Below are 115,343 nucleotides of genomic sequence, written 5' to 3'. Positions count from 1 at the left end.
GCTTTAATTAAAGGTTCACGTTGCTTCGGTGTTACTAAGATATAGTCTGGTGCTATACAGGTTTGTCCTGCGTTAATAAATTTGCCCCAAACGATTCTATCTGCGGTTACTTTGATATTTGTATTATCATCTACAATGCATGGGCTTTTCCCACCAAGCTCTAAAGTCACAGGGGTTAAATATTCACTAGCCGCACGCATGACTATTTTCCCAACAGCTTCACTGCCAGTGTACATTATGTGATCAAAACGTTGTTTCAATAATTCAGTGGTAGCCGCAACATCACCTTCATAAACTACAATCGCATTTGGGTCTAAATATTTAGGGACTAAGTCAGCCAATAAATTTGAGGTCGCCTGCGAAAGCTCAGAAGGTTTAAGTACAATACAATTACCTGCTGCAAGTGCCGCCACCATAGGGCTTAACACAAGTTGCAGAGGATAATTCCAAGCCCCCATAATTAACACAGTACCTAAAGGCTCAGGTGTTATTTTGCTTTTACCAGGTTGTAACAATAAAGGGGTTTTTACATTTCTTGGTTTGGCCCATTGTTTTGTTTTCTTAAGAAACAAAGCGATGTCTTTTAATACAAAGCCATATTCGGAAACATGGGATTCAAATTGGCATTTTCCTAAATCATCAAACAGCGCTTTGTAAATGGTCTTTTCATTTTCTTCCAACATTTGCTTTAACGCTAACAACTGGCCTTGGCGCCATTCTAAAGATTTAGTTTTACCACTAGCAAATGTGTGTCTTAATTGAGAAATGAATTCCATTTTAATTAACCTTAACTACGAATTTTCTGCATCGAAGATAACTTGATTTATTAATGTTGGCAACTTGGGCAATAAAATGAATTTCTTTGACCAATTTTAATTGACTTTAATATGCTGTCACACGATAAACACGCTTTTCCTGCTCGGCCATAAACCAATAATTCTTGAGCAAAATATCCGGGGTTACCATCTGACTGAGTAAAGTCTTTTAAAGTGGTGCCTCCTTGTTTGATTGCCTCTGCTAACGTCTGTTTGATATGCGCAGTTAAAGCGACATATTTTTGTTTTGATATTTTCCCAGCTGGCTTTCTTGGGTCGATTCCCGCTTTAAACAAACTTTCATTAGCGTATATATTGCCAACGCCCACCACCACATGGTTATCCATAATAAAGTTTTTAACTACTGTGGATTTACCTCTGGATTTTTCGAATAACCAAGTAGAGTCAAATTCGTCCGTTAAAGGCTCTGGGCCTAATTTTGTTAACAACGCGTGGGTAGTGTTAGGTTGTTGCCATAAAAATGCCCCAAAGCGACGAGGATCGTTATATCTAAGTACTTTTCCGTTACTAAACTCGATATCAATATGATCGTGTTTTACAAGCGCTACGTCTTTATCAACAACACGTAATTTACCAGACATGCCCAAATGCAAAATAGCACTGCCGGCTTGGGTATCGATAAACAAATATTTTGCTCTGCGTGACACCCCCATTACCGTTTGACCAACTAATAATTGAACCTCTTCAGGAACCGGCCAGCGCAACTGACCATTTCTAACGACAACTTGAGTGATTATTTGATTTTCAATATGTGGAGTAATACCTAAACGGCTTACTTCTACTTCTGGTAATTCAGGCATTATGGTTAACTTAATTATTTAGATTGAGTAAAACGGCAGGGATAAACAAGGCTAACTGTGATTGATCGATTATCAACCACTGCGCAATGTTATGATCAAAAATGTAAACTACACCTGCATTATTATCGATAATAAATTCAAACACTTGGGTTTGCTGTTGGCCGATCATATCCAGGGATATTGGAAATCGACTGTTTGAGCTATTAATTGCAGGTTCATTTTCCAATATTTCTAACGGCTGTTCAGCCCAGTGTTGAATAATAGTTTCAGGACTCATTTTAGTCTGAATGTCTACTTGTGTTAACGTGCGCCACCCTGACCCAATACGTTCAAACCGTAAACCGTTAAAGTCTATATTCTGCAATAAACTTGATGATTCAATTAACGTACGTTTGATCTTGTCATTGTCGTTGGAGACAAATCGTTGATGTGTACTGTTAAACAATACAATCATAAATAGCGATGCAAAAATTAATACGTTATTCCAACCTCGTTGGGTTAACCCTGTTTTCATACTAGTCCTATCAAACTACTGGTATAACTGTGACTTTACAATTTATAGTGATTAATTGTGCTAATCAATGTTATTGAATTTTGGACATAAAAAAACCTGACTAATAAGCCAGGTTTTTTAAACTTTTGCAAAAGTTTCAATAGAATTCAAAAAGCTTACTTAATTTTAGCTTCTTTGAAGATCACGTGTTTACGGATCTTTGGATCAAATTTTTTGATTTCCATCTTTTCAGGCATTAGCTTCTTATTTTTATCAGTAGTATAAAAATAACCAGTTCCAGCCGTTGAAACTAAACGAATTTTATCACGCATGATTTAGTTCCTTAGATTTTTTGACCAGCTGCACGCATATCTGCTAGCACTGTATCAATACCTTTTTTATCAATTATACGCATACCTTTAGTAGATAAACGTAATTTCACAAATCGCTTCTCACTTTCAACCCAAAAACGGTGTGTTTGTAGGTTAGGTAAGAAACGACGTCTAGTAGCGTTACGCGCGTGTGAACGATTGTTACCAACCGTTGGGCGCTTACCTGTTACTTGGCAAACTTTAGCCATGTCATTTACTCCAAAACAAAAATTCTGACGTCAATCTAATTAGCCCTATTGGCCAATTAATTTGTCCGGGCATTCGAAAGGGCGCAATTTATACAGAATTTGAGGGTCAAGATCAAGTTTTTGTTGTAAATAAGACGTTTTTTTACCAGTTATTTTTATTTGAGTTTGTTTTTTGTACAAACTAAGGATTTAGGGTGAATTCATTACTGCGAATAAACAAAACATCACCCCTTTGATATTTCCCTTTTATCACGTCCAAAACATGAATTGTTAAGTCCGCACAACTCATCACATTATTATTGGCAATATCGAATTTATCTCTGAATTTTGTATCTATGGCTCCAGGGCATAAACAATAAGAATCAAAGCCATCATTAGCCAAACTTAAGGCTAATGTTTTCACTCCAGCTTTAGACGCACAATACGAAGACCAATCCGCATAAGCGTTGTACGCTGCCGTTGACGATATATGTATTAACTTTGTTTTGCGATTTGATTGTAATGCAGCTTTGCTCACATAAAAACTACCAATCAAATTGACATTAATGTCATTAACCCATGCACTGCTATCCGACTCTAAAATGCGCTTAGGGTGGATACATCCCGCATTATTGATGACCACATCAAATGGCGTTGTTTGACGTTCAAAATATGCAATGACGGATGGCTCAGATGTCACATCTAACTCGCCTCTACTCGGCGTGTGAATATCATAAGTATCTTGGTGACTTTGTTTAAAGCTTTGTGCCCAATCACCACCACCACCTGTGATTAATATTTTTAACATCTACACAACCTCTGGATTGATATGATCATCGGCCGTTTTCTTCAATTCAGTGTATTGTTTGGTAATTTGTTGTTTTAATTTAGAGCTACTAACACCAGCACCGTAAGGAAAATAGAAAACTTGTACACCTAAGTCTCTTAAATAATCATACTTTCCACGCCAGTCATCACCTACGACAAAGATATCAATATTCAAATCTTGCACTCTTTGGGTATGCTCCAAAGAACGCTGCGGTATAACAATATGTGGATACTTTAAAGCCGAAATTATGGCCTGACGCTCTTCAAATGGCACACTAGGCGGATTTTTATAGGTACTCACCAATTCATCAGTACTTACGCCCACAATGAGCGTACCGCCAAGCCCAGCCCCATATTCAATCATTTTTAAGTGATTGCTGTGAAATAAATCAAATGTTCCAGAAACATATACTACAGGTTTCATTTCCATCACCTCATTAATTGTTTGTTAAATAATCCACGACACGATTAGCTGATTGACCATCAACTCGACCAGCGAGTTGGCTAATGACCTTAGCCCTTTGCTGTACTTTAGCGTCAGTCTCTTTTAATGAACCCACTATGGTATCAACTAATTCAGTTGGTGACTGGATCCGCCAACCAACTTGTTCAAAATATTGTATATCTGAGTCCACGCGTTGCTTGAATCGATAACTAAATATCCCACGATAACTCCAACGTAATTTATAAAAATCACACCAAATTACAGGTTTATTTAACGCAGCAAATTCGAAAATGGCCGAAGAGGCATCGGATAACATAACATCGGCCACTCCCATAAAAGGGACAAGATTATAATCTTCAACGTCACATAAATAGACGTTATCAGCTTGTTGCCAACGTTTAAGTATTTTACTGTGTTTTTTGTATTTTGTTTTAATTAAGCTAAAAAAATGAGGCTTTAAAATTAGATTATATTCAGACAGCATTTGCGGTAAATTTTTAGGCATGCACTCTAATGAACTAGGGTAAAACGTCGGCGCATACAAAATTGTTTTTTTGTTTGGGTCTAAACCTAAATCACTTAAATTGACGCCGTTATTATCAGACTGAATGGCAGGGTCTAATTTGGCATAACCGGTATCGATAAACTTATCATTTGGGTGCATACCTTTAAGTCTATTTAGACGATACTCTCCCTCGACAAACCTTACTGTCATTGGCTTTTTAGGCATTTCATAGTATACCGCTTTCGGCCCAATACCATGCAACATCATTGCAGTTTTACTGACACTGTGGATGACATCAATTTGCTCAACCGCATTGCCAAATATAATCCAACTCGCTTTTTGTTCTAAGTAAAAAGATAACGCCTGCGACCAATCATCGGCGAGAAAACAGTCTAAATTTTCTTTATTAATTACGGATTGACAAATTTCATTTAATGATGGATCAGACGTTTTATAAAAAACAAAATAAACTTGGTGCCCTGCTTTAATCAGTTCATCCCTAACTGGTAAATATTGTGGCAAGTAGTATAAATGTAAAACATCAAAAATTATTTTCATAACCAACCAGTTAAAGGAACATATTAAAGGATAAGTACTAAATTAATTTTTGATTATAAGGATATGTAGTAAAAATTACATCAAATTGTAAAACTAATGTAATAATGCGCTAGATGGTTAATTTTACTATGGTAATGACAAATGCGAATTTTGCTTTTCATCTCACAAAACTATTCATTTGAGATCTTGCGCCCCATTCAAGAATACGCGTTAAAAAATAACGACCAAGTCATGTGGATGTTATATGGCAATAACGTTGACCAATCATACTTTTTAGCAAACGAATCCTTTACCGACAGTATTCAAGAAGTGCAAAACTTTAAGCCTGATGCCGTATTTGTTCCGGGTAATGTGGTGCCTAGTTTTATTCAAGGCTTAAAAGTGCAAGTGTTTCATGGATTTGAATGGAAGAAAAAAGGACACTTTAAAGTTAGAGGTTGTTTTGACTTATATTGTACACAAGGCCCATTTTTTACTGAAAAATTTGCAAAGCTAAGTGAAAAACATCAATTTTTTGATGTGGTTGAAACCGGTTAGACAAAATTAGATAAATTATTTAACGCCGAACCTATGCCGGTTAATAACCTAGGTTTGCCTATCGTATTATACGCCCCAACCTTTTCCCCTTCGTTATCAAGCGCGGTTGAATTAAAAGATGAGATTGTGGCATTAAGCAAACAAAATAAATTTCACTGGATAGTCAAGTTCCACCCTAAGATGGACAAAAAGATCATTGAGCAATATATGCAGTTACAGCATGAACACTTAGTGGTGTTGGAAACTTCAAACTTAAGCGGACTATTACAAACATCGAATGTCATTGTCTCTGACACATCTTCTGTCATTACCGAATTTATGCTGTTAAATAAACCAGCGATTACCTATAACAATGCCTCTCCAGAGTCAGCATTAATAAACATAACGGAGCCAGAGCAGCTTAACGATGCATTAAATACAGCATTTAACCCCACGGCAGAACGCATGGCGTTGATAACTGCTTATCGAGAACAATACCACCCCAGTCATGATGCAAAGGCAACCCAGCGTGTATACGAGGCTGTAAAATCAAGAGTGATAAACGGGAAATTAGCGCCTAAAGCACTTCCTTTTAACCTGATCAGACAAATCAAAATGCGCAAGAAATTCAATTATTGGAAGTTATAAAACTAAAAACAAAGCTAAAACGTCTCCAATCGACGCTTAACTTCAGTTAAATGAGCAAAAGAGGATGCGTTAACATCTTGCCAAGCATCCGGAATTAAATACTCAGAGTTCAAATAAGTTAAGAATTGACGAACAAAGGTTTCATCTACAATAACATCATCAATATTGGCTAATAACTTGGTGAATTCTTGTTGATTGTCAGCGTGCCACACCAAGCCTTCTACATTAAAAAATGTATTGCCTAATGTGATCACTTTTTTGTTTAACAAAAGCGCTTCTATCCCTACGGTGGAATTAATCGTAACGACAGCTGTCGATCGTTCTACCAAGTCTTGGGTATTCATGTTATTCGCGAAGATAATTCGAGGATTTTTATCATGTAAATGTTTAAAGCTTCTTGGCCATGAAGGGTGCTCTTTAATAACGAAACATAAATCAGGTTTAGAATCTAATTCGATCAATGCTTGTTCCAATACTTGGTGAAATGCTTCCATTGAATCGATCCAAGGGGAGTGACAAACTATTTGAGTATCGTTGGGCACTTGAAATGGCACGAAAATGAACAATTCAGGCAAAACCACATTTTGTTCATCTAACTTCCGATTTTTATGTGGTTGTCTAACAACCAATTTTTTAGTTATCTCACTGTCATCAATATTTATATCGCGATAAAAATGCGGTTCTCGTGGCACTGAATTTAATGCATTTACCCCTTTAGCATCTAAAACGGTCGTATTTGGCAACAATCCATTCTCAAATAACATGGTTTTTTTTCCGCAAACTTTAGCTACTTGGTATGGGGTTTTATTTGGCTGCTTCATGCCATTCCATAAAATAACCGTGTCATACTCGCCGTTTAGAAATAACTTAAAGTAATAACTCGCTCTTAACTTTTCCAATAAGATATAACTAGATTTAACAACACTGAGTAATGGTTTGAACGTAACTAACCATGGATGGCGAACTATTTTGCGGCGCACATGGACATCAACTAACTCATCAAAATTCAATTTTTCTAGGTGCTTCCAATATGCGATATGGGGTAAAGATATCAATTTTAATTGATGTAGTTCAGCCGATCCTCCAATAAACGCCACTAACTTTTGGTAGTAACGATAATGTGAAGACTTCCTAGATATAAATAAAAATTTCTTTTGAATATTATTTGACTTCAAATGAGCTAATCCTGTTGCCTAAATTTTATGAAGCACCTTATCTTCAGAATGTTACAGTGATATTATCGAAAAGTTAATGAAATAGTGAATTTCAAATTTAAAGCCTTTACACTACGCCTACTTTTAGACAGCCTTAAACATCTATTGTGATAATAAAAAATTACCTAGTACTGTTATTCTTCATATCCTCATCTGCACTGGCTGGAACATCTGGTTATTTACCTTTAAAACAATCCGCAAAGCTTGAACGGAACATTGACCAATTATTATTAATGGCGAATATGACGTCATTAAAAAAACCGCTTTCTGTTAGTCAAGTTAAACAAGCACTCAATAAAGTCTGTTTTACTCGTGTTACTCCTCTTTGTACTGAAATAACAACACATCTAAAAAAATACCAATCACCTGCAAGTATAGTGGACGGGCGTATCGCGGTTCAATTGTCTGACCGCACAGACTCTACCTTAGCTAACCAAAGAGGGATTGAATACCAGTCTAATGTCTATGGCCATATCACTGGATATAGCCAACTAACGGAATATTTATCTTTTACTGCTGGTGCTCAACTGAATGGCAGCGATACATCATTAGAAAATACCTATATTTCCGTTGGTACTGACTGGATGCAATTAGATATTGGCACCAAACCACATTGGTTATCACCAATGGAAAACTCCGCCATGTTACTTAGTACACATGCTCCGACACTCCCAACGCTCTCCATTAGCAATTCAATACCATTAACTGACTTTGGGGTAAATTATGAACTCTTTGTCGGTGAGCTATCAAATTCTGACAATATTTATTATCAAGGTGAATACATTAGCGGGAAGCCGATTATCACTGGCTTTCATCTATCCGTCTCTCCTTGGCAAGGGTTTAGTTTAGGCGTTAATAGAATATTACAGTCTGGCGGAGGTCAACGAGGTTCTAATTCATTCAGTGATTTAATTGGTGCTTTTTTTGACCCTAGCGGTAGCGATAATACCAGCGCAGATTTATCCGTAGACGAACAATTTGGCAATCAAGCAGCTTCATTAGTCAGCCAATTTACCTTCTCAGGTGATACTCCATTTTCTTTATATTTTGAATATGCAGGAGAAGATACAAGTCGAGGTTTTAACTACAAACTAGGTAACTCAGCTTTATCTGCAGGCCTTTATATTCCGTATTTAACAGACAATATTGGTCTTCGCGTAGAGTTATCTGAATGGCAAAATGCTTGGTATGTGCATCATGTTTACGGCGATGGTTTAACTCATGAAGGAAGTATAATAGGTCACTGGGCGGCAGAGTCTAGAAATCGTGACAATTCTTTCTCTGGTGATGGTGTTGGAGCGTATAACGCTATGGCAAAGTTATATTGGTTACAGAGCAATGGAGATGACATCACCCTTTCAGCCAATGTTACTCAAAATGAATCCTATACATCTTACGATTATCATACTAGTTATCAGGTTAAAGCTGAATGGTTTACCATCATGAATGAATATCAATGGGTCTCTTCTATTGAGTATGGTAAAGATATTTTTAACGAGTCTTATTATTCAATTTCGACCTCTCTGGCTTGGTAATAACAATGAAAAAAACAATCTTTCTTCTCCAGTTTATTTTAATATACTTTTCGACCAAGGCTGTCGGTGCTGAACCTTATCAATTAAGATTAGATCTAGGCATAGATCAATATATCAGCCGAGCAAATGAATCTGTAACCGAAGAGTTACCGGATTATAGCTCTGTCAAAACTGGCCAATACTTAGCGATTGCGGTACAGAAGCCTATTTCATTCTCCAGTTCTATTGGTTCTCGTATCGATATACAAGGTTATGATGACCATACTTTAATCAGTGTCAGAGCAATTGATTATCACTTAACGTTATCCGAGTCGTTTTCCACAAATATTTTTTTAGGGGCCGCTCGTTATCAATTTAGAACCCCTGCTTACGGATACGCTGGAGGCTTAGGGTTATTATACCACCCAAGTAAATGGGGAAACTGGGGGCTTCAGTTAGAGGCGCGTTATTTTGATGCCTTAGCAAGAGATAAACTAAGCATAAACGATCCTCCAAGCATAGATTCAACACCAGACTCATTTTATTCTATACAAGCCCTTTCCATTGGCATCAATTACTATTTTTAAGGACAAATGATGATAGAGAAAAATATCGCCATATTTATTGATAGCCTTGGCGGCGGCGGAGCAGAGAAAGTAATGCTGACTCTTGCTTCTGGTTTAGTAGATAAAGGGCATCAAGTACACTTTTTTTGTTAGAACCTCGGATTGAATATATCGCTTCTAACGATTTTTTTGTTCATGTGTTATATGACAATATTAAACACCGTAAAAGTACCAATTGGTTAAATATCAAGAAAACCGCGGCTGACATGGTACAACTAGTCAATCAAGTTACAGCTTCACACGGCCCATTTGATTTGCACTTAGTTAATTTAGATCCAAGCAGTAAAGTGATATCTCGCTGTGATTTCAACAATACATTTTACATACTACATAATGCGATGGCGCAAGAATTAAAACGAGAAGCGAAGTTAGGTCCATTAAAATACTGGCGTAAATTGAGAGAGAAAAAAAGCTACAACAATAAAAATTTGATAGCAGTGTCGGAAGGTGTCAAAAATGAAGCACTCTCAAAACAATACATAACCCCCAAATCTGTGGTTAGAATCTATAATCCAACTGATATCACAACAGTTCAAGAGTTAGCAACTGTATTAAATCCCGATATTCCTGAAGAGCCATACTTAATTCATGCAGGAAGAGTTGTTAAACAAAAACGACATGACATATTGTTTCAAGCGCTCGCCTTAGTGCCCGACATTAAACTTGTATTACTTTGTAAATATGACAAAAAAGCCCGAAAACTTGCTGCAAAATATGGCGTAGAACACCGAATTATCACCCCTGGTTTTCAAGAAAATCCTTATAATTGGTTTGCTAAGGCCCAGCTATTAATTTCAAGTTCTGAATTTGAGGGATTGGGCATGAATATTATTGATAGTCTGATTTGCCAAACTCCCGTTGTCAGCACAAATTGTGATTATGGTCCAAGTGAGATCTTAATTGGGGAACAAGCCGACTTCCTAACTCCAGTAAATGACCCAGAAACTCTTGCTATTAAAATTATACAAGCGCTAGAAAAACCACCTAAAATCGACCTATTACATATTAAACAAAACTTCTCAGTGGAAGCCGCAGTGGAGCATTACCTAAAATTAGCCCAGCAAAAACCTTAGTTATATATCCTTTAACTTAGATATAAGACCAGTATGTTAGTAGCTGCTAAAATACGTTTTTATAATTTATGCTAGGTACTAACACATGGTTGAATTGACCTTCACTGACTTTACGTTAGCCATAATTGGCGGCTGTTTTATTGGTGTGTCTGCTGTATTAATGCTGTTATTTGTTGGGCGAATCGCTGGCATCTGTGGCATTACTTTTTCATTATTAGATCCTAATCAGGTCAAAAAACCTTGGCGTTGGATATTCTTACTTGGCTTAATACTTGGCCCAATGCTCGTGCATCATGTATACAATTTACCAATTCCTGAAGCGCCAACTGACAATTTGCCCTTATTGATCATTGCCGGTCTTATTACTGGTTTTGGTACCAAGTTGGGTAATGGCTGTACAAGTGGTCATGGCGTCTGTGGCATTGCTCGGTTTTCTACCCGCTCAATAGTCGCGACTATCACTTTTATGATATTTGGCTTTATTTCCGTATTTTTACTTAAACAAGTAGGGGGATTCTAATGACTAAATTAGCAGAATATTTAATCGTATTGTTAGCAGGATTATTGTTTGGTATTGGACTGGCCTTGTCAGGCATGAACGACACCAAAATAGTACAAGGCTTTTTAGATATATTTGGTTTATGGGACAGTCGTCTTATTTTTGTGATGTTAGGAGCTTTGATTGTCACTATTGTGGTTTTTCCTTTGATATTAAAACGCAAACAGCCATTATTCGATTCGTCATTTCATTTACCAACGTTTATAAAAATTGATCGGAAACTAGTTATTGGCTCGGCCATGTTTGGTATTGGTTGGGGATTAGTTGGTTATTGTCCAGGCCCAGCTATTGCCTCAATAAGCTATGGTTATTGGCAAACCATGGTCTTTATTGTCAGTATGTTAGCAGGGGCGTTTATTTGTAGTAAAACAACCGATTAACACACTTACTGTTATAACAAGCCACGCTCGGCAAAACTAACAACATGATCATAACCCACCACAAAATGATCCAATGTTCTCACATCGATTAGGGTTAATGCTTGTTTTAACTTGTTGGTCAGGTTGATGTCCGCATGGCTAGGCTCCGATATACCCGACGGATGATTATGGGCGAATATTACAGCCGCTGTTTTGTGCTTTATAACCGAATCTATTACGACTCTAGGGTACACGGCGGCAGAATCAATGGTTCCGGTAAACAAAACTTCATCGTTAATGACTCTGTGTTGATTATCCAAGTGAATAAGTAAAAATTTCTCGTATGTTTCATCTCTTAATAACTGGTGTAAATAGGTTTTAACCGCTCCCGGCGAATCTAATACATTTTCCCTAAACATAGATTCTTGAAAATACCGTTTGGACATTTCTAATACAGCTTGTAATTGAGCATATTTGGCCTCTCCCATACCTTTCGTTTGGCAAAAAGAAATGACATCCGCGTTAAACAATCTATTTAGCGAACCAAAGTGATCCAGCAGATGAGTTGCCAACTTAACCACGTCCATCCCAGCGGTGCCGGTACGCAAAAATATCGCTAACAATTCCGCATCAGTTAACGATGTTGCGCCTTTTGTTAATAGTTTTTCTCGAGGTTTTAAATGTTCCGGCCAATCGTTTAGTGACATACTGCCTCCGTGCAATAATAAATTGATTGCTTTTAAGCAAGATTATTTAGTTTAAGAATGGTTTCCGTTGCTGAAAACCGTTAAGGTATAGGCCTAAAAATTATAGTGTTCGTTTTCATTTTTACCAATTTTGGCTACAAGATATGACCATGCTGTTACAAGAACATTCCAATAAAAACATTTTGCTCATTATTAGCGGGGGAATTGCCGCTTATAAAATGCCTGAATTTGTTCGCCGTATTAAAGAACAAGGTGCTAACGTCAAAGTAGTCATGACATCCGGTGCTAAGGCGTTTATTACTCCATTAACATTACAAGCGGTAAGTGGTGAGTCGGTAGCAGAAGATTTATTAGATCCTCAAGCGGAAGCTTCTATGGGCCACATCGAGTTTGCAAAATGGGCCGACCTAGTAGTGGTTGCCCCAGCGACGGCAGACATTATTGCGAAAATGGCAGCTGGATTAGCCAATGACTTAGCCACAACTTTATTATTAGCGACCCCTGCTCCGGTAATTGTATGCCCAGCGATGAATCAACAAATGTTTGCTCACCCAGCAACACAGGATAACTTAAAATTATTAACACAACGTGGTGTTACATTATGTGGGCCGGCAAGTGGTGAACAAGCTTGTGGTGATGTAGGTTTAGGACGTATGGTTGAACCTGCAGAAATAGTTGCAACTTGTGTGCAACACTTCGACAATCTATTGGACACTGCATTGCCAATTTGGCAAGGTAAGACAATTACCATTACGGCAGGCCCTACTCGTGAAGGTATAGATCCTGTTAGATATATATCCAATCACTCTAGCGGTAAAATGGGCTTTGCTATTGCTCAAGCTGCGGCTCAGTTAGGCGCTAAAGTTAATTTGATTTCTGGTCCTGTAAATCTAACTACACCAAATAATGTTTCAAGAACAGATGTAGTAAGTGCGTGCGACATGCACCTAGCCAGTCTTAATCTAGCAACTCAATCTGATGTGTTTATTGCTTGTGCCGCTGTAGCTGATTATCGCCCAGATAACCTCGCGACACAGAAGATAAAAAAAGATAATGATGTCATGCAGATCACCATGACCAAAAATCCAGATATTGTAAAAGATGTCGCCGCTTTAACAGAAAATAGACCGTTTGTTGTTGGTTTTGCGGCTGAAACCCAAGATGTTGAACAATATGCAAAATCAAAAATGTTACGAAAAAATTTGGATATGATTTGTGCAAATGACGTATCAGTTTCAGGTCAAGGCTTTAATTCTGATCAAAATGCGCTTAAAGTATACTGGGATGATGGAAGTAAGGACTTACCTCTTGAGAACAAAAGTGTTTTAGCTAAACATTTGTTGTCATTAATTCATCAAACATATAACCGCTAAAACTTTAAATTTCGAGGAAAGTTATGCCAGCAGGTAAAAAAGGAAACCGTAAAGAGCAAATATTACAATGCCTTGCGGAAATGTTGGAAAGTCATTCAGGTCAAAGGATCACAACAGCTAAATTAGCTGAAAAAGTAGGTGTGTCTGAAGCAGCTTTATATCGTCATTTTCCGAGTAAAGCGAGAATGTATGAAGGTTTAATCGAGTTCATCGAAGGCACATTGTTATCCCGCATAAATATAATATTAGAAAAAGATAAATCTACCGAAGGTCGCATTTCTAATATTATGAAGCTGATTTTAGGTTTTGCCGAAATGAACCGAGGTATTACCGCTATACTCACCGGTGATGCATTAATGGGTGAACACGATCGTTTAAGAGAGCGTGTTGCCGCACTGTTTGAAAAACTTGAGACTCAATTTAAACAGGTATTACGTGAACGTAAATTACGTGAAGGAAAAAACTTCCCTATCGATGAAGCTGCCCTTGCTAATATGTTATTAGCTTATACCGAAGGTAAGATGAATCAGTTTGTCCGTTCAGGCTTTACTCGAAGCCCAATGGAAGGATTTGATGCACAGTGGAAAGGCTGGCAACTGTTCTGGTAAAAAAGACAACAGCAACATAAGCTCTTATGTAACAGAGCTTATGTTGTCATATTTAAATTCGTAAAGCTTAACTCTTTAAATTATTAAAAGTTACATTCAACTCAGTGCTTTTTTGACCACTCGCCCAATATTTTCGTTCAAATGGCGTCATCGCCGTATCACGTTTATAATCAGATATTTCAGCTTTCACATTCATATGTGTCAACGCTTGAGTAAATTCTTCAATATATATAGCCCAGTTACTTCTCACCGTTAACTTTTCACTTAATTGAGGTATGTATTTAAATACGGGGGCTCCGTGCCAACGCCTTTGTAGGTGTTTGCTTTTAGGCCACGGATTTGGATATAAAATATAGTGGTGTGAAATTGGCCAATCTGCCTCTGCAATTAAACGCCATAAATCATTTAAATCACCACGGATCAAAATAAAATTATCTATTGTTTGTTGGTGATGGTGTTCGTACTTTTCTATCCTGTGTTCAGATTTATCTATACCAATAACCAAAGCATCAGGATTATTAACCGCTAAATGATAAGTACTTTCACCCACTCCACAGCATGAATCTAAAATAATTGTGCCATTTGGGTTAAATAACAAGAACGTAGAAACTCGCATCTTTATTTGCTCAAAACCTGACAGTGAATGGGGTGCATATGGTTTTTTAAAATCTGAACTTAAGTGTTTTTTTACAACTTTATCAAGATCATCGTGAACGCCTAATTGATTTGACGTAATACTTCTAGAGTTACCTTCAATCATAAAGATCTCTGTGGGGTTAACTGGATATTCAAAGAGGAGCCTCTGAGCAGATAAACTTTCCGCTCAGAGTTATATGGACTTAAACTTTTTTAACGAACTTTGTTAAAATAACTATTTTTTGACCGTTCACGCGCCCTTCAACATGTTCAGGGTTTGAAGTTAAAGAAATTCCACGAACCGTTGTGCCTTGTTTTGCGGTAAAACCAGCACCTTTAACTTGAAGGTCTTTGATCAGGTATACATTATCACCCGCTGACAATTTTACACCGTTTGAATCAAATGCTTCAGCATCATCTTCTGATAATAAATGCGCAACGCCTGACTCAGCCCATGCTTTAGCATCGTCTTCCATGTACATCATATCTAACAAGTCTTGAGCCCAGGTTTCACCGGCTTTAGTCAACACAGTTAGCTGCTGCCATGATAATACTTGAACCGCAGGTGTCGTGCTCCACATGCTGTCATTTAAACAACGCCAATGTGTTATATTTAAAGGCTCATCGCCATTCAATTGAGAAACACATGTACTACAGACTAAAACACAATGATCAGAATTTGAGGCATCTTTTGGTGCAACTGATTGAACCGTTAACCCATCATTAGAGCCACATAATTCGCACACATCATTACTTCTTTGTTTTAATGTAGTTTCAATCGTCATTGATATTCCTTAGAGTGAATATAACTGGATAAATTACCCACTTATTTTGTGCGGGATTATGCCTATTTTTAGTTTAAATTTAAAGTACCACGTTACTTTTAAGCTAATTTAATTAAGCTATATTTAATCTGTTGTTGGGGTTTTTACTACATCTATTATAGCTGAGACCCACTCTCCAATATAAGGAATAAACTCAAACTGGGCCAACACGTAAACCAAAGCTGATAATACAACAGTTGCGCCTAATACACTGCCCAATCCAAATGCAACCCCTTTTAATAAATGAAACCATAATAATTGAGGTATTGAGTTATAAGCTTTAATTAATTTGTGTTCATTTAATTGCTGTAATTGCAGCGAAATGCTTTTACTTTCAGCTAGCAATTCATCTATCTTTTTAGGGTGATTATTATCTTCCTTCACTATTAACGTCCAAACACTAATTCAGTAATATCTTCTTTTAAATCGTTATAAATATCATCAGTAAACCCTAATGTATCCAATACGGCGTCTTTTAACATAGGCCAATCTGGAGCTGCTATATGTCTTCTTTCGACATGCACAATATTTTCTGCCATTTTCAATACAGAGTAATTTATTTGCTCTATATCACCTTCAATTTTGTCTAAAAAATTTAAGTCATGATGCCTTAATATCAACTGACAAATATCTTTTGGTAAGTGCCAGCTTGAACCGAGATAATATCCAATAATTGCATGATTAGTATTATAGGTAGCCTCTTCTATGTTGACCAAAGTACGCTCATAGTTTTTATTTGATTCAGTCAGAACCTTTATATAGTCATCATATTTAGCGGCCATAACAGGTATTCCACAGTCATGAAATAACCCTATTGTATAAAGATTTTCGACCGGCACTTTACTCTTAACTTCACCACCTATGACCAGCGCTACTTGAGCTATTTCTTCTGCCGTATCCCAGAATCTATCTAAATTAATAGAACGCTTCCCTACAGCAAATGCTTCTTTTAATTTTATACCTTGAACTAATGTATATATCCCATCAAATCCTAAAAACATAACCGCTTGTTTAATATCTGAAACGGTTCGAGCTAAGCCATATGCAGGAGAGTTAATTAACTTAAGTATTGCTGCAGATAAACCAACATCTTTGGCTATCACATTGCCCATATCCATTAATGATGGGTCTTTTTCCGACATAATATCTTTGAGTTCGGTTAATAAATCGGGTCTAGGAGGTATAACAAACGTTTTATTAATATTTGATAATATTTCGTCATTTACTACTATCATTTCATGCCCTAATAAATGTAATGACTCTAAATTGTTTTATCGATGACTAAGACTAATACAATTTAAACTCTAAATGTGCCCATTCCTGTTTTGTCAAAACTTTCCTACCTTACATTATGTAGTAGTAAATATGTTTATAACTATGTGCTCGCAGTCAATTTGATAACTAAGAAGTTAATTTACAATATAGTATATTTTTGAATGTAACACTGTATGGATGTTATTTTTAGTTAACAGGGGGATCAAGGTCAAACTGAAGGCTAGAGAAAAAGAGCCAACGATAAGTTGACTCTTTATAATTTAAACGGTTGGACGCACACCTAACATATGGCAAATGGCATAACTTAATTCACTACGATTGAGTGTATAAAAATGGAAATCCGTTACCCCTTCTTTTGATAAGACTTTAACCATGTCCATTGCGATAGAAGCACCGACCATATTTCGTGTTGTAGGATCGTTGTCTAAACCTTGGAATGAGTCATGAATCCAATTTGGCACATGAACATTGGTTAATCCAGCAAAGCGTTTTAACGTATTAAAATTAGTTACCGGTAATATCCCAGGAATAATATCCGCTTCAATACCAGCTGCAGCACAACGGTCTCTAAATCGTAAATAAGAGTCCACATCAAAAAAGAATTGGGTGATAGCACGGTTAGCGCCAGCATCAATTTTACGTTTTAAATTAATAAGGTCAGCCTGCGCGTTGCGGGCATCTGGATGCACTTCTGGATACGCAGCAACTGAGATATCAAAATCAGCAACTGATTTTAATAACGTGACCAAATCAGAAGCATACATGTGCGGTTTTGCTGAATTATCTGGTAAATCACCGCGTAAGGCGACAATGTGACGCACATCATGTTCCCAATAATCTTTAGCAACTTGTATAAGTTCTTCTTTACTGGCATCGATACAAGTTAAATGAGCAGCCGTTGATAGATTGGTATCTTTTTGAATGCGTTTTATCACATCATGCGTTCTATCGCGTGTTCCAGAACCTGCACCATAAGTAACCGAAACAAACTTAGGGTTTAAAGGAGTTAAGCGCTCAATTGAATTCCAAAGTGTCGTTTCCATCTCTTCTGAGTTTGGTGGAAAAAACTCGAATGAAACATCAATTTTACCTTTAATATCTAGTAGGTTGTTGTTTATAGACTCTAAGTGCTGTGCTCGCTGAAAACTCATGTTGTGCTCTCTATTTATTTTTTATTGTTGGCTATCTCATTGGCTACGGCCAATTGAGTTACAAATTTGTTTAAATCAATATTCACTGCTGTTGCGGTTATGATTGCACCCGCTCCCGGACCTCTAATGATCAATGGGTTGTCGTTATAAAAATCAGTTTTCAGAGTAAATACATTATCAGTAGGTGATAACTGAGTTACGGCATTCGCTGCTGGTAATGCCGTTAATTCTACTGATGGAAATGCAACTTTATCGACAAAAGATACTTTTGCTTCGTATACTAATTTACTGCTTTTTTGCTCTGCGTCTGCAAATTTTTGCGACATATATAAATCAATTTTATCTTTCTTATCCCAAAAATCAGCCACACTTCCCTGTAATAGTTCTTGCGGTAATAAAGGCTGAACAGAAATATCATCTAAATTAATAATATAACCCGCTAATCTGGATAAAATTAATAATTTCTTTTGTACATCTGCACCTGATAAATCTTCTCTTGGGTCTGGTTCGGTAAACCCAGCATCTTTAGCTTGTTTAACTAACTCAGTGAAACTTTGCTTTCCGTCATAATTGACTAATAAATAGGATAAACTTCCTGAAAAAACGCCATTTATTGATAACACTCTATCGCCAGATTGAATTAATTCAACCAAGCTAGATTGCACAGGCAATGCAGCACCTACCGTAGCATTTATTCCCCAATAACAACCATTACTTTTTAACAAGCTCACTAATCGTTTATAACGCTCAGATGACACCGACATTGGAATTTTATTGGCCGATATAATATTCCAGCCTAATGACGCAAACTCAGGATAACTATGAGTAACTTGTTGACTAGCGGTAACATCAATCACAAGAACATTATCTAATTTCGCTTGTTCAACTTGCTCAATTAACCCAGCTAAATCATTTACAGTTGAATCTTCAGCAAAGTTATTAAATTGATTTGATGTTAACCCTTCAAGGTTAACTATCGCTCTAGTTGAATTGGCAACGACAATCAGTTTAACCTCTACAGTTTGCGCAAAACGTGCTTTTTGTTCATTAAACAAAGATAACCACGCATTGCCCACGTTCCCCTTACCAAGCAATATAATATTCACTTCTGCCATGCTTGATTTACTCACGCCGCTATCTTTTATTTTCAGAGTCATTTATACCGTTCCGTTCCCTATTAATAAAACCTACAGTTACCACAATGCTGCTAAAGCAGGACTTAATCGGCAAGTGGCGATGGTTTCAAGTTCTATTGACGTTTCATTTTCAGAACAAAATGCGGAAGCAACTTTTAAACTATTCAACGAGTCTAATGCTTGCACTAAATCGTTGATTAAGTCTTGTTTAGCTTCTATCCCCACCGACAACCTAATTAATTGTGGGGTAATACCCGCTTCTTTTTGTGCTTCTGCGTCCATAGCTGCATGTGTCATGTTAGCTGGATGACAAATTAAACTTTCTGTGCCACCTAATGATTCAGCAAGAGTAAATAAATTTAATTTTTTCACAAATGCATCAATTTGGCTGTCATCTGCATTTATTTCAAAACTCACCATGCCACCATGCTGCTTATGTTGGCGAAGTGCTAATTGATGATCAGGGTGCTGAGGTAGCCCAGGGTAATTAACGCTCGTTACATTTTTGTGCGCTAATAAGGTCTCCGCAATGGCAAGTGCATTTTCACTATGCTGCTTTATTCGAATTGGTAAGGTTCTGATACCACGTAAAATCAAATAACTATCAAATGGCGCTCCGGTTACGCCAGTATTATTGGCCCACCAACTAATTTGTTCGTGTGTTTCTTCATCCGCTGAAATAACTGCCCCAGAAATAACATCACTGTGACCATTGAGATATTTAGTACAAGAATGAACAACTATATCAGCCCCTAACGCAATTGGTGATTGCCCTAGTGGAGATAAAAAGGTGTTATCTACAACAACTTTTGCATTAACTTGTTTTGCCACTTGGCAAAACTGTTTTATATCAGTTAAACGTAATAATGGATTACTTGGGGTTTCTAACCAGATCATTTGAGGTTTTGTTTGAAGTAACTGTTTCTCAATGTCTTCTGCGTAAAAGTCCAGCCAAACTAAATTAAATCCACCGCGTTTAGCTAAACTGGTAAATAATCGATGAGTTCCACCATAACAATCTTTAGGAGCCACTAGAGTGTCGTTAGGCGTGAGTAACTGTAAAACCAAATTAATAGCAGCCATGCCTGAAGATGTAACGACTGCACCTTTACCACGCTCTAATTCTGCAAGTGCTTGGGCTAATAGATCTCTAGTTGGATTGCCACCACGACTATAATCAAAATTTGGTTTGTTAGTAATCGTGTCAAATTCGAAGTTGGTTGCCAAATAAATAGGGGCAACAACTGAATTGTGACTTTGGTCAGAATTTAAACCGGATTGCACTGCAATTGTTTCAGCATCAAGGTTATTTATTGACTGGTTTGACATATCACCCTCGGACATTTACACGTTTAGATGGCTAAACTATAAACTGATTATTAGTATTGTCAACCATCTAGACGTCTAAACTTTTAGAATGCGATAATTTGACTAAATAAATAAATTCAATACAATTTCACAGTCTCAAAAATTTAGTACCTGGTTGTTAATAATATTAATAGCTGGATTCACAACAAATAGGTTTGTTATGGCAAAGTGGAACGGTGAGTATATTCACCCATATGCAGAACATGGGAAAAAATCTGAGCAAGTAAAAAAGATCACAGTATCTATACCGCTCAATGTTTTAAAGGTGTTGACCGACGAACGAACTCGTCGTCAAGTGCAAAATCTGCGACACGCTACAAATAGTGAATTACTGTGTGAAGCATTTTTACATGCATTTACAGGTCAACCATTACCAGCAGATAATGACTTAGCGAAAGAAAATCCTGAGCAGATCCCAGAAGAAGTAAGAAACATTCTTATTAAAATGGGTAAAGAAATACCAACTATTGAAGAATAAAATAAATTAATTTTAATTTTTATTTAATTTTTCAAATAAATAACGCAGCCTCATTAAGCTGCGTTTTTTTATTGCTCTAATAAATTAGGTTAAATCAAATCCTTGAAACCCCAGATTTAATTGCTGCATCAGCAACGGCTTTTGAAACCTTTTCTAGTAAACGAGGATCCATTGGTTTTGGGATTATGTAATCTGCACCAAAATGTAATTCGCTAACATTGGCCGCTTTTAATACACTCTCAGGCACCGGCTCTTTCGCTAATTGTCTAATCGCTTCGACTGCCGCAATTTTCATCTCGTCATTTATCACCGTTGCCCTAACATCGAGCGCTCCACGAAATATAAACGGAAAACATAAAACATTATTAACTTGATTTGGATAATCTGAACGGCCTGTTGCCATAATTAAATCGTCGCGAACAGACATAGCTAATTCAGGCTGAATTTCTGGATCAGGATTAGAACACGCAAAAACAACAGGATTTGGGGCCATCAACTTTAACGCTTCCGCGGTTAATAGATTGGCACCTGACACACCAACAAATATATCAGCACCTGTGATTGCTTCTTCTAATGTGCGTTTGTCCGTATTATTAGCAAAACGCATTTTATATTCATTCAAATCATCGCGACGAGTGTGAATGACACCTTGACGGTCTAACATGTATATTCGCTCACGTTGCGCACCACATTTAATCAACAACTCCATACACGCGATAGCGGCTGCACCTGCACCAAGACATACAATAGTACAATCGTGCAAAGCCTTGCCTTGAATTTCCAACGCATTTAACATACCAGCGGATGTAACGATTGCAGTTCCATGTTGGTCATCATGAAACACAGGAATGTTGCAACGGCTGATTAATTCTTTTTCAATTTCAAAACATTCTGGGGCTTTGATATCCTCTAAATTAATTCCGCCAAACGAATCGGCAATACTGGCAACTGTATTAATAAACTCATCGGTCGTATTGTGGGTAACTTCAATATCAAACGAATCAATATTAGCGAAACGTTTAAACAATAATGCTTTACCTTCCATTACCGGTTTTGAAGCTAACGGTCCAAGATTACCTAAGCCCAGGATGGCAGTGCCATTACTGATCACGGCAACTGTATTTCCTTTGGCTGTATATTTATAAGCATTATCTGGATCTAGCGCTATTTCTCTTACTGGTTCAGCAACCCCTGGACTATAAGCGAGTGATAAATCATCAACGGTCTCTGCCGACGTGGTTAAAGCTACTTCTATTTTCCCCGGCTTTGGATATTGGTGATATTCCAAAGCTCGTTTTTTAAATCAGACATTTAGTTACTTCCTGATATTTAGCTATTAACAGCAATAAAGTGGGCTCTTGAGTGCAATTGATAGCTAAAACTCAGCTACTTATTTAAACAATCAAGAGACTGTATATTAGAGTTAATGTACTACTAAAGTCTTAGATAAAAAACCACATGCGTGTAATAAGTTATAAGGTTTGATGCTGTTCATACCAGTAAGATGTAATTTAACAACATTTAGACTCAAAGAACAAAAAGTTGAAAATATCACCCAAATGATAGATGAAAACATTTAAGGTGTATTTCTTAAGCAATTGACTAAGATCAAAGCAGATTCGACCTGTTGAATACACTTTATAAAGAGACGAGTAAATTGATGCGTTGATTACTTACAACAAAATTAAAAATAAATTGTTTTTATTACAGGCATAAAAAAAGCACCCTAAGGTGCTTTTTTTGCGTATTAAGCAATTATTACTTTTTGCCCAACATGCCAAAACGATTTTTGAACTTGTCAACACGGCCACCAGTAGTAGCTTGTTTTTGTTGACCAGTATAGAAAGGGTGACAAGCAGAACATACGTCTAAGTGTAAGTCTTTACATACTGTTGAACGAGTTACGAATTTGTTACCACATGAACAAGATACGTTAATTTCTTCATACTGTGGGTGGATGTCTTTTTGCATGGGATTACCTCATTAGGCCGTATCGCCATCCGGTCATTGCCGAATACCATACGAAGTTTAAATAAATTTAGGGCGCGAATTATAATCGGTATCGACTAAAGATCAAGCAATAACAGTATTAATTCAAAAGATAATTTAATTATCGACGAACTTGCCTATGTTTTTCTCTCGCTTGGATAATTTTTTCAACTTGATTGGGGTTTAAATAAATACTACTGCCAGGGTAAGGCTGACCATATTGGTAATTCCAACTGGCTGGTTGAAACTCAGCTACTAAGCGATTTACTCGGTTGCACAATTTAACTTTTGGGCGAAAACCAAGTCGACTTTCGTATTGTTTTAAGTAATCATTGTCTACTTGCTCAAACGCCAGAATACAATATCCTTCGGTAGAATAGGTTCTTGCTTCTTTTGCAAATATGTTAATATTAACGCTTAACATTAAGCTGAAAAATATAATCTTATACATTTTGGGTAAACACAATTTCATCTGTTTTTACTAGTTTTAATATTAATAGTTACTTAAGCCTTAACAAAAGTAAGTGATTGCTTTCATTTTGTCAACTTATCCATATGGGTCACAGAGTTTAATGTCATTATTTAATCATCAAGTTCTGCAAGTAGCCTTACCGCTACCATTAAGAAAACTCTTCGATTATCTATATATAGCACCAACTGACATTATAGATATCAGCAATAAACCTCAGCAAGGTCAAAGAGTTATCGTTCCATTTGGGCGTCAAACTCTGGTTGGGACAGTGATAAACATTACCGATAAATCGGAATATCCAATAGAAAAACTGAAACCAATTATTGCGTTAATAGAAAATGAGACAAGTTTCACTTCAGAGCAATTAAATCTATTACTTTGGGCGGCAGAATATTACAAACATCCAATTGGTGAAGTCTTTTCAGCGGCGTTACCCGGTGTTTTGCGTGAAAATAAAACCATTGGTCAACTTGCACCGCAAAGATTGACACTCAGTCAAAAACACAATGTAGATAAAAAAATACCTAAAAATGCCAAGCAATTACATAAGTTATTATCACTATTATCGGAGCAGTCTTATACCCGCTCTGAATTAACCAACAAAGACATGAAATCTACCTCAATAAAACGTTTTGTTGATGAAGGCTGGGCAAATTGGAAAACCTCGTCCATTTATATTAAACCTGTAACGGCGGACGATATTACCGGGCAACTTTCACTTAATACCGAACAAGCAATTGCGGTTTCCGCGATTAACAGTTCAAGCAATAATAACAACCTACCCAGATGCTTTTTACTCGATGGTGTCACCGGCAGTGGAAAAACTGAAGTTTATTTACAAGCCATCGAACACATCCTATTAAAGCAGCAACAGGTACTTGTTTGTGTGCCAGAAATTGGGTTAACACCACAGACCATTAGTCGCTTTAAACAAAGATTTAACCTAGATGTCGAACTTTGGCATTCTGGTATGACGGATAAACAAAGATTTAATACTTGGTATAAGGCACGCAGTGGCCAAGCAAAAATAGTCATCGCCACTCGTTCTGGGGTATTTTTACCGTTTGCCAGTTTGGGCATGATAGTTATAGATGAAGAACATGATGCATCATTTAAGCAACAGGAAGGCTTTAAATACCATTGCCGTTCATTAGCCCTTTATCGTGCTAAAGTGGCAAATATCCCGGTTATATTAGGCTCTGCAACCCCCAGTTTGGAAACGTTACAGAATGCATTAGTGGGTAAGTTTCATCACTTAGAGTTAAAAAGTCGAGCAGCTGGTAGCCAACTGCCAGCAATGAAATTATTAGACCTAAATCAATGCCGTGTTGACTCTGGTATAGGTGAACCTTTACTTGAAAAAGTAAAGTCCTGCTTAGCTGCGGGTCAACAAGTTATGTTGTTTATTAATCGCAGAGGGTTTGCTCCCGTTCTTATGTGTGAAGAGTGCCGTTGGTTAACAGAATGCAGCCGATGTAGTAGCTATACTACATTTCATAAAAGTAAAAATCAGCTCATCTGTCACCATTGTGGTGATCAACAACCAACGATTCATCAGTGTAAAGGTTGTGGCTCGACTCGTTTATCCACTGTCGGTGTTGGTACCGAACAGCTTCATTTAGCTTTGCAAGACGCAATACCTGATTATCCAGTGATTAGATTAGACAGAGATAGCACAAGCAAAAAGGGCGAGTTTGAAGCAATACTCGAACAAATCAATCAAGGTAATCCTTCCATTGTTGTAGGTACTCAAATGGTTGCTAAAGGGCATCATTTTCCAAATGTTAGCTTAGTAGGTGTTGTTGATGTTGATGGCTCCTTGTTTAGTAGCGACTTTAGAGCTCCAGAAAAACTTGCCCAATTAATTGTTCAGGTCAGTGGACGAGCCGGTAGAGGAAGTATAAAAGGTGAAGTATGGTTACAAACTAAATTTCCAGAACATCCGGTGATCCAAGATCTCATCAATAATAAATATTCAGACTTTGCTAGCTTTGCATTAACTGAGCGTGAAATGTTAAATCTTCCTCCATACTCACATCAAGCTTTGATAAGAGCTGAGGCGACTAATGAAAACTACGCGAGCCAATGGCTACAGTCTATCAGTCCTCACCTTAGTCAGTTTGCTGATTTATTAGTATTAGGACCGAGCCCAGCCCCTATGATGAAAAAAGCTGGGAAATACCGTCATATGCTGACTATTCAATGCAAATCTAGACCTTATCTACATAAAGTCGTCGATTGGTTAATTGAAAACTTGGATAGTGTGCAAAAGGATAATAGAATCCGCTGGTCAATTGACATCGATCCCTTGGATTTGAGTTAACGTATAAAACAATTAAGGTTCTCTACCCCAATATGAAAAATAAAGATTATGTAAGTCAAAATAAAAATAAGAAACAACCAAGACGAACAACCAAAACCAAAGAGAAAAAACCGTTCCCTGTGCTAAAGCTTGCAATTATCGTGTTAGCGGTTTCTGGTTTTGGTTATTTTTTATCCCAATTAAGTGACCAACCCACTATTGATACAGTTGACCAAAAACAACCTATTGAAAAGAAAAGCAAACAATCGGTGCCACCCCCACCTGATGACGAAGAGTGGCAATTTATTGAAGAGTTAGAAAATAAACAAGTAAAAGTCAGCACAGAAGAATTAGAAGCAAAAGGTCCCTTTATTGTACGTTGTACTACAGTACGTTCAAGAGATAGAGCGGAAGCCCTTAAAGCTAAAATTGCTTTTGCTGGTTTCGAGTCTGAAGTTAAAGAGTATCAAGGCACATCAGGGATTTGGTACCGAGTAGATCTTGGGCCATACGAGAAAAAAAGAACAGCTGAAAAGACACGCCACGAATTAAAACGTAATAATATTCACGGTTGTGTATTTAGATAGATCAAATTAGGTTAAAACAGTTTAAAACTAACTATTCTTGTCACGTTTTAAACTGTTTTAACAATTGATTTAGTCCTGTTACCAATTGCCCCAGTGAGTTTGACGCTTGTCTGGTTTCGTCACTGGTTTGTCTAACTTGTTCAACAGAGCCACTAATATCATCTATATCAGCACGGATCTGAGAGACATCACTTTGACTGGCTTTGCCAAAGTCGGCTAATTGATTATTTTCATCACTTAACCTAATCACGGTAGATTTAATTTCATTTAGCGATTGAACCGTAACTTCTGCCGCATTTACCGCTTCGTTCGCTTTACTCTTATTCGTTTCCATTGACTCTACCGTTAACGAAATTGCACTAACAATTTCAGCTAAAATAGAATTAATTTCATAAGTAGACGCATGAGTGCGGGAAGCCAACGTTCGAACTTCACCGGCAACAACAGCAAAGCCTCTGCCCGTTTCACCAGCTCTCGCAGCTTCTATCGCCGCATTAAGTGCTAATAAATTCGTTTGTTCAGCGATCTCTGCAATCGTTTTAACCACAGAACTAACTTTATCGCCTGAGTGTTTCAAACTTAATAACATGTCTGAGGAAATATCGATATCGGTAGAAAGCTCGGCAATAATGTCAGCGGTTTGTTGAATGTCTGATGACCCTTGCTCCACTTGCTCTGCCCCTAAACGTGCTTGTTCAGACGCAGACAGCGAACGATTAGCACCATCACCAATGCTATGTTCCAATTGAGACAGGCTATTAAGCATAGTTACCATAGTGGCTGATAACTTTCTTATTTGCTCGTCTGACAAACCCGCACTGTGATTTAACAGCTCAATTGATTGGTATAACACGTCGGCAGAATTGCTAATCTCACCATTTACTTTACGAAATGCTCTTAATAATTGGTTAACACTATTCGCTGTGATATTGATCTCATCACCACTATTTATGCTGACGTCTTTACTTAAATCATGATCATCAACAATATAATCAAGTTGAGATGACAAGGATTTCACAGGTTTGACAATTGTATTTTTAGCTAATAACAGTGCCAGTAATGTAATCACAAAGATAATTATGATGCTCAAAATTAACCAAGTCAGCATATTGTCGATATTAACAGTGACATGATTCACTTTTTCATTTGCCTGATTAGACACTGACGATTCTGCTTGATTTAGTATTGATTCAACTTTTAAAGATTGAGTTTGTAACTTTGTTAACAAATCTCTGGCCACATCCCAATCAACAGAATCAGCCGTCATTTGATTTTTAAGCTCTGTGAGAAGTGCAGATAATTCCGTTAATTTGATATTAGGCTTATTTAGATGTTGGCTTACTTTTGGTAAAGCCGCAGCCAAGCGTTTCAATTCGCTATCGACCTCTGAACTAAACTCATCCGCCGTTAACGTGTAACCATATAAACCATATGCCGCGATTGATAATTTACTTAAACTCGAAATGGCCTGATTAGCAGACTGTAAGGTAGGTAATGTGTCAGTAACAAATTGATCGCTAATGGATTTAATCGTGATTAACTTCGAAAACAAGGTGCTCGTGGTTAAACCTAAAACAATTAAAATTGATAAATAACCGATAACCACTTTTTTACTAATTGAATTTAACAAAGGCAACCCTTTTGTAATAACGTGTTTAACTTACGCTTATGAAGAACGGATATAAGGAAAAGAACTTTCATAACACCTATATTTAATATCGGCATACTGTCACTTTTATTGAATTAAAACCGACCATATTTATTAATAATAGATAACTATTAAAAACTCGGGCTTGAATTCATAGAAAAAAACATTACATAGACGTTAATCTAGGTTTTTAGGAGTGGACAATGACCACTATAGTCTCAGTTCGTCGCGGTAACAATGTTGTATTAGGTGGAGATGGTCAAGTATCACTTGGCAACACAGTAATGAAAGGCAATGCCGTAAAAGTTAGACGTTTATATCGCAATAAAGTGATTGCTGGTTTTGCCGGTGGAACCGCCGACGCTTTTACTTTATTTGAAAAATTTGAAGCTAAATTAGAGATGCACCAGGGTCATTTAACCAAAGCTGCGGTAGAATTAGCAAAAGATTGGCGTACCGACAAAATGTTAAGAAAGCTAGAAGCATTATTAGCCGTAGCAGATGAAACCGCTTCGCTCATTATTTCTGGTAATGGTGATGTAATACAGCCAGAAAATGATTTAATCGCCATTGGTTCTGGTGGACCTTACGCCCAAGCTTCCGCTACCGCTTTGTTAGAAAACACAGAATTATCAGCCCGAGACATTGTAGAAAAAAGTTTAAACATTGCAGGCAATATTTGTGTTTACACTAATACCAATTTAACCATCGAAGAATTATAGAATTTTTAAAAGGTAATCAAATGTCAGCAATGACCCCAAGAGAAATTGTTCACGAATTAGATCAGCATATCATTGGTCAAAATGATGCCAAACGAGCTGTCGCAATCGCCCTTAGAAATAGATGGCGTCGTATGCAACTTGAAGCTGAATTACGTGCTGAAGTCACACCAAAAAACATCTTAATGATTGGCCCAACAGGTGTGGGTAAAACGGAAATAGCACGCAGATTGGCTAAATTGGCCAATGCTCCTTTTATCAAAGTAGAAGCGACCAAATTTACCGAAGTAGGTTATGTTGGTAAAGAAGTTGAGTCCATCATCAGGGATTTAACTGAGATATCCATTAAGATAACCCGCGAAGCGGCAATGGAAAAGAACAAACACCGAGCTGAAGAAGCTGCAGAAGAGCGTATATTAGATGCTTTATTACCTAAACCTAGAGATACCTATGGCCAAGTAATTGAGTCTGATGAACCTGAAAGCAATACCCGTCAAGTATTACGTAAACGTTTACGTCAAGGGGAATTAGACGACAAAGAAGTTGAAATTGACGTTGCACAAAAAGAAATTGGTGTTGAAATCATGGCACCTCCAGGCATGGAAGAAATGACATCACAATTACAAGGTATGTTCCAAAACTTATCTGGTGATAAAACTAAACCTCGTAAATTAAAAGTCAAAGTTGCACTTAAAATGCTAATCGACGAAGAATCGGCAAAATTAGTCAACAATGATGATTTAAAAGAAAAAGCGTTAGAAGCCGTTGAACAAAACGGTATCGTTTTTATCGATGAAATCGATAAAATTTGTAAACGTGAAGGCGCCAATAGCGCAGATGTTTCTCGTGAAGGTGTACAACGTGATTTATTGCCGTTAGTTGAAGGCAGTACGGTATCAACTAAATACGGTATGGTAAAAACGGATCATATGTTATTCATCGCATCCGGTGCATTCCAAATGAGCAAACCATCAGACTTAATTCCTGAGTTACAAGGCCGTCTACCTATTCGTGTTGAATTGAGTGCATTAACGCCAGAAGACTTTGAACGAATTTTAACTGAACCCAATGCATCGTTAACGGAGCAATACATTGCTTTATTAGCAACAGAAGGTTTGGCCATTGAGTTCACAGAAGATGGAATTAAAGAGATTGCTCAGGTAGCATTTAAAGTAAATGAGCGTAATGAAAACATTGGAGCCAGACGTTTACATACTGTTCTAGAACGACTAATGGAAGAGATTTCATTCACAGCTTCAGAAAGCAGTGGTAACTCAGTCATCATTGATCAGAGCTTTGTAAAAGCAAACCTAGATGAAATTGCCGAAGATGAAGATTTGAGTAAATTTATTCTTTAACGATAGGTTTGTATAAACGTATTGATTAATAAATAAAAAAGCCCGTTTATGACTTAGCATCAACGGGCTTTTTGATGTAATAACTTTACGCTTAACTAGCTGTTTTATAACGTTCTATCTCTTGATGTAAAATAGCAGCTTGTTTCGCTATGTCTCGGCTAGCATCTGCATTGATAGCAGCACGTTCTTGTGAGTCACTCGCAATATCACGAATTTTAATAACATGTTTACTCATTTCTGTCGCTACCATATCTTGCTCTTGTAGTGATGCTGAAATTTGGCTATTCATGCCAACCACTTCATCTACATGGCTTGCAATCCGGCCTAACGACTCACCCGCACTTTGTGCTTGTTCAGAACATTCAATACCATTTTTATAACATTGATTAACCACATCAACGATGGTTTGAGTACTTGATTGCAATGAGGAAATAATCGTTTCAATCTCACTAGTAGATTCTTGAGTTCGCATAGCTAAACTTCGTACTTCATCTGCAACCACCGCAAAACCTCGACCTTGCTCTCCAGCACGAGCTGCCTCAATCGCAGCATTTAGCGCTAACAAATTAGTTTGTTCAGCAATTCCGCGAATCGCATCAGATACGGTTCCAATTAATTGGCTGTCTTTTTCTAATTTCTCTATTTGAGTTAAAGCATTTTTTAACTGATTAGCTAACTCACTAATATTGGCAACGGTTTGTCCAACCTCTTTAGCACCAGCCTGAGCCATCTCACCCGTTTTATTCGCAGTCGCTGTGGCAAGTTGTGTATTCTGACTAATATCCGCAACCGTTGCTTGCATCTCTGCACCAGAGGTAGCAACCATATCACTCTCACTAAACTGCAACTCCATACCCTCTAGCGTATTTTGTGTGTTGGAGGCTAATTCATCAGTAGAATTATCTAAGGTGTTAAGTGCCGTATTAACGTTCATTATTAAGTTTCTGAAATCGGCAACTAATGAGTTCACATCGGTGGATAACTCAACAAGCTCATCTTTACCTTTTGACTTAACCAACCAAGTTAAATCATTGTTTCTACGTATATGTGAAATTGCATTTCTGACCGCTAAAATTGGCATTAATATGCTACGACTCGTTGTGTAGACAATGAATAAAGTGAAAATCATGGCAACAATGAAAACGATTGTGGCATTACGAATGGTTGAATCCACTCTTTCTGCTAACTCAACTTCCAAACTATTGATTATTGAGTCTAATGAAGATTCCGTTTGATGAATGGTTGCCCTTAACTTACCTAATGCGCCTGACTTAGCGTCCAGTCCAATATCGGTTTCAGCTTTAGCAAGCTGCTTAAACTTGGACTCGTAAATTGCTAAGTAACTCTGAATATTACTCAATTCACTCGCTGGCATAGACTCCAGGATTAGTTGTTGCCTAAATGTTTGCATTCCAGCATCAAACTTATCTAGGTATTTTACATCTCTACGCAACATAAAATCTTTTTCTGCGCGTCTCAATTGCAACATGTAAGTTAATAATTTGTAAGAATTACTATTTTTTAACTCTTCTTCTGCTTCATGCACCGAACTTCTTAACTCACCATAAAGTCCCGTGGTCGGAGTTAAACCAATTTGTACTTGCAGTGCACTAACCGTATCAAATTGAATGGCATAATCTTTGACTGACTTAGCGAAGTTGCTTAACTCTGGAACTTCAAAATTCAACTCATCCGCTATCAGTTGTAAATCCACCGTATTTTTTTGCAGTTTTTTTACCGTACTTTGAAATTCTTTTACGTACTTCATGTCTTTTCGGGCTAAAAAGTCCTTTTCATGTTTTCGTAACGTCAGCACCTGCGCTTCCAACTTTTCAACTTTAGCTAAGGATAAACCGAGTGTATTTAGGACATTTGAGTTCACTAACATCATGCCAAATAAAATTGATAGAGCAATTGCTACAACAATAGCATTAGCAAACAAACGATTTTTGATCGTCAAATTTGTTAAAATTTTCATTTTTTATCCTACTTATTTAAAAGGAAAACTCACTTTCCACTGCAATATACACGACGGTAAAGATGTATATAGTTATCGGCCGCCAAGTTAGATTTGTGACTCTTTTTTTATCTTGTTAATTTACATAAAGTTATAGTTACCTATCACTAAGCGTAATAGAAAATTTAGTATTTACAAAAAATGATCCTAGCAAAACCAGATAAATTGGACCTTGCATGTTTTGTTCTTGCTTATTTTTACTGATAAATTGTAAATTTTGCTTATTTAACGTATAAAACTGGATGATAAATAATCAACGTTGTTCATCATGAAAGTAACCTTTTACGGAGTCAGAGGCTCCATCCCCACACCCGGACCTGATACTGCAAGATACGGGGGTAATACGCCCTGTGTTGTATTACAAAGCGATAGTGGACAAAAGCTAATTTTAGATGCTGGCACAGGTTTGCGACTTGCCAGTAAAGAATTTGAAAACTATAACGACACCATCCACATCTTATTAAGCCATCACCATTGGGACCATTTACAGGGATTTCCTTTTTTCACGCCTATTTTTAAAAAAGGAGTAAACATAACGATTTACCCTGGAAGTACGACTCTAAATCATGATACTGCGATTTTAGATCAGATGAGTAAAAGTTATTTCCCAGTAAAATTTCATCAGCTTCCGTCGACCATTACATTAAAGAAAACCAACTTTTCTGTCGATGAAGGTATTGAGGTAGGTGACTTTATAATTCAAGCCATGGATATGAATCACCCTGATGGTGGCTCAGCTTATCGGATAAAGTGTGATAATCAAATCTTAGTTTATGCGACAGATCATGAACTTGTAGCCCCAGAGAGTCATCATTTTCGCACTGTACAACAATGGGCCGGGTTTTGCGCTAATGCCGACTTATTAATACATGATGCCCAATATTTAGATCATGAAATGACACAAAAATTCGGTTGGGGACATTCCTCTATATCAGAGACATTAAATTTAGCCCATAATGCAAATGTTAAAATGTTATCTTTGTTTAGTCATGACCCTTTAAGAACAGACGAAGAAATTGATGATTTAACTGCTAAAATATTAAAAACTGACCCTGACTTCAGTTTCTTTTTTGCTAAAGAAGGTCAAAGTTTAATTTTAAGAGAATAATGCCCTTTTTATATACCAAGCGTACACCAAAGGAACGAAAACAAAAATGAGCCGGATTTTCACATTTTTAATAAGTTTGTTGTTGATACTAAGTTTTACAACTTATGCCAAGGTTATGCCCTATCCAGACGTTATAAAACAGCTTAATGCCTTATTAACCAACAAACAGTATGCACAAGCATTCCAATTGTCGGATGAATATACCTTTGAATATGGTGGTTTGCCTGAGTTCGACTTATTAAGTGGTTTTTCAGCTTACGGACATAAACAATACCAAGAGGCTGTATTTGCATTTGAACGAGTAGTAATCGAAGTGCCTAACTCTTATTTAGCACGATTTTATCTGGCTCAAACCTACCAAAAATTAGATAACCTGCAAGCGGCTGTGGCTGAATTAAACCGTTTACTCAAAAGACCCCTATTAGATAATCAGCGCGACAGTGCAACTAAATTATTAAATCGAATTAATAAAATTATTATTAATAAAAATAAAACGTGGGGCCATTTTATATCTGGCATGATGGCATTTGACGACAACATTAATAGCGGCACCGCAGAAGAGCAAATATTCATTCCCAATTTAGGCGAAATTCAATTATTTGATAACTCTCGACAAACGCGCGACCTAACATATTCATTTAATTACAAAGCAAACTATCAACACCCTATTAGCCAAAATCAATGGTTAAAAGTCAACATTGGTGCAAATTACGTAGATTATTTAGAGTTTAATGAATACCAAAGACACATGGTTAATTTTGACTTAGCTTATGCACAAAAATCTAAAGTGGGTACATTATCAGTATCCGGCTTCGCTCGTCCTTTATGGTTAAATGGTACGCATTACCGAACCGAAGCTGGTGCAAGCTCTAATTGGCAAAGTGAATTATCTAAAAGTAGTGGCATCATGTCTAGCCTCAGCTATTCAGTAATCAGCAACGAATTAAATTCTGCACTAGACTTATCTCGTACTAAGTTATCCGTTTCATACCTTTTAAAATCAAGCCAAGTTCACACGATAATGGCTCATTGGCAACAGGATGTTAGTGATGATTCGCGTTATGTGTTTAATGATAAAGATGTAATTGGCGCAATGTACCAATTAACTTGGCCAATTACAGATTCCGTCATTAGTAATAATTCGTTTATGGTTGAACAGCATACCTATAAAGGTGTTCATCCGTTATTTTTGCAAGAGCGTGATGAGACAATGTCGATGTTTTCATCACAGTTAATGTTTAATTCCACAGATAGATTGAACTTAAAACTGCATTTAAATGTGCAGAATAAAAGCAGTAACATAAAATTGTATAGTTATGACCGAGTTGAGCTTGGTGCTAGCTGGCAATATGAGCTGTAGGGAAGTTTATGAATATTTATAAGATAGTACTAGTCATCAGCCTTGTCACTGCAAACAGTGTTAATGCACAAACAACCGCAGGAAAAACACTTATTTCTAAAGGTAAAGTAAGTGCCATCGCCAATGATAAAACCAGGGCGCTTAAACGACGTTCCATCATTTATGACAACGATGTGGTTACCACAGGTAAAAAAAGTAAAGCACAACTTCGTATGGCTGATGGAGGCATGATTGCCCTCAAAGAAAGTACCGAGCTACTCATTTCCGATTACCGCTTTTCTGATGACAACGGAAGAGGTTCTGTTGTTATGGAACTGGTCAAAGGTGGTTTGCGCTCAGTAACAGGTGCAATAAAAGCTGAAAACGGTGATTACAACCTAAAAACACCTACGGGCAGTATCGGCATTCGAGGCACCCATTATGAAATTGAATTAATTAATGGTGATATGTTTCTTGCTGTTTGGGACGGTGCTATAGATGTCACTGTTGATACTGGTGGTAGTGAAAGCACAGTTTCTTTTGGTGATGGAGAAGATTATTCATTTGGCGTTGTGAGTGAAGAAGGTGAAGTGACTCAATTATTAGAAGCTCCTGAAAACTTTAATGAAGGGCATAGTACAGACGATAGTGAAGAGGAGGATGAAGAGTCTGAATCAAATAATTCAGAATCAACCGACGATGAAGGTGATTCGGAAGACGGTGAAAGCTCGGATGAAAATAACGATGAAGGCAATGAAGAAAATTCAGAAGAGAGTAACGATGAAGCGACTGATGAAAATCTAGAAGACTCCTCTGAATCTGATGAAAATAGCCAAATTGCGACAGATGCTGATTCGTCTGACACCTCAAATTCAGAAGACAATGATGATTCAGAAGGGTCTTTGATTGCCGTAGATACAAACGACACTAGTACTCTTGAAGAACCTGAAAATGTAGCAGAAGATGTAGCAATATCTGAACAAACGGAGCTCGTTACCAGCACCATATCTGAAGAATTCCAACAAATTGAAGATAACGCACCAACAACGGTAGAAGATGACTTTAATTCAATTGATACCTCAACAACTGAGGAATTATTATCACAACGCAGTGGCAGCTTTGATTACAACAATGTAGAAAGTTTCTCAGTGACGTCTAGCGCCGGTGCAATTTCAAATTTCAATATGAATATGAACATTAACTTTGATAATGGCACGATCCCTACTGGTCAAATATCTTTTGATGATGAAGGTGGAGAATGGTTTGCGGCCTTCAGTGGGATTATTTCAGTTGATCAATTAAATTTAGATATAAGTTTCGCTTCACATGGTAATAACCTCGCTGATGGGGATATTAACGCATCGTTTTTTGACGGTTTAAACTCTGTTGTTGGAGAGTTTGATTTCCATGAAATACACAACCCCAATAATAAAGTGAATGGCAGCTTCTTGCTTAAGTAGTAAATATTATGAAATTAGCCAAATATCAAATTAGTAAGATAAACAAAACGTTAATTTTGTTTATGAGCATATTACTTACCACGGCCTGTGGTAAGTTCAACTCAGAGGCTGAACAATCAACGCCTGACACAGATCAAATCTCTGACAACGTCATAGATGCATCCAAAGCGACATTAGTACAGCAAAAGGTTGCTCACAAAGTGGCTGGGGTTGTATACCAAACTAATTCCGTTGCAACAGCGAGTGTTTTTAATGCTACGGGCGGATTTAACTACCCTTCAGCAGCGACGGAATTCTCAGGCAACATATCGGTTTCTCTAGATGTAGCCGATGAACAAGGTATCAAACAAGTATTGATTGGCTTTGTTGGCTCTGATATGACATTAACAGTTTGTGAGATCGATTGTGGAACGGAATTTTCTGCATTTGTAAACGGCATTAATCCTAAGTTGTTTGCCTTGTCTAGTGGTGAACAAACAATAACATTATGGGTTGAAGATAATGACGGCAACTTATCCCAAGTAAATAACCTAAATATCAATTGGCGTGAATTAGTTATAACAGGTGTTTCAGCAACGTTAAATCCAGATAGTGAGGAGTTATCAATTAGTTGGAGTCCGTTAACAACGGCTTTACGTTATAATGTTTACGTTAGTAATGATGTCGCTCTAACCGGTCAAAATTATATTGACCTCTCCGGTGGTGAAGCGAAATTAGCATTGACGGAAACCTCTACCGTTTTTACACAAAAAACAGTCACTGCTGACTATTACATATTAGTTACTGGAATCGATGGTAGTGGAGAAAGTGCATTTAGCGACAAATTAATTTTAATTAATGGCAACAAATCGGTTGTGCCTATTGCCGCCGCAGATACGTTTTCGACTGATGAAGACCAAATTTTAAGCAATAACTTATTACTTAATGACAGCGCTGAAGGTGATATTATTGTTGCGATTACCACCCCCGTCACTTTGCCAACAGATGGTACGGTTACCATTACTGAAAATGGCGATTTTACTTACACTCCAAATGAAAACTTTAATGGAACTGATCAATTTAGTTACAGCATCATAAACTCTCATGGCTTAACCAGTAGCAACAACGTCACTATTACAATAAACGCAGTAAATGACTTACCTTCAGCAATCAATGACACTTTTGTGATTGAAGCCGACACATTAACAATCACTTCGCCAGGTGTGTTAACCAACGATACGGATATAGATAATGATCCGCTAACCGTTATAACCGAGTTACTACAACAACCTAAATTTGGTGAAGTGACCATCAACGCTGATGGCAGCTTTGAGTATAAAAAAGGAGTTAACTTTACCAGTTATGATAACTTTACATACTCTATTTCCGATGGTTCTGATTCCTCACAATCTGCAACGGTAACCATAACAAGCCCAGAATTTAATGGGTATCCACCGGTAACAATAAACGATTCGTATGAAACTAATGAAGATGCACAACTAATTGTATCTGAAGATAAAGGCATTTTAATCAACGACTTTGATGAAGATAATGCAACGGACGAATTAACGTTAAGTGTAACAACAGAACCCAATAATGGCGCTTTAGTCATTGCCGACGACGGCAGTTTCACTTACCAACCCAATCCAAATTATTTTGGTAACGACCAGTTTAGCTATAGCCTGACCGATGATAACAACAATTCCGCAACTGCGATTGTTACTATAAATGTAATCGCTCAAAACGATGCTCCTACGCCATTAAACGATAGTTATATAGTCCAAGCGAATAGCCCAAATGATTTGCCGCCCTTTTTTGGAATTTTAGCCAATGATAAGGATGTAGATAATGATGAGATTTCTGTTGTACTTGACTCAGTTTCTGAGCCAACGTCAGGCTCTTTAGTCGTATTAGAAGACGGTAGTTTTAGTTATACCCCCAATTCAGAGTTTATCGGAACGGATAGTTTTACTTATAAAATTACAGACGGTAAGTTAAATAGTGTTGATGCCACTGTACAACTATTTGTCAGTGAAGTTATCGCAACGACCGATGATCTAAGTCCAATTACGATCAGTATTTCTGAACTCACGAATGGATTTGATACTCTTTATGAAATCAATGACATTAACGCAGAACACGGCGAAATAACGATTGATGGTGATACCATCACCTATACTCCTGCAAAAGGTTTCGGTGGCTTTGACACAATAACTATTGTGTATTTAATCGATGATGAAGAATATACGGTTTCATTTTATCTTCAGGTTAATTTAACTAATGTTGCACCGACTATCACGTCTTTAGCGCCTATAACAGCGAAGCATAATACACTCTATTCATACCCCCCAACCGCATCCGATCCTAACAACACTCAATCAGAGTTAACATGGACGCTAACCAATGCGCCTGTTGGAATGAGTATATCTGAGGTTGGTAAAATAACTTGGATACCGACAACCGATATTTCTACCTCCGGATTAATTACGTTAAGCGTTTCTGATCTTGACTCGACAACCGATCAACAATTTGAAATAACGGTTAGCGCACAAGACACAGATAACGACGGTCAACCAAATGAAGTTGACACTGACGACGATAACGACGGTATCTTAGATAACATTGACAGCCATCCGTTAGTTGCTGAATTTACAGACGGCGACACACATTTAGGCTTTTCCAATAAAGGCATGATATCTAATGGAATGTTAGATAATGTTCAATCGTTAGCTATTCATCCTAATGGTCGTTATGCATATATAGGCTCAAATAACGGTCTTATGATTGCCGACTTAAATGACGATGGTTCAGTAACGGGTACTTATAACCAACTCACAACAACCCAACTAGGTAACCGTAATTCGACTCAAGGGAATTATATAAAATTTGCTGATGACGGTAATTTATACTGGGCATCAATCATTGAATTAAATGGTGAAGCAACCTTTGGCATAAGAGTCTTTAATGTTGACCCTATTACGGGGGAGGCAAAATTATCTCAAACTATGCCGCTTATGTTAAAAGCGGATGCGGCTGCTGAATCGAATCAGCCTGAAATATTTGAGTTTTCACCTAACGGTCAATTCTTATATACAACGGTTCATTATAGTTCTGCTGGAAACTACTTATTAATTTACAAAATTGATCAAACCAATGGTCACCTTAGTTATGCCGGAGAATTTGATTTAAACCCATTTGGGTATCCAGATTACGAGCATAACTTTGCTATTTCTTCAGACAGCAAATTTATTTATTACGCCCATGATGACTCTAAAATTGCAATATTAAAAACGGATACCGACACCGGTTTAGTCGTTTCTACAACAGTACAATCTTTAGCGGATAGTATTCCTTACAGCATCGCAATCAAAGCATCGTCATCCAACCAAATGTACGTCGCCCATCTCGGTGTGCTCAAAGTCATGTCTATTAATGGGAGTGATGGCAGGTTATCTGAGGATCACTCAATAAATTATGGCACTGATATAACCAATGCTTATGTCATGTCCATCAACGATGATGAGTCTAAGTTAATAGTTATTGATGAAGATGAAAGTCGTAAGTATCAATTAAGCCAATTTTCTTTGGGTAACAATATAGAGCTGATTGGACAAACCACGATAGACAGCATTACCTTGGATGTTCGTTTTAACCCACAAAACAATTACATTTATTGGAGCAACTGGTCAAAAGAATCAATACTTTACAGTACATCGTTGCCTTTAATTACAAATGAATTAAACCAAAATGAATTCGGCAATCAAGGAGCTAGGATTTCATCAAACAGCCTTTCATCTCAATTTAGCTTGCTTGGTTTAAACGATAGTTCAAATTACAAAAGAATCAGAGATAACGGACACGGTTACTTAGAGCACACTGAATTGTGGCCAGAAGATACTGAACAATTAACATCTTATTTCCGTGGCTCAATATTAGTTGATGAACATACGGCGATGTTGTTCGGTGACAAAATGTACAATACCGAAGGGGGTTATACCGGAACCCCTTATGCGGGTACAGAAGTGTTGGTCAATAAATTATTAGATGACGACACTGTAGAGTCAACACGTTATACACTAGGTACTGGCTCAACCACCTATCGAGTAATTTATGTTAAAAGCCTTGATAATAATAAAATATTATCTTTTGAGATTAGCGATAACCATTCAAATGACTCAAGTTTAGGTGGGTCTCCTTACGGCTTAACTATATACAATATCGAAGATGATTATAGCTTAACTGTCTATGCCGCTATTCCAGCTTACGGGTTTCTAGATATTCGTAATATGGATGCACGATTAGACGATGATACACTGGCATTAGGTACAAGTGTGTACCAAATTACTAATGGTATTGGCGATTATATTCGCAGTACGGACAGCAGTTTTTACAATTCTGATAATTTTTGGTCAGAGACAATTGATGTCACCTTATTTACTGATTCAAAAACCGTTAAATCATTTATCTCCCCTTCAATAACGCCAGAATTCTCGATTAACGCTGGTGAACATGAGTCACTTTTAAAGATTGATGATAAACGGTTTGCTCTACTTTCAAACGCTGAAGCTGGTTTTGTTTCAATTGAAGTTTATCAAGTGACTAACGAAGGTGACTTTATTCCTTTAGCTCACTCTAAGTTACCATTACAAACACAAAGCACAGAGAAAGTTAAATTCAATTACGATCTCAGTTCTTACACGTTATGGTTAACTATTGCTTCTGGTTACGATGAAACCTTCAAATTAACCTTTGGACCTGTCATTGACTCTGACAATGATGGTTATTTTGATAACAATGATGTTTTCCCTGCCGATCCATCAGAATGGAGTGATTACGATCGTGATGGCGTTGGTGACAATAGCGACGATGACTTAGACAATGATGGTATACACAACGATTCAGATGCGTTTCCATATGATTATACTGAATCCGCCGATACGGACTCTGATGGTGTTGGTGATAACAAAGATGCTTTCCCTAATGACAATACAGAACAACAAGATAGTGATTTAGATGGTATAGGCGATAACTCAGATGCGTTCCCTTATGATGCAACTGAAAGTGAAGACTCAGACTCGGATGGTGTTGGTGATAATGCCGATGTGTTCCCTAACGATAATTCTGAGCACTCAGATAGTGATTTAGATGGTGTTGGTGACAATAGTGATGCGTATCCGTTTGATAATACACAAAGCACCTTCGTAGAGTTAAACTCTTACGTAGAAGTGAGTGATTTCAGTATTAGTTCGGCCTATACGCAAAGCACATCCAGTTGGTTCGCTCAGTCTGAATATTATACCGCCGGAGGGTCTGCATTAAGATCTGGTGCAATATCTAAAGACCAGTTTTCAATATTAAAAACAACTATTGATGCTGGTTCTGAAGGAGCGTCCTTGTCTTTTGACTGGAAAGTTTCCACCCAAGAATACAACGCCCAACTGGCTTTATATGTAGATGCACAACATTGGAATGCCATTACCGGTGAGCATGATTGGCATAATCAAACCATTGAGTTGTCGCCAGGTACCCATGAAATTGAATGGCATTACATTAAATATGACAGCGTAGACTCCAACTACGATGACGCTGGATTTATAGATAATGTTGTTTTGTCTGAAAATCAAAAGCTGGCCAATATTAATTGGGATGATCCTAATTTAGGCCAATGTATTATGGACAACCATAGCTTTACAAATGCTAATGTTAACGATGTGCATTATATTTCGTGCGCTGGTACATTTGAAACCTTAACTGACCTTGTTAGGTTCCCTAATCTTAATCAAGTCAATTTTACTGAAACAACGGTTAACGATTGGACCGCCCTAGTTGCGTTAGATTTGTTTAATTTTAGCTTGCATGGTAATACTAATTTTGACGACTTTAGCTTATTACAAAATCACAGTAATCTATCAACACTCACCTTATACGGAGTCAATCTTGCCTCTTGGGACTTCTTATATGACTTTGATTTAAGTTACCTAAATTTAGATGACAGTAACTTTACTGATTTAAATTTAGTCACGCATATGTCCAAGTTGGACACTCTCCTGTTAACCAACAATAACATTAGTGACTGGTTAGTTTTAAGCCAACTTGATTTACAATATTTATCTGTTTCTAACACTGATTTTAGTGATGTAAGTTTAGTTACACAAATGACTAACTTAACAGGGTTAAATGTTAATTATGTAAACTTAGACCCGACTAATTGGGCGTTAATCACCAACCTTGAAACTTTATGGTCATTACAAGCGAGTGGAAGCAATATTTCATCGTTAGAAGGGTTAACTAATCTAAGCTCTTTAGCATTAGATCACACTTACGTTTATGACTTTACTCCACTTAAAAATTTACAATTAGGCTACTTTACGGCCAATAACACCACTTTTGATGACTTTGATAACTTAGCTGGAAGTCAAAATACCTTACATCAATTGAACATCAGCTATACCAATATAACTGAGCTTACACCGATATATTCATTTACAAATTTAAGTTATTTACACGCCAACGTTCCTAGTTTTGGAACTATTGAAAATGGAATATTGTTTGATTTGTACAACAATGGCATGACCATCTATGAAGCGCCGGATAACAACGCAAACGGTATTTTTGACTTTTTGGAAGATATAGACGGCGATGGTGAATTCAACGATATTGATTCTGATGATGATGGCGATGGCGTATTAGATATAAATGATGCCTATCCAAATGAAGTTGATGTTCATGAATTAATTGATTTAGCAGACGCAGTTGAATACTCTGAAAGCATAGTTACATCAGGATTTACCGATGGCTTTGCCCGTTGGTTTGAACAAAATGATAATTTCACTACTGGTAATTCAGCACTTCAATCCGGTTCAGTCAGAAATAATAACCGCTCTATTTTAACAACTGATATTGTTGCTGGGGATGATGGTGCTACGCTTTCATTTGACTGGAAAATAAACTCTGACAATAGCAATGGCTCACTACAACTATATGTGGATGGAAGCCAGGTGGCGCAAATAAACGGAAATAAACTTTGGCAACAAATGTCATATTTATTGTCAGCGGGTTCACATGTTATTGAATGGCATTTTCAAAATTGGCAAGGCGAAAATAATTCAGGTTTTATTGATAATATTAGTGTTGATCAACTTATAATTAATGATAGTCCTCAAATCACTAGTTCTGCGCCAACTAATGCCACTGAGGATATTTTATATACCTACAGCCCCACCGTTGTTGATTTAGACGATGTTAATAATGGCTCAGATTTAATCTGGACTTTAACCGATGAACCCGCGGGCATGGTTATATCTTCTACTGGCGAAGTTACTTGGACGCCACTCGAAGGAGTTTATACCTCAGGCTTAGTCACCCTGACAGTTTCGGATGGAGGTGAAGATAATTCTATACCTTATTCAGAAACTTTTACTGTAACAGTGACTAGCGTGAACGATGCTCCTGAATTCACGAGCTCAAATAACATTACGTTAGATGAAAATAGTAAATCAGGCTCATTAGTTTATTCACCTGTCATAATCGATCCAGATACAGGCCAGAGCCATACATTCAGTTTATTTGATTCAAGTGGTGCGTTCACAATAGACACACAAAATGGATTAGTTTTTGTCGCAAATGAAAGCCTGTTAAATTTTGAAACAACACCAAACTTTACCTTTGAAATCGTAGTAACCGATGAGGATGGACTTTGGGATACTCACTCAATATCTCTTACTTTAAATGACATAAATGACAGCCCATCTATCTCAAGTTCCGCACCAGCCAGTGCAACCGAAGACCTGATTTATACTTATACCCCCTCTGTAATTGATGAAGACGATGCCAACAATGGCTCTGATTTATATTGGAGTTTAGATAATGCCCCTATTGGTATGACAATATCAGCTACTGGTGTAGTTTCTTGGACACCCGTTGAAGGTGAATATACCTCAGGTATTGTGACTATCACTGTAGAAGATGGTGGTGAGGATGGATCTGGGCCTTTCTCAGAACAATTCACGATAACTGTAACTGCAGTTAACGATCCACCTACCTTTACTAGCAGTAACAACATTGCATTTGATGAAAATAGCAAACCTGGCGCAATTGTATTTACGGCAGTAATCGAAGACCCAGATATTGGTCAAAGTCATACTTTTAGTTTAAACGATCCTAGCGGTACTTTTGCGATTAATTCAGCTAGCGGGGAAGTGTTTCTTGTTGATAACAGCCTGTTAAACTTCGAAACTAACTCTACCATTAATTTTGACATCACAGTCACTGATGAGAACGGGCTAACAACTACACAATCGGTTACTCTTACAGTAAACGATATTATTGAAAATACACAATTTGTCTTAGACAGTTCCTTTGCTGATGGTGGTATTACTAACATTAATACTTATGGCGACAACTCCAGTAGTGATTATTTAGCCGATGCTGCGATCGACGACAACGGCAGTAACTTCATGTTGTTGAACTCGTTTGCACTAAGCAGTGGAAAAAGTTTTATTGTCATAGCAAAAACTAATAGCAACGGTGCATACGACACTGATTTTGGTCACAATGGCATTAAGTTTATCGATTTTGAAAACCTTCACGACAATAATATTATAGATCAAAATGGTGAGTCTTTATTTGAAGACCAAAGCTTGATAGCCGCTATGACGGGTACCAAAGTCATTCCTGTTACTACCATTGGTGCCAATGATTATGGAAAGATTTATGTCACTGGAAGTCAAGACAATGGTTCCGAATTGTTACCATTTGTCATACGTTTAAACTCTGATGGCAGTTTAGACAACACCTTTAGCACTGACGGAAAATATGAACGCACAATAACGGGTGATGACACCATCGCTCTGGATCTTCTTTTGCATTCTGATGGCTACCTATACCTAGCGAGTAACAGCGCCAATACAACTGCCGCTGGTTCGAAAACCCTAAAAATAGATAAGTTAGATGTAAATGGCGATCCCGTTGTAGACAGCAATAGCAACCCTATTAGTGGCGGAATCGACCTTGCTGCACAAGGATACGATGAACAACTTATTGGTTTAGTTGAAAATTCTAGTGGCACGCTTGTAGTTCTAGGTTATTTAGAAGGTGGAAATGGTGTTTCCACGTTAGTTGCCGAGATAGATAAAGAAAGCTTAACTGGTGCTGGCAAACTGCCAGTTATCAATGACATTGCTTTCGATATTGGCCCGAATGATTATTTATATAGCTACCATCAAATAAATAGCTCTACCTTAATAGTTGCAGGCGCTACAGATGTTAACTCAGAGCTTGATAGCTTATTAGTTAAAATTAATATCGATAATATCGACCCTAACTCTCCTTCGAGTATTTTTGATACATCATTTAACACAACAGGATATTTAGTAACGAACTTTGTCAGCGGCTCTGAAGAGCAAGTAATAGATGTAACTACTGATATTGATGGTAACATTAGCTATTTAGTTCGCACCATTCGCACCATCAATAGCACGCCTTATTATGATTTATTAGTTTCTCAAGTAGAGGTAACAGGTAGCAATAACAACATCACTACATCACTTGAAGATATAGACTTTGCCACGATGACTGAGTTGAGTAATGTTGGAGATTTTGAAGCTGATCGGGTTAATGGTCGCCTAATAACCGACAATAATAATCAACTGCGGGTATTTAATTCAGTTGAGTCAACCGCAGACAACCTACAAGGTGAACTCATTAACCGTTATAGCCTATTATCGGGTGCAACTATTAACGAAACAAAAGACTATGAATTTGGTATATCTCACGATATCAACTTTGAAACAATATACCTATTAGCCCATAGTAACGGTTTATTATATAGCCAAAAAACTCGCCACGACTTCAATGCTGCCGATGGTTATGCCTTTTACGCTCATGATATTAATAGCGGCCAGCTTGCTACAAATTTAGGCGTCAATGCTAATAAAAGTTATTTACAAAATGACGGCAATTATAACGAGTGCTTAAATACTCTACCTATTGGTCTGTTTGAACTGGCTGACAACTCGATTTTAGAGTTGTCTCTTCAAGATTATGACGGTTGCACCAATAGCAATTTAGTCATAAATAAACTATCTACTGACGGCACCTCTAAGACCGGATATCCGATCATCGTAACCTTGTCGTCGGACGCCATATCGTTTAATAGCTACAGCTACAATGAAAACCAAAATAAAATAGCCTTTATTGCCAAAGTGGGAACAGAAATAAATACACCTACATTATTTATTTACGATATCGACAGCGAAACCATTTCAAATACACTAGCTCTAGACTCCAGCAATATAGGCACCGATAGCTATAGTGACATTTATTCTACCTATTTAAATGACATTAAATTATTAGACAACGGAACCGTATTCATACTTGGTTCAAAATACGATCCAGAAACCACTTCGGAAACAGGAATGTTAGTTAAGCTCGACTTTACTCCTGATAATATTAATGTACCTGCAGGTTCAGGTACATATGCAGTGGATACTAACTTTGATAACGACCAAACTGATGCAGACGATTTAGTTGAGTTTGCAATTACCGATTTCGAAGTACTGGTACCCAGTAACCTAGAGGTTTTAAGCGATGGCAGTTTAGTTGTTGCAACTATGGCATATGATTATAATTACCAGTTATATCCATTGCCAGCATCAAGTTATTTACTTAAATTTATAGATAAAGGCGGCTATTTCGAACTAGATACTGCGTTTACCGACGCGACTGACGAAAGTACCACGACTAATAACTTAGATGGCGCAATTAACATTGGCTTTAGTAGCGACACTGAGACAACAATTAGAGATATGATAGTTGATAAGTCAGACAATATTTATTTAGTTGGCAGTACGACCCCTTATGATCCAATTAGTCAATACGAATATAACAACTTTGGATTTATAGCAAAACTAAACGGCATAACGGGCGAAATGGCAGCTGAATTTAATAACCAAATTACGCCTGGATACTTCATTCCTGCAGGTGCTGAAAACTGCAACAATTTCTATTCAATTATTGATAAAAATACCATTTGTAACATCGAATCGTTTGATAACATTATAATTACTCCTGACAACACCTTTATCTTAGAGGCATTAGCAGAAGGTAACCAAGGGGTAGTGAATGTATTCTATATAAAATTTATTGAGCAACAAAATGATCTCTTGCCATTAACCAGCTATGGTGACGACTTTAGCTTTACCTTGCTAGGTCAGGGTCTAGATTAATAGTGGCGGTACGTAATAACCAAATGTATTACTGTTGTTATAGTAGATTTTGATCCAGCGCATAACTATACTGGTTTTAAATATATAACGAATTCAGTGTATTAACTAAAGCAGTTAACTTTATGAAAATCACCTTTTACGGTACTCGCGGATCTTGTCCCACACCTGGTCCTTCAACATTAAAATACGGTGGTAATACCGCTTGTGTATTAGTTGAATCTGAAGGTGGGCAAAAACTGATTTTAGACGCTGGCACTGGCATTAGAGTGGTTGGTGATGAATTTGTTAAACATAACGAAGATGTTTTTATTGTGTTATCTCATAATCATTATGATCATATTCAGGGCTTTCCTTTCTTTAAACCTATTTATCAAAAAGGTCGTAACGTCTATATATACCCAAGTGAAACCACACCTAACCAACCAAGAGCTGTTGTTGAGCAGATGAATGGGAGCTTTTTTCCTTTGGATGAACATGAATTATTGGCCAACTTAAACTTTAAACAACCTAACTGGGATATACAGCCCCTTACAATTAATGGCTTTCGAGTATATAGACGAACGATTAACCATCCAAATGGAGGCTCAGCTTACATAATTGAAAGTGGTGGTAAAAAAGTTGCTTATGTCACTGATAATGAATTAGCACCACCTGATGTTCCTTCAACAACGTCATATGAGTGGAAAGAGTTTTTATTAGGAGTGGATTTGGTTATTCATGATGGTCAATACACAGACCTAGACATGCCACTTAAACACGGCTGGGGCCATTCATTAATTGATGAAGCTGTCGATTTAGCAAAGAGTAGCCATATTAAACAATTAGCTATATATAGCCATGACCCCGATCGGACTGACGATGACATAGATGCATGGCAAGAAAAGATTGATAAAATGCAGTTAGATTGCAATATATTTTTTGCGAAAGAACAACAGATTATTCAACTTTAGGCACAAATAATCATCACTCGCATTGAGTAATAAAACACCATATACTAAATAGTAATTACGACAATGTTAGCTATTTACTCATGTACGCTAACAAGTAATAGAGAATAATAATGGCAACGGATTTCAGCGACTCAGCACTTAAACATTTAATTAATGTGGGTGTGGAATTATCAACTGAAGAAGACACTACAAAACTATTAGAGAATATTCTTCTAAGCGCAAAACAACTTTCGCAAGCTGACGGCGGAACGATATATTCTATTACCGAAAAAAATTGTCTTAAATTCGAAACACTATTAAATGACACTCTTAATATGTATATGGGTGGCACTTCTGGCAAACCTATCCCTTTCCCTGAAATCCCAATGTTTGTCGACGGCGAACCAAATTACAACGCTTTAGTCGCATACGCAGCCGCAACAGATCAAGTCATTAATATTTCAGACGCTTACGAATCTGGCAACTATGACATGAGTGCCGCTCGTAAAATGGATGAGAAAACGGGGTATCGTACTAAGTCCGTATTAACAATCCCCATGAAGAACCATGAAAAAGAGCTGATTGGTGTATTACAACTGATTAACGCTCAACAAGATGAGCAAGTCGTTGATTTCCCTCCGGCATTAGAAGAGATCATTCGCTCATTAACGTCTATGGCCGCTGTTGCCCTTACCAATAGACAACTGATTGATGGCATGGAAGTGTTATTTAAATCTCTTACGCGCCTAATCGCTCGCGCAATCGATGAAAAATCACCCTATACAGGTGGTCACTGTAATCGTGTTCCAGAATTAACCATGTTAATCGCCGACGCTGTTTGTCATACCAAGTCAGGTCCATTATCGGATTTTTACCTAGACGAAAATCAAAAATATGAACTTTCTGTTGCAGGCTGGTTACATGACTGCGGAAAAATTGCGACGCCAGAATATGTGATGGATAAAGCATCGAAACTAGAAACGATTTTCGATCGCATTGCTTTAGTTGAATGCCGAATTGAATTAGCCATTAATGAAATTAAAAATGCCCATCAGCAAAAAATAATTGACCAATTAAAACAAGGTAAAGATATTACCAAACTTGAAAGTGAGTTACCTAGTTTGATCGAAGAGCTTGAACAAGACAGATTGTTTTTATGTAAAGCGAATGTTGGTGGAGAGTTCATGAAACCTGATGATCAACAACGTGTACATGATATTGCAGCAAAACATCAAGTGACCATTGCGGGTGTGAAACAACCATTATTATCTAGCAACGAAGTATGTAATCTGGAAATTGCTAAAGGCACACTATTACCAGAAGAACGAGAGATTATTAACAACCATATGGTGGTAACCATTGACATGTTAGAGTCACTCCCGTTTCCTAAACACTTACGCAATGTACCTGAATACGCCGGTGGTCATCACGAAAAAATGGATGGTACTGGCTACCCCAACGGTTTAACACGTGAACAAATGTCTGTTCCTGCTAGAATGATGGCAATTGCTGATATATTTGAAGCATTAACTGCAGCTGATAGACCATATAAACCAGCGAAAATGTTGAGTGAATGTTTAAGAATAATGGGATTCATGAAACTCGATAAACACATAGATCCAGATTTATTTGACGTATTTATAGATGAAGAAGTTTATATGCAATATGCTCAGCAATACTTATCAAGAGACCAAATTGATGAAATCGACAAAAGTAAAATTCCAGGGTACGTATTACCCGACAAAAGGGAAACGATAACTAAAAAAGTTATCATTCATAGGATATGAATAACAAGAATGAAATTTAAAGTATCGAATAGCAAAAAATCACATATTATTTTATTAATAAGTTTCTTTTTAGTTACCACTTTTTCTGCATTAGCCAGTAACCCAGCCTCTTCGCTTTCATCCAAATTACAGGATATTGAGTCAGTATATAAATCGGATAGCCAGCAAGCATTAAACTTAGCGAAAGAATTATCGGTCGAATACCCAGAGAATGCCAAAGTCATTTATTGGTTAGCCCGTTTATATCCTATATATTCTGAGTTTGAACTTGGTTATAAATATGCCACCAATGCACTTGAGTTAAATATATCTGCCCACGATAAAACCTACATGTACTTAACCTTGGCTTACTACTCCCAATTCAAACAGAACATACCGCAGCAGTATGAGTATTTAGAACAAGCCATTGATTACGCTAAAAAGACGGAAGATCCAGAGCTTATCGTTGAAATGTTATCAGTTTATAGTGGTACGTTAGCGAGTAATAATCGGGTTGATCAAGCGATGGATTATATGACTCAGTCATATGAACTAGTCGATAATGTATCCAGCCCAGATGCTTTATCTACTATGTACAATGCCTTGTGTACCATTTATTTACAAACGGGTCATCCGGATGGCGCAATCGAAGCCATGTTAAAGTCAATCGAATATGTGATGTTAACTGAAAACACACAACAACTCTCTGTGGCTTACTACAACTTAGCGGATATCTATATCCAAACCGAGGACTATGAACAAGCTATAAATGCTTATAAAAACTCAGAACGTTATAGCCGTACTAGTGGCGATATAATAGGTATTGCTTATGCCTATATGGGGCTAGGGCGCAGTTATTTACATGCCAAGCAATACGATCAAGCCTTAGCGGTTTTATTAGACGCAAAACAACGTTTTTTACCTGAGAATCATATCGGAAATTTAATTCAAATATACGGCGATCTCGCTAGCGTACAATTAAACTTAAATATGTATGAAGACGCACAAGACTCTTTAACCAAATTAGAAGCGCTTAAACCATATAAAACAGAAAGGTCGTTTGAAACTTATGTCCAGTCAGCTGAAACTCAAGCTAATGTCTTTTTTGCATTAGGCAAAATAAAAGAAGCCTATCAAGTGCAACAAAACTATATAGATCAACTTAGGGCTTACCATAAACAACAATTAGAAATTTCTAGAGAATCCGTTTTTGAGAAACTAAAAAACTCAATTTACGCTAAAGATAACCAATTATTAATATTAGAAAATCAGCTTAAGAAAGTGGAGCTAGATAAACATAAGAAACAAACAGATTTATTAATATTGACATCTCTATTTTCAATCTGCATTGCTATTTTTGTGACCTTTATTCTGTCACGCAATATTCGATTACAGAAACAGCTGGATAAACTCGCCACCACAGATGATTTAACCGGTTTATATAATCGCAGAAAAATAATGGCTATTTTATCTCAAAGATTCAACGACTTTAAAAAATCAAAACAATCCTTGTATGTGTGTATGTTTGATTTAGATTTGTTCAAAAACATTAATGACCAATTTGGTCATGTGATGGGAGATGCCGTTTTAAAACATATTGCGGACTGCGCAATCAATATATTTGGTGAAGCGCAACCCGTTGGCCGATATGGCGGCGAAGAGTTCTTAATCATATTGAATTCCAAAAGTTATCAAGCAGCGCATGCTCAATTAGAAGAATTTAGGTTAGCGATTGAAGACTTGGATATTCCAGGGCTAGTTCAGCCAGTCACGATCAGTTTAGGTCTATCAGAAGCCTCTATAAATGACGCTTATCAAACAGATATAATCCAACGAGCAGATACGGCTCTTTATGATGCGAAAAAATCTGGCCGAAATAGGTTATGCGGAAAGTAAACCCAATTATTTCGTAAACGTGTAACCAATTGATATTTTATATAGCCATTTAAGCTTTTTACTTTTGCAAAAACCCGTATTATTTTAATTAATATCAATACTATAAGGACTTACCTAAATGTCACAATTTGACAATGTGTCTATAAAACAAAGTGCCAACATATACTTTGATGGCAAAGTAACAAGTCGTAGCTTGACCTTTTCAGATGGCACCACTAAATCGCTAGGAGTCATGTTACCGGGTGCCTATGAGTTTGGCGCCAATGAAGAAGAGTTAATGGAAATAGTTTCAGGAAAGTTAGAGTTATTATTACCAGGTTCAGAGTGGCAAACCATCATTGGCGGTGAAAGTTTTGGCGTACCAGCTAACTCATCTTTTAAAGTAAAAGTAATCGAAATAACTGACTATACTTGTCACTACATAAAATAAAGTCCGTTATTTTTAACCATAAAAAAACCAGTTAAGTTAACTGGTTTTTTCTTATTGAAAGCAAGCTCAACTACTCTGATTTTGGATCTCTAGCTAATAAAGCCAAAGCGGCATCATGGGCTGACTTTCCTTTATAAAGAACTTCAAAGATTTGTTCGGTTATCGGCATTTCAACATGATTTTCATTAGCTAACATGTGAACTTCTTTGGTATTACGATACCCTTCAACAACCTGGCCGATCTCTTCCATTGCCGTTTCTACTGATTTACCTTGACCTAATGCTAAACCAAAACGACGATTACGAGATTGATTATCGGTACAGGTTAATACTAAGTCACCAAGTCCAGCCATTCCCATTAACGATTGAGGTTCGGCACCTAATGCCATCCCTAATCGCATCATTTCTGCTAATCCACGAGTGATCAACGCCGTTCTTGCATTGGCACCATATCCAATACCATCAGCCATACCCGCACCGATAGCGATTACATTTTTAACTGCGCCCCCCAGTTGTACCGCAACAAAGTCTGAGTTGGTATAAACTCGGAACTTCCTTTCACAATGCAATAATTTACTTATGGTATCAACAAACGCTTGGTCATCAGATGACAACGAGATTGCCGTCGGTAAACCTTGCACCATTTCTTTAGCAAATGTAGGACCAGACAACACAGCTAAAGAAGCCTCATCGCCAAGTATATCTCTTGCTACCGTATGTAATAAACGTCCAGTATTAGGATCTAATCCCTTAGTTGCCCAACAAATTTTAGGCTTATTAGGCAGTAATGGTTTTATTTGAGTTAATACATTGGAAAATACATGACTAGGTACAACCACTAAATGTAACTCGGATTGTGTGACGGCTTGATTGAGATCGTCGGTGACATGAAGCGTATCTGGGAAATCAGCCCCAGGTAAGTACTTACGGTTTTGACGATGTAATTGCATATCCGCCATTTGTTCTTTATCTCGCCCCCACATGATCACATCATGTCCATTGCGAGCAAAACAAAAAGCGAGGGCGGTGCCATAAGAGCCAGCCCCTAAAATTGCAATTCTGAATTTTTTATCAGAACTCATATTGTCTCCACTTTAAGCGACAAAAAGTTTATAACAAGTTATAAACTTACGCGTCTAACTTTTGACCTTCACTTTTTGCTTGAGCTTGCGCCTGTTGCATATACTGGGCAAACAACGCATCAAAGTTAACAGGAGAAAGGTTTAACGCTGGGAAAGTACCACGGTTAACTAAGTTAGAGATTGTTTCACGTGCGTATGGGAATAATGTATTTGGGCAGAAAGCACCTAACATATGTGCAATTTGACCTTCAGGCATGTTGCCGATTACAAAAACACCAGCTTGCTGAACTTCACATAAAAATGCAGTCTGACCTTCAACTGTAGCTGTTACCGTCACTGACAAAGTAACGTCATAAACACCATCTTCTAATTTTACACTTTTATTATCTAAGTCTAATTTTACTTCAGGTTGCCATTCTTTAGTGAAAATAGCCGGAGAGTTAGGCGTTTCAAACGAAATGTCTTTTACATAAATTCTTTGGATTGAAAATTGAGCCGTTGCTTCGTTTGTTGGAGTTGCTGCTTGTTCTGTCATTTTAATTATTCCTGAATATTATTTATTTTGATAACAGCGTGTCTAGTTTATTTGCACGCTCTAGAGCCATTAAGTCGTCACATCCGCCAATATGCTGGTCGCCAATGAAAATCTGAGGAACGGTATACGCGCCTTTAGTTCGAGCTATCATTGGCGCTCGTAATTCTGGATGTTCGTCTATTTTTATTTCAGTAAATTCAACTTGTTTCATTTTTAATAAACCAAGTGCTCTAACACAAAAAGGACAATAAGCCTTTGTGTAAATATCGATTTTAGCCATATATAAGAGTCTTATTTACTTTTTAACAACGGGTAAGCTTGCACTTATCCAACTTTGAATACCACCTTGCAATACTGATACTTGCTCGAAACCCGCTTTATGCATTAATTTAGCTGCACTTTTAGCCGTCATTCCAGCGTTGCAAACAACTACTATGGGGTCAGCCTTTTTATTTTCAAGCGCTCCAAATTGGCCACTTGTTATTTTATCCATTGGTAAGTTAACCGAATCCGTAATGCGACCTTTATTAAAGTCCGCAACCGAACGGATATCAACCACATGACCATTTGAACGATTTACTAACATAGTTAGATCATGACTTGAAATAGACTTAACGCTAGATGTTGCACCAGATAACCAACTCATGACTAACATTAAAAATAATAGAGCCCACGCAGCTCCTAACATATAGTGGTTGCCAATAAACTCAACAAACTGTTCCATAGATAAATTACCTAAATATTATTCTCTGAAATGTATTCAGAATTTGTTTTGAAGTGGCGGGATTATACCTGCTTAATCTAAAGATACCAAAAGCTTATAAGATGATCTTAAAAATTGTTAAACACTGGGTTTAAAACAGGTTAGAATCTTGGCATACATCATCGCATTAACTCAAAAATACGGAAACCTTCATGTCGGATAAAAAACCATTTGTTTTAGTTATTATGGATGGTTGGGGTCATCGTGTCTCAACAGAAAACAATGCTATTGCCGCGGCTAATACGCCTAACTTAGATAACCTTTGGAAGACCAAACCACGTACGCTAATTTCTGGCAGTGGTTTTGATGTTGGATTACCAGACGGTCAAATGGGCAACTCTGAAGTGGGTCATGTAAACTTAGGCGCCGGTCGGATTGTTTATCAAGATTTCACTCGTATTACGAAAGCCATTGAAGATGGTTCATTTAATCAAAATCCAGCGTTAGTTAATGCGGTGGATTCTGCTGTACAAAACGATAAAGCGGTTCATATTATGGGGCTTATGTCTCCCGGTGGCGTACATAGTCACGACGAACATATTTTAGCTATGGTAAAAATGGCTGAACAACAAGGTTGTAATAAAGTTTATGTACATGCTTTTCTTGATGGACGTGATACGCCACCACGCAGTGCAAAAAACGTTTTAGAAACGTTTGAACAACACTTTGCGACTTCTGGCAAAGGTAAAGTAGCTTCGCTAATTGGTCGTTATTATGCCATGGACCGAGATAATCGATGGGATCGTGTAGAAAAAGCATATGAATTGTTAACCTCCGCTCAAAGCGAATTTACTGCTGATTCAGCAATAAAAGGGTTAGAAGATGCCTATGCACGTGATGAAAATGACGAGTTTGTTAAACCGACTATCATAGGTAATGCCGTACCTATGGTTGATGGTGACGCTGTTATTTTTATGAACTTTAGAGCAGACAGAGCACGCGAATTAACACGTAGTTTTGTAGATAACGACTTCTCAGGTTTTGAGCGTAAACATGCACCTAAACTAACTGACTTTGTCATGTTGACCCAATACGCTGCGGATATAAATACCACTGCGGCTTTCCCTCCAACACCATTGAATAATGTACTGGGTGAATGGCTAGAAAAACATGGGAAAACACAGTTACGTATATCTGAAACAGAAAAATACGCTCATGTAACTTTCTTCTTTTCTGGTGGCCGTGAAGACTTATTTATGGGTGAAAAACGTGAATTAATACCATCTCCACAAGTGGCTACTTACGACCTTCAACCAGAAATGAACTCTGAGTTATTAACCGATAAATTAGTTGCGGCTATTGAGTCTAAAGAGTTTGACTTCATCGTTGTTAATTACCCAAATGGTGATATGGTCGGCCACACTGGTGTATTTGATGCTGCAGTGAAAGCATGTGAAGCTGTCGATCATTGTATTGGACGTATTGTTGCGTCTCTGGAAAAAGTGGGCGGAGAATGTTTAATCACCGCTGACCATGGTAATGCAGAGAAAATGGCTAATGTTGAAACAGGCCAAGCTCACACAGCACATACTAGTGAACCTGTACCATTCATCTACGTAGGTCGAGACGCCAAAGTGGTTGAAGGGGGTAAGCTAAGTGATGTCGCACCAACCATACTTAATTTGATTGGTATGGAGTTACCAGCAGAAATGTCTGGTAAACCTTTGATGTTAGTCGATTAATCTGATTAGATAGACAGGGATGTTTAAATTATCAGAATAACTGTGAATCTACCTTTTAAAATTATCAAAAATCTAATTATAAAGTCGGCTGTTATTTCAATCTCAGCCGCTTTATGTTTCTGCGCCTCGGTTTTAGCTTCCCCAAGTAATAATTCAAATAACAACATTACAAAAAATAATGAAAAGCTCAAACAAGTACAACTTAGTATCAAGCAGCAACGAGAAGCGTTAGATAAACAAATTAGCAAAAAATCAAATCTTGAAGACTCGTTTAAGTCAGCAGAGCTAAAAGTCGCTGAAATTGCAATCCAACTGACACAAACCAATAACCAGTTAGATGACGTAAACGACAAGATATCTAAGCTAAAACAAGAACAACATAAGTTGAATAAAGAAAAAAAGATTCAACAAACTCTGTTAGCTTCTATGGTCAAAATTGCTTATTTAAATGGCAAACATGACTACACCAAATTATTACTCAATCAAAACGAACCTGCACAGCTAGAGCGATTAATTACTTACTACAAGTCTATTAATGACGCTAGGGTTAAACAACTTGAAGATATACAAAGAGTATTAACAAGATTAAGTGAAATTGATCAAGAATTGGTGCAGCAACAAATTGATTTGCTCGCATTACAGAAACATCAAAAAGATGAACGTCAACAATTAGCTCTCTCTCAAAAAGAGCGAAAATCAGCATTACGTCAGCTCAACAAAAACATTAAATCCGATCAAGACAAATTAAAACAGTTACAAGCTAATCAACAGAGACTGACAAATGCAATTGCCGCAGCACAAAGTAAAATGGCCGTTGATCCAGCAAAATTAGCTGGGTTATATACATTGAAAAAATTAGTTTGGCCAACTAAAGGCAGGTTAAAAAGTAAGTTTGGTCAAAGACGTAATGGCGCGTTACGCTGGAAAGGAGTGATGATTGACTCCGCGTTAGGTAATAGGGTTAATAGTATAGCCGAAGGTATTATTTTATACGCAGATTGGTTAAAAGGCTTTGGTTGGGTGACCGTCATAGACCACGGTAAAGGCTATATGAGTTTATATGGACATAACCAAGCATTATTAAAACGTGCTGGTGATTATGTAGAACCAAATGAACCTATCGCCTTAGTTGGTCAAAGTGGTGGGCAAGCGGAAGCTGGGTTGTATTTTGAAATCCGTTATAAAGGCAAAACGGTTAATCCAGCTCGCTGGTGTAGATAAAATACGCAATTGACTTATATTTCAGTTAATTGACAGTACAAACACGGATCATGTCGATATACTGCTTAATATCACTGAACATGAATTTGTTAACTCAATAACAATTAAGACGATTTTGCGAATTTTAAGACTAATAACTTTTTTTTAATAATCTATGTTTTGATGGCAAGTAATGCTCATGCTGGAAAAATTGCTATTGTCATTGATGACATTGGTAATCAAGCAAGCGATAAAAAATTACTTACATTAAATCAGGCTTTAACCTTCGCTATTTTACCTCACACGCCTTATAGCACCGCATTCTCAAAACAAGCGACCGAACAAAAAAGAGATGTGATCATACATTTACCCATGCAGGCCAATAAAAGAAACCAGTATTTAGGGCCTGGTGCATTAACTATGGATATGACCAAGCAACAATTTCAACAAACCTTAATTGCAGCTATTGAGGATGTCCCCTATGCCGTAGGTATAAACAACCATATGGGAAGCTTGTTAACTCGATTAGATCAGCCTATGCGATGGACTATGGAATTGTTAAGACAACATAATATGTTCTTTTTAGACAGTAAAACAACTGTCCTTAGCAAGGTCGAGCCTATCGCAGATCAATATGGTGTGAATGCATTACACCGTAATATTTTCTTAGACCACGTTAGAAAGCCAGAGATTATGGCGTTTCAATTTCAACGTCTTATTAACATTGCTAGAGAGTATGGTTCAGCCATCGCAATAGGCCACCCTTACCCTGAAACTTACCAACTATTGCAACAGAATTTGCCTTTGTTAACTAGTATGGGCGTTGAGTTAGTGCCATTATCTAAGCTGTTACCTAGTAATATTTCTATACTGGATAACTTGGCTACAAGAGATGGAGATGGAGATGGAGAAGAAATTAAGCATAAAGCAAAAACTAAAATCGCAGTTGATTTCATAAAACCAACTGCGAATAAAGTAGCTGAAAGTGCACTATAAATGTTCTTAAGAATGTGTATTAATATTCAGCACTTATCTCATAGGAAGTGAATTTTCTTATATTAATGACACCTGTATCAAAAATTAAATACTGCCCTTTTATACCTTGTAATACACCCGATACGCCCAATTCTTTGTCAAAGTTATAAGAGCTAATTTTAACTGGGTAATTTAATACCGGGTAGTCGATATTAACAACATCGTCATCGAGTATCTCGATACAATCTTCACCAAATTCAAGTTTTATAGCTGCCAAACGTTCTGTAATTTGTGGCAATAATTCAGCGGCCTTCACTTTTAAATCAATTGCTTCATTACCTCCTTTTAACATGGCTCGCCAATTTGTTTTATCGGCAATAAAATCAGCCAATACAGTTTCAACTAAACCGGATTGATATCGGGTTTTAACTTTTATGATTGGTAATGCTTGTGTAGCGCCTTGATCTATCCAACGGGTAGGTACTTGAGTATGACGCGTGATACCCACTTTTAATCCTGAGGTATTTGCTAAATATACATAGTGTTCAATCATGCAATTTTTCTCGCCCCATTCAGGCTCTCTGCATGTACCTTGATCATAGTGACATGTTTCAGGTTTCATAATACACATGTCACAAGCGGCGAGTTTTCTCATGCATGGAAAACAAAACCCTTGAGAAAAACTTTTTTTCGTTTTTTTATGGCAATTCAAACAACTTATGTTGCCCGTATAAGTTAAGGTTAACGGTTTACCTATTAACTCATTAAGTGGTAACAACTCATCACCAATTGGTAATTTATAATCTACTTCTCCAGTTTCCATATTCAAGTTGGAAACCATTTTTTTTACAAAACCGATCATATTATTATTCTTATTAATTAACTCTAAATGAACTTTAACACAGAGCCTCAAAATTCCATTGTGGAATATGAGTTTTCATCTGTAGATTCTTTATCTCTAAATATTTTGCATAAAAAAACCAGCCTTCAGGCTGGTCCTTTAAGAGTGTTCGTGTTTAGGCTGCTAACAAACCTTGAATTTTCTTCATTGCATTTTTTTCTAACTGACGAACTCGTTCAGCAGAAACGCTGTATTTGTCGGCAAGTTCTTGCAAAGTGGTTTTATTATTATCATCCAACCAACGGCTATGCAAAATGTCTTGGCTACGTTCATCTAACGTTTTAATCGCAGAGAAAAGACGTTTATTTGTATGTTCTTCCCACTGTTTATTAGCAACGTTTTCAGCTACGTCTGAGTTATCACGCTCCAAATATAATGATGGAGAATATGCCGCTGAATCTGAGTCTTCATCATCATTACCCATGTCAAATGCCATGTCGTAATTACTCATACGAGATTCCATTTCCAATACTTCTTTTTTGGAAACACCTAACGTTTCTGCAACATTTGACACTTCGTCATTGCTAAACCAACCTAAACGCTTTTTAGATTTACGTAAATTAAAAAACAATTTACGTTGAGCTTTAGTTGTTGCAACTTTAACAATACGCCAGTTTTTAAGTACAAACTCATGTATTTCGGCTTTAATCCAATGAACGGCAAAAGATACTAATCGTACGCCAACTTCAGGATTAAAACGTTTTACTGCTTTCATAAGGCCGATGTTACCTTCTTGGATTAAATCCGCTTGAGGTAAACCGTAACCTGAATAACTTCTCGCAATGTGCACCACAAAACGCAGGTGCGACATTATTAATTTTTTTGCTGCAGCTAAATTTTCATTTTCATATAAGTCAAAAGCGAGTTCACGCTCTTCTTCTGCAGTTAACATATTGATACTAGTGACAGTAGACACGTAAGACTCAATGCTACCGCTATGAGGTGTTACTGCTAAATCCATAGATTGACTTAATTTCGACATGATCAATCACTCCTTCTTAATAAGTGAAACGATACTAGCACTCTCAAAGTTAGAGTGCTAATTTTATTTTTGAGCTTTATAGATCTTTTAGTTATATTTTTTATTTCGCTTAGTTTTTTTCCTTATTTAAATACGAATAAACATCGTATTTACAATTAGTGTTTTATTATTAACCAAGTTAAAGTAGTTTTATCGGAAGTTATTTATTAAGGGAGGTATGAATGAGCGCTTATGTGGCTAGGCAACCAATTTTAAATATAAATGAAGAAACCATAGGATTTGAATTATTATTTAGAGATAGTTTAAATAACAGCTTTCCACATATTGACCCCAATGAAGCAACTTCTAAGATCATCACTCAAAACCAACTCATACTTGGGTTAGAACAAATTTGCCAAAACAAGCTGGCCTTTGTAAATTTCCATGAATTAAGTCTGTTAAATAAAACCCCGACCGCCTTAAACAAAGACACAACCGTTATTGAGATATTAGAAGATGTGACGGTCACCGACGACTTAGTTGCGGTATGTAAAGAACTCTTTGAGGAAGGTTACAAACTGGCGTTAGATGATCATGACTTTAATGAAAAATGGGAAGTGCTTTATCCTTATACCGAAATTATAAAAGTTGATATTTCACAACTTAATATTATTCAAATATCCAAATTCTCTCGCAAATTAAAAGCAACGTACCCCAATATTATTTTATTAGGGGAACGGGTAGAGACTGAGCATCAACTTCGAATGTTAAAAGAGCTAGGCTTCACGTTATTTCAAGGATTCTTTTACGCACAACCAGAAATGGTTGAACAAACAGGCCTTTCTACAGACAAAATTAAATTACTGAAATTAATCAGTTTAATGGCAAATGCCGAGGTTACCTTTGATCAGGTCGCCAGCATTATCGAAAAAGAAGCCAGTATTTCTTTTGCTTTATTACGATATATATCATCGACTGCTTTTGCGGCAGGCAAAGATGTCACCACGGTGAAACACGCTCTTACTTATTTGGGTTTTGAGGAAATTAAAAAGTTTGTCGCGTTAATTGCTTTGGCCAATTTAGGAGCCCACACAAATCCGGAGTTGCACAATATGGCAATTTTAAGGAGTAAATTTTGTGAGTTTTTGGAAGATCTTAATAATGAGAATGGACCGGTGCCGCGCGCTTACTTAACCGGTTTATTATCCTTGATATCACCTATCATCAATATCCCAATAGAAAGCATTGTGCCTAAACTGCCAATTGATAAAACAATGAAAATAGCATTGTTACATCGTAAAGGTTCGCTTGGACTTTATCTGATGTTATGTGAAGCCTATGAGATTGGTGATTGGGATGTTATTGCTTCAACCTCTGCTAAACTAGGCTTAGATAAGGATGACATTGGAAGGGTTTACCATGAAGCCCTTCTCTGGCAAAACGAATACTTACTTAAGGATAAAAGAGAGAGAAAAAGTAAGTAACTCATACTAAACAATCAAATTGTAAACGATGAGTTAACTCAGTAAACGCCAAGTAAGGTTAATCTAAGTCTGGTTCTATTTCTTTAATATGACGATGCACTGACCAAAACGCGCCCGAAAACCCTAACCCTGATGCAATTAACATTAAAGCCCCGAACTCGGATAACGTCAGACCTTCTATTAAAAAATCAGCCATATATAAGCCTGATATCTCCACAATAGCAGATTGCATCCACCAAATAACAAATGTCACTATAATAAAGGCAACAAATCCCCCCATTAGCCCATACCAAATACCGGTATAAACAAAAGGACGTTGGATAAATCCTTCCGTTGCACCCACCAGTTTCATCACTTCAATTTCTTCTTTACGGGAAATGATAGATAGACGAATAGTATTACCAATAATTAATACAACCGAGACCATGAGTAATAACGCCACCGTAATAACCGCTTCTTCTAACATGCTAACTATGGCGTTGAGGCGAGTTAACCAGTCAATATCTAACTTACCAAAATCAACTTCTCTTTCTTTTTCTAGTTTCGCTAATAATGATTTGGCGGGTTCAGCTTGGCGGTGATATTTATTTGGCGTCACTATAAATGAAGCTGGTAAGGGGTTTGACTCTAAATAGTCCAGCGCCTCACCAAATCCAGATAAAGATTTAAATTCAGCAATAGCATCTTTTTTGCTGATATAGCGTAATTCCTCTACCTCGTCGTAACTACGTATACGACGAATGGCGCTGGATATTTGTTGTTCGGATAAACTGTCATTTAAAAATAAACTTATTTCTGAGGCACTGTCCCATTCTAAGTTTATCGACTGTACATTTTTAACAATGATATGGAGGGTGGCAGGTAAGGTTAAACTTAATCCCATCACTGCAATAGTCATTGCTGACGCAACTGGGGTGCGCCAAATTTCACCAACACTGGTTATAATCTGACGTAAGTTATGTACCCAGAAATAAATAAATTTTTGAATAGGATTCACTGATTTTGAACGTGCACCTGAAGCGTCGGTTGAAAACAGAATACTCATATTAATATCCCACTTTCAGTTGATGATAAACCGTCATCATGGGCTAAACCGTCGTTAATCATACGACCCTGTTTTAAAGTGAGACTTCTATTTTTCATCCTAGCGATTAACCCTAAATCATGGGTCGCAATTAATACCGAGACCCCAACATCATTAAACTGCTCAAAAACATTGATTATTTCTTTGGATAACTCTGGATCTAAATTACCCGTAGGCTCATCTGCCAGTAACAAAGGAGGTTTATTCACAACCGCTCTAGCGATGCCAACACGCTGCTGCTCACCACCAGATAGAATTTTAGGAAATAATTTGGCTTTACTTAACAAACCAACTTTATCTAAAGCTGCGTGCACCCGTTTGGTGATTTCACCTTGAGTATATATACCTTCGATTACTAGTGGCAAAGCAACATTATCAAAAACACTATGCTCTTGTAATAATCTATGGTTTTGGAAGATCATGCCAATATCACGTCGTGCAAACGGCACTTGTTTTGCGGATATTTGATTTAAATTTTTACCATTTATAAATACATTACCAATCGATGGTCGTTCAATCATACTGATCAACTTTAATAACGTACTTTTACCTGCGCCTGAATGCCCAGTTAAAAATGCCATCTCACCTTTTTGTAGATGAAAAGACACTCTTTCTAAAGCTCGAAAGCCACCAGGATAAGTTTTACTTACCTGCTCAAACTTGATCATTTAACGCATTCCAATTTTAAATGGGATTTTTTATTATCCTAATAGATTAACTCATGCAGCAGATAGAAAAAAGCCAGAAGTTAATTTTCTGGCTTGTTAATAATTAGGAACAATTATTAGGACTCTTTATTCACTAAATAAGGCATCAATAAAGGCTTTGTGTTCAAACGTTCTTAAATCATCAACACCTTCACCTACACCAATGTAACGTATTGGAATACCAAACTGTTCTGCCACGGCAAAGATAACACCACCTTTCGCTGTACCATCTAATTTAGTCAGTGATAAACCGGTTAAACCTACCGCTTCATTAAATATTTTTGTTTGGCTAATTGCATTTTGGCCAGTAGTTGCGTCTATGGTTAACATAATTTCATGTGGCACTTCTGCATTGAATTTTTTTAATACACGAACAATCTTTTCTAGTTCCTGCATTAAATTATCTTTATTTTGTAACCGCCCTGCCGTGTCAGCAATTAATACATCGGCGTTTCTCGCTTTCGCGGCTTGATAAGCATCAAAAATAACTGATGCACTGTCAGCACCGGTATGTTGAGCAATAACGGGAACGTCATTGCGTTCGCCCCAAACTTGTAATTGCTCTACCGCCGCTGCTCTAAATGTATCTCCGGCTGCTAACATCACAGACTTACCTTGTTGCTGAAACTGTTTTGCCATCTTGCCAATAGTCGTTGTTTTACCAACACCATTAACACCGACCATTAAAATTACAAATGGACCATTGTCAGCTTTAGCCACTAAAGGTTGATCCGATTTTTTTAAGATATCGGTCATCTCTGATTTTAATAAACCATAAAGAGCATCGGCGTCTTTTAAATCTTTTCTATCCGCATGTTCCGTTAACCTATTAATTAACTTTACAGTGGTATCCATGCCCACATCAGCCATTAACAAATGTGTTTCTAATTCTTCGTATAATTCATCGTCAATGGCTTTGCCTTTAAACAACGAAATAAAACCACCACCGATTTGCTGTCGAGTTTTTGATAACCCCTTTTTAAGACGTTCAAAAAAGCCAATTTTCTTTTCTTCGATTACAACATCTGTTTCTGGTTCTGTTTCTGTTTCTGTTTCTGTTTCTGTTTCTGTTTCTGTTTCTGTTTCTGTTTCTGTTTCTGTTTCTGTTTCTGTTTCTGTTTCTGTTTCTGTTTCTGTTTCTGTTTCTGTTTCTGTTTCTGTTTCTGTTTCTGTTTCTGTTTCTGTTTCTGTTTCTGTTTCTGTTTCTGTAGACAAGCTTATTTCTTCTACGTCTTCAGGCAACTGTTCTAATGACTCAATTTCTGAAGCTTGAACTTCAGAATCAATTGGAGCGGACTCTTCTGATTTATCTTTTTTAAACCACGAAAATAAACCTGACTTCTTTGACATGAAAAAAACCTTTAAAAGACGTAAATTGCACGGGATAATACGCAAATTGATATTGCCCGTATGTTAACCTAATTCACGTGATTAATTAACCACTGAACAAGCAAATATATCTACCTAATTAATATCTTTTTTATAATTAAACTTTCAGCCATTTGGTACTTATCATTTATGCCAAGTAGCCGTCGATTAAAAAGGCCTTATTGTGAGATCTACACCTAAGTTCAAAAACAAAACCAAAGCGACGAATAAAGCGAGCACACAAACGGGAGAAATACGTATAATTGGTGGGCAGTGGCGTGGACGAAAACTTAAAGTGCATGACAAAGAAGGCCTCAGACCAACAACCGACAGATTAAAAGAGACTGTGTTTAATTGGCTCATGATGGACGTTCGTCAATCTAATGTTTTAGATTGTTTTGCAGGCGCAGGTTCTCTTGGTTTTGAGGCCGCTTCTCGCAGCGCCAACTCTGTCACTTGCATTGAAAAAAATAAACAAGCGGCTAATCAATTAAAAAACAATGTGACGATTTTAAATGCAGGTCAAAATATTAACGTCATACAAGCTGATTTTTTCACTGCAGTACAAACATTAAAGACCCAATTTGATTTAGTCTTTATAGATCCACCGTTCCATAAAGACATGGTGCAATCTTGCATAAAAGCACTATTTGATAACCAAATTATAACCTCTGGTAGCTTGTTGTATTTAGAGCAAGAAGCGAATAACCATTATGATCTTATGGCTTCTGAGTTTGCAGAACAATTTAGTCTAAAAAAAGAAAAAATAGCCGGACAAGTATCCGCACAATTATTTGAAGTGGTATAACGCTTCCCAAGTATAGAAGTGATGGCTTACTAGAACCTAGTTATTTTAAATAAAAAAGCCACTTTGAATGCTCAAAGTGGCTGCTAAAAGAGTTAATTTTCTAATCTATTTAACTGGGTATGACATTTCCCCAACAATGGCTGCCCCATTGGCTGTTAAATTAACATTTAATGTAACTGACTCTATGTAACCACTTGTTTGCAAGCTTAATGGCAACGCGTATACATAATAAACACCTTCCGATGCTATTGACGCCCCTGAAGCAACATCAATACCGTAAACCGCATCAATACCTGAATCGTCAAGAGTATGATTTGACGGTTTATCAAATAGGTACATCTTAGTCCCATTGATTAAAGTTAAATCCGACAAATCACCATCATCCTCGATGTTTTGGTCAACCAAATCTAAACGGTAAAATGCATCAGCTAAGGTGACAGTTTCAGTTGATAATTCATCACTAACAAAGTCTTTCTCTACTTGAGAGACCACTTGAATGCTACCTTCTAGTTTAGCTTTAGATACTAGGTAAAGCTTATTTCGATCAGGATCTATATTATTGGCGATATTAAAATCGTCTAATGTATCAAAAAGACTACCATCTCCATTATCATTAACTTTTAAATAACGTACTTGAGCTTTTTCAGATGTAGCTGCATTGCCGTCATAACCTACGTTGATTGCTCGATATTTATCTGTATGTAGCTTTTGATTGGCCAAATAATTTTCTGCTGTTGGATCCGTTACGTCATAACTTTCGGTATCCCCAAAGTCAAAATTATCAACCGTTAATGTTTCTAATGTGGCCGTTGCACTTGACTTAGCCATCTTACTAAAACTCATAAAGGCAACAGGGTTACTAGATAACTTACCTTTTACTGCAAGCTCGAATGTATAGTTATGATCTGCCATCAAGCTGGAAGCGTCCAACGTGATAGTTAACAAACTATTATTTGCAGAAAGGACATATTCTGTATCCGTTAACTTTCTTATTTCATCGACTGATTGTAAGTTTGTCGCATAAGTAGAAACAACTTTATCAGTATCATCTCGACCTAAATCTAATGTAGCAATATTGCCATCTTTATCTGTGTACTCATATTGATTTTGAGCATTTAATGAAATTGCAGTTTCGCCTTGGTCTGTCGTTCCATCCATTGCAATCAATACCAGCTCTTCAGTGTATAAATCTGCAGGTGACTCTAAAGCAATCGTCACTTCTTTTTCATCTATGGTTTTTACAGACAAAGTAGGGGTATGTATTAAATCAATAGGACGGTCAAAGGCAATAATGATTTCTGCAATTCCATTTGATTGAAAATTGTCATCATTACTTACAATTTCAGCCTGAATTGATTCATCATATTTTGTTTCGCTTAGTGGGTATACTAAGGTTAACTGTTTATTTTCATCAAATGATCCACGGCCAATTTGATTTTGAACATTCAAGGCTTCGTCACTATTTAAAGCAACTGAATAATCAGTGAATCCGTCACCATCAATATCCATTGGTGAAATCATTCTAATATCGGACATGTTTGATGCATCAACCGTGTAATAATACTCGTTTTGAGAATCAACTACTGGATACCAGTTCTCTGTCATGCCTGTGTTTGCATTATCAACAACCAATACAGGTCCAGCTTGTGTAAACGCATGGCCATCTTCATCTAATAAATGGTAAACAATGATGAATTCGGCATTAGTTAATGAGTTCACATAATATGTCATTGATTTCCCGGCGGTTGCCGAAGAGATGACATTATTATTAAGACTCCCTCGATAAGGTTCATACTTAACGCCGTTTATATCAACCAGTTGTTGAACCTTGATATCAATGGCATTGCCATTATCAGGTAAGGAGAAGGAATAAACCCCAGCGGTTTCTATACCTTTTACATCATTTCCTTGAATTGATACTGCTTGACCATTTGCCGCTGCGAGTACATTGGAATCATAATATAATTGAAGGCCTTCAACGGCAGCACCACTAATATCTAAAACCGTAATTGTTGTTGTAACACCTGGATAAATATCACCAAAATCAATTAAGTCACTTAAAGGCTCAATGATTGGGTTTCCATCTATGTCATTATCAAAGTCAGATGTCACATCTGAATAGAAACTTGGGGCATACACACCATTAGGATCTGTAATGGTAACAAAATATTCGGTATCAACAGGAACATTTAAAAACGTTGCTCCACCAGCAGAACTTGACGTTAGGGCGGAAAACTCAGAACCGTTAACTTTTAACGTTACCGTTAAGCCGGGTATGAATTGACGTGTATTCGCATCACGAGCGTAACCGTAGACTGTGACGCCTTGTGCATTTGACACTTGTGTTTTACTGGAGTCTATCACCGTTAGTGTGGCACTTGCTGAAGACGTACCTTCACCATCTGAAACGGTATATTGAAAACTGACATCGCCTAATTCAGTCGTGGAAGGGGTATAACTCCATTCTCCATTTGCTTCCGTTAACGTTCCGCTGCCATTGGTTAACGTTACATTCTCAAGTGTTAATGTATCGCCATCGGCGTCTGAACTTGCAGATATTAAACTACTTGATGATATTGCTATTGCGCTTTGACCACTGAACGATCCTAAGGTGACGTTACTTGCAATAGGTAATCGATTTGTTTCATCGTCATCTGAGCAACCTGTTAACATTGTCGCTCCCAAGGCTAACAATGCCAAAATACTATTTTTGTGTTCCATCATAATCTCCATTTCCAATCTATTTACTATTAGTGCTTACTCCTACACCTTAATAATGCGCTTATACTTAAACGATTCGCAACATTAAGCAAGATGTCGTCCCCAAGCCTGCACAATACTAGTACTATTTGTACAAAATTCAAACTGATAAATAGAGCGGTTAATATACAATTTTTTCATGTATGAGGATTAATGGAATATTAGAAGGAAATTTTTTAGCCGTTGTTAGCAGCTCAATTGATCTCTACCTGCGTCTTTAGCTCTATATAATGCTTTATCTGCTCGCTCAAACCAATTATGAAAGTCGCTTTTGTGATCATATTCAGCAATACCTATGCTGACAGTGACTTGCCCAACTTTATTAAAATGGTGTTCTCTTACTGCATTTAACAGTCTAGTGGCTAATTTTTTAGCAGAATCAACGGAGGTTTCAGGTAATAAAAAAACAAACTCTTCCCCTCCCCACCGAGCGGCAATATCACTTTGGCGAATAACCTCATTAAATACTTGTGATAATTGAGTTAATACTTCATCACCTACATTATGCCCTAACTCATCATTTACCTTTTTAAAGTGGTCAATATCAACCAACATTAAACAAGTTGGTGATTTCGAGCGGTTAATGTCGTGAATTTTATCTTTAATGTGTTGCGAGAAGTATGAACGATTATATAAATCGGTTAATGGATCGTGAAAGGAAATATATTCTAACTCGTGATTGGTTTTTTCTAAAACTTGAGTGAGAGATTCTAGTTCTTTATTTTTCTCACTTAGCAGGCGGTTAAAACGGTTTAATTGCCTTTGTCTTAAGATAAACAACAGCGTGATGACCAACACAATAGCTAATAGTTGAAATAATAATTTATGATCAAACTCTTTAATAATGCGTACATTATTCCACTTTTTGAAGATATCAATTCTTTGTTTCTCAGAAATTTGGGTTATAGCGTAATTAATGTCAGCTAATATCGCTTCCTTGCCTTTAATAACACCAAACCTTAATTCATCTTCAGGACCTGCCCACCCAGCCACCTTCAAATTACCGTAACCATACTGCTGCGTCCTGGCATTTAATGACAACATAGAACCAACAAATGCATCTAGTTTTTTCTCTGCAACCAGTTTTACCCCCTCCCCTTCAGACTCCACATATGTTTTTTGAATTTCGGGGTAGTACGTTTCTATATATTCAGCAATGCGATAATTTTTAACAACTCCCAAACTTCTACCATTAAGATTGGATAAGTCTTGAATAAATGGCTGTTCCCTTAACGACACTAATACATTTGGAGAACGGTAATACACATCACTAAAGGTTAAGTACTTTTCTCGCTTAGGTGATTTATTTAACATTAATACCAAGTGACATTGACCGGTCTTTAAATACTTAATGGTTTGTTGCCATGTTGATGTGGTAACTAGTGTAAACGTTAAATTGGTGTGTTGTTTAATGATTGAAAGATAGTCTGAAGATATCCCAATGTGTTTTCCATCATCAATTGCTTCATAAGGCATCCAGTCAGGATCAACACAATATGGAATACTGGAGTCACTATTATTTGGTACATTGTTATTTGAGGCAAGCGCGAAAGTTGACGCTAAAAAAATTAACGTACTTGTTAGAAGAAATAAAGTTATCTTGATGGGATAAGTTTTCCTAACAGGCATAATTAGGTTCTATATATAATGTATGGTTTTAGAATATGAATGAAACAAAATATTAATCAACCTCTTTTAGTCATGGTTTATCAAGTCTTTATCTAAAACCGTGATTTTAGATTTACTTAACTCATTTATTTCGAACAGATTGCATCTATTTTCATGTACGTATTAATAAAACCAGTTACTTTTTAAAGGTTGAATACACCTTTGTTTTTAACCGCTTTCAAACACCTATAACAATACACCTTGATGACAGCCGAGCGTACATATAAAAAAACTTCAACGAAAAAGTGTAAGTATGTATTTATATTTGTACACTTTTGTACACTTTTGTACACTTTTTATTCTTTAATATTTGCTTTTTATAAGTGAAAACTTACAACTTTGATTACGTAAATAAATTTTAATTCCTAGTATTTAATAACTCAGAGCCAAGTTTAGCTTCCTCTCGCCCCTTTACCGAACTATCAAAAAACTAACTGTATCTACATGCTAAATATCAATAACTCCTCTTACATTGTAGAAATATTGGTTAGATGCAATATTAAAAATTATGGTTTTTTATTTTAAGGCCATAAAAAAATTAAAAAATAATAAAGGGACAACATGAATTTTAATAAATCTATAATTGCTAGCTTCGTAGGTGCTGCACTTGCGACGACTTCACTTGGTGTCGTTGCATCTAATGTCAGTGCTCCATATAAAACGTTTTCTGTAGATAAAGTTGCTGAGTCAAGTGCTCGTACTCCTACAGTAAGCGGAATGAGAAATCAATACGATGCCACATTAGGAAAAACCACTTTTAACTGGGCTAGCATAAATACGCCAACGCCCGATTTAGGCCCAGTAGCAGCCGACAAAAGAGTTGCCTTTGCTGCAGATTTTTACCTAAATAAAATAACTGGATTTTCAGCAAGCAAGTCCAGCATTGCGCAACCTAAACTAGCAAACATTCATGATTTAGGTCGAGGCGCCATCATCGCCAAATACAAACAAGAAGTTGCAGGCGTAGAAGTTTTTAACCGTGAATACAACATAATGATGGACCGAGAGTTCAACTTAGTCGCATCGTCAGGTTATTTGGCCAATAAACAATCTGCCAAATCCCTTTCTTCTGCGATTAAGAATATTCCTGGTGAATTTGGTGATTCAGCTAACTCAATCACTGCAGCATTTAAAGCTATGGGTGGAGACACTGATTCTGTTGCGCTTACTGTAAAAAATGCGTCTGGAAAATATGATGAGTTTTCCGTTGTAAATACTGCAAAAGACAAATTACTCGTTGGCGCACCTCGTGCTAAAAAAGTCTTTTTGAACATAAAAATAAACTTATTCCTGCTCATTATGTAGAAATTGAAACGAGCACTATCGATAGTGTCGACTCTGAATATTTCAGTTATGTTGTTTCAACTAAAACCGGTGAAGTCTTATTCAAGAAAAACCTAACTAGCCATGCGGCTGACTTCAATTATCGTGTATACGCTGATGCCAATGGTAAACCTTGGGATAGCCCGCACGGTGAAGTCATGCCTGCACCTTCTGATGCCGATCCGTTAGCATTTTTAAGCGCAGAATATAAAGATGCTCCATTGGTGACTTTAAGCCACGGTCCAATTAGTACTATGGACCCTTGGTTAGCTGATGATGCAACAATTACTATGGGTAACAATGTTACTGCTTATGTAGATGCTGTTGCACCTCAAGGGTATTCCAATGGTGATTACACTGCTGAGTTAACCAATACTAACACCTTTGATTATAAATATGACGAAGATCAAGCAGAGTATTCTGTTAATAATCGTAAAGCGGCTATCGTTAACCTGTTTTATCTGAACAACTATTTACATGATGATTATTATGATCATGGTTTTGATGAAGCTTCAGGAAATGCACAGGCATTAAACTTTGAGCGTGGAGGTGTTGAAGGTGATGCGTTGAATGTTGAAGTTCAGGACAACTCTGGCTTTGATAATGCCAATATGTCTACACCTGCTGATGGTGCATCACCACGAATGCAAATGTATTTATGGGAAACAACACAGGCAGTTAATGGTGTTGATTATGGTTTAACAGCAACGACACATACTGACATCGGATTAGTAGACCAAGTTGGCTTTGCTGCATTTGGTCCACAAACTTTCGACGTAACCGGCGATTTAGTTCGTTATATCGACGGAACTGCACCTGTTAATGATGGTTGTGAAGTCGCAACTAACGGCGCAGATCTAACAGGAAAAATAGCTGTAATTGACCGTGGCTCATGTGCGTTTGCTATTAAAGCAAAAAGTGCACAGGACGCAGGCGCTATCGCCGTGATTATCGCAAATAATGTAGATGGTGATGCAGTTATAGGTTTAGCTGGAGATGATGCAACAATCACTATTCCAACATTGATGGTTTCACAAAATGACGGGGCAGCAATTTACGCTAAACTGGATGCGAGTGAAACGGTATCAATCAATATGTTCAAAAAAGACCTTTCCCGTGTATTCAAAGACAGTTCATTTGACAACGCTATTGTTGCTCATGAATGGGGTCATTACATCAGTAACCGCTTAGTTGGTAATGGTGCAGGTTTAAGTAGTCAACAAGCAAGAGCAATGGGTGAAGGTTTTGGTGATTTCCACGCATTAATGCTTACAACGGAAGCTGATGATAACCTAGTCTTAGGTAATGAAGAATATAATGGTGCTTACGGGGCGATTACGTATGTATCTAGCTTCTCTGAAGGTATTCGTCCATACCCTTACTCAACAGACACGGAAATTAATCCATCAACGTTTGCGGATATTGGATTATACCCTGAGCTCGTCCATGCGCCAGGTTCAATTTTTGCTAACATGTTGTGGGAAGGCTTTATCAGCATGGCAAAAGATGAACGCCATACGTTCGATTCAGCTAAAAGCTTAATTAAAGATTACTTAGTTGCCGGTTATAAAATGATGCCTATGGCACCAACCTTTACTGAAGGCCGTGATGCTATTTTAGCTGCAGCTTATGCTAATGATGAAGCCGACTATAAGCTTCTGTTAGCCGCATTTGCTAAACGTGGTATGGGTCTTGGCGCAGTATCACCAAGTCGATATGCAACGGATCATTCAGGTGCTGTAGAATCAACCAAAGTAGAATTAGCCACATTCTCAGTCTCAGAGCATGCATTAAATGCTAACTATGAAGGCGTGATGTCAGGGTATTGCTCTAATGATAACATTTTAGACAAAGGCGAAACTGGTACAGTTAGCTTTACTCTTAAAAATGGTGGTAGCTCAATATTATCAGGCCTAACAGGTACTGTGGAAGTTATGAGTAACCATACTGTAACATTTGCAAATGAAGGTAAAGTTTCATTTGGTGATATAGGATTGTATGCGACGGCAACCAGCACACCTTTAGAGTTTACTTTAGATGAGTCTGGTACTGGTGAAGAGTTAGTCCTTAAATTTGTTCCTGATCTAGAAGAAGGCATGGTTGCGGATGAATACATGGTTTCAACAACCGTTAATGTTGACTTCGAAGAACGTGAGCTTGTTGGTACAACCCAATATGAAAACTTAAATACTCTTTCTAGATTAAATGATTTCACCGAAACCGTCATGGTAGGTGGTGATATGGCGAAAGGTACTTGGGGTCTAGATCAGTGGGATGCGACAGATGGATTAATTTCATCCACCGCTCATGCCTATATTTCTGACGTTGCATATCAAACCCGTGTTATTCAAGTTGGATTTGCAGGCGAGTTTACAATTAGCTGGTGGCACTTATATAACTTAGAAGCGGACTGGGATGGTGCAGTTGTTGAAGTAAGTGTTAATGGCGGCCAATGGACCGATGTTACTGAACTTGGTGGTGAATTCTTAGGTGACGGTTATAGCAATACCTTATTAGAATATACTGAAGCGTCATTGGCTGGAAAAGAAGTATTTTCTGGCCTTAACTATGGTGCTGAAGGCGTTACTTTTGGTGAAGCGTTAAATGGTAATGAAGTGCAGTTCCGCTTCCGCCAAGCAACTGACTCAGCCTTTGTTCCTGGAGCATTCTCTGGGTTTACAGCGGGTTGGTATATTGATGATATTACCTTCACTAATACTAGTAACAGTATATTCTCAGACGTCATTGCAGGTGATACTTACGCTTGTGAAAACCGAGCGCCTGATATAACGGCAGTGTCTGAATTAACTCAAGAAGTTAATGAAGGCGATGCGGTTTCATTATCGATAACAGCAACCGATGGTAACTTGGACTCGTTAACATACAGCTGGGCTCAAACAGGCGGATTAGAGACCACTATTACTGGCGGTGATACTACAGATATATCATTTACTGCTCCAGAAGTAATATCTGGAAGTGATGAACTTACGTTTGTTGCGTCGGTATCTGATGGAACAACAACATCAACACAAACGTTCTCTGTGACGGTAAATCATGTACCTGCACCGGTAACTCCTATAGAAGAAAAGAAATCAAGTGGTGGTTCTACAGGCTTATTTGCCTTGTTGTTATTACCATTAGCGTTATTACGTCGTCGTAAATAAGTGACATAATACGTTTAAAAAAAGCTGATTGAATTTTCAATCAGCTTTTTTATTATCATAAAAAAGGTGGGATCAAATTATGAACGTTAAACTGCCCCTACTGGGCTTAACATTAGTTACCTTAATTGGTTGTAATTTAACTGAAGAAAACGAGGTACTGAATGAACCTAATAAATCAGTAACTGTATTAGCCGATAAAGCGAACACAGAAACTAAAGAGGTTAGAGAAGTTGCAGAAGTTGCAGAAGTTGCAGAAGTTGCAGAAGTTGCAGAAGTTAAAAGTAAACTACCTCAAAAACTACCAACACAAAACAGACAAACAACCAAAAGAATAAATGGTCAAAAATTTAAACTAATCAATGGTAGATTTGAAAAAGGGGCTGCGGTATTTAACTTTGCGATGCAAGAGTTTGGCGTGATAAAAGGCAGCTTCGTGATTGTAGTAACAAACAAACAGGTTGTAACAAAACAAGAGCTTGGAAAGATAGACAATATCGCACGTGACACTTATCGTATTTGGCCAAACTCAGAAGAAGATTTCTCGGTTTATTATCAAAATTTAACCAGTAATAAAGACATTACTAGGGTAGAAGTGGAAATTGATTACTCTCCCAAATCAACATATGAAATGTATTAACTTTTACTGATATTGGTACTTTTAATCTTTAACCTTAGGCAATAGAAATAAATACCAAATATACAGTCTCGATCTAGCAGACTTAATTAGCGCCAGAAAAGTCTAATTGTCTCCATGACTCATACACAAAAACAGCCACGGCATTGGATAAGTTCATGCTGCGACTTTCTGGTTGCATTGGAATTCGTAACCAATGATCTTTCGGCATACTGTTTAAAACATCATCAGGTAGTCCCCTTGTCTCAGGACCAAATACTAGACTATCACCGGCTTGGTAACTTACCTGTGTGTGAAAGTTAGAGCCTTTAGTTGTACAACTAAACAACCGAGATTCAGGGTGAGCATCTACATATGCTTGGAAATCTGGGTAACGTTTAACATTAGCAAACTCATGATAATCCAAACCAGCACGACGAACTTTCTTTTCATCTAAATCAAACCCTAAAGGCTCAATTAAGTGCAGTTTAAATCCTGTGTTAGCACACAAACGAACAATATTACCTGTATTAGGTGGGATTTCAGGCTGAAATAAAACAATGTTTAACATTATATCTCTTTGGCTATAGCTGTAATTATTGACAATAATACCAGTGCTACCGTGAATTAAGCAGCACTAATTATTAATCATTATCACTTAAAAACATAAATATCTTTGCCAACACTTCCGATCGTGGTTTATCAGATTCAATAAACAATTCATGTTTGGCATTATTTATCACAATAGGCGTATCGTTAACACATGGATTACCAAGCTTGGCTAATTCACTACAAAATGCATTTTGTGCTTCATTCTCGATGACTTCATCATTTTCAGCTTGTAACACCATAACGGGTAATTTTACTAAATTAAGTTGCTTAAACGCTGTATCAATCGCATTAACTGACGCTCTTATCCAGCCAAAGGTCACACTTCCTAACTGCAAATCAGGTTTTGCCGCATAAACAGATCTAAAATACTGATACCTTTGTTTGCTGGTTGTTAACTGATTGCTTTCAAATTCCACTGGATTATAACCTTGCCCCAAAGAAATAGGGACTTTGATCTGTCACTAGGGTTGTAAACCAATTAACAACATTAAAAATACCTTTCGCAATCGGTTTAGGAATAGCCCCCGAATTTAATCCCCACATTGGAGACGAGAACACTGCTTTGTTAAATTGATTTGGATGCTGCTGTACATACCTGAGTCCAATTGCCCCTCCCATTGAGTGACTGACTAAGTAAAGCTTTCCTTGGTGCATAGGTTTAACAATATCAGTAATAAATTGATCTAAATCCATTACATAATCATCAAAATCTTCCACATAGCCTTTTTCTTTATTGGTTAACCGACGACTAGATAACCCCTGACCTTGATGATCAATGACAAATACCGAATAACCTTGTTGGGTAAAGTCATAAACTAATTCTTGATATTTTTCATAGCCTTCTACTCTACCTGGCGATATTACGATAGCCCCTTGTGCATCAGCTACTTTGACATAGGCATAATGAATATTTAATTGCTGCCGATTAACAAAGTGCCCTTTATTCACTTTGGTCTGCCAAAATGGCGATAATGTATCAGCTAAAAATGTTGAATAAGTAGATTCACGTTGGTTCAGCTCTGACAACTCATGATTATATTCTTTACTTTCAGCAGGCACGGAAACACACACTCCAACACTCAATAATAACAATAGATAAATACATTTCATCACAGTTCCCTGTGGTTCTTTATAAGAACACATTTAATAAATTAAATTACTCACCTTCATAAAATGAACAGTCAGCTTCATTAAGGTCTACAATAACGCCCATAATAGTACTTTAATACCAGTTGTAAACTGTCAAACACTCACCGTAATTATTAATTGAGGTCGGTTAACTACCTGATAAGGTTAATAGTTAAATTTACGGTTTGTTAAATCTGTTCTCTTTTTAAAAAAATTGCTCAAGAAATAGACAAACACGCCGATACAGTTTTGGGTAGTTATATATAGTAAGTGGTGGTAGTCATGATTCAGTTAAATTCCGATTTAACACGTGGCCTTGATTTGCTCTCGTCTAAACAACGTGAGTCACAACAAAAAAATGAATCTGTTTCATTTAATAAAGTTGAATCAACGTCGGTGTCGTTAACTCAAAGTAATAAACAAAGTTTTACTTTTTTCTATCGTTCCGTACAGCAAAGTGTCGGGCAAAGTATTGATAGTGAACAAAATCAAATCCAAAAACAAATGGCTGAAAAGGCGCTTGAACAACAAGAAAAAAGAGCCGATGTTGCCGCCAATAATATTTTAAAGTTTATCGAACTTAGGTTACAACAAGACAAAAAAGATGGTGCGACATTAGAGCAATTATCTAGCCGAATAGACGCAGGGCTTGAAGGATTTGAGTTAGGTTACAAACAAGCTAACGAGGCTTTGGGGCAGCTTAACCTGTTAAACCCTGAGTTAGAAAGTGAAATCTCGTTAACACAATCAAAAGTATTAGAAGGCATTGAGCAGTTAAAACAAACCTATTTAGGGGCGGTTCCTGAAGATACAGATGTTTCAGAGGACACTAATGTCACTGATGATCCTAACAATGATATGCCTAAAAGTGCTTCTGTAACCAGTACTCAACAATTTGTACAAGGTCAGCAGTCGACTCAAGCAAACGAATTTAGTTTTGATTTAGTCACCGCTGATGGCGACAAAGTGACTATTTATACCAGTGCCTTAATGGCGCGAAAAAATGAGTCGGGTTATAGCTCGTCATTGCAAAATGGCCAATTAGTCGAAATGGCATACCAGTCTTATTCTGAAATTAAACAAAGTGAGTTTATGTTTTCGGTTGAAGGGGATTTAGACGAAGACGAACTTGTCGCTATTAATAACTTGTTAAACAATGTGAATGATCTTGCCAAAGATTTTTACAGTGGTGATGTTGAGACCGCATTTAACAAAGCATTGTCGATGGATTATGACGCTGCGGAGATCAGTGAGTTTTCAATATCGTTAACCCAAATTAAAAACTTCACCGCATATAAAGCATATCAAACTGATACGCCGTTATTTAATGCTAATGCGATAGATGACTTAAAACCATTAGCTGAATTTTCTAACGACATCAGCAATACTTTAGCCACTTTACAAAACTTGTTTGAACATCCAAGAGACTTGTTGTTTGATGTGACAAAACACATTAACGCGTTACATAAACCTCAGGATTATCCCAACTCTCAAATGGACTTTTTTGAGTTTGCTAATCAATTAATGGATAAAATAGATCAACTGTCTAATATTGAAAAGTAATTTGAATATATGCCACTTAAATTTACTTTAAGTGGCATAAAACCGACTTCAGTTCTTATTCAAACTAACATGACTTACAAACTATAAGTTAAACCAAAATACCACTTTTGACCGGCGGTATTGTAGTTATACGCTGATTGGTATTCTTCATCTAACCCATTACTTATACGGCCATTGACTGAAAGATTATCAGTAATAGGGTAGCTAACCGCTAAATTTAACAAGCTATAACTCGGTAACGTTAAACGCCCGAGCACAAAGTCTTCATCGTATGATTTACCTTTATATTGGTATTCAACATATACATCAGCATCACCAACCGTGGTGCTAAAGCTGTAATTAAAATGTTCTTTTGAACGACGGATTAATTGTTTATCTGTCGTGTCATCAACACTTTCATTTATGCTGAAATTTACGTTATGCGTTCCATATTCAGCAATATATTGTGCTTCTGCTTCTATACCTTGAATATTTACCTTGGCAATGTTTTGTGGTTTATACACAAAATTTGCATCTGCTTGCCATTGGATCAAATTTTCAACATTGGTTTTATACACACTGACACTTGCTGTTAATTTATCTTGTTGGAATTGCAAAATGAGCTCTGCAGAATCAGATGTTTCTGCTTTAAGATCTGCATTACCAGAAGAGTAAACACCAGACGGGTAATATAAATCATTAAACGTTGGCGTTTTAAATCCAGTACCGTAACTGGCAACTAGTCTTAACGTATCGGTTAATTCTTTGCCTGTACTTAAATTAAAACTGGTTTCAGAGTCTAAGTCTTCTACTTCATCAAAACGAATTGCCGCTTCTAAGTCATATGAATCTTGTTCAAGACTTGTTTGTGCAAATACACCTAACACATTTCTTTCTTCATTAACAAACGCCGTAGAGCTGTCAATTTTCTCAATATTGTAATCCACTCCCACCGTCACACTAACGCCAGAATTAAGTGCCGAGTGATTAACAACACTAAACTGATCTCGGTTCGTTTCAAATAAACTATCAAACATAGGATCAGAACCCAGTTTAAAGTTACGGCTAGAGTCTTTGTTTTCACCTAAAGAAACCGTTGTGAAGTTATTCATTCCACTCAGTTTTGTTTCATAACTAACACGGGCTAACCAAGCATAGTTGTCTGTTTCAGCTTCATTATTGCCACCATAAGCATTGTCATACTCTGAGTCATTTTGGTTAGTTTGTACTAACCAATCGACAGCTAGTTGTTTAGATAATGACTGTTGGCCCTTTAATGCAATCGATAGATAATCATATCCATCGTCATCTTCTTCAGCAGAAGCTAAAACATCAAACCCATCAGACTTTTCTTTGTTAATGGTTAATGTTGAACGACCATCACCATGAGTTAATGACGCACTAATTGCCGCTTGTTGATAACCGTCAGATCCGGTTTTTAAACTAATAGTTGTATTAGTTGATTTACGAGTAAATATTTGAATAACACCACCGATGGCGTCAGAACCCCAAATTGCCGCTCTTGGGCCTTTTACAATTTCAATTCTTTCAATTTGTTCTGGTGAAATGGTTTGTAATTCAGTTGTGCCTAATGTGGCAGAACTTAAACGAATACCGTCTAATAATACTAATGTATGATTTGAGTTAGCACCTCGAACAAATACCGAAGATTGCTGGCCAATACCACCTTGTTGAGTAAAATCAAATCCAGCTACATTTTTTAATAAATCCAAAATGGAATGAGGTTGAATTTTTTCAATATCCGTACGAGTTATCACATATTGTGATGAGAGTGATGATACCATCGCTTGCTCACTACGATTAGCTGTGACCGTGATGGTTTCTAATTCACCTTCAGCAATTGCTGCTGTTGACATGCAAGTTAATAGCGCTGATTGAATAGCGCGTGAAACATAAGTTTTTTTATTGTTAACGTTCATAATACCTCTTCCTGTTACGCCCTCCGCGTAACATTGTCAATCACATCCCTTAGATGTCATTGAATATTAAAATTAACCAGGTATCCGGACTTAATAAGCATAAACTTATACTTAAAACACCGTTGCGGGGGCAGTGCCGTAATCTAAACGACTTCCCCTGATTAATTTTTTCCATTATGATGATATAAGTTGCTCTTATACCATCGACTTATTGGCGAACTAACGTTTGCCTAGATCTTTCTATTTTCTGACACATGTCTTCTAAACCGGTTAACATTCGGCGGCTAAAACGATGGATTAAATCCGCGTCTACCTTCATAAATTGGTTGTGCTTTACGGCTGGGATCATACTCCACTGTTGCCAATCAATTACCGGTTGAGGCTTCTCTGAATTTTCTTGCGGCATAATAATCAATTGCGGTTTTGCTACGATGATATTTTCCATGCTTAATTGCGGGTAATCCGTACTGTTATCAGCAAATACATTGGTCGCGCCACAGGTTTGTATGAGTTGATGTATCCATGTATTTTTATTTACCGACATTAATGGTTCTGACCAGAGTTGATAGAACACAGATATCGGTGTTTGATGTTGGTAGGTTTGACGAAGTCGAGACAATTCTTGAGTATATTCTAAAGCTAATTTCTCAGCTTGTTGCTCATGCCCTGTTAACGCCCCAAACAATCTTAATTCAGAGGCGACACCGTCAATATTATCTGGGTCGCTGAAGGCTAACGTTAAACCTAAGTTTTCTAACTTCGCTATATCTTCAGCTTTATTGCCATTGCGCCAAACAAGAACTAAGTCGGGATTAAGTTGCAGTATTTTTTCTATTTGTAGCCCGTAATAACCACCGACTCTGGGTATGTCTAACGCTTGTTTTGGATAATCAGCATAATCAACGGTTGCGACTATTTGTCCACCAGCTCCAATATCAAATAACGACTCAACAATGTGTGGTGCAAGTGCGATAATACGTTGGGCAGGAACTGTTTTGGCTTTAACTGAAAATTCAGCGGTATAAGCTTGCGTAACAAAACCGACTAATAGTAAAAAAGTTAAACGTTTAAACATAACTAAACTCAATCTTTGGGAAGTAAAAGTATTAATAATCAAACCCTTTTTGTGCTTTTACACCTGCATCAAAGGCATGTTTTACATTTCTCACTTCGCTAACGGTGTCTGCTAATTCAGTTAACTCACGATGTGCCGCACGACCTGTGATGATCACTGATTGCATTTTAGGTCGATTTTTCAAAGCCGTTAATACATCTTCTAATTCAACATAGTCATAGGTCACCATGTAAGTCAGTTCGTCCAATAAGACTAAGTCGATAGATTCATCTGCAAGATATTGTTTAGCCACTTGCCATGTTTCTTGCGCCGCTTTTGTGTCAGATTCACGGTTTTGCGTTTCCCATGTAAATCCCGTTTCCATATAGGTAAATGGCACGCCAACTTGTTGTAATAAATTACGTTCTCCGCACTCCCATCCACCTTTAATAAACTGCACCACTGCAGCACTCATTCCATGTCCGACACAACGTGCTACAGTACCAAACCCAGAGGTTGATTTACCTTTGCCATTGCCTGTAATAACCTGAAATACACCTTGCTCTGTTTGCGCTGCGGCAATTCGCTCATCAACGCTTGCTTTAAGTTTCTTTTGTCGTTCAACGTGTTTCTGTTCTTTATCTGTCGTCATATTGTAATTCCTGCAATTTGTTTAATTTTTTCAATATCTAAATGTGTGGTTAAGGTCTTGGCCAAGTTATTTAATTGAAACTCTCTGTGTTCATTTAAATTAAAACCTTGGTCGATACTATTATTAGGGTCTATCCAATCAAAAATAGCTTTGCTCATAGCGTCACTATCAAATAAACCATGTATGTAGGTGCCGATGATTTGATTATCTGAAGAGACAAAACCGTCGTTTTGTATCACACCGCTTTTATTGATTTTAAAAGCAGGCTGCTCAAGTGCCTTGCCTGAACTTTCGCCACAATGTATTTCATACCCATTAAAAATTGTAGATTGGAAGGTAAAACAAGCGTGGCCTTGGATTTGCTCCAATTTTTTATTAGCGTTTAATTCTGTAGTGAAATCAGCCAGTCCTAATCCCTCGATTCCCCCTTGAGAAGATTCTATTCCGAGTGGATCTTGGATTGATGTACCCAACATTTGAAACCCGCCACATACACCCAATAACTTGCCACCATAACGTAAGTGTCTGTTAATTTTATTAGGCCATTGCTGCTGTTTTAAATAAGTTAAGTCACCAATCACATTTTTACTGCCAGGTAAAATAACCAGATCGCAGGCAGGTAAATCATCAAATATTTTTACATATTGTAAGTCGATATTGGGATGTAAACGCAGTGCATCAAAGTCAGTGTGATTACTAATGTGAGGTAAGATGATAACGACAATAATGAGTTGTACTTGATGTTTAACATTAGCGATACTGACTGCATCTTCCGCATCTAACGCTAACTCATGTAAATAAGGCAAAACGCCTAATACTGGAACTTTGGTGCGTTGTTCCAACCAGTCCAAACCGGATTGTAATAATGCAATATCACCACGAAAGCGATTAATTACAAAGCCTTTAACCCTTTGTTGCTCTGATTCTGACAATAACGCTAAGGTACCGACTAAGTGCGCGAACACGCCACCTTTATCAATATCGGCAATGATGATCACTGGGCAATCAACCGCTTCGGCGTACCCCATATTAGCAATATCATTTTCTCGTAAATTTATTTCAGCTGGGCTGCCTGCACCTTCAACCATTAATAAATCAAACTCGGAGGCTAGCCTGTGATGTGAGGTTAATACTGCCTCCATAGCCACTTTTTTATAGTCATGATAGCTGTCAGCTTCCATATTAGAGAGGGCTTTACCGTGCACGATCACTTGCACACCCGTGTCTGAATTTGGTTTTAATAATATTGGATTAAAATCTATTCTACATGGTTGTCTAGCCGCAACTGCTTGCAGTGCTTGAGCTCGACCTATTTCACCACCGTCTTCGGTAACCGCACTATTTAACGCCATATTCTGTGGTTTAAAAGGCGCGACATTATATTGTAAGTCTGAAAAGACTCGACATAACCCAGCCACTAATGTGCTTTTGCCTGCATCCGATGTAGTGCCTTGCACCATTAATACGTTCATGGTGTATGCTCGATATTTTTTAACGTTAACGGTAAACCTGCCATCACAAACTCTACTTTGTGCGCTATGTTCGCGATGTCCTGATGTAACCACCCCGACTCATCAACAAATACACGAGACAATTCACCAAGCGGGACTATGCCATGTCCCACTTCGTTACTCACCAAGATAACATGGCAGTTAATTTCACTGGCTCTGTGCAATACCGCTAAAAATCGTTGTTTTTGCTGTGTCCATTGCTCTAATTCATAACTTGAACATAACCAATTACTTAACCATAACGTTAAACAATCCACCAGCACACAGGTATTGGGCGCTATCATTTGATCTAATGTTTCAGCTAATAAAAGCGGAGTTTCAGTTAGCAGCCAATCACTTGGACGGCTTAATTGGTGTTGCTTAATACGAGCACGCATTTCACTATCTTTGGTTTCTGCGGTAGCAATATAGTGAACGGTTAACCCTGTCTGCTTTGCTAATTCAGCTACTAAGGATTCCGCTAATCTGCTTTTGCCAGAACGCGCACCTCCTAATATCAACTGAATATATGTTTTATTCATATTACTAAATCCACTTGCCCAATTTCATTTAGCAACTTCCTATAAGCGTTAACATAAAAATGTAGATTGCTAGCTCAAATACTTGCTGAGCCGCCCCTAATACATCACCGGTATAACCACCAATTTGTTTGTCAGTAAATTTGATAAAGAAGAAACGTACCAACCAAATAATGACGGATAATCCCAACCATTGAGTCAGGTTTATATCTAAAAATTGCATCACTAGATAAATGACTAAAACAAGACTTAACAATAATGGAGCGACACTTGAACTTGATAATGATGTAGCCACAGGTTTGGTTTTAGTTTCTCCTTCCAATTGCACATATTTTAACGAAGGTATGATGGAAACGGCTAATACTCGGCTTAACGTATGGGCCAATAACAACGAAAAAATTACATAATAAGTGTTATGTTCCGCTAACAATAATAGAGCCTGAAACTTGATAAGCAACGAAATACATAGAGCCGATGCACCATAAGTACCTAACCGACTATCTTTCATTATTGTTAACTTTTGCTCCGGTAACCAACCGCCACCAAACCCATCAGCGGTATCAGCTAAGCCATCTTCATGAAAGGCACCGGTTAACATTAACCCAAATGCCATACTTAATAAAACAGCTATAGAGATAGGAAGCACTAACATACTTAAAAATAGAACGGACGCGTTTAACGTTGCAATGAAAAAGCCAACCAAACCAAAATAACCAGTAGCTAAATTCAACGTAGCGTCATTCACTTCACGTTTGATAGAAACAGGCAGTCGAGTTAAAAATACAATGGCAAGTTTAAATAGGAAAAATTGGTGTATAACCACATTGAACATTTATATGTCACTCACTACATTGACGACATTAGCTTGCTCAAAACTTGCCATCTCATTATAAAAAGCTAATGCAGATTGAATTAATGGTAAACACAAAGCCGCCCCTGTCCCTTCGCCAAGTCTCATGTCTAAGTTTAATAACGGTTTAGCATCAAACCATTGCAACATTTTGTCGTGCCCTTGTTCTCCTGAACTATGCGCAAAAATGAAATAATCTTGTACATTAGGATCAATTAACTTGGCAATCATAGCCGCCGCGGTACAAATAAAACCATCAACTACAATAGGAATTTTGCGTTCTGCCGCGGCCAACATAGCACCACAAATTTGTACAATTTCAAATCCACCGTAGGTAGCTAAAATGTCCAACACATTTTCTTTTGGTATACGATGATGGTCGAGTGCTTGTTGAATAAGTTGTTGTTTCTTCAATAATGTTGCTTGGTCAATTCCCGTACCACTCCCTACACTTTCAACTGCTGGAAGCTCCATAATGGCACTCATAATGGCGGATGCAGAACTAGTATTACCTATCCCCATTTCTCCAAACGCGATTAAATCACAGCCTTCATTAAATTTTTCATGCACTAACGCTTTTGCAAAAACAAAACCTTGTTCCATTATGGTGTGGGACATAGCAGGCTCGATATGAAATGGTTTGGTACCGCAACCCAGTCTTTGTCGACGTATCGAGATGCTATTAATTGGCTGTAGAATTCCAGTATCAATAACATCTAATTGCCAACCGAGTTGTTTACTAAATACATTTATAGCGGCGCCATTGGCTGCAAAGTTATTAACCATTTGACCAGTGACTGCACTTGGCGCGATAGATACGCCATAATCTGCTATGCCATGATCTCCTGCAAAAACAAGCAAATGAGGATAATTTATTTGTACAGGTTTAATTAACTTACCGTGAATTTCACTTTGAATATTTAATACTTGAATTGCTAAGGTTTCTAATTGGCCTAATGCCCCCAAAGGCTTAGTTTTGTTATTTATCTCTGACCAAAACTCTGACTCGAATTGTTTCGACAACGGTTGAACATTAAACATATTTAAAACCTTAGGGTTAAATTACTGACTTTTGCTTTCGAACGTAAAGCAAAGTTAAAAAGAACAAACTACCTACAGCAGCAGTAATAATACCGATTGGTAATTCTTGATTATCTAAGATCACACGTGAGGCTATATCCACCCAAAGCATAAAAATACCACCAACTAAGGCAGTAACGACAAGACTCTTACGACTGCCTTGCCCTATAAAGAAGCGAACTATGTGCGGGATCATTAACCCGACAAAACCAATACCACCACATAAAGCGACAATACTTGCGGTTAACAAAGAGCTGAGTAACAACATAATGACACGTAACTTATTTACATTTACGCCTAACGTTACTGCCCCCTCATCTCCTAATAATATGGCATTTAACTGCCTTTGTTTGGCAAACATAAAAGCTAAACAGCTTAATACCACTAGGCAAGGGAACCACAATAAATCCCACTGTGCTCGAGAAAAACTCCCCAACGTCCAAAACAAAATAGCCGTTACCGCTTGAGGGTCACTCCAATACAACATTAAACTGGTAAAAGAACTGAACAAAAACGACAAAGCAACGCCAGCTAACAACATAGACTCAACTTGCTGTTGTCGACTAAAACCAGATATAAGTAGTAACAAACCAATGGCGAGTAAACTGCCAACAAAGGCAGCAAAAGATAAATAAAAGCCTAACCCTATTCCTGCCATGGTCATTGCCACGACCACACCAAATGAAGCACCTGATGAAATGCCAAATAAATATGGATCAGCCAATGGATTTCGGGTGATAGTTTGTAAAATAAGTCCAGCCATGGCTAAACCACTACCCGCAATAAACGCTAAAATACTGCGGGGCATTCTTAGTTGCCAAACAATACTATGAGCGAACTGCCCTGAATGTTCATTCATGCCAATAATGCTCAATAAGACTTGATAAAAAGATAAATCGGCAGCACCGATTGCTAATGCAGAAATAAAACTAACGACCAACGCCAATAAAACGACAGCTATTAAAGTAAATGACCTCACTTATCATCTCCTTGGTTAGCTGCACGGTCACTGCTGTTGTAACCATAAAAATAAGTCACATGGGGCGCATGATGTTGAGGATGTTGACTCACTTTAGTACAAACATCAAAAACGTTAGACAACATAACTTCAGTGATAACCTCTTTTGGTTGCCCCACTGCTTGTAAGCTGCCTTTTTTTAAGACTAGTAATTGATCACAAAGTGCACTAGCTAAATTTATGTCATGAAACGAAGCGATAATGGTAATGCCTAACGACTTAGCTAATTCCATGATCTGTATTTGATATTTCACATCTAAGTGACTGGTTGGCTCATCCATCAATAAAAGTTGTGGTCGTTGTACAATAGCCCGTGCAATCATGACTCTTTGTTTTTCACCACCGGATAAGGTTTCAAAGTCAACTTGGGTCTTATCGCTTAAACCAACTTGTTCTATCGCTGTTTTGATCAATGCGAGATCGTCTTTACTGTTATTACTAAACATAGTTTTATGTGGAATAAGACCTAAAGCCACCACATCAAAGACAGACAAATTAAATTGTTGCGGGGTATGTTGCAAAACTACGGCAACGTTACGAGCAAATTCTTGATTTGACAGTGACCTAATATCTTGGTTATTAAATTTAATTTGGCCGTTTGCAGGTGAGATGTATCGGTATAAGCAGCGTAATAAACTGGATTTACCTGCACCATTAGGCCCTAACATACCGGTAAAGCTACCAACGGGAACTTGAAAACTAATGTCAGACAAAATCTGAGAATTACCTGCATACCAGCTTAAGTTACTGACAGATAATAGGGGATGATTTATTTTGTTTGTTGTTGACACTAATAACTCGCTACGTTTACACATTTTTGCGGAACACGTAAGCAAACACCACCAACAAGTATGACTTGGAGATGATAGATAAGCCCATTTCGAGTATGCCCGCTCGTTTTGGTGATTGTTTCATTTTAAAACATGGAACTTGTTTAGATTAAACTTTGGTATCCTGACTTACAGCGTCTCGGCATTTCCCTTCCCAATCTTGTTCTATATTAATTAAAATACAGATCATTAAAATCAGTGGTATAAAATGCTGCTCTGTTTACAGTTGCGGGTACAGTTGTGGAATCCCTTTCATTTATTAAAACTAAAGGCCACCACATTCCCATAACGATATTAAGTTATAAATACTTAAACTTTAGTATCGTTATATTTAAGCGTTAAACACGCCTAAATAAAGTTTAATTCTCTAAGGATTGAAATACCTATTTAACATACTTAAATTGCAAGTCGTCAATGGAAATTCAATGCAAAAACTTAAGCGACCATTATCCGTATGCATGAATAAATAACAAGATAAAAGAAAGTACAATTGGCGATTAACACTTAATTAAAACTTCAACATCGGCCAAACATTACCTTGGTCATCTTGTTTAACTTCAATGTTTATGATCCCTGCGTAATCGATTTTAATTTTATTAGATAATTCAGCATAATGCATTTCATTAAGTAAGTTTGAAATTACCTGTTTAATCACCCCTGCATGTGTGAGTACAACGATATCACCCGAAGCTTGATGAATTAAACTTTGCCACCACTTATTTACTCTGGTTTGAAATGCTAAGAATGACTCTCCATTCGGTGGTGTTATGTCGATTGGGTTTTGCCAAAAATCGCCAAGAGAAGGTGTTTGTTGCCAAAGTGAGTCATAACCAAGGCCGTCCCAATCACCAAAATTCATTTCTTTGATATTCACTTCAACATCGACCGTCATTTTACGCTTAGTTGCAATGTACTCCGCCATCACCAAACATCGTTTTAATGGTGAAGAAATCAAACGCTCAAACTTCAAGTTATTAAATCGATTGATTAATTGTTGCTCCCCCAATTTAGACAAGTTCAAATCTGTGTGCCCTAACAATAGACCTAGTTGTTCAGGTTCACCGTGCCTAACAAGTGTTATATTTATGGTTTTCAATCTAATCAAGCCTATACAAAACGAAAATACCCATAAAATAGATACCACATTTATAATAAATTTAGTTACTTATATTAAACTTCAATATTTTTTATTAAAAGGTGTGCTGATTAATCAATTAATGATAGAATCCGTCGGCTTTTTTTAACCAACTTATTATTAAGAAGATAGAGTAAGACAATGGCTGACTTATCGAAGTATAGAAATATAGGTATTTTCGCTCACGTTGATGCGGGTAAAACCACTACGACAGAGCGTATTTTGAAATTAACTGGTCAAATCCACAAGACTGGTGAAGTGCACGACGGTGAGTCAACAACTGACTTCATGGAACAGGAAGCTGAGCGCGGAATTACAATCCAATCTGCTGCTGTTAGTTGTTTCTGGAAAGATCACCGCTTTAACGTAATCGATACTCCTGGACACGTTGACTTCACAGTTGAAGTATATCGTTCTCTTAAAGTATTAGACGGTGGTATCGGTGTATTCTGTGGTTCTGGTGGTGTTGAACCTCAATCAGAAACTAACTGGCGTTATGCAAATGACTCAGAAGTAGCACGTATCATTTTCGTAAATAAATTAGACCGTATGGGTGCTGATTTTTACCGTGTAGTTAAGCAAACTCAAGATGTACTAGGTGCTAACCCTCTAGTTATGGTTCTACCAATTGGTATAGAAGACGAGTTTTCTGGTGTTGTTGATCTATTAACACGTAAAGCATACATTTGGGATGACACAGGTCTTCCTGAAAACTACGAAATCACTGATGTTCCTGCGGACATGGTTGATAAAGTAGAAGAATACCGTGAAATGCTAATCGAAACTGCTGTTGAGCAAGACGATGACCTAATGGAAGCATACATGGAAGGCGAAGAGCCATCTTTAGAAGACATCAAACGTTGTATCCGTAAAGGTACTCGTACAATGGATTTCTTCCCTACTTACTGTGGTTCTGCATTTAAAAACAAAGGTGTTCAAAACGTTCTTGACGCAGTTGTTGATTATTTGCCTTCACCTACTGAAGTTGATCCTCAGCCTCTTACAGATGAAGAAGGTGAGCCTACTGGTCGTCACGCTATCGTTTCTGCTGATGAATCTTTCAAAGCATTAGCATTCAAAATAATGGATGACCGTTTTGGTGCATTAACATTCGTACGTATCTACTCAGGTAAACTGAACAAAGGTGATACGATCATGAATGCGGCTACTGGTAAAACAGAGCGTGTTGGCCGTATGGTTGAGATGCAAGCAGATGACCGTAAAGAACTTACTTCAGCACAAGCGGGCGACATCATCGCTATCGTTGGTATGAAAGGTAACGTTCAAACTGGTCACACTTTATGTGATCCTAAAGATCCAATCATCTTAGAAGCAATGGTTTTCCCTGAACCAGTAATCTCTATCTCTGTTAAGCCTAAAGATAAAGGTTCAACTGAGAAAATGGGTATTGCTATCGGTAAAATGGTTGCAGAAGATCCAACATTCCGTGTTGAAACTGACCAAGATTCTGGTGAAACAATCCTATCTGGTATGGGTGAGCTTCACTTAGACATCAAAGTTGATATCTTAAAACGTACTTACGGTGTTGAATTAGAAGTTGGTGAGCCTCAAGTTGCTTACCGTGAAACTATCACTAAGCCTGTTGAAGATACTTATACACATAAGAAACAATCTGGTGGTTCTGGTCAATTCGGTAAAATTGATTACCGTATCAAGCCTGGTGAACCTGGTTCTGGTTTCACTTTCACATCAACAGTTGTTGGTGGTAACGTACCTAAAGAATTCTTCCCTGCAATCGAAAAAGGATTTGCTGGCATGATGGAAACTGGTGTTTTAGCTGGCTTCCCTGTTCTTGACGTTGAAATCGAACTTTACGATGGTGGTTTCCACGCAGTCGATTCATCTGCTGTAGCATTTGAATTAGCAGCACGTGGCGCATTCCGTCAATCTATCCCTAAAGCAGGTGCTCAACTTCTTGAGCCTGTAATGGCGGTTGACGTATTTACTCCTGAAGATCACGTTGGTGATGTTATCGGTGACCTTAGTCGTCGTCGTGGCATGATCGCTGGTCAAGAAGCTGGTGCTACTGGCGTACGTATCAAAGCTGACGTTCCTCTTTCAGAAATGTTTGGTTACATTGGTTCATTACGTACAATGACTTCTGGCCGCGGCCAATTCTCTATGGAATTCAAAAACTACATGCCTTGTCCAGGCAGTGTTTCTGATGAAGTAATTGCGAAAGCTAAAGCTGAAAAAGAAGCCGGTAAAAAGTAACCCTTTTTAGACGCAAAAAAACCCACTTTTTTAAGTGGGTTTTTTATTGCCTACGATTTTCAATATGAAACTTAACCTTAGATTATGTTAAAGTTCGTATGCAATTATTTGGAGTAAATTTGTGACTGAACAACAAGGTAAACGTCTTAATAAATTCATTAGTGAGTCAGGGTATTGCTCTCGTCGAGAAGCCGATAAATTAATAGAGCAGCAAAGAGTCAAAATCAATGGTGTTATACCGGAGTTAGGGACAAAAGTTATGCCTAACGATAAAGTCACAGTCAATGGTAAGCCTATAAGCGCGATGCCAGACAATAAATCAGACAGAGTATATATTGCTTACAATAAACCTATTGGCATCACCTGCACGACTGAGTTACATGTAAGAGGTAATATTGTGGATGCAATCAATCACAGTCAACGAATTTTTCCAATCGGCCGCTTAGATAAACCTTCTGAAGGGTTAATATTTTTAACCAGTGACGGTGATATTGTTAATAAAATACTCAGAGCTGAGAATGCCCACGAAAAAGAATACTTAGTAACGGTAGATAAACCTCTAAATGACAGGTTCAAAAATAAAATGGAAAGAGGCATACCTATTCTTGGTACGGTCACTAAACCATGCAAGGTCAAATTAGTCGGAGCAAAACAATTTAATATTATTTTAACTCAAGGACTAAACCGCCAAATTCGACGTATGTGCGAATACCTAGGTTATGACGTCGTTAAACTGAAACGAACTCGAATTATGAACGTAGATTTAAAAGGTTTAAGAGTTGGTCAATGGCGAGAGTTAAGTAAACAAGAAATGGACACCATTAACAGAGCAGTTTCAAACTCAACAAAGACGGCCGACTGATTTTTAGTTTATTAGACCAAAGATTAGTTTTTATCACTAGAGCCAATTCATACAATTTAATATTTTTCTTTTAAAACAAATAGTTAAATATTGGCTCTATTTTTGATTAATAACGCTACATTAATCGTTATTAACGCATATTAAAACCTGTATTTTGGAAGTAAACCATGAAAAAAACTTTAAAACTCATCCCACTTTTCACCTGTTTAACTCTGATCACTGGTTGTGTATACCATGTAGGAGGCAACCGAGACAATCACACCGCTAACGTAACTTTAAACGAAACCCTTGAATTAGATGCGACAGCATTAAGCCAACTTAATATTGACGCTGGGGCTGGATATTTAAATATTATTGGCAGTGACACTAACACCATCATGGTAGAAGCAAAAATAAGAACTGACGAAGAAAGACGTTACACCCTCACTTTAAAAAAGTCAGGAAACCAAGCAATGTTAGTGGCTGAGCAAAAAAGCTATGGGAGTTGGTCTGGCAGCTCTCCTTATATAGATTTAACAGTAACAGTGCCTAAAACACTCGCACTTGATATTGACGACGGCTCTGGTGACATTAGTATTTCACGTATCAATAACTCTATAACCTTAGATGACGGATCCGGCTCAATAGAAATTTCTAAAATTAATGGTGATATTCAATTACAAGATGGTTCTGGTTGGATAACGTTAGAAAATATCAATGGTAATATTAACGTTGAAGATGGCTCAGGTGATTTAACAATATCAAACACCTCTGGCAATATTTATATTGATGATGGTTCTGGTCAACTCACTGTATTAAATACCAGTGGGAAAGTAACCGTGGATGACGGCTCTGGTGATATCACCATAGAGAACGCGGGTGGGTTAAATATCATTGAATCAGGTTCTGGTGGTTTAAAAGTATCTAACATCAGTGGCCAAATGAATATAGGTTCATAATATGAATAGTTATTTATTGATCAAAAAAATACTCCTAACTATCCTAGGTGGCGCTCTAACCCTAGCAGGTTTAATATTTATTATATTGCCTGGGCCATCAGTGCTATTTTTACTACCTGGGCTATATCTATTAAGTCTAGAGTATGAACAGGCCAAAGTATGGCTTAAGAAGGTTCAAAAGATGATGACGAATACCAGCCGTTGGGTAGATAAAAAGATACGTCAAAGAAAACATTCTTACTAAAAAGAACAGGAATAATGGGAACCACAAGGTTCCCATTTTTTTATCTGTTATTATTTGTTATAACAACTGTATTAATTATTATAATAATAAAGATCTTTTTATGACGACCAATTTAGTTACGCTCAATATTCAAGACAATGGCGTTGCACAAGTAACATTAAACAGGCCTGATAAACTTAACGCACTAAATTTGGATATGTTCAAAGCCATTAATAAAACAATTTCATTGATAGATAATAATAAACGTATTCGCGTGGTTATCTTATCTGGAGCTGGAGAGGACTTCTGTAGTGGTTTAGATATTAAATCAGTAATGAGCCGGCCAATTAACGCAATAAAACTATTATTTAAATGGTTACCTGGCAACCGAAATCTCGCACAAAAAGTAACAAATGAATGGCGAAAACTAAACATTCCGGTTATTGCAGCTATTCATGGCCGTTGCTGGGGAGGTTTACAAATAGCATTAGGGGCTGACTTTAGAATAGCCCATCAAGACGCCTCATTAAGTATCATGGAAAGTAAATGGGGATTGATACCCGATATGGCGGGTAATACTCAAGTTAGAAAATTAATGCCTATTGATCAAGCAATGAAGCTCACCATGACAGCTGAAGTACTAACGGCTGAGCAAGCACTACAATATAATTTGTTAACTGAAGTAACGGACGATCCACTAGACAGAGCCAATCAGTTAGCGTTATCCCTCATAGAAAAATCGCCAGATGTATTAGCTGCGATAAAAAAATTATTCAACGATAATTGGAATGGTTCTGAAAGAGCTCTATTTGCCAAAGAAAGTTGGTATCAAGTTAAAATTTTAGCTGGGAAAAACCAATCAATAGCCACTAAAAAAGCGCTCGGTAAAGACGCGACTTATAAAAATAGAGGGAACTGGTAATCACCTAGTTTTAAATTCTCGTTCTACATTTCGTTATTACATTAAATTTTAGGCAATAAAAAAGGCCACCTAAGTGACCTTTTTCAAAGCATTAAGACGCTGTCTTAATTACGCTAAGATTGATGCTACAACACCAGCACCAACTGTACGTCCGCCTTCACGGATTGCGAAACGTAAACCTTCGTCCATCGCGATAGGAGCGATTAACTCTACTACCATCTTGATGTTATCACCAGGCATTACCATTTCTACGCCTTCTGGAAGCTCTACAGCACCAGTTACGTCAGTTGTACGGAAGTAGAACTGTGGACGGTAACCTTTGAAGAATGGAGTGTGACGTCCGCCTTCTTCTTTAGATAATACGTATACTTCTGATTCAAATTTAGTGTGCGGCTGGATTGAACCAGGCTTCGCTAATACTTGACCACGTTCTACGTCTTCACGTTTAGTACCACGTAATAATGCACCAATGTTCTCACCTGCACGACCTTCGTCTAGCAATTTACGGAACATTTCAACACCTGTACAAGTCGTAGTAGTTGTTTCTTTGATACCTACGATTTCTACTGTATCACCTGTATTTACGATACCTTGCTCAACACGACCTGTTACTACTGTACCACGACCTGAGATTGAGAATACGTCTTCGATAGGCATGATGAATGGCTTATCGATGTCACGCTCTGGCTCTGGAATGTAAGTATCTAGTGCTTCTGCAAGCTCAATGATTTTTGCTTCCCAGTCTGCTTCGCCTTCCAACGCTTTAAGCGCTGAACCTTGGATTAAAGGTAATGTCGTCTCCTGGGAAGTCATATTCTGAAAGTAGTTCACGTACTTCCATTTCTACTAATTCGATTAGCTCTTCGTCATCAACCATGTCACATTTGTTCATGAATACGATGATGTAAGGTACGCCAACCTGACGAGAAAGTAGGATGTGCTCACGAGTTTGAGGCATAGGGCCGTCTGTCGCTGCTACTACTAAGATTGCTCCGTCCATTTGCGCAGCACCTGTGATCATGTTTTTAACATAATCCGCGTGTCCTGGGCAATCTACGTGTGCGTAGTGACGTGTAGGAGTGTCATACTCGATGTGAGAAGTATTGATTGTAATACCACGCTCACGCTCTTCTGGAGCGTTATCGATTTGTGCGAAATCTCTTGATTCGCCACCGTATGTTTTAGATAGTACTGCAGAGATAGCAGCTGTTAATGTAGTTTTACCGTGGTCAACGTGACCAATTGTACCAACGTTTACATGTGGTTTAGTACGTTCAAACTTTTCTCTAGCCATTTTTAAGTTTCCTTAAATTAAATACGATCCTTTTGGATCATTGATTCAAAAATAATTAATTATCTACGTGCAGACATTATCGCGTCTGCTACATTATTTGGTGCTTCACCGTACTTCAAGAACTCCATAGAGTATGAAGCACGACCCTGAGTTGCACTACGCAAATCAGTTGAATAGCCAAACATTTCTGCTAGTGGTACTTGAGCTTTAATAGCTTTCAGACCAGCAGGTGCTTCATCCATACCCTCGATCATTCCTCGACGGCGGTTCAAATCACCTACAACATCACCCATTGACACTTCTGGCGTTATAACCTCGACTTTCATCATAGGTTCCAACAGTTTTGGAGTCGCGTCCAAAGCACCATTTTTAAATGCCATCGAAGCAGCGATTTTAAACGCCATTTCATTAGAGTCAACATCATGAAATGAGCCATCAAATAATGTGGCTTTTACACCCAATACAGGATACCCAGCAAGAACGCCATTCTTCATCTGCTCTTGAATACCTTTATCAATTGCAGGAATGTATTCTTTAGGTACTGTCCCCCCAACAATTTCATTTACGAAAATGTAAGGTTCTTCACTATCAATGCTCATCGGTTCTGAGCTTCAGCCAAACGTGACCATATTGACCACGACCACCTGACTGACGTATAAACTTACCTTCAACTTCAACGGCAGATGTTATGCACTCACGATAAGCCACTTGTGGTTTACCTACATTGCACTCTACACTAAATTCTCGACGCATACGGTCAACAATTATGTCTAAGTGAAGTTCACCCATTCCAGAAATAATGATTTGTCCGGATTCTTCGTCAGTTTCAACTTTGAATGACGGATCTTCGGCAGCTAATTTACTCAGCGCTATACCCATTTTTTCTTGATCAGGTTTCGATCTTGGTTCCACTGCTATTGAGATTACAGGTTCTGGAAATTCCATACGCTCAAGCGTAATTTTATGATTAGGATCACACAAAGTGTCACCCGTTGTCACATCTTTCAGACCAACTGCAGCAGCAATGTCTCCCGCGCGTACTTCTTTAATTTCTTCGCGGTTGTTCGAGTGCATTTGTACAATGCGCCCAAAACGTTCCTTTTTAAATTTAACTGGATTGTAAACACTGTCGCCAGTTTGTACAACGCCAGAATAAACTCTGAAAAACGTTAAGGTACCAACAAATGGGTCTGTAGCGATTTTAAAAGCCAGTGCAGCAAAAGGTGCACTGTCGTCCGCTGGACGTTCGCCTACAGATTCGTCTTCGTTAATACCTGTTATAGCTGGAACTTGAGTTGGTGCAGGCAAATACTCGACAACCATGTCCAATACAGCTTGTACGCCTTTGTTCTTAAATGCTGAACCACAAGCACAAAGTACAATCTCATTTTTTAATGTTCTTTCACGTAGACCGGACTTGATCTCTTCTTCAGTTAGCTCTTCACCTTCAAGGTATTTTTCCATCAACTCATCACTAGCTTCTGCTGCAGCGTCTATCAACTCTTGGCGATATTCTTCTGCTTCTTCTACTAATTCTGAAGGGATGTCTTCATAAGTAAAACTCATGCCTTGATCAGCTTCATTCCAGTTGATGGCCTTCATTTTTATCAGGTCAACAACACCGTTGAAATTATCTTCGCAACCTATCGGTAATTGAACAGGAACTGGCACTGCCCCGAGACGGTCTTTAATTTGACCAACTACGGAATGAAAATCAGCACCGGTGCGATCCATTTTATTGATAAATACCATACGAGGTACGGCATATTTATCCGCTTGACGCCAAACAGTTTCAGTTTGAGGTTGTACCCCCGAAGATGCACATAGAACAACAACAGCACCATCAAGAACTCGTAAAGAACGTTCAACTTCAATAGTGAAGTCAACGTGCCCAGGAGTATCGATAATATTTATTCTGTGTTCGTCAAATTGCGTATTCATCCCTTGCCAAAAACAGGTGGTAGCAGCAGACGTGATAGTAATACCACGTTCTTGCTCTTGCTCCATCCAGTCCATGGTCGCGGCGCCGTCATGCACTTCACCAATCTTGTGAGAAAGACCGGTATAAAAAGTACACGCTCCGTTGTCGTAGTTTTACCTGCGTCTACATGAGCAACAATACCGATATTACGATAACGCTCAATTGGAGTCTTACGAGCCATAAATTCCTCTTATCTGTTCCAGATATTTTATATTTACTACCAACGGTAGTGAGCAAATGCTTTGTTAGCTTCAGCCATTTTATGAACGTCTTCACGTTTCTTAACTGCTGAACCTTTGTTCTCAACTGCATCTGTCAATTCGTGAGCTAGACGTAACGCCATAGACTTCTCACCTCGCTTGCGGGCAGCTTCAACTAACCAACGCATGGCTAGCGTATTACGACGCACTGGACGAACTTCTACAGGTACTTGATAAGTAGAACCACCTACACGGCGAGATTTTACTTCCACTGTAGGACGAACGTTGTCCAAAGCTTCTTCTAATATTGCAAGGTGTTCTTTGCCTGATTTTTCAGCAGCTACATCTAACGCACCGTAGATGATTTTTTCAGCAACAGCTTTTTTACCATCTAACATTACTACGTTGATGAACTTGGTCAATAATTCCGATCCGAACTTAGGATCTGGAAGAACTTTACGTTGACCTATGACTCTTCTTCTTGGCATTTTAAATTCTCCGGTTGCTTCAGGGATATCCCAAAACTAATAAATTAAGTTTGCTTGGCCTTACTAACGGAGAACCGTTAAGACTTCGGCTTCTTCGCGCCGTATTTAGAACGGGCTTGTTTACGATCGTTAACACCTGAACAGTCAAGCGCACCACGAACAGTGTGGAAACGTACACCTGGTAAGTCTTTAACACGACCACCACGGATTAAGATTACACTGTGCTCTTGAAGATTGTGGCCTTCACCACCGATGTAAGATGTTACTTCGTTACCGTTAGTTAGACGAACACGAGCTACTTTACGTAGTGCAGAGTTCGGCTTCTTAGGTGTTGTTGTATAAACACGAGTACATACACCACGTCTTTGAGGACATGCGTCCAATGCTTCAGACATATTGCGTTTTGTCTTCTGCTGACGAGGTTTACGTACCAACTGGTTAATAGTTGCCATTTAAAGCTCCTGATTAGTTGATTTACTACCCATTTCGGCGCACAAACGCGCCTCCCTATAATTAGGGGTGGCGTATTCTAATGCTCGAAAATCAACCTGTCAACCAAGGAATGGTTGAGGGCATGGAAAAGATCGAATACAAATTGCTTATTTTTAACGGTTACAATGCACTAATTTGAGTTGGCATGTAAAACATGGGCTCATTGTAAATGAACTCCACCTGTCAAATTTGAATAAAATCCAAAAGATTTTAGTTTCAAATAATTTAGTTCAGCGTCAGTGTATTCGATTTTTGTTGCTTGTATAACGTAGGACTTAAGCCGAAAAAAGCTTTAAATGTTTTACTAAAATGGCTGATATTTTGAAAGCCTACAGCAAAGCTTGTTTCTGTAATTTGCAGCCCATGTTCTAACAGACGAGCCGCTTCTTTCAATCGTTCCTGTTGTTGGAATACGATGGGAGAGCAACCTAAATGATTTTTAAATTCGATAAAAAATTTAGTTCTGCCCATTAGCGCGATTTTTAGTAGTTGTTCCACGTCTAATGGTAACGCTAAATTAGCGAGAATATAGCTAACTACTGCATTCATTCGGTTAGCTTCTGGATCTTGTTTACAGTAGCCAACAATGAAATCTCTTGTTTGCTGTCGTAACAACCTAGCGCTTAGTTCCGTGACGGCCAAATTAATTAGAAATTGACGGTCTGGATTATTTTCAGTGTAAATTTCTACTATACGATCTAATAAGGCTTGAGTTTGAGTTGTATGATGCGTATGCATCACTTTATGTTGATATCGCCAATCGCCGAATGCACTGCTTTTAGGACTAACATGGTTGAGTTGATCTGCTACTTGATGAACTCTTTCTGGGGCAATTTCGATGGCTAAACAAGTGGTTGGAGTTTCCATCTTAGCTTCCGGGAAATCAATCTTAACCAATTGATTAGGAGCCATAACAAACGATTCGTGAGGTAAAAATACATCATGAAGGCCATCTGAGTGCATGATTTTTTTCCCAGACACCATGCCACAAAACATCAGTTGATCTGAAGATAATCCAACTTGAGAAGCTTGTTGGTATGTATCATATATATTGAGTTCTGAACCTTCAGCAGCAAAACTAACTTTATTCTCAACTAATACCTTCGGTGAGTATCTCACAATCTTATTTTGGATCATCATCTTCTCCTCGCGGACTGACAGCAAACAAAAACGAACCAGCAACACAACAAGTCCGTTTTATCCCCCCTAAACTACTCTTGGTTTGTATATAAAACCATCATAATAAAAAATAAATAATCAAAACAGGGGCAATCGCCATGATTTACGCAAAACCAGGTACACAAGATGCCATCGTACAATTTAAAGACCAATATCAAAATTTCATTGGAGGTGAATGGATAAAGCCTGTAGATGGGCAATATTTTGATAATATCAGCCCAGTTAATGGTAAACCATTTTGTCAAATACCTCGTTCCAATCAAAAAGACATTAATCTAGCGTTAGATGCAGCACATAAAATAAAAGATCAGTGGGGCACAACGTCAGTCACTGAACGTTCAAATTTGATGCTAAAAATTGCTGATAAGATGGAACAGAATCTAGAATTACTGGCTGTAGCTGAAACATGGGATAACGGTAAAGCTATTCGAGAAACGTTAGCTGCAGATATCCCTCTGGCCATCGACCATTTTCGTTACTTTGCTGGCTGTATAAGAGCCCAAGAAGGTTCATTAGCCGAGCTTGACGAAACAACCATGTCGTATCACATACACGAACCTTTAGGAGTCGTTGGCCAAATTATTCCATGGAATTTTCCAATATTAATGGCTGCGTGGAAATTATGTCCTGCATTAGCGGCAGGTAACTGTATAATACTAAAACCAGCTGAACAAACCCCTGCTTCTATATTAGTGTTAGCCGAACTTATCCAAGATATATTACCACCGGGCGTACTTAACATTGTCAACGGTTTTGGCGTCGAAGCGGGTCAGGCGCTTGCGACCAGTGACCGGATAGCTAAAATAGCATTTACAGGCTCTACACCTGTTGGTTCACACATATTAAAATGTGCTGCAGAAAACATTATTCCCTCCACGGTTGAGCTAGGTGGTAAATCACCAAATTTATATTTCCCGGATGTGCTCGATCATGAAGACGAATACCTCAGTAAATGTCTTGAAGGTGCCGTGTTGGCTTACTTCAACCAAGGTGAAGTTTGCACCTGTCCATCACGTTTGTTTATTCACGAGGATATTTACGACCAATTTATCGAGAAAGTAATAGAACGAAGTAAATTAATAAAACGAGGCAATCCATTAGATACAGAAACTATGGTAGGGGCTCAAGCATCGAAAGAACAATTTGATAAAATTTTAAAATATATTGATATTGGTAAAGAAGAAGGCGCTAAAGTCCTAATTGGCGGTAATGTAGAAACTGTCGATAGTGATATCAGCAGTGGTTATTATATTCAGCCTACATTATTAGAAGGCCATAATAAAATGAGAGTGTTCCAAGAAGAAATTTTTGGTCCTGTCATTTCTGTTTCAAAGTTCAAGGACGAAGCGGAAGCTTTAGAGTTAGCCAATCAATCTGAATTTGGTTTAGGTGCTGGTGTTTGGACAAGAGACATGAATAAAGCATTTAGAATGGGTAGAAGAATTCAAGCCGGACGAGTGTGGACTAACTGTTACCATATGTATCCAGCGCATGCTGCTTTTGGTGGCTATAAAAAATCAGGGATTGGCAGGGAAACCCATAAAATGGCATTAGAACATTATCAACAAACCAAAAACCTATTAGTAAGTTACGATATCAATCCATTAGGTTTTTTCTAATAAAAACTTGATAAGGCTAGCGATGTTAGCTCGTTATGTTTAAGCAAAAAAAAACCCGCTACAGTAGCGGGTTTTTGATATTACAAAGATTTATTACTCAACGTCAGCGTTTAACGCGTCAGCTAATGCTTGTTCAGCATCTATAGCAGTAACTGTCTCAGTTTCACCAGCCTTATCAAAAGCGGCCGCTGCGGCTGCTTTGTCTAAGTGATAGCTAAAACCAGTACCTGCTGGAATTAATCGACCAACAATTACGTTTTCTTTAAGACCGCGTAAGTCATCACGTTTGCCACTAACAGCAGCTTCAGTAAGTACTCGAGTTGTCTCTTGGAAAGAAGCCGCTGAAATAAATGATTCAGTTGCCAATGACGCTTTAGTTATACCTAAAAGGTCACGGGTAAATTTAACTAAATCTTTACCTTCTGCAGCTAATGCACGGTTAGCAATTTTAACTTTAGATACTTCAACTTGCTCTCCGACTAGGAAATCAGATTGACCTGCATCAGTAATAATTGCTTTACGTAACATTTGGCGACAGATAGCTTCGATGTGCTTGTCGTTAATTTTTACACCCTGTAAACGGTATACTTCTTGAACTTCATTAACTATGTAGTTCGAGAATGCAGTAATACCACGTAAACGTAAGATGTCATGCGGTGCTTCTGGGCCATCCGCGATAACTTCACCAGTATAAACTGACTCACCTTCGTATACGTTAAGCTGACGCCATTTAGGGATCATCTCTTCGTGAGCTTCACCTTCTTCTGGTGTGATAACTAAACGTTTCTTACCTTTAGTCTCTTTACCGTAGCTAATAGTACCGCTAATTTCTGCAAGAATAGCTGGTTCTTTAGGTTTACGAGCTTCAAACAAGTCGGCTACGCGAGGTAGACCACCCGTGATGTCTCGAGTTTTTGAACCTTCTTGAGGAATACGTGCTAATACGTCACCAGGTACAACTTCAGAGCCATCTTTCGCTTCGATAGTTGTAAATGATGGTAAGCGTATTTCCTGCATACCAGACTCACCAGAATCAACAATAAGTTTAGGCTCTTTTGCGTTAGCTAAAGAAAGATCTTTAACAACCGTACGAGTTAAACCAGTTAATTCATCAGTTTGTACTTCAGTATTCGCTTCTTCAACGTCAGAGAACTGAATCTTAGCAGCACGCTCAACGATAATTGGATGTGAATGCGGGTCCCAGTTAGCAACCGTATCGTTACCTTTAACTTCAGCACCATCAGCAATTGTCATTACAGCACCGTAAGGTAACTTATAACGCTCTTTTTCACGACCTTGGTCGTCAATGATAGTAACTTCAGCAGAACGAGAAGTGATAACTAGTTTACCGTCAGCATTAGTAACGTGTTTTGCATTATGAAGACGAACTGTACCGTCACTCTTAACTTGAACACTGTTAGCTGCTGATGCTCTTGATGCCGCACCACCGATATGGAACGTACGCATCGTAAGCTGTGTACCTGGCTCACCAATTGATTGTGCTGCAATAACACCGACTGCCTCACCTTGGTTAATCAGGTGACCACGAGCCAAGTCACGACCGTAACAAGCTGCACAAACACCAAAGTCATTCTCACAAGTAATGATTGAACGAACTTCAACTTCATCAACTGAGTTTTCTTCTAAAAGATCACACAGTTTTTCGTCTAACATTACACCAGCTTCAACTAAAACTGTTTTAGTTTTTGGAATAACGATTTCTTTAAGAGTTACACGACCCAATACGCGTTCACGTAGTGGCTCAACAACGTCACCGCCTTCAATAAGAGGTTTCATTGTTATGCCTTCTTCAGTTCCACAGTCATGTGCTGTGATAACCAAATCTTGGCCAACATCTACTAGACGACGAGTTAAGTAACCCGAGTTAGCTGTTTTAAGTGCGGTATCCGCCAAACCTTTACGCGCACCGTGAGTAGAGATGAAGTACTGTAGTACGTTCAGACCTTCACGGAAGTTTGCCGTAATTGGCGTTTCAATGATTGAGCCGTCTGGTTTTGCCATCAAGCCACGCATACCAGCTAACTGACGGATCTGAGCGGCACTACCACGAGCACCAGAGTCAGCCATCATAAATACGCTGTTAAACGAAGGTTGAGTTTCAGTTACACCATCACGGTTAACAACTTGTTCTGTAGACAAGTTGTCCATCATCGCTTTTGAAACTTTTTCGTTTGCTGTAGACCAGATATCGATAACTTTATTGTATTTCTCACCCGCTGTTACTAGACCTTGTTGGAACTGGTCTTGAATTTCAGCAACTTCTGCTTGAGAGTCTTCAATAATTTCATGTTTTGCATCTGGAATAACTAAATCGTCAATACCAATTGAGTTACCCGCTAACATCGCGTAATGGAAACCGGTATACATGATTTGGTCAGCAAACATTACTGTGTCTTTAATTCCAAGACGACGGTAACATTCATTGATTAACATTGAGATTTGTTTCTTACCAATTGCTTGGTTCATCAAATCAAAAGGGAAACCTTCTGGAGCAATCATTGATAAAATAGCACGGCCTACTGTCGTATCTTTAATAGAAGTAACATTAGAACGAGAACCGTCTTCTGCTATTACTACTTCAGTCATACGAACTTTTACACGTGCATGTAAGTCTGCGCTACCTGTACGGTATGCTTTTTCAGCTTCTTTTTTATCTTTAAAGATTGAACCTTCACCTTTAGCATTTATTCTGTCACGTGACATGTAATAAATACCTAATACAACGTCCTGTGAAGGAACGATGATAGGCTCACCATTAGCTGGTGATAAGATGTTGTTCGTCGACATCATTAATGCACGAGCTTCTAATTGAGCTTCAAGCGTTAATGGTACGTGTACAGCCATTTGGTCACCATCGAAGTCGGCGTTATATGCCGCACAAACTAATGGATGCAATTGAATAGCTTTACCTTCGATTAGAACAGGTTCGAATGCTTGGATACCAAGTCTATGAAGAGTTGGTGCACGGTTAAGCATGACTGGGTGTTGACGAATTACTTCATCTAAAATATCCCATACTTCCGGAGCTTCACGCTCAACCATTTTCTTCGCAGCTTTGATAGTCGTAGCCATACCACGTAATTCTAATTTTCCGTAGATAAATGGTTTGAATAACTCAAGTGCCATTTTCTTAGGAAGACCACATTGTTGTAGTTTAAGCGTAGGACCAACAGTGATTACAGAACGACCAGAGTAGTCAACACGTTTACCAAGTAGATTCTGACGGAAACGACCTTGTTTACCTTTGATCATATCAGCCAAAGATTTAAGAGGACGCTTGTTAGAACCAGTAATCGCACGACCACGACGACCATTATCTAATAATGCATCAACCGCTTCTTGTAACATACGTTTTTCGTTACGCACGATAATATCAGGCGCAGCTAAGTCTAATAGACGTTTCAAACGGTTATTACGGTTGATTACACGACGATATAAGTCATTCAAATCAGACGTAGCAAAACGACCGCCATCTAGAGGTACTAGTGGACGTAAATCTGGTGGTAAAACAGGAAGAACTGTCATAACCATCCATTCTGGGCGGTTACCTGAGTTACAAAATGCTTCCATTAATTTAAGACGTTTTGTTAACTTCTTACGCTTAGTTTCAGACGTTACCGTTGGTAACTCTTCTTTCATCTCAGCGTATTGTTGGTTGATATCGATGTCTTTTAAAAGTTCAAATACGGCTTCAGCACCCATTTTCGCTTCAAATTCATCGCCATGCTCTTCCAATGCATCTAAATATTCTTCTTCAGATAACATTTGACCTTTTTCAAGCGTCGTCATGCCAGACTCAGTCACAGCATAAGACTCAAAATAAAGAACACGTTCAATATCACGTAACGTCATATCTAGCATTAAACCAATACGCGACGGTAATGATTTTAAGAACCAGATATGTGCAACTGGGCTTGCTAGTTCAATGTGACCCATGCGTTCACGACGAACTTTAGTAAGCGTTACTTCAACGCCACATTTTTCACAAATTACACCACGATGCTTAAGACGTTTGTATTTACCACATAAACACTCATAGTCTTTAACTGGGCCGAAGATACGAGCACAGAACAAACCATCACGTTCAGGTTTGAACGTACGATAGTTAATTGTTTCTGGCTTTTTAACTTCACCAAATGACCAAGAACGAACAACGTCTGGTGACGCTAGGCCGATTCGAATTGAATCAAACTCTTCGCTCTTGTTTTGTTGTTTCAAAAACTTAAGTAAGTCTTTCACTTGTGTTCTCCTGTCGGAGTGAAACATTAGGGCGAACTACTATTAGAACGCCCTACCACTCAATTTCTAAGAACTTAATCGGTTACCCGACTAAGATTATTCTTCTTCCAGCTCGATGTTTAAACCTAACGAACGAATCTCTTTTAACAATACGTTAAACGATTCTGGTATCGCAGGTTCCATACGATGATCGCCGTCAACAATGCTCTTATACATTTTTGTACGACCATTAACGTCATCTGACTTAACAGTAAGCATTTCTTGAAGGGTATAAGCGGCACCATAAGCTTCTAGTGCCCATACTTCCATCTCTCCGAAACGCTGACCACCGAACTGAGCTTTACCACCAAGTGGTTGCTGAGTTACTAAGCTGTACGAACCAGTTGAACGAGCATGCATTTTGTCATCAACTAAGTGATTCAGTTTAAGCATGTACATGTAACCAACCGTTACTTTACGCTCAAATGCATTACCAGTACGGCCGTCGAACAAGGTAAATTGTCCACTACGCGGCATGTCTGCTAGTTCAAACAAGTCTTTTATTTCTGACTCTGCAGCACCATCAAATACAGGTGTAGCAATAGGAACACCAGCACGTAAGTTTTGCGCTAAACGACGAACTTCATCATCTGAGAAACTTGCGATATCAACTTCTTGACGAGAAGTACCAGAAGCATAGATCTTGCTCAAGAATTCACGAATTTCCGCTAACTCTTTTTGCTCTTTGATCATGCGATCTAATTTCTCACCTAAACCACGAGCAGCCATACCTAGATGTGTTTCTAGTATCTGTCCAACGTTCATTCGAGATGGAACGCCTAGTGGGTTAAGTACGATATCTACAGGTGTACCAAATTCGTCATGAGGCATGTCTTCCACAGGAACAATAGTAGAAATTACACCTTTGTTACCGTGACGACCAGCCATCTTATCACCAGGTTGAATACGACGTTTAACAGCAAGGTATACCTTAACAATCTTAAGAACACCTGGCGCTAAATCATCACCTTGAGTGATTTTACGACGCTTAACTTCATACTTTTTATCGTATTCCGCACGTAACTCTTCAAAACTAGTCGCTAATTGCTCTAATTCTGATTGTTGAGTTTCGTCTTTTAAGCTTTGTTGGAATAACTTCTCGCCTTCTAATGTTGCTACTTTATCAGCATCAACACCGCCAGCAATTAACAAGTCACGAGTACGTGCATGTAAGTTATTCTCTAAGATTCTGAACTCTTCATTCAAATCTTTCTTAGCTTGCGCTAATTGCATTTCTTCAATGTCTAACGCACGTTTGTCTTTCTCAACACCGTCACGTGTGAACACCTGAACGTCAATTACCGTACCTGAAACAGAGTTTGGTACACGTAAAGAACTGTCTTTAACGTCAGATGCTTTTTCACCGAAGATAGCTCGTAAAAGTTTTTCTTCTGGAGTTAGCTGTGTTTCACCTTTAGGGGTTACTTTACCAACTAAGATATCGCCGCCTTTAACTTCAGCACCGATATAAACAACACCAGAGTCATCAAGTTTACCAAGTGCTGACTCACCAACATTAGGGATATCAGAAGTAACTTCTTCTGGACCTAATTTAGTATCACGAGCCACACAACTTAATTCTTGAATATGAATTGTTGTTAAACGGTCTTCTGTTACTACACGCTCAGAAACAAGGATTGAATCCTCGAAGTTGTAACCATTCCAAGGCATGAAAGCAACACGCATGTTTTGACCAAGTGCTAATTCACCCAAATCCGTAGAAGGACCATCAGCTAATACATCGCCACGTTGAACAGGTTCACCGGCACGAACAGTAGTACGTTGGTTAATACATGTGTTTTGGTTAGAACGTGTGTACTTAGTTAAGTTATAAATGTCGATACCAGCTTCACCGGCTTTACATTCGCTTTCGCTAACTTTAACAACAATACGTGAAGCGTCAGCGTAGTCGATAACACCACCACGTTTCGCAACAACCGTTACACCAGAATCTTTAGCTACTACCGCTTCAACACCAGTACCAACAAGAGGCTTATCAGCTCTTAACGTTGGAACTGCCTGACGTTGCATGTTCGCACCCATTAGGGCACGGTTAGCATCATCGTGCTCAAGGAATGGAATTAAGCTTGCTGCAACAGATACAACCTGCTGAGGAGCCACGTCCATGTATTGAACTTGATCAATAGTAGTAATTGTAAATTCATTTTTGAAACGACAAGGAACAAGTTCGTCAGTTAGACGATTGTCTTTATCCATCTCAGCACTAGCCTGAGCGATAACAAACTTATCTTCTTCAATTGCCGATAAATAATCAATATCACCCGTCACTACACCGTCAACAACTCGACGATATGGCGTTTCTAAGAAACCATAGTGATTAACTCGTGCAAATATAGACAATGAGTTAATTAGACCAATGTTTGGTCCCTCTGGAGTTTCAATCGGACAAACACGACCATAGTGAGTTGGATGAACGTCTCGAACTTCGAAACCAGCACGTTCACGTGTCAAACCACCTGGACCTAAAGCTGAAATACGACGTTTATGCGTCACTTCAGACAATGGGTTATTTTGGTCCATGAATTGTGATAATTGGCTTGAACCAAAGAATTCTTTTATCGCTGCCGAGATAGGCTTAGCGTTAATTAAATCCTGTGGCGTTGTGCTGTCTAAATCACCAAGGCTCAAACGTTCCTTAACGGCACGTTCAACACGAACAAGACCAACACGGAATTGGTTTTCTGCCATTTCACCAACAGAACGTATACGACGGTTACCTAAGTGGTCAATATCGTCTACATCACCTTTACCATCACGGATACTAATAAGCACTTTCATAACATCAGTGATGTCTTGTTTGCTTAAAGTACCTTCACCGGTTAAATCATCACGACTAACTCGACGGTTAAACTTCATTCGACCAACGCTAGATAAATCATAACGTTCAAGAGAGAAGAATAAGTTTTCGAATAAAGCTTCCGCTGAATCTTTTGTCGGTGGCTCACCAGGACGCATCATGCGGTAAATTTCAACTAACGCTTCAAGGCGGTTAGTAGAAGAATCTACGCGTAACGTATCTGAAATGTATGAACCGTGATCTAACTCATTGGTATAAATGATTTCGAATGAACTATGTCCAGCTTCAGCCATTTTAGCTAATAGCTCTAAACTGATTAAGTCATTTGCTTCTGCAACAACTTCACCAGTTGACTCATCGATGTAGTTTTTAGCTAACACTTTATCGATGATATATTCATGTGGTACTTCAATCTGTTTGATAGCAGATTTTTCCATTGTACGAATATGACGAGCAGTAATTCTTCGGCCTGTTTCGACAACGACTTCGCCATCATCATCTTTTATATCAAATAATGCAGTCTCACCACGTAAGCGAGAAGGTTGAAGTTCCATTAAGATCTTTTCATCTTTAATTTCAACTGCAATATTATCAAAGAATAACTCTAGAATTTCTTCAGTAGAATATTCTAATGCACGTAACATGATTGTTGCCGGTAATTTACGACGACGATCGATACGAACAAATAAATTATCTTTTGGGTCAAACTCAAAGTCTAACCAAGAACCACGGTAAGGAATAACGCGAGCGTTATACAAAACTTTACCTGAAGAGTGCGTTTTACCTTTGTCATGATCAAAGAACACACCTGGAGAACGGTGTAACTGAGAAACGATTACACGCTCAGTTCCATTTATTACAAATGTTCCGTTGTCCGTCATTAAAGGCATTTCGCCCATATAAACTTCTTGCTCTTTGATATCTTTAACAGTACCAGGAGCAGCTTCTTTATCCATAAGAACTAAACGAAGTTTTACGCGCAATGGAGCCGCGTATGTAACACCTCTAATTTGACATTCTTTCACGTCGAACACAGGTTCTCCAACGCGATAACTGACAAATTGTAATTCGGCGCTACCAGAATAGCTCTTAATAGGGAATACAGAACGGAAGGCCGCTTCTATACCATTGTTACCGTCTACGTCTGCTTGAATGAATTTATTATACGATTCAAGCTGAACTTGTAGAAGATATGGCATGTCTAAAACGTGTTCACGTTTGCCAAAATCCTTACGAATTCGTTTCTTTTCAGAATAAGAGTAAGCCATGTGGTTCCTCAGCTTGCTGATTTTTGACCCTATATGCCTGCCAGTTACATACTTAGCAGACTACCTCTGACAATAAAAAACTTGTCTTAAAAGAAAGTTTTATCATCAAACTTTGCACTATAAAAGTTTTTCTACAGATATAGCGCAAAAAGGCCGGTGATAATCATCACCAGCCTATGCCTAAATTTTAGGCAGATAATCTAACAAACGTTAGATTATTTGATTTCAACAGATGCGCCTGCTTCTTCAAGAGTAGCTTTAAGTTCTTCAGCTTCTCCTTTAGATACCGCTTCTTTAACTGCAACAGGAGCAGCTTCAACCATTGCTTTTGCTTCTTTAAGGCCAAGACCTGTAGCAGCACGTACAGCTTTGATAGCAGATACTTTGTTTGCGCCAGCAGCAGTTAACATTACGTCAAATTCAGTTTGCTCTTCACCAGCTTCAGCAGCAGGACCAGCAACAACAGCAGCAGCTGCAGTTACACCGAATTTTTCTTCCATTGCTTCAACTAGTTCAACAACTTGCATTACAGACATTTCTGCAACTGCGTCTAAGATTTGCTCTTGAGTTATAGACATTTTTCTATTCCTAACTTAGTGAGTGATTTTTTCACTCTAAATACTTTAAACAAAAAACCGCTTTACGTTTATTAATAAACAGTAAAATTATGCAGCTTCTTTCGCTTCTTTTACTGCAGCTAGTGTTTTCACTAGTTTGCCTGCAGAAGCTTCTTTCATTACGCTCATCAATCGTGCAATAGCTTCGTCGTATGTAGGTAGTGACGCTAAAACGTCAACAGCTACTACGTTGCCTTCAAAAGATGCAGTTTTAAGTTCAAACTTTTCGTTTTTCTTTGCGAAATCTTTAAAGATACGCGCACCAGCACCTGGGTGCTCGTTAGAAAATGCGATTAGAGTAGGACCTATAAATGCATCAGAAAGACATTCGAAGTCAGTACCTTTAACAGCAAGTTTAGCTAAAGTGTTGCGAACAACCTTCATCCAAACACCGTTCTCACGAGCTTCTTTACGAAGTTGTGTGATAGCTGTTACTGATACACCACGAGCATCTACTACTACAGCAGATAGAGCGCCTTTGGCTGCTTCTTGGACTTCAGCAACTACTGCTTTTTTGCCATCAAGATTTAATGCCATTAGCTTTTCTCCTGGTTAAAGTTGGATTACTCCAACTCGTTTTTATTAGTCTAAGGTTTAACCCTTAAACAATTCCGGTGAAAGCCAGAAGGTAATCTTCTGGGGTCATCACCATCTGCGTAGGAAATTAAGTTTCATTGACAAGTCAAATCCACACCTACGGTCTTGGATGGAGGTGTAATAAAACACCTCAACCCGAATACGAAAGTTACTTATCTAAAGAGATAGAACTTTGGTCTAATGCAACGCCAGCACCCATAGTCGTAGAAAGGCTGATTTTCTTAATGAAAGTACCTTTTGCAGACGCAGGTTTTGCTTTAACGATTGCACTTACTAATGCTTCTAAGTTTTGCTTGATAGAGGCAACATCAAATTCAGCTTTACCAATTGAAGCGTGAACGATACCAGCTTTATCATTACGGTAACGAACCTGACCAGCTTTAGCATTTTTAACTGCTGTTGCTACGTCTGGCGTTACTGTGCCAACTTTAGGGTTAGGCATAAGTCCACGTGGACCTAAGATTTGACCTAATTGACCAACAACACGCATTGCATCAGGAGATGCAACAACTACGTCGAAGTTCATTTCGCCAGCTTTAATTTGCTCAGCTAGGTCTTCCATGCCTACGATGTCAGCGCCTGCCGCTTTTGCAGCTTCAGCGTTAGCACCTTGTGTAAATACCGCTACACGTACATCTTTACCAGTACCGTTTGGAAGTACAGTAGCACCACGAACGTTTTGGTCAGATTTACGAGGGTCGATACCCAAGTTAATTGCAACATCAACACTTTCTTTAAACTTAGCAGTAGCTAGTTCTTGAAGTAGAGATACAGCTTCTTCGATGCCGTATTCACGTGTTGCATCAACTTTTTCACGAATTAAACGTGTGCGTTTTGTTAATTTAGCCATTGATTAACCCTCTACATTCAAGCCCATTGCACGAGCTGAGCCGGCAATAGTGTGTACAGCTGCGTCCATATCGGCCGCAGTAAGATCAGGTTGTTTAGTCTTAACAATCTCTTCAAGTTGAGCACGAGTAACCGTACCTACTTTCTCAGTGTTTGGACGACCTGAACCAGACTTGATTCCAGCAGCTTTCTTAAGTAAATAAGATGCAGGTGGAGTCTTAGTTTCGAATGTGAATGAACGATCATTGTAAACAGAAATAACAACCGGCACTGGTGCGCCTTTTTCCATCTCACCAGTTTTGGCGTTGAATGCTTTACAGAATTCCATGATGTTCACACCATGTTGACCAAGTGCTGGACCAACTGGTGGACTAGGGTTTGCTGCACCAGCTGCAACTTGCAACTTGATTAGCGCTTCTACTTTTTTAGCCATTTTAGCTTCCTCATTAGTGGGTCTTTGCCTAGTAAGAACGAGGTTTCTTACTTAACGGCTTCCCGGTTAAACCATTTTGACGCTCATACAAACGCACAAACAAATGGGTCGCGCATTATATAGACAATCGCAACCCATTTCAATGATAAATTTACAGTGTTATTTATTTGTCTTTTTCTACTTGACCAAATTCTAATTCAACTGGTGTTGAACGGCCAAAGATCAAGACAGATACTTTCACGCGGCTCTTCTCGTAATCCACTTCTTCAACAACACCGTTAAAGTCAGCAAATGGACCATCAGTAACGCGAACAACTTCACCTGGTTCAAATAACGTTTTAGGTTTTGGTTTATCAACGTTTTCTTCAAGACGATTAAGAATTGCACTTGCTTCTTTATTGGTGATTGGTGCTGGACGATCCGACGTTCCACCAATAAAACCAAGTACACGAGGCGTATTTTTAACTAAATGCCATGCTTCTTCGTTCATCGCCATTTCTACCAGAACGTATCCTGGGAAAAATTTACGCTCTGAACGTCTTTTTTGACCTGCACGCATTTCTACAATTTCTTCAGTTGGAACTAAGATACGGCCGAAAAAATCTTCCATCTCTTCAATTTTAATATGTTCAACTAGAGCTTTTTGTACACGAGCTTCATAGCCAGAATAAGCTTGAACCACATACCAACGTAACTTTTCACCGGTAGATGTTTCAGTTCTAAATTCTACTTTTTCAACTGGAGCTGTTTCTTCGTTCAACTCTGCGTTTTCATTCATTTCATTATCAGACATTATTAAATTCCTACACCAGTTAAGAAGGTAACTAAAGCTCTTAAGCCCATATCGATGAAATATAACAATACAGCAATTAATGCTGTTGCTAAAAAGATGATAAACGTTGTTTGTGTCGCTTCTTGACGCGTCGGCCAAACCACTTTACGTACTTCAGTTCTAGATTCTTTAGCAAAATTTAAAAACGTTTTGCCTTTGAACGTTGTAGCGGCAAAAAAGCCAGCTATCACGACTGCACCAACAACACCCACAGCACGTATAAGCACTGATTCCTGATCGAACATGTTATTTGCGATTACGGCACCTGCTAATAAAGCAATTGCTACAATCCATTTTACTAAATCCAGTCCTTTATTTGACTGTTCAATGTTGGCACTTCATTTTTTACACCTTACTACTAAAAAAATTTAATGTATTAACGTTGTTAAATGGAAATGATCTTTTAGAAAATCACTCTCGTTTAAAAACGTATTACCCCTTCCCTTACATCAATACAAAACTAACAGTTACACCACTTTTGTGAATCAGAAGTTTAAAGGGAATCATAAAAGAGGGCGCGCTATTATACTAATCAACTCTGAACTACAAGTTGAAAGATAAATTAATTTACTTTGTCGTTTTCTACCAAACTGACAGCCAATAAAAAAGGCCACCTAAGTGACCTTTTTCAAAGCATTAAGACGCTGTCTTAATTACGCTAAGATTGATGCTACAACACCAGCACCAACTGTACGTCCGCCTTCACGGATTGCGAAACGTAAACCTTCGTCCATCGCGATAGGAGCAATTAACTCTACTACCATCTTGATGTTATCACCAGGCATTACCATTTCTACGCCTTCTGGAAGCTCTACAGCACCAGTTACGTCAGTTGTACGGAAGTAGAACTGTGGACGGTAACCTTTGAAGAATGGAGTGTGACGTCCGCCTTCTTCTTTAGATAATACGTATACTTCTGATTCAAATTTAGTGTGCGGCTGGATTGAACCAGGCTTCGCTAATACTTGACCACGTTCTACGTCTTCACGTTTAGTACCACGTAATAATGCACCAATGTTCTCACCTGCACGACCTTCGTCTAGCAATTTACGGAACATTTCAACACCTGTACAAGTCGTAGTTGTTGTTTCTTTGATACCTACGATTTCTACTGTATCACCTGTATTTACGATACCTTGCTCAACACGACCTGTTACTACTGTACCACGACCTGAGATTGAGAATACGTCTTCGATAGGCATGATGAATGGCTTATCGATGTCACGCTCTGGCTCTGGAATGTAAGTATCTAGTGCTTCTGCAAGCTCAATGATTTTTGCTTCCCAGTCTGCTTCGCCTTCCAACGCTTTAAGCGCTGAACCTTGGATTAACGGTAAGTCGTCTCCTGGGAAGTCATATTCTGAAAGTAGTTCACGTACTTCCATTTCTACTAATTCGATTAGCTCTTCGTCATCAACCATGTCACGTTGTTCCTTGAATACGATGATGTAAGGTACGCCAACCTGACGAGAAAGTAGGATGTGCTCACGAGTTTGAGGCATAGGGCCGTCTGTCGCTGCTACTACTAAAATTGCTCCGTCCATTTGCGCAGCACCTGTGATCATGTTTTTAACATAATCCGCGTGTCCTGGGCAATCTACGTGTGCGTAGTGACGTGTAGGAGTGTCATACTCGATGTGAGAAGTATTGATTGTAATACCACGCTCACGCTCTTCTGGAGCGTTATCGATTTGTGCGAAATCTCTTGATTCGCCACCGTATGTTTTCGCTTAACACTGCAGAAATTGCTGCTGTTAGAGTAGTTTTACCGTGGTCAACGTGACCAATTGTACCAACGTTAACGTGCGGTTTCGTACGTTCAAACTTTTCTCTTGCCATTGTAGTGACCTTTCTAAGTTGAGTTAACAAATCGCTTTAGATATAAAGCGTGATATATAAAATTGATTAATTTATGCAAGGATGGAAAAGAGAAAGAT

95 protein-coding genes, 3 pseudogenes and 2 riboswitches (1 of these 100 running past the window's edge) are annotated in these 115,343 nt (G+C 38.0%); of the genes and pseudogenes, 38 read left to right on the top strand and 60 right to left on the bottom strand.

What is annotated here, in order from left to right; all coding sequences use genetic code 11:
- The 8 genes from RT723_RS11680 to RT723_RS11645 all read right to left on the bottom strand — a co-directional run.
- Nucleotides 1-776, bottom strand: partial view of an aldehyde dehydrogenase family protein gene (locus tag RT723_RS11680; RefSeq protein WP_315947271.1) — the 5' portion only. Its footprint begins 595 nt before the window's first position; the window shows 776 of its 1,371 coding nt (coding positions 1-776); it begins with the start codon at nt 774-776; its stop codon lies off the left edge, out of view.
- 50 nt (nt 777-826) lie between these two features.
- Nucleotides 827-1,636 (bottom strand): bifunctional DNA-formamidopyrimidine glycosylase/DNA-(apurinic or apyrimidinic site) lyase, encoded by an 810-nt coding sequence (mutM, locus tag RT723_RS11675; RefSeq protein ID WP_315947270.1) that lies wholly within the window; start codon nt 1,634-1,636, stop codon nt 827-829.
- Between the two features lie 10 nt (nt 1,637-1,646).
- Nucleotides 1,647-2,150: a hypothetical protein gene (locus RT723_RS11670; RefSeq protein WP_315947269.1), complete on the bottom strand. Its 504-nt coding sequence runs from the start codon at nt 2,148-2,150 to the stop codon at nt 1,647-1,649.
- A 155-nt stretch (nt 2,151-2,305) separates the two neighbouring features.
- The gene (gene rpmG / locus RT723_RS11665) at nt 2,306-2,461 is read right to left on the bottom strand and encodes a 50S ribosomal protein L33 (protein ID WP_105050859.1); all 156 of its coding nucleotides are present in this window, start codon (nt 2,459-2,461) and stop codon (nt 2,306-2,308) included.
- Nucleotides 2,462-2,472: 11 nt separating this feature from the next.
- Complete coding sequence (gene rpmB, locus RT723_RS11660; RefSeq protein WP_215963297.1) at nt 2,473-2,709, bottom strand: 50S ribosomal protein L28; 237 nt, start codon at nt 2,707-2,709, stop codon at nt 2,473-2,475.
- A gap of 181 nt (nt 2,710-2,890) precedes the next feature.
- A complete protein-coding gene (locus RT723_RS11655; RefSeq protein ID WP_315947267.1) occupies nt 2,891-3,496 on the bottom strand; it encodes an SDR family oxidoreductase in 606 nt (201 codons plus the stop codon).
- Entirely contained in the window at nt 3,497-3,940 is a 444-nt protein-coding gene (locus tag RT723_RS11650; RefSeq protein ID WP_315947266.1) for an FAD synthase family protein, read from the bottom strand.
- Nucleotides 3,941-3,953: 13 nt separating this feature from the next.
- Nucleotides 3,954-5,024 carry a CDP-glycerol glycerophosphotransferase family protein gene (locus RT723_RS11645; RefSeq protein ID WP_315947265.1) on the bottom strand — a complete coding sequence of 357 codons (1,071 nt, stop codon included), beginning with the start codon at nt 5,022-5,024 and terminating at the stop codon, nt 3,954-3,956.
- A 141-nt stretch (nt 5,025-5,165) separates the two neighbouring features.
- Here RT723_RS11645 and RT723_RS11640 point away from each other — a divergent pair, with 141 nt between their 5' ends.
- Nucleotides 5,166-5,561, top strand: a complete 396-nt coding sequence (locus RT723_RS11640) for a hypothetical protein (protein ID WP_315947264.1) — start codon at nt 5,166-5,168, stop codon at nt 5,559-5,561.
- A gap of 33 nt (nt 5,562-5,594) precedes the next feature.
- The gene (locus tag RT723_RS11635; protein ID WP_315947262.1) at nt 5,595-6,188 is read left to right on the top strand and encodes a CDP-glycerol glycerophosphotransferase family protein; all 594 of its coding nucleotides are present in this window, start codon (nt 5,595-5,597) and stop codon (nt 6,186-6,188) included.
- 14 nt (nt 6,189-6,202) lie between these two features.
- Here RT723_RS11635 and RT723_RS11630 read toward each other — a convergent pair whose 3' ends face one another.
- Nucleotides 6,203-7,363 (bottom strand): capsular polysaccharide export protein, LipB/KpsS family, encoded by a 1,161-nt coding sequence (locus RT723_RS11630; RefSeq protein ID WP_315947260.1) that lies wholly within the window; start codon nt 7,361-7,363, stop codon nt 6,203-6,205.
- 146 nt (nt 7,364-7,509) lie between these two features.
- Here RT723_RS11630 and RT723_RS11625 point away from each other — a divergent pair, with 146 nt between their 5' ends.
- The 6 genes from RT723_RS11625 to RT723_RS11600 all read left to right on the top strand — a co-directional run bounded on the left by RT723_RS11625 (nt 7,510) and on the right by RT723_RS11600 (nt 11,554).
- Nucleotides 7,510-8,937, top strand: coding sequence for a capsule assembly Wzi family protein (locus RT723_RS11625; protein WP_315947259.1), 1,428 nt, complete (start codon nt 7,510-7,512; stop codon nt 8,935-8,937).
- Nucleotides 8,938-8,942: 5 nt separating this feature from the next.
- A complete protein-coding gene (locus RT723_RS11620; RefSeq protein ID WP_315947258.1) occupies nt 8,943-9,503 on the top strand; it encodes a hypothetical protein in 561 nt (186 codons plus the stop codon).
- 6 nt (nt 9,504-9,509) lie between these two features.
- Complete coding sequence (locus RT723_RS11615; RefSeq protein WP_315947257.1) at nt 9,510-9,635, top strand: hypothetical protein; 126 nt, start codon at nt 9,510-9,512, stop codon at nt 9,633-9,635.
- Complete coding sequence (locus RT723_RS11610; protein WP_315947256.1) at nt 9,629-10,615, top strand: glycosyltransferase; 987 nt, start codon at nt 9,629-9,631, stop codon at nt 10,613-10,615. Before RT723_RS11615 ends, RT723_RS11610 begins: the two co-directional genes overlap by 7 nt.
- 85 nt (nt 10,616-10,700) lie before the next feature.
- Nucleotides 10,701-11,135: a YeeE/YedE family protein gene (locus RT723_RS11605; protein WP_315947255.1), complete on the top strand. Its 435-nt coding sequence runs from the start codon at nt 10,701-10,703 to the stop codon at nt 11,133-11,135.
- Nucleotides 11,135-11,554, top strand: coding sequence for a DUF6691 family protein (locus tag RT723_RS11600; RefSeq protein ID WP_315947254.1), 420 nt, complete (start codon nt 11,135-11,137; stop codon nt 11,552-11,554). The genes RT723_RS11605 and RT723_RS11600 overlap by 1 nt, the downstream gene beginning before the upstream one ends.
- Before the next feature lie 11 nt (nt 11,555-11,565).
- Here RT723_RS11600 and radC read toward each other — a convergent pair whose 3' ends face one another.
- Nucleotides 11,566-12,240: a RadC family protein gene (radC, locus tag RT723_RS11595; protein WP_315947253.1), complete on the bottom strand. Its 675-nt coding sequence runs from the start codon at nt 12,238-12,240 to the stop codon at nt 11,566-11,568.
- Between the two features lie 143 nt (nt 12,241-12,383).
- Between radC and coaBC the strand changes: the two genes are divergently transcribed.
- Nucleotides 12,384-13,613, top strand: coding sequence for a bifunctional phosphopantothenoylcysteine decarboxylase/phosphopantothenate--cysteine ligase CoaBC (gene coaBC / locus RT723_RS11590; protein ID WP_315947252.1), 1,230 nt, complete (start codon nt 12,384-12,386; stop codon nt 13,611-13,613).
- Between the two features lie 23 nt (nt 13,614-13,636).
- Nucleotides 13,637-14,221 (top strand): nucleoid occlusion factor SlmA, encoded by a 585-nt coding sequence (slmA, locus tag RT723_RS11585; RefSeq protein ID WP_216053975.1) that lies wholly within the window; start codon nt 13,637-13,639, stop codon nt 14,219-14,221.
- A 67-nt stretch (nt 14,222-14,288) separates the two neighbouring features.
- Here slmA and trmB read toward each other — a convergent pair whose 3' ends face one another.
- The 7 genes from trmB to metB form a co-directional block, all read right to left on the bottom strand.
- Nucleotides 14,289-14,981 (bottom strand): tRNA (guanine(46)-N(7))-methyltransferase TrmB, encoded by a 693-nt coding sequence (gene trmB / locus RT723_RS11580; RefSeq protein ID WP_315947251.1) that lies wholly within the window; start codon nt 14,979-14,981, stop codon nt 14,289-14,291.
- Nucleotides 14,982-15,060: 79 nt separating this feature from the next.
- Nucleotides 15,061-15,642: a PhnA domain-containing protein gene (locus tag RT723_RS11575; RefSeq protein ID WP_315947250.1), complete on the bottom strand. Its 582-nt coding sequence runs from the start codon at nt 15,640-15,642 to the stop codon at nt 15,061-15,063.
- A 123-nt stretch (nt 15,643-15,765) separates the two neighbouring features.
- Nucleotides 15,766-16,065, bottom strand: coding sequence for a DUF5665 domain-containing protein (locus tag RT723_RS11570; protein WP_315947248.1), 300 nt, complete (start codon nt 16,063-16,065; stop codon nt 15,766-15,768).
- 2 nt (nt 16,066-16,067) lie between these two features.
- The gene (locus RT723_RS11565; protein ID WP_315947246.1) at nt 16,068-16,916 is read right to left on the bottom strand and encodes an HDOD domain-containing protein; all 849 of its coding nucleotides are present in this window, start codon (nt 16,914-16,916) and stop codon (nt 16,068-16,070) included.
- A 300-nt stretch (nt 16,917-17,216) separates the two neighbouring features.
- Entirely contained in the window at nt 17,217-18,107 is an 891-nt protein-coding gene (gene metF / locus RT723_RS11560; protein WP_315947245.1) for a methylenetetrahydrofolate reductase, read from the bottom strand.
- A gap of 14 nt (nt 18,108-18,121) precedes the next feature.
- On the bottom strand, nt 18,122-19,264 hold the full coding sequence (locus tag RT723_RS11555; RefSeq protein ID WP_315947244.1) for a hypothetical protein: 1,143 nt from the start codon (nt 19,262-19,264) through the stop codon (nt 18,122-18,124).
- Nucleotides 19,265-19,300: 36 nt separating this feature from the next.
- Nucleotides 19,301-20,557, bottom strand: coding sequence for a cystathionine gamma-synthase (gene metB, locus RT723_RS11550; RefSeq protein WP_371819944.1), 1,257 nt, complete (start codon nt 20,555-20,557; stop codon nt 19,301-19,303).
- A gap of 214 nt (nt 20,558-20,771) precedes the next feature.
- Here metB and metJ point away from each other — a divergent pair, with 214 nt between their 5' ends.
- Nucleotides 20,772-21,089 carry a met regulon transcriptional regulator MetJ gene (gene metJ / locus RT723_RS11545; protein ID WP_216053967.1) on the top strand — a complete coding sequence of 106 codons (318 nt, stop codon included), beginning with the start codon at nt 20,772-20,774 and terminating at the stop codon, nt 21,087-21,089.
- A gap of 94 nt (nt 21,090-21,183) precedes the next feature.
- Here the strand turns inward: metJ and RT723_RS11540 are convergent, their stop codons facing one another.
- From RT723_RS11540 to RT723_RS11530, 3 genes are all read right to left on the bottom strand, one after another.
- Nucleotides 21,184-22,377 (bottom strand): malic enzyme-like NAD(P)-binding protein, encoded by a 1,194-nt coding sequence (locus RT723_RS11540; RefSeq protein ID WP_315947243.1) that lies wholly within the window; start codon nt 22,375-22,377, stop codon nt 21,184-21,186.
- Nucleotides 22,378-22,847: 470 nt separating this feature from the next.
- Nucleotides 22,848-23,060, bottom strand: coding sequence for a 50S ribosomal protein L31 (rpmE, locus tag RT723_RS11535; RefSeq protein WP_216053965.1), 213 nt, complete (start codon nt 23,058-23,060; stop codon nt 22,848-22,850).
- A gap of 139 nt (nt 23,061-23,199) precedes the next feature.
- Nucleotides 23,200-23,529: a hypothetical protein gene (locus RT723_RS11530; RefSeq protein WP_216053964.1), complete on the bottom strand. Its 330-nt coding sequence runs from the start codon at nt 23,527-23,529 to the stop codon at nt 23,200-23,202.
- A gap of 121 nt (nt 23,530-23,650) precedes the next feature.
- On the opposite strand from RT723_RS11530, the gene priA reads away from it, so the two are divergent.
- Together priA and RT723_RS11520 are read left to right on the top strand one after the other, a co-directional pair.
- Nucleotides 23,651-25,873: a primosomal protein N' gene (priA, locus tag RT723_RS11525; RefSeq protein ID WP_315947241.1), complete on the top strand. Its 2,223-nt coding sequence runs from the start codon at nt 23,651-23,653 to the stop codon at nt 25,871-25,873.
- A 32-nt stretch (nt 25,874-25,905) separates the two neighbouring features.
- A complete protein-coding gene (locus tag RT723_RS11520; protein ID WP_315947239.1) occupies nt 25,906-26,439 on the top strand; it encodes an SPOR domain-containing protein in 534 nt (177 codons plus the stop codon).
- 40 nt (nt 26,440-26,479) lie between these two features.
- Here the strand turns inward: RT723_RS11520 and RT723_RS11515 are convergent, their stop codons facing one another.
- Nucleotides 26,480-28,069 carry a methyl-accepting chemotaxis protein gene (locus RT723_RS11515; RefSeq protein WP_315947237.1) on the bottom strand — a complete coding sequence of 530 codons (1,590 nt, stop codon included), beginning with the start codon at nt 28,067-28,069 and terminating at the stop codon, nt 26,480-26,482.
- A gap of 221 nt (nt 28,070-28,290) precedes the next feature.
- On the opposite strand from RT723_RS11515, the gene hslV reads away from it, so the two are divergent.
- Both hslV and hslU read left to right on the top strand, forming a co-directional pair.
- Nucleotides 28,291-28,809: an ATP-dependent protease subunit HslV gene (gene hslV / locus RT723_RS11510; RefSeq protein WP_216053960.1), complete on the top strand. Its 519-nt coding sequence runs from the start codon at nt 28,291-28,293 to the stop codon at nt 28,807-28,809.
- Nucleotides 28,810-28,829: 20 nt separating this feature from the next.
- The gene (gene hslU / locus RT723_RS11505) at nt 28,830-30,164 is read left to right on the top strand and encodes an ATP-dependent protease ATPase subunit HslU (protein WP_216053959.1); all 1,335 of its coding nucleotides are present in this window, start codon (nt 28,830-28,832) and stop codon (nt 30,162-30,164) included.
- A gap of 91 nt (nt 30,165-30,255) precedes the next feature.
- Here hslU and RT723_RS11500 read toward each other — a convergent pair whose 3' ends face one another.
- Nucleotides 30,256-32,142 (bottom strand): methyl-accepting chemotaxis protein, encoded by a 1,887-nt coding sequence (locus RT723_RS11500; protein ID WP_315947235.1) that lies wholly within the window; start codon nt 32,140-32,142, stop codon nt 30,256-30,258.
- Nucleotides 32,143-32,449: 307 nt separating this feature from the next.
- On the opposite strand from RT723_RS11500, the gene RT723_RS11495 reads away from it, so the two are divergent.
- The 8 genes from RT723_RS11495 (at nt 32,450) to ppnP (ending at nt 52,313) form a co-directional block, all read left to right on the top strand.
- The gene (locus tag RT723_RS11495) at nt 32,450-33,289 is read left to right on the top strand and encodes an MBL fold metallo-hydrolase (protein WP_315947234.1); all 840 of its coding nucleotides are present in this window, start codon (nt 32,450-32,452) and stop codon (nt 33,287-33,289) included.
- 46 nt (nt 33,290-33,335) lie between these two features.
- The gene (locus tag RT723_RS11490; RefSeq protein ID WP_315947233.1) at nt 33,336-34,649 is read left to right on the top strand and encodes a tetratricopeptide repeat protein; all 1,314 of its coding nucleotides are present in this window, start codon (nt 33,336-33,338) and stop codon (nt 34,647-34,649) included.
- Nucleotides 34,650-34,657: 8 nt separating this feature from the next.
- On the top strand, nt 34,658-36,088 hold the full coding sequence (locus tag RT723_RS11485) for a FecR family protein (RefSeq protein WP_315947232.1): 1,431 nt from the start codon (nt 34,658-34,660) through the stop codon (nt 36,086-36,088).
- An 8-nt stretch (nt 36,089-36,096) separates the two neighbouring features.
- Entirely contained in the window at nt 36,097-47,292 is an 11,196-nt protein-coding gene (locus RT723_RS11480) for a tandem-95 repeat protein (RefSeq protein WP_315947231.1), read from the top strand.
- 122 nt (nt 47,293-47,414) lie between these two features.
- Complete coding sequence (locus RT723_RS11475) at nt 47,415-48,242, top strand: MBL fold metallo-hydrolase (protein ID WP_315947230.1); 828 nt, start codon at nt 47,415-47,417, stop codon at nt 48,240-48,242.
- A 110-nt stretch (nt 48,243-48,352) separates the two neighbouring features.
- Nucleotides 48,353-50,008 carry an HD domain-containing phosphohydrolase gene (locus tag RT723_RS11470; RefSeq protein WP_315947229.1) on the top strand — a complete coding sequence of 552 codons (1,656 nt, stop codon included), beginning with the start codon at nt 48,353-48,355 and terminating at the stop codon, nt 50,006-50,008.
- Between the two features lie 9 nt (nt 50,009-50,017).
- Entirely contained in the window at nt 50,018-51,883 is a 1,866-nt protein-coding gene (locus tag RT723_RS11465; RefSeq protein WP_315947228.1) for a tetratricopeptide repeat-containing diguanylate cyclase, read from the top strand.
- A 118-nt stretch (nt 51,884-52,001) separates the two neighbouring features.
- Nucleotides 52,002-52,313, top strand: coding sequence for a pyrimidine/purine nucleoside phosphorylase (ppnP, locus tag RT723_RS11460; RefSeq protein WP_315947227.1), 312 nt, complete (start codon nt 52,002-52,004; stop codon nt 52,311-52,313).
- A 70-nt stretch (nt 52,314-52,383) separates the two neighbouring features.
- Here the strand turns inward: ppnP and gpsA are convergent, their stop codons facing one another.
- The 4 genes from gpsA to RT723_RS11440 are packed head-to-tail and all read right to left on the bottom strand — an operon-like array spanning nt 52,384 to nt 54,653.
- The gene (gene gpsA, locus RT723_RS11455; protein WP_216053949.1) at nt 52,384-53,394 is read right to left on the bottom strand and encodes an NAD(P)H-dependent glycerol-3-phosphate dehydrogenase; all 1,011 of its coding nucleotides are present in this window, start codon (nt 53,392-53,394) and stop codon (nt 52,384-52,386) included.
- 46 nt (nt 53,395-53,440) lie between these two features.
- Entirely contained in the window at nt 53,441-53,929 is a 489-nt protein-coding gene (secB, locus tag RT723_RS11450; protein WP_315947226.1) for a protein-export chaperone SecB, read from the bottom strand.
- Nucleotides 53,930-53,951: 22 nt separating this feature from the next.
- A complete protein-coding gene (grxC, locus tag RT723_RS11445) occupies nt 53,952-54,209 on the bottom strand; it encodes a glutaredoxin 3 (protein WP_216053947.1) in 258 nt (85 codons plus the stop codon).
- 15 nt (nt 54,210-54,224) lie between these two features.
- Nucleotides 54,225-54,653 (bottom strand): rhodanese-like domain-containing protein, encoded by a 429-nt coding sequence (locus RT723_RS11440; protein ID WP_216053946.1) that lies wholly within the window; start codon nt 54,651-54,653, stop codon nt 54,225-54,227.
- Between the two features lie 191 nt (nt 54,654-54,844).
- On the opposite strand from RT723_RS11440, the gene gpmM reads away from it, so the two are divergent.
- The 3 genes from gpmM (at nt 54,845) to RT723_RS11425 (ending at nt 58,570) form a co-directional block, all read left to right on the top strand.
- Nucleotides 54,845-56,374 (top strand): 2,3-bisphosphoglycerate-independent phosphoglycerate mutase, encoded by a 1,530-nt coding sequence (gene gpmM, locus RT723_RS11435; protein WP_315947225.1) that lies wholly within the window; start codon nt 54,845-54,847, stop codon nt 56,372-56,374.
- Between the two features lie 42 nt (nt 56,375-56,416).
- A complete protein-coding gene (locus RT723_RS11430; RefSeq protein ID WP_315947224.1) occupies nt 56,417-57,595 on the top strand; it encodes a murein hydrolase activator EnvC family protein in 1,179 nt (392 codons plus the stop codon).
- A gap of 162 nt (nt 57,596-57,757) precedes the next feature.
- A complete protein-coding gene (locus RT723_RS11425; RefSeq protein WP_315947223.1) occupies nt 57,758-58,570 on the top strand; it encodes a divergent polysaccharide deacetylase family protein in 813 nt (270 codons plus the stop codon).
- Nucleotides 58,571-58,589: 19 nt separating this feature from the next.
- Here RT723_RS11425 and RT723_RS11420 read toward each other — a convergent pair whose 3' ends face one another.
- Both RT723_RS11420 and rpoH read right to left on the bottom strand, forming a co-directional pair.
- Complete coding sequence (locus RT723_RS11420; protein ID WP_315947222.1) at nt 58,590-59,411, bottom strand: DUF2797 domain-containing protein; 822 nt, start codon at nt 59,409-59,411, stop codon at nt 58,590-58,592.
- 154 nt (nt 59,412-59,565) lie between these two features.
- Nucleotides 59,566-60,432: an RNA polymerase sigma factor RpoH gene (rpoH, locus tag RT723_RS11415; protein WP_216053942.1), complete on the bottom strand. Its 867-nt coding sequence runs from the start codon at nt 60,430-60,432 to the stop codon at nt 59,566-59,568.
- A 221-nt stretch (nt 60,433-60,653) separates the two neighbouring features.
- On the opposite strand from rpoH, the gene RT723_RS11410 reads away from it, so the two are divergent.
- Nucleotides 60,654-61,895, top strand: coding sequence for an EAL and HDOD domain-containing protein (locus tag RT723_RS11410; RefSeq protein ID WP_315947221.1), 1,242 nt, complete (start codon nt 60,654-60,656; stop codon nt 61,893-61,895).
- 58 nt (nt 61,896-61,953) lie between these two features.
- Here RT723_RS11410 and ftsX read toward each other — a convergent pair whose 3' ends face one another.
- From ftsX to ftsY, 3 genes are all read right to left on the bottom strand, one after another.
- Entirely contained in the window at nt 61,954-62,940 is a 987-nt protein-coding gene (gene ftsX, locus RT723_RS11405) for a permease-like cell division protein FtsX (protein WP_315947220.1), read from the bottom strand.
- Nucleotides 62,937-63,647: a cell division ATP-binding protein FtsE gene (ftsE, locus tag RT723_RS11400; RefSeq protein WP_315947219.1), complete on the bottom strand. Its 711-nt coding sequence runs from the start codon at nt 63,645-63,647 to the stop codon at nt 62,937-62,939. Before ftsE ends, ftsX begins: the two co-directional genes overlap by 4 nt.
- A gap of 126 nt (nt 63,648-63,773) precedes the next feature.
- A complete protein-coding gene (ftsY, locus tag RT723_RS11395; RefSeq protein WP_315947218.1) occupies nt 63,774-65,036 on the bottom strand; it encodes a signal recognition particle-docking protein FtsY in 1,263 nt (420 codons plus the stop codon).
- Between the two features lie 202 nt (nt 65,037-65,238).
- On the opposite strand from ftsY, the gene rsmD reads away from it, so the two are divergent.
- Complete coding sequence (gene rsmD, locus RT723_RS11390; RefSeq protein WP_315947217.1) at nt 65,239-65,862, top strand: 16S rRNA (guanine(966)-N(2))-methyltransferase RsmD; 624 nt, start codon at nt 65,239-65,241, stop codon at nt 65,860-65,862.
- A gap of 105 nt (nt 65,863-65,967) precedes the next feature.
- On the opposite strand, the gene RT723_RS11385 is transcribed toward rsmD, so the two are convergent.
- Together RT723_RS11385 and RT723_RS11380 are read right to left on the bottom strand one after the other, a co-directional pair.
- The gene (locus RT723_RS11385; protein ID WP_315947216.1) at nt 65,968-68,583 is read right to left on the bottom strand and encodes a cadherin-like domain-containing protein; all 2,616 of its coding nucleotides are present in this window, start codon (nt 68,581-68,583) and stop codon (nt 65,968-65,970) included.
- 225 nt (nt 68,584-68,808) lie between these two features.
- The gene (locus tag RT723_RS11380; protein ID WP_315947215.1) at nt 68,809-70,251 is read right to left on the bottom strand and encodes a diguanylate cyclase domain-containing protein; all 1,443 of its coding nucleotides are present in this window, start codon (nt 70,249-70,251) and stop codon (nt 68,809-68,811) included.
- A 600-nt stretch (nt 70,252-70,851) separates the two neighbouring features.
- On the opposite strand from RT723_RS11380, the gene RT723_RS11375 reads away from it, so the two are divergent.
- From RT723_RS11375 to RT723_RS11365, 3 genes are all read left to right on the top strand, one after another.
- Nucleotides 70,852-71,595, top strand: a complete 744-nt coding sequence (locus tag RT723_RS11375; protein WP_315947214.1) for a hypothetical protein — start codon at nt 70,852-70,854, stop codon at nt 71,593-71,595.
- A 176-nt stretch (nt 71,596-71,771) separates the two neighbouring features.
- Nucleotides 71,772-74,777 (top strand): M36 family metallopeptidase, encoded by a 3,006-nt coding sequence (locus RT723_RS11370; RefSeq protein ID WP_315947213.1) that lies wholly within the window; start codon nt 71,772-71,774, stop codon nt 74,775-74,777.
- Nucleotides 74,778-74,856: 79 nt separating this feature from the next.
- Nucleotides 74,857-75,414, top strand: coding sequence for a hypothetical protein (locus tag RT723_RS11365; RefSeq protein ID WP_315947212.1), 558 nt, complete (start codon nt 74,857-74,859; stop codon nt 75,412-75,414).
- Nucleotides 75,415-75,496: 82 nt separating this feature from the next.
- Here the strand turns inward: RT723_RS11365 and trmL are convergent, their stop codons facing one another.
- From trmL to RT723_RS11350, 3 genes are all read right to left on the bottom strand, one after another.
- Nucleotides 75,497-75,961, bottom strand: coding sequence for a tRNA (uridine(34)/cytosine(34)/5-carboxymethylaminomethyluridine(34)-2'-O)-methyltransferase TrmL (gene trmL / locus RT723_RS11360; protein ID WP_315947211.1), 465 nt, complete (start codon nt 75,959-75,961; stop codon nt 75,497-75,499).
- Nucleotides 75,962-76,034: 73 nt separating this feature from the next.
- Nucleotides 76,035-76,418 carry a serine aminopeptidase domain-containing protein gene (locus RT723_RS11355; protein WP_315947210.1) on the bottom strand — a complete coding sequence of 128 codons (384 nt, stop codon included), beginning with the start codon at nt 76,416-76,418 and terminating at the stop codon, nt 76,035-76,037.
- 4 nt (nt 76,419-76,422) lie between these two features.
- On the bottom strand, nt 76,423-77,112 hold the full coding sequence (locus tag RT723_RS11350) for an alpha/beta fold hydrolase (protein WP_315947209.1): 690 nt from the start codon (nt 77,110-77,112) through the stop codon (nt 76,423-76,425).
- A 300-nt stretch (nt 77,113-77,412) separates the two neighbouring features.
- Here RT723_RS11350 and RT723_RS11345 point away from each other — a divergent pair, with 300 nt between their 5' ends.
- Entirely contained in the window at nt 77,413-78,693 is a 1,281-nt protein-coding gene (locus RT723_RS11345) for a DUF5610 domain-containing protein (protein WP_315947208.1), read from the top strand.
- A gap of 74 nt (nt 78,694-78,767) precedes the next feature.
- Here RT723_RS11345 and RT723_RS11340 read toward each other — a convergent pair whose 3' ends face one another.
- From RT723_RS11340 to RT723_RS11295, 10 genes are all read right to left on the bottom strand, one after another.
- Entirely contained in the window at nt 78,768-80,612 is a 1,845-nt protein-coding gene (locus tag RT723_RS11340) for a TonB-dependent receptor domain-containing protein (protein WP_315947207.1), read from the bottom strand.
- A gap of 58 nt (nt 80,613-80,670) precedes the next feature.
- A riboswitch (cobalamin riboswitch) is annotated at nt 80,671-80,820 on the bottom strand.
- Nucleotides 80,821-81,687, bottom strand: coding sequence for a cobalamin-binding protein (locus tag RT723_RS11335; protein ID WP_315947206.1), 867 nt, complete (start codon nt 81,685-81,687; stop codon nt 80,821-80,823).
- A 31-nt stretch (nt 81,688-81,718) separates the two neighbouring features.
- The gene (gene cobO / locus RT723_RS11330) at nt 81,719-82,318 is read right to left on the bottom strand and encodes a cob(I)yrinic acid a,c-diamide adenosyltransferase (protein ID WP_216053927.1); all 600 of its coding nucleotides are present in this window, start codon (nt 82,316-82,318) and stop codon (nt 81,719-81,721) included.
- A complete protein-coding gene (locus RT723_RS11325) occupies nt 82,315-83,790 on the bottom strand; it encodes a cobyric acid synthase (protein ID WP_315947205.1) in 1,476 nt (491 codons plus the stop codon). Before RT723_RS11325 ends, cobO begins: the two co-directional genes overlap by 4 nt.
- Nucleotides 83,787-84,350, bottom strand: a complete 564-nt coding sequence (gene cobU, locus RT723_RS11320) for a bifunctional adenosylcobinamide kinase/adenosylcobinamide-phosphate guanylyltransferase (protein WP_315947204.1) — start codon at nt 84,348-84,350, stop codon at nt 83,787-83,789. Before cobU ends, RT723_RS11325 begins: the two co-directional genes overlap by 4 nt.
- Nucleotides 84,351-84,378: 28 nt before the next feature.
- Complete coding sequence (locus RT723_RS11315) at nt 84,379-85,179, bottom strand: adenosylcobinamide-GDP ribazoletransferase (RefSeq protein WP_315947203.1); 801 nt, start codon at nt 85,177-85,179, stop codon at nt 84,379-84,381.
- Entirely contained in the window at nt 85,180-86,238 is a 1,059-nt protein-coding gene (gene cobT / locus RT723_RS11310) for a nicotinate-nucleotide--dimethylbenzimidazole phosphoribosyltransferase (RefSeq protein WP_315947202.1), read from the bottom strand. It lies immediately after the preceding gene.
- Between the two features lie 16 nt (nt 86,239-86,254).
- Nucleotides 86,255-87,256 carry a FecCD family ABC transporter permease gene (locus RT723_RS11305; RefSeq protein WP_216053922.1) on the bottom strand — a complete coding sequence of 334 codons (1,002 nt, stop codon included), beginning with the start codon at nt 87,254-87,256 and terminating at the stop codon, nt 86,255-86,257.
- Nucleotides 87,253-88,086 carry an ABC transporter ATP-binding protein gene (locus RT723_RS11300; protein WP_315947201.1) on the bottom strand — a complete coding sequence of 278 codons (834 nt, stop codon included), beginning with the start codon at nt 88,084-88,086 and terminating at the stop codon, nt 87,253-87,255. Before RT723_RS11300 ends, RT723_RS11305 begins: the two co-directional genes overlap by 4 nt.
- 156 nt (nt 88,087-88,242) lie before the next feature.
- A riboswitch (cobalamin riboswitch) is annotated at nt 88,243-88,411 on the bottom strand.
- A 222-nt stretch (nt 88,412-88,633) separates the two neighbouring features.
- On the bottom strand, nt 88,634-89,221 hold the full coding sequence (locus RT723_RS11295) for a histidine phosphatase family protein (protein ID WP_315947200.1): 588 nt from the start codon (nt 89,219-89,221) through the stop codon (nt 88,634-88,636).
- 180 nt (nt 89,222-89,401) lie between these two features.
- On the opposite strand from RT723_RS11295, the gene fusA (RT723_RS11290) reads away from it, so the two are divergent.
- From fusA (RT723_RS11290) to RT723_RS11270, 5 genes are all read left to right on the top strand, one after another.
- Nucleotides 89,402-91,495 carry an elongation factor G gene (gene fusA, locus RT723_RS11290; RefSeq protein ID WP_315947199.1) on the top strand — a complete coding sequence of 698 codons (2,094 nt, stop codon included), beginning with the start codon at nt 89,402-89,404 and terminating at the stop codon, nt 91,493-91,495.
- A gap of 121 nt (nt 91,496-91,616) precedes the next feature.
- Nucleotides 91,617-92,357: a 23S rRNA pseudouridine(2604) synthase RluF gene (gene rluF / locus RT723_RS11285; protein ID WP_315947198.1), complete on the top strand. Its 741-nt coding sequence runs from the start codon at nt 91,617-91,619 to the stop codon at nt 92,355-92,357.
- 167 nt (nt 92,358-92,524) lie between these two features.
- Entirely contained in the window at nt 92,525-93,295 is a 771-nt protein-coding gene (locus RT723_RS11280; protein WP_216053917.1) for a DUF4097 family beta strand repeat-containing protein, read from the top strand.
- A gap of 1 nt (nt 93,296) precedes the next feature.
- On the top strand, nt 93,297-93,539 hold the full coding sequence (locus RT723_RS11275) for a PGPGW domain-containing protein (RefSeq protein WP_252731617.1): 243 nt from the start codon (nt 93,297-93,299) through the stop codon (nt 93,537-93,539).
- Nucleotides 93,540-93,639: 100 nt separating this feature from the next.
- The gene (locus RT723_RS11270; RefSeq protein ID WP_315947197.1) at nt 93,640-94,440 is read left to right on the top strand and encodes a crotonase/enoyl-CoA hydratase family protein; all 801 of its coding nucleotides are present in this window, start codon (nt 93,640-93,642) and stop codon (nt 94,438-94,440) included.
- A 108-nt stretch (nt 94,441-94,548) separates the two neighbouring features.
- Here RT723_RS11270 and tuf (RT723_RS11265) read toward each other — a convergent pair.
- The 5 genes and pseudogenes from tuf (RT723_RS11265) to RT723_RS11245 all read right to left on the bottom strand — a co-directional run bounded on the left by tuf (RT723_RS11265) (nt 94,549) and on the right by RT723_RS11245 (nt 100,032).
- A pseudogene (gene tuf / locus RT723_RS11265) lies at nt 94,549-95,734 on the bottom strand (elongation factor Tu).
- Nucleotides 95,735-95,793: 59 nt separating this feature from the next.
- A pseudogene (fusA, locus tag RT723_RS11260) lies at nt 95,794-97,896 on the bottom strand (elongation factor G).
- A gap of 36 nt (nt 97,897-97,932) precedes the next feature.
- Entirely contained in the window at nt 97,933-98,403 is a 471-nt protein-coding gene (rpsG, locus tag RT723_RS11255) for a 30S ribosomal protein S7 (protein ID WP_216053904.1), read from the bottom strand.
- A 77-nt stretch (nt 98,404-98,480) separates the two neighbouring features.
- Complete coding sequence (rpsL, locus tag RT723_RS11250; RefSeq protein ID WP_105050925.1) at nt 98,481-98,855, bottom strand: 30S ribosomal protein S12; 375 nt, start codon at nt 98,853-98,855, stop codon at nt 98,481-98,483.
- Nucleotides 98,856-99,120: 265 nt separating this feature from the next.
- Nucleotides 99,121-100,032: an AraC family transcriptional regulator gene (locus RT723_RS11245; protein ID WP_315947196.1), complete on the bottom strand. Its 912-nt coding sequence runs from the start codon at nt 100,030-100,032 to the stop codon at nt 99,121-99,123.
- Nucleotides 100,033-100,172: 140 nt separating this feature from the next.
- Between RT723_RS11245 and exaC the strand changes: the two genes are divergently transcribed.
- Complete coding sequence (gene exaC, locus RT723_RS11240) at nt 100,173-101,693, top strand: acetaldehyde dehydrogenase ExaC (protein WP_315947195.1); 1,521 nt, start codon at nt 100,173-100,175, stop codon at nt 101,691-101,693.
- A 93-nt stretch (nt 101,694-101,786) separates the two neighbouring features.
- On the opposite strand, the gene rpoC is transcribed toward exaC, so the two are convergent.
- From rpoC to tuf (RT723_RS11195), 9 genes and pseudogenes are all read right to left on the bottom strand, one after another.
- Nucleotides 101,787-105,953 (bottom strand): DNA-directed RNA polymerase subunit beta', encoded by a 4,167-nt coding sequence (rpoC, locus tag RT723_RS11235; protein ID WP_315947194.1) that lies wholly within the window; start codon nt 105,951-105,953, stop codon nt 101,787-101,789.
- 96 nt (nt 105,954-106,049) lie between these two features.
- Complete coding sequence (gene rpoB / locus RT723_RS11230; protein ID WP_216053908.1) at nt 106,050-110,078, bottom strand: DNA-directed RNA polymerase subunit beta; 4,029 nt, start codon at nt 110,076-110,078, stop codon at nt 106,050-106,052.
- Between the two features lie 215 nt (nt 110,079-110,293).
- The gene (gene rplL / locus RT723_RS11225; protein WP_216053909.1) at nt 110,294-110,656 is read right to left on the bottom strand and encodes a 50S ribosomal protein L7/L12; all 363 of its coding nucleotides are present in this window, start codon (nt 110,654-110,656) and stop codon (nt 110,294-110,296) included.
- Nucleotides 110,657-110,743: 87 nt separating this feature from the next.
- Nucleotides 110,744-111,232 carry a 50S ribosomal protein L10 gene (gene rplJ / locus RT723_RS11220; RefSeq protein WP_216053910.1) on the bottom strand — a complete coding sequence of 163 codons (489 nt, stop codon included), beginning with the start codon at nt 111,230-111,232 and terminating at the stop codon, nt 110,744-110,746.
- A gap of 208 nt (nt 111,233-111,440) precedes the next feature.
- The gene (gene rplA / locus RT723_RS11215) at nt 111,441-112,142 is read right to left on the bottom strand and encodes a 50S ribosomal protein L1 (RefSeq protein WP_216053911.1); all 702 of its coding nucleotides are present in this window, start codon (nt 112,140-112,142) and stop codon (nt 111,441-111,443) included.
- Nucleotides 112,143-112,145: 3 nt separating this feature from the next.
- Entirely contained in the window at nt 112,146-112,574 is a 429-nt protein-coding gene (gene rplK / locus RT723_RS11210) for a 50S ribosomal protein L11 (RefSeq protein WP_315947193.1), read from the bottom strand.
- A gap of 163 nt (nt 112,575-112,737) precedes the next feature.
- A complete protein-coding gene (nusG, locus tag RT723_RS11205) occupies nt 112,738-113,367 on the bottom strand; it encodes a transcription termination/antitermination protein NusG (protein ID WP_428983661.1) in 630 nt (209 codons plus the stop codon).
- 2 nt (nt 113,368-113,369) lie between these two features.
- Nucleotides 113,370-113,735 carry a preprotein translocase subunit SecE gene (gene secE, locus RT723_RS11200; protein ID WP_315947302.1) on the bottom strand — a complete coding sequence of 122 codons (366 nt, stop codon included), beginning with the start codon at nt 113,733-113,735 and terminating at the stop codon, nt 113,370-113,372.
- 324 nt (nt 113,736-114,059) lie between these two features.
- A pseudogene (tuf, locus tag RT723_RS11195) lies at nt 114,060-115,245 on the bottom strand (elongation factor Tu).
- Nucleotides 115,246-115,343: the final 98 nt, after the last annotated feature.

This window comes from Psychrosphaera aquimarina, from assembly GCF_032461525.1.
Taxonomy (GTDB): Bacteria; Pseudomonadota; Gammaproteobacteria; order Enterobacterales; family Alteromonadaceae; genus Psychrosphaera; species Psychrosphaera aquimarina.
This window is presented reverse-complemented; position numbering and strand designations above follow the sequence as displayed.

Excerpts from the sequence above, each read along its gene's own strand:
- RT723_RS11575 (WP_315947250.1), bottom strand. The coding sequence starts at position 15,642 with ATGACGATTGAAACTACATTAAAACAAAGAAGTAATGATGTGTGCGAA.
- hslU (WP_216053959.1), top strand. The coding sequence starts at position 28,830 with ATGTCAGCAATGACCCCAAGAGAAATTGTTCACGAATTAGATCAGCAT.
- rpsL (WP_105050925.1), bottom strand. The coding sequence starts at position 98,855 with ATGGCAACTATTAACCAGTTGGTACGTAAACCTCGTCAGCAGAAGACA.
- priA (WP_315947241.1), top strand. The coding sequence starts at position 23,651 with ATGTCATTATTTAATCATCAAGTTCTGCAAGTAGCCTTACCGCTACCA.
- RT723_RS11620 (WP_315947258.1), top strand. The coding sequence starts at position 8,943 with ATGAAAAAAACAATCTTTCTTCTCCAGTTTATTTTAATATACTTTTCG.
- RT723_RS11345 (WP_315947208.1), top strand. The coding sequence starts at position 77,413 with ATGATTCAGTTAAATTCCGATTTAACACGTGGCCTTGATTTGCTCTCG.
- cobO (WP_216053927.1), bottom strand. The coding sequence starts at position 82,318 with ATGACGACAGATAAAGAACAGAAACACGTTGAACGACAAAAGAAACTT.
- secB (WP_315947226.1), bottom strand. The coding sequence starts at position 53,929 with ATGACAGAACAAGCAGCAACTCCAACAAACGAAGCAACGGCTCAATTT.
- RT723_RS11605 (WP_315947255.1), top strand. The coding sequence starts at position 10,701 with ATGGTTGAATTGACCTTCACTGACTTTACGTTAGCCATAATTGGCGGC.
- RT723_RS11640 (WP_315947264.1), top strand. The coding sequence starts at position 5,166 with ATGCGAATTTTGCTTTTCATCTCACAAAACTATTCATTTGAGATCTTG.
- RT723_RS11440 (WP_216053946.1), bottom strand. The coding sequence starts at position 54,653 with ATGGAACAGTTTGTTGAGTTTATTGGCAACCACTATATGTTAGGAGCT.
- RT723_RS11340 (WP_315947207.1), bottom strand. The coding sequence starts at position 80,612 with ATGAACGTTAACAATAAAAAAACTTATGTTTCACGCGCTATTCAATCA.
- cobT (WP_315947202.1), bottom strand. The coding sequence starts at position 86,238 with ATGTTTAATGTTCAACCGTTGTCGAAACAATTCGAGTCAGAGTTTTGG.
- RT723_RS11615 (WP_315947257.1), top strand. The coding sequence starts at position 9,510 with ATGATGATAGAGAAAAATATCGCCATATTTATTGATAGCCTTGGCGGC.
- RT723_RS11635 (WP_315947262.1), top strand. The coding sequence starts at position 5,595 with ATGCCGGTTAATAACCTAGGTTTGCCTATCGTATTATACGCCCCAACC.
- RT723_RS11485 (WP_315947232.1), top strand. The coding sequence starts at position 34,658 with ATGAATATTTATAAGATAGTACTAGTCATCAGCCTTGTCACTGCAAAC.
- nusG (WP_428983661.1), bottom strand. The coding sequence starts at position 113,367 with ATGTCTGATAATGAAATGAATGAAAACGCAGAGTTGAACGAAGAAACA.
- grxC (WP_216053947.1), bottom strand. The coding sequence starts at position 54,209 with ATGGCTAAAATCGATATTTACACAAAGGCTTATTGTCCTTTTTGTGTT.
- RT723_RS11385 (WP_315947216.1), bottom strand. The coding sequence starts at position 68,583 with ATGGAACACAAAAATAGTATTTTGGCATTGTTAGCCTTGGGAGCGACA.
- RT723_RS11350 (WP_315947209.1), bottom strand. The coding sequence starts at position 77,112 with ATGAAATGTATTTATCTATTGTTATTATTGAGTGTTGGAGTGTGTGTT.
- RT723_RS11335 (WP_315947206.1), bottom strand. The coding sequence starts at position 81,687 with ATGTTTAAACGTTTAACTTTTTTACTATTAGTCGGTTTTGTTACGCAA.
- RT723_RS11475 (WP_315947230.1), top strand. The coding sequence starts at position 47,415 with ATGAAAATCACCTTTTACGGTACTCGCGGATCTTGTCCCACACCTGGT.
- radC (WP_315947253.1), bottom strand. The coding sequence starts at position 12,240 with ATGTCACTAAACGATTGGCCGGAACATTTAAAACCTCGAGAAAAACTA.
- trmL (WP_315947211.1), bottom strand. The coding sequence starts at position 75,961 with ATGTTAAACATTGTTTTATTTCAGCCTGAAATCCCACCTAATACAGGT.
- fusA (WP_315947199.1), top strand. The coding sequence starts at position 89,402 with ATGGCTGACTTATCGAAGTATAGAAATATAGGTATTTTCGCTCACGTT.
- RT723_RS11410 (WP_315947221.1), top strand. The coding sequence starts at position 60,654 with ATGAGCGCTTATGTGGCTAGGCAACCAATTTTAAATATAAATGAAGAA.
- RT723_RS11280 (WP_216053917.1), top strand. The coding sequence starts at position 92,525 with ATGAAAAAAACTTTAAAACTCATCCCACTTTTCACCTGTTTAACTCTG.
- RT723_RS11645 (WP_315947265.1), bottom strand. The coding sequence starts at position 5,024 with ATGAAAATAATTTTTGATGTTTTACATTTATACTACTTGCCACAATAT.
- RT723_RS11600 (WP_315947254.1), top strand. The coding sequence starts at position 11,135 with ATGACTAAATTAGCAGAATATTTAATCGTATTGTTAGCAGGATTATTG.
- gpsA (WP_216053949.1), bottom strand. The coding sequence starts at position 53,394 with ATGAGTTCTGATAAAAAATTCAGAATTGCAATTTTAGGGGCTGGCTCT.
- exaC (WP_315947195.1), top strand. The coding sequence starts at position 100,173 with ATGATTTACGCAAAACCAGGTACACAAGATGCCATCGTACAATTTAAA.
- metJ (WP_216053967.1), top strand. The coding sequence starts at position 20,772 with ATGGCAAAGTGGAACGGTGAGTATATTCACCCATATGCAGAACATGGG.
- mutM (WP_315947270.1), bottom strand. The coding sequence starts at position 1,636 with ATGCCTGAATTACCAGAAGTAGAAGTAAGCCGTTTAGGTATTACTCCA.
- rpoB (WP_216053908.1), bottom strand. The coding sequence starts at position 110,078 with ATGGCTTACTCTTATTCTGAAAAGAAACGAATTCGTAAGGATTTTGGC.
- RT723_RS11555 (WP_315947244.1), bottom strand. The coding sequence starts at position 19,264 with ATGACTCTGAAAATAAAAGATAGCGGCGTGAGTAAATCAAGCATGGCA.
- slmA (WP_216053975.1), top strand. The coding sequence starts at position 13,637 with ATGCCAGCAGGTAAAAAAGGAAACCGTAAAGAGCAAATATTACAATGC.
- rplK (WP_315947193.1), bottom strand. The coding sequence starts at position 112,574 with ATGGCTAAAAAAGTAGAAGCGCTAATCAAGTTGCAAGTTGCAGCTGGT.
- coaBC (WP_315947252.1), top strand. The coding sequence starts at position 12,384 with ATGACCATGCTGTTACAAGAACATTCCAATAAAAACATTTTGCTCATT.
- rplA (WP_216053911.1), bottom strand. The coding sequence starts at position 112,142 with ATGGCTAAATTAACAAAACGCACACGTTTAATTCGTGAAAAAGTTGAT.
- metF (WP_315947245.1), bottom strand. The coding sequence starts at position 18,107 with ATGAGTTTTCAGCGAGCACAGCACTTAGAGTCTATAAACAACAACCTA.
- RT723_RS11365 (WP_315947212.1), top strand. The coding sequence starts at position 74,857 with ATGAACGTTAAACTGCCCCTACTGGGCTTAACATTAGTTACCTTAATT.
- RT723_RS11420 (WP_315947222.1), bottom strand. The coding sequence starts at position 59,411 with ATGATCGGTTTTGTAAAAAAAATGGTTTCCAACTTGAATATGGAAACT.
- RT723_RS11650 (WP_315947266.1), bottom strand. The coding sequence starts at position 3,940 with ATGAAACCTGTAGTATATGTTTCTGGAACATTTGATTTATTTCACAGC.
- ftsE (WP_315947219.1), bottom strand. The coding sequence starts at position 63,647 with ATGATCAAGTTTGAGCAGGTAAGTAAAACTTATCCTGGTGGCTTTCGA.
- RT723_RS11315 (WP_315947203.1), bottom strand. The coding sequence starts at position 85,179 with ATGTTCAATGTGGTTATACACCAATTTTTCCTATTTAAACTTGCCATT.
- rpmE (WP_216053965.1), bottom strand. The coding sequence starts at position 23,060 with ATGCAAAAAGACATCCACCCACAGTATGAAGAAATTAACGTATCTTGT.
- rpmB (WP_215963297.1), bottom strand. The coding sequence starts at position 2,709 with ATGGCTAAAGTTTGCCAAGTAACAGGTAAGCGCCCAACGGTTGGTAAC.
- ftsX (WP_315947220.1), bottom strand. The coding sequence starts at position 62,940 with ATGAGTATTCTGTTTTCAACCGACGCTTCAGGTGCACGTTCAAAATCA.
- RT723_RS11470 (WP_315947229.1), top strand. The coding sequence starts at position 48,353 with ATGGCAACGGATTTCAGCGACTCAGCACTTAAACATTTAATTAATGTG.
- gpmM (WP_315947225.1), top strand. The coding sequence starts at position 54,845 with ATGTCGGATAAAAAACCATTTGTTTTAGTTATTATGGATGGTTGGGGT.
- RT723_RS11520 (WP_315947239.1), top strand. The coding sequence starts at position 25,906 with ATGAAAAATAAAGATTATGTAAGTCAAAATAAAAATAAGAAACAACCA.
- rpmG (WP_105050859.1), bottom strand. The coding sequence starts at position 2,461 with ATGCGTGATAAAATTCGTTTAGTTTCAACGGCTGGAACTGGTTATTTT.
- RT723_RS11565 (WP_315947246.1), bottom strand. The coding sequence starts at position 16,916 with ATGATAGTAGTAAATGACGAAATATTATCAAATATTAATAAAACGTTT.
- RT723_RS11370 (WP_315947213.1), top strand. The coding sequence starts at position 71,772 with ATGCCTGCACCTTCTGATGCCGATCCGTTAGCATTTTTAAGCGCAGAA.
- ppnP (WP_315947227.1), top strand. The coding sequence starts at position 52,002 with ATGTCACAATTTGACAATGTGTCTATAAAACAAAGTGCCAACATATAC.
- rplL (WP_216053909.1), bottom strand. The coding sequence starts at position 110,656 with ATGTCTATAACTCAAGAGCAAATCTTAGACGCAGTTGCAGAAATGTCT.
- RT723_RS11490 (WP_315947233.1), top strand. The coding sequence starts at position 33,336 with ATGAGCCGGATTTTCACATTTTTAATAAGTTTGTTGTTGATACTAAGT.
- RT723_RS11500 (WP_315947235.1), bottom strand. The coding sequence starts at position 32,142 with ATGAAAATTTTAACAAATTTGACGATCAAAAATCGTTTGTTTGCTAAT.
- RT723_RS11655 (WP_315947267.1), bottom strand. The coding sequence starts at position 3,496 with ATGTTAAAAATATTAATCACAGGTGGTGGTGGTGATTGGGCACAAAGC.
- RT723_RS11530 (WP_216053964.1), bottom strand. The coding sequence starts at position 23,529 with ATGTATAAGATTATATTTTTCAGCTTAATGTTAAGCGTTAATATTAAC.
- RT723_RS11425 (WP_315947223.1), top strand. The coding sequence starts at position 57,758 with ATGGCAAGTAATGCTCATGCTGGAAAAATTGCTATTGTCATTGATGAC.
- RT723_RS11270 (WP_315947197.1), top strand. The coding sequence starts at position 93,640 with ATGACGACCAATTTAGTTACGCTCAATATTCAAGACAATGGCGTTGCA.
- trmB (WP_315947251.1), bottom strand. The coding sequence starts at position 14,981 with ATGATTGAAGGTAACTCTAGAAGTATTACGTCAAATCAATTAGGCGTT.
- RT723_RS11480 (WP_315947231.1), top strand. The coding sequence starts at position 36,097 with ATGAAATTAGCCAAATATCAAATTAGTAAGATAAACAAAACGTTAATT.
- hslV (WP_216053960.1), top strand. The coding sequence starts at position 28,291 with ATGACCACTATAGTCTCAGTTCGTCGCGGTAACAATGTTGTATTAGGT.
- rpsG (WP_216053904.1), bottom strand. The coding sequence starts at position 98,403 with ATGCCAAGAAGAAGAGTCATAGGTCAACGTAAAGTTCTTCCAGATCCT.
- RT723_RS11325 (WP_315947205.1), bottom strand. The coding sequence starts at position 83,790 with ATGAACGTATTAATGGTGCAAGGCACTACATCGGATGCAGGCAAAAGC.
- cobU (WP_315947204.1), bottom strand. The coding sequence starts at position 84,350 with ATGAATAAAACATATATTCAGTTGATATTAGGAGGTGCGCGTTCTGGC.
- RT723_RS11670 (WP_315947269.1), bottom strand. The coding sequence starts at position 2,150 with ATGAAAACAGGGTTAACCCAACGAGGTTGGAATAACGTATTAATTTTT.
- RT723_RS11380 (WP_315947215.1), bottom strand. The coding sequence starts at position 70,251 with ATGCCTGTTAGGAAAACTTATCCCATCAAGATAACTTTATTTCTTCTA.
- RT723_RS11375 (WP_315947214.1), top strand. The coding sequence starts at position 70,852 with ATGAATTTTAATAAATCTATAATTGCTAGCTTCGTAGGTGCTGCACTT.
- RT723_RS11245 (WP_315947196.1), bottom strand. The coding sequence starts at position 100,032 with ATGATCCAAAATAAGATTGTGAGATACTCACCGAAGGTATTAGTTGAG.
- RT723_RS11275 (WP_252731617.1), top strand. The coding sequence starts at position 93,297 with ATGAATAGTTATTTATTGATCAAAAAAATACTCCTAACTATCCTAGGT.
- ftsY (WP_315947218.1), bottom strand. The coding sequence starts at position 65,036 with ATGTCAAAGAAGTCAGGTTTATTTTCGTGGTTTAAAAAAGATAAATCA.
- RT723_RS11495 (WP_315947234.1), top strand. The coding sequence starts at position 32,450 with ATGAAAGTAACCTTTTACGGAGTCAGAGGCTCCATCCCCACACCCGGA.
- RT723_RS11465 (WP_315947228.1), top strand. The coding sequence starts at position 50,018 with ATGAAATTTAAAGTATCGAATAGCAAAAAATCACATATTATTTTATTA.
- rplJ (WP_216053910.1), bottom strand. The coding sequence starts at position 111,232 with ATGGCATTAAATCTTGATGGCAAAAAAGCAGTAGTTGCTGAAGTCCAA.
- rpoH (WP_216053942.1), bottom strand. The coding sequence starts at position 60,432 with ATGTCGAAATTAAGTCAATCTATGGATTTAGCAGTAACACCTCATAGC.